This is a genomic window from Janthinobacterium aestuarii (assembly GCF_051380835.1).
In the GTDB taxonomy this organism is placed as follows: domain Bacteria; phylum Pseudomonadota; class Gammaproteobacteria; order Burkholderiales; family Burkholderiaceae_D; genus Janthinobacterium; species Janthinobacterium aestuarii.
The window spans coordinates 1-112,452 of record NZ_JBNYXU010000005.1 but is presented as its reverse complement, the minus strand read 5'-3'; the positions used below and the strand labels follow the sequence as shown (position 1 = coordinate 112,452).

Below are 112,452 nucleotides of genomic sequence, written 5' to 3'. Positions count from 1 at the left end.
AGGTAGCGCCAGTACAGCGCGGGCAAGTCCTGGTCGTCGCGCGCGCTGGCCTGCGCCATGTCGCGCATGCGCATCTGCAGCCACACGACGGGCAGCCAGCAGGCACCCGCCACCAGGTACAGCACCACGGACCAGACGATCCAGCGGCTGCTCAAGGGATAACCGGCCAGGTGGGCCAGGTAAAAGCCGCTCAGGGGCTGGAACACCACCGTCGTGGCCGTAAACAGCCAGTCGGCGCGCACCACGTGGCGGCTGACGACGGCGACGGCGCGCACGTCGCGGCTCAGGCTCGTGAACAGCAGGTAGAAGGCCGAGCCGATGCCGGTGCCGAACAGCAGGGTCGACGAGACGATGTGCAGCCATTTGACGATCAGGTATTCCATGGCTTTTCCTCCAGTTGGTACAGCAGCCACAGGGCCGCCAGCATGGGCAGGTTTTTCGTCAGGGGGCCGTACGGATGCCAGAGAAATTCCGGCAGGAACACGGCGATCCAGACGGTATAGAACACGATGAGCGCGGCCTGCAGCGGCCATAGCCAGCGCCGCCACGGCGGGCGCAGCGCCAGGGTGGCCATGCCGAGCAGCAGGTCGAACAGGCAGGCGCCGGCCAGCAGCGGCGGCGCCCAGGCTGGCGGCACGCCGCTGCGTTCGAGCAGGTCATAGCTGTCTTCGAGCGGATAGGCGCCGGCCGAGACGATGGCCGTGGCGATCCATACGATGGCAATCGACAGGCGCAGCACGGGCAGCAGCCAGTCCAGCTGGGCGCGCACGGCCGCACCGCGCGCGTCGCTGATGAACTGCGCCACGGGCCGCGGCGCGCGCCCCAGTAAACGCCGCGTGAGCCCCGCATCGGCGGTATTGCCCCGGTCGAGCATGCCCAGGGTGGCGCGGTCCGGCATGGCAAAGCCCAGCAGCCTGGCCAGCAGCACGGGCGGCATCAGCCACCGGGGCAGCGGCACGACGCGCAGCCGTCCCAGCCCCATGGCCGCGCGCAGGGCCGCCAGGTAGGCCGCAAACGGCAGCGCCTGCGGCCCCACGACGGGCACGCGGCGCGTCTTCTGTCCGCCCAGCGCGCCCGCGCCGCGCACCAGCGCGACGATCAGGTCGCTTAAGTCGTCCACGTGCACGGGTTGCACCGGCTGCGGCGCGCTGCCGAAGCGGGGATACACGGGCAGGCTGGCCAGCATGCGGAACAGGCGCGCGCTCTCGCCGTCGTCGCCATACACGAGCGAAGGCTGCACGATGACGGCGCGCAGCGGCAGGCCGGCGAGAAAATCGTCGGCCGCCTTCTTGCTCAGGTGGTAGGGCGAGACGGCGCCTTCGTCGGCGCCCAGGGCCGACAGCTGTATCACCAGCTGCACCTCGCTCTCGGCGCAGGCGGCGAACAGGGCGCGCGGCGTCTGCGTGTGCAGGGCCGCAAACGTCTGCGCACCATGCTCGGCGATGATGCCGACGCAGTTGATGACGACGTCGATGCCGTCCAGGCGCGGCAGCCACGCGGCCTTGGCCGTGTCGCGCGCAAAATCGGCCTCGATCAGGCGCACGCGCGGCTCCCTGCCGATGCGGGCGCGGGGCGGCGCGCGGCGTGTCGTGCACGCGAGCTGGAAACCTTCGGCCAGCAGCGCGGTCGAAACATGCGTTCCGATGAAACCGCTCGCCCCCGTCAGCAGTATGCGCATCGATGCCCTTTCCTGATGGGAGTTGGATTCGCCTTTTGCGTTTCAGTTCATTGCCGCATTCACCATAGGAGATCACCATAGGAGATCACCATGCCATCCTTGCCTGCCACCCTGCGTCATGGCGCCCTGTCGGGCAGCCTTGCCTCCCTCCTGTCCGCCGTCGCCCTGGCCCTGTGCGGGCGGCGCGAAACGGGCAGCGTATTCGCCGCCGTGAACGCCGTCAGCCACTGGCTGTGGGGCGACGAGGCGGCGCGCCGCAACGATGCCTCGCTCAGGCATACCCTGGTCGGCTATGTCATCCACCATTGCAGCGCCATGTTCTGGGGCGTGCTGTTCGAGCGCTATGCGGCGCGCATCCTCGACCGGCGCCGCGTGGCGTCCACCGTCGCGGCGGCGGCCGGCGCCACGGCCGTGGCCTGTTTCACGGATTACCAGCTGACGCCGCACCGTTTGCAGCCCGGCTACGAGATGCGGCTGTCGCGGCCCTCGCTGCTGCTGGTGTACGGCGCCTTCGGCATCGGCCTGGCCGCCGGCGCGCTGTGGCTGCGGCGGCGCTGAGGCGCTGCGCGCGGCGTTTCGCGAGTCACTTTCCTACACGCCGGCCCGCCGCGCGCCTATCTTGCCGGCAGCTGCGCGCCAGTAGCATGGAACTTCATCCACCAACCGAGGAGACGCGCATGCAGGACGAACACGGCAACACCCCGCAGCATCCCGCCGATCAGGGGCGCAACACGCGCATGGACAAGACCGACGCCGATAAGGCCAAGGGCGATGCGTATGCGAACCAGGGCGGCGGCAAGCTGGCCAGCGGCAATGCCAACAGCGGCCACTGGGCCAACGACGTCATCACGCCGCAGGGCGGGCCCGACCCGGTGGAGCAGGAAAACCTGCCCACCCTGACGCAGCCCGATGGCAATGCCCACGTCAAGGGCGCGGCGCAGCGGCCGCAAAGCGAAGCGGGCAAGCTGGCCGACGACCGGCCGGGCCGCAACGAGTCGAAGGACATCCACAGATCATTGAATCAGCACGAGTAGGCGGCGTGCTGCGAACGAGGAGAGCACCATGTTTGCACACAACAAGCGACTGCAATACACGGTCAGGGTGGAGCAGCCCAATCCCGGGCTGGCCAACCTGATGCTGGAACAATTTGGCGGCCCGCAGGGCGAACTGGCCGCCGCCTGCCGCTACTTCACGCAAGCCTTGTCGGAGGACGATCCGGGCCGCAAGGACATGCTGTTCGATATCGCCACGGAAGAACTGAGCCACCTGGAAGTGATCGGCAACATCGTCGTCATGCTCAACAAGGGCGCCAAGGGGCGGCTGGCCGAGGGCGTCGACCAGGCGGCGGAGCTGTACCGCAACATCACGGGCGCGGGCAACGACAGCCACGTGACCCAGGTGCTGTACGGCGGCGGCGCGCCGCTGGTCAACTCGGCCGGCGTGCCGTGGTCGGCCGCCTACATCGACACCATCGGCGAACCGACGGCCGACCTGCGCTCGAATATCGCCGCCGAGGCGCGCGCCAAGATCGTCTACGAGCGCCTGATCAACCTGACGGACGACCCGGGCGTGAAGGAAGCGCTGGGTTTCCTGATGACGCGCGAAGTGGCGCACCAGAAGTCGTTTGAAAAAGCCCTGTATTCGATCGAGCCCAATTTCCCGCCCGGCAAGCTGCCGGGCGACCCGCAATATGCGGACGTGTATTTCAGTATGTCGCAGGGGCCGGGCGAGGAACGGGGACCGTGGAACCAGGGCGGCAAGTGGCAGTACATTTCCGACCCGCGCCAGCAGATGGCCGTCGATGGCGGCACGGGCGAGGCGGAAGTGACATTGCCGCAGGATGAACTGGCCACCGTGCAGCAGATGGCCGCGCGCACGGCATCGAATCCGGACGCCGACCCGCTGACGGGCGCCGAACTGGGCATGCGGCCGAACGGGCGCGATGGCGGCACCTCGTCCATGCCCTTGTAGCGCAGCTGGCCGGGCACCACCAGCGTGAACACGCCGCGCGCGCTGCAGGCCCTGGCCATGCACTGGTCCTGGCCCCATGCACTGGGTTTTGCCCTGTGCGGCGGTGGCGCGCTGTGGTTGCTGTACGCGCTGACGACCCAGCTGACGCTGCGCCATGCCCATCTGGCGCCGGCCCTGATCGGCGGCGCCATGGCGGCCGCCGCCACGGCGCTCGGTACCGTGCCCGTGCTGCTGTCGCACAAATTTTCGCAACGCAGCTACGACTGCTTCCTCGGCTTTGGCGCCGGCGTGATGCTGGCGGCCACCGCATTTTCTCTGGTGCTGCCGGCGCTGGCGGCGGCCAGGCAGCGCGTGGCAACGCCCATGGACGCCAGCCTGCTGGTGGCCTTTGCCATGGGACTGGGCATGCTGCTGATCGTGGCGCTCAACCTGGTCGTGCGCGAACGCGTGCAGCACGGCGCGCTGGCCGACGTGGCAGAAATGGCGGCCCATGCCAGCAGCCTGAAAAGGGTGTGGATTTTTGTGTTTGCCGTCACCTTGCACAACCTGCCCGAGGGACTGGCGATTGGCGTCGGCTATGCGGGCATCGACCTGGACAAGGCTAATGCGCTGGCCGCCGGCATCGCCATCCAGGATGTGCCCGAAGGCCTGGTCGTGGCGCTGGCGCTGCGCAGCGTGGGCTACGGCCGGCGTCTGTCGGTGGCCATGGGCGCCGCCTCCGGCTTGGTTGAACCCGTGGCGGCGCTGGCGGGTCTGGCCCTGATCGGCCTCTCCTCCGCCCTGCTGCCATGGGGCCTGGCGGCGGCCGCCGGCGCCATGCTGTTCGTCATCGTGCACGACGCCATTCCCGAGGCGCAGCGCAGCGGCAATGGCGGCTTTGCCAGCGCCGCGCTGGTGTTCGGTTTTCTCGTGATGATGGTGCTCGATACGGCCTTGAGCTGATGGCACTGTGCGTGCGCTGTTGCAAGGACGATGTGCGTATCATGCGTTTCTTGCATTCGGAGAAAACAAAGATGCGCATAGGCACGACATCGGACTCGCCAAGCTGGACCAAGGTCTTTGACATTGGTCATGAACTGCGGCAGCTTGGTCCCTTGATGGAAGAAAAATATCCTGATCTCGACTGGGAATTGTTTGTGTGCCTGCGCTGCGTGCCAAAAGACTTGCAGAGAAAAACCTTTTGTCGCTACTACGCCAGCGACAACATGTTCGGCCTCGATATCGCCATGGACGAGGAAGACTTCGTGCCGGTGAAAAAAAACACGCCGGCACAACGCAAATTGATCGGCGCCGCTTTCTTCACTTTTTTGCAGCCAGCATTCAAAAAATACGAGAAAAAACTCCCGGGACTCCAGCCGGTTTCAGCACAACTGGTCGCCGACGTGCGGCAATGGTGCGTCGAGAATCAGTGGCTCGATTCCGCCGCCTGATCCACCATGCACGCACGGCCAGTCAACTGAGGTCATGCAGGTCCTTGCCCTGTGCCGGGCCCACCGTAAAATGCGAAAACGCGACTTCGAGCCCCGCGCGTTCCGGGGTGCAGCACATGGGGCCGACCAGGTAGCGCGATGCCACGGGAAACGGCGCCAGGCGCAGCAGCGGCCACAGCTTGCCATCCATCGAATACTGCACGCGGATGGCGCCCTGCTCCACCGTCACGCGCAGCCAGAAACCGTCCGGCATGGCGGGCGCCAGGCTGACGGCCCAATCGGATGTATCGACCGTCAGCACGGTGCTCAATAAGAGCTGGCCGTCGGAAAATTCGACGCCGCACTTGATCCAGTTTTCCGCATCGATGCGCACCATCAGGCCCGCCTGGTCGTACAGCGCTGCGTACTGCGCCGACACATGCAGCTGCGCCGTGAAATCTCCATCGATGCCGGTGCCGAAAAAGTGGCCGCTGTCGCGGATAAAACCATATGAGGTCTTGCGCCAGAAATCCGTGTTGGCGTCCGTTGTCACGCGCAATTGCGCGCCATCGGCGGACCAGTTTTCCGGTGCATTGAGCCAGCTGCCTTGCGTGAACATCGTCTCTCCTTTTGATCGAAAATACTACATAGTTTGCCCCCATCCCAGTGCCTTGTACAGGGCAATCGCATCGATGTAGGACGCCGTTTCCGCCAGCAGCGCTTCGCGCCGGATATCGTACAAGGCGCGCTGGTTTTCCAGCACGGCCTGGTAGCTGCCGGAACCGCCCTGATAGCGCGTGCTGGCGATGCCGAGGGCCGCGTTGCCATGGCGCGCCGACTGCAGCAGGGACGCCAGTCGCGTCTGGTTTTCCGCTAGTTGCGTGACGGCGTTTTCCACGTCTTCCTGCGCCAATAACATCGTCTGCTCATAGCGCGCCAGCGCGCCCTGCGCTTCGGCCTGCGTGCCGCGCAAGCGCGCCTTGACGCTGCCCAGGCGGAAGGTCGGATAGCTGACGGATGGCGCCACCTCGAAGGCGCGCGCGCCGCCGTCGAACACGCCGCTGCCGCGCAGTGCAAAAAAGCCCAGGAAACCGCCCAGGCTCAGGCGCGGATACAGGTCTGCCGTGGCGGCACCCACGTCTTCGCTGGAGGCGGCCAGCAGGCGTTCGGCGCGCACCACGTCGGGACGCTGCTTGATCAGGCGGTTCACGTCGCCGAGCGGCAGCTGGCCCGCCAGCGGCGCCTGTTGCCGGGGCTTGGTGGCCAGCGCGATGGCGCCCGGGGTTTGACCGCTCAAGACATCGAGCCGGTACTGCGCCTGGCGCAAGCCCGCCTGCAACGGCGGCAGCATCGCTTCGCTGCGCGCCAGGTTGGCCAGCGCGTTATGGCGCTCTTCCGGCAAGCCGCTGCCGGCGCGGAGGCGCGCGTCGGTCAATGCCACCGTATCGCGCCAGCTGTGCACCTGCGCCTGCGTCAGCGCCAGGTTTTGCTGGTAACCCAGCGCCTCGTAGTAATTGCGCGCCACTTCGGCGGCGATCGTCAGCTGCACCTGCCGCAAGTCCGCTTGCGCCGCGTCGGCGCGCGCCTGCGCCGAGCGGCTCATGTGCGCGAGGCGGCCGAACAGGTCGATCTCCCATTGCGCGTCGAACCCCACGCGCGTGCTGGCGCTGGCGGCGCGGCTGTCTGGCGTGTCTTGCCGCACCTGGCGCTGCCATCCCGCCTGGCCCGTGACGGTGGGCAGTTCATCGAGCCGGCGCTCGTCGAAGATGGCGCGCGCGGCCAGCAGATTCGCCTGCGCCTGGGCGATATCGAGGTTGTGTTCGAGCGCGCCGGCGATCAGCCGCGACAGGCGCGCATCGTCGAAAAACGTCCACCAGGCGGCATCGCTGACGGCGCCCGCGCCGGGTGCGAATTGCGCTTGCTGTGGACTGGCCAAATGGATGTCGGGCGTGCCCGGCGTGACATAGGCGGGGCTGACGGTGCAGCCGGTTAGCACGGGGAAGAGGGCGACAAGATAGCGGTAATGTTTCATGGGGATTCCTTCAGCGCCTGCGACAAATCGCGTGCGCGCGGCGTGGCATGGTCGGCCGTGTGGCGGCGCGCCAAAAAGGTGTAGACGGTAGGCAGCACGAACAGGGTAAAGAAGGTGCCGATCAACATGCCCGAGACGATCACCACACCGAGGCCGAAGCGGCTGTTGGCGCCCGCGCCCGAGGCGAACAGCAGCGGCACCAGGCCCACCACCATGGCCGCCGTCGTCATCAGGATCGGGCGCAGACGGATTTGCGCCGCCTTGCGGATGGCCGTGATGCGGTCGAGCCGTTCATGCACCTGCAATTCGTTGGCAAATTCCACCATCAGGATGCCGTGTTTGCTGATCAAGCCGATCAAGGTCACGAGACCGATCTGCGTGTAGATGTTGACGGTGGCGTAGCCCAGGGCCAGCGGAATCAGCGCGCCGCAAATCGACAGCGGCACCGTGATCAAAATGATCAACGGGTCCGTCAGGCTTTCATACTGCGCCGCGAGCACCAGGTAAATCACGACGACGGCCGCCAAAAAGGCCAGCAGCAGGGCATTGCCTTCCGTGGCGAACTGGCGCGCGTCCGACTGCCAGTCGTAGCTGAAGCCCGGCGGCAGGGTCTTGGCCACGCCATCGAGGAAGGCGACGGCGTCACCGAGGGTCACGCCGGGCGCCGGCACGCCCTGGAAGGTGGCCGCATTTTGCTGGTTAAACTGGGTCAGCATGTTCGGCTCGATCTGTTCCGTCACCGAGACAACAGCGGACAGGGGCAGCAGGCTGCCATCGTCGGCGCGCACGTATTGCTGCGTCAGGGCTTGTGCCGTCAAGCGCTGCTCGCGCGGGCTTTGCGCGATGACGTCATAGGCGCGGCCATCCATGCCGAAACGGTTCAGATAATTTTCGCCCACCAGCACGGCCAGCGATTCGCCGATATCCTGCATGCGGATGCCCAGGCTGTTCGCCTTGGAGCGGTCCACGCGCACTTTGACCACCGGGTTGTTGTAATCGAGGTCGCTGTCGACGACGGCAAACAGGCCGCTTGTGCGCGCACGCTGCTTGACGTCTTCCATGGTGCGAAACAGGGTGGCGTAATCCTGCGCGCTGCGCAAGACCATCTGCACGGGCAAGCCACCGCTCGATCCCGGCAAGGGCGCCAGTTGGAAGGCGAAGATGCTCGTGCCTTCCACGTCGCCCACGGCGTGCTGCAATTCGGCCTGGATGACGGCCGCATTGCGCGCACGTTCGGCCCACGGCGTCAGGTTGATGCCGCCGATGCTCGATGCCGGACCTTCGCCGCCGTTGATGATCCAGCGCGAGTCCGTTTCCGGGATATTTTTGTAGATGGCATCGAGCTTGTACGAGAAGCGCTCGACGTAATCGAGGTTGGCGTGCTGCGGCGCCTTGATCGCCGTCAGCACGCTGGCCTGGTCTTCCGCCGGCGCCAGTTCGCGCTGCGGCAGCAGGTATAAAAACGGCAAACTGACCATCACCAGCGCGGCGAAACCGGCACTGAGCCAGCGGTGGTGCAGCGAGCGGTCCAGCAGGCGCGCATAGCGGCTGGTCAAGCCTTCGAAGAAATGCTCGGCGGCGCGTGCCATGCGCCCTTCCGATTGTTTGGGCTGCAGCAGCAAGGAGCTCATCACGGGCGACAAGGTCAAGGCCACCACGCCTGACACCACCACGGCGCCGGCCAGCGTGAGCGCGAATTCCTTGAACAGCGCACCCGTGAGTCCCCCCATCATGCCGATCGGTGCATACACGGCGGCCAGGGTGATCGTCATGGCGATCACGGGGCCGGCCACTTCGCGCGCGCCGACGAGGGCGGCCGCCACGGGCGTCTTGCCTTCCTCGATATGCCTATGCACGTTTTCCACCACGACGATGGCGTCATCGACCACCAAACCCACGGCCAGCACCATCGCCAGCAGGGTGAGCAGATTGATGCTGAAGCCGAAGGCCAGCATCAGCGCGGCCGCGCCCAGCATCGATAACGGGATCGTCACGACGGGAATCAGCACTGAGCGCAAGGAGCCCATGCACAGGTAGATGACGATGACGACGATCAGCAGCGCTTCGAGCAGGGTATGCGCCACCTCGTCGATGGACGACTGGATGAAGCGCGCCGTCTCGAACGCCAGTTCGACTTTCACGCCCGGCGGCAGGGTTTTCTGGATTTCGGGCAGCAGCTTCTTGATGCCGTCGACGATCACCAATGGGTTGCCGCCCGGGGTGGGCGACAGGCCCAGGTACACGGCCGGCACGCCGTCCATGATGCCGCTCGTCTCCGTGGCGGCCGCGCCCAATTCCACCGTGCCCACGTCTTTCAGACGCACGAGCGACGCGCTGTCATCGCCGCCCTTGCGAATGACCATGTCGCGGAACTCCGACACGCTGGTCAGATCCGTGTTGACGCTGATGTTCGAGACGACGAACTGTCCTTTGACTTTGCCGGGCGCCGCCTGGTAGTTATTGCGCCGCACGGCATCGGCCACGTCGGCCGCCGTCAAGCCCCGTGCCGCCAGTTTCGCCGGGTCGATCCACAGGCGCATGGCCAGCTGCTGGCCGCCATACACGTCGACCTTTGCCACGCCGTCGATGGTGGCGAACATCGGCTGCACGACGCGCGCCAGGTAATCCGTCAGCGCGGGCGCGGACACGCTCTCGCTGGCAAAGCCGACATAGGCGACGGCCGAGGAATCGCCGGCCGAGCGCTCGATGACGGGGTCGAAAGCGCCTTCGGGCAGCTTGTAGCGCACCTGGTTGACCTTGGCCATCACTTCCGTCAACGCCTGTGTGGAGTCGCGGTTCAGTTCCATGCGCACGGTGACCGTGCTGCTGCCCTGCACCGACGACGACGTCAGGTAATCGATGCCCTCCACCGACGATACGGCTTGCGCGATCGGCTGCGTGACAAAACCCTGCATCAGTTCCGCCGAAGCGCCCGGATACGTGGTTTTCACGGTGATGGTCGACGATTCGAGCATCGGATACTGGCGGATCGGCAGCTGCAGGATGGCGACCACGCCGAGCATCAGTATCAATGTGCTGATCACCAGCGCCAGCACGGGGCGGCGCACGAATAAATCGGTAAATTTCATGGTGATGTCTTTCCTTTACGAGCCGGCCTTGGGCGCGGCGCGCTTGGCCTCGTCCAGGGTGTTGGCCACGGCTTGCACGGCCATGCCGTCGGCCAGTTTCAGCTGGCCCGAAGCGACCACGCGCTGGCCCTCGCGCAAGCCGTCGAGGATGGCGACCCGGCCCCCTGCCCGTTCGCCCAGTTTCACGCCCACGCGCTTGACGGTGAGCGGCTGCTTGCCCTCCTGCTGCGCGACGAAGACCGTGTCGCCATACGCGCTGTAGGTCACGGCCGTTTCCGGCACCGTCAGTTGTTGTCCTGCTTCACGCGCCACGCGCACGTTCGCATACATCCCGGCTTTTAGCGCGCCGCGCGGATTGACGAGCGCCGCCTGCACCTGCACCATGCGCGAGCGGGCGATCAGCGGGTCGATGGCGTTGATCTTCGCCGTGAAGATGTCATCGGGATAGGCATCCACCAGCACTTGTACGGCCTGTCCCGGCGCCAGTTTCGCGCTGCTCTGCTCATCGAGCGCGAAGTTCACCATCAGCGACTGCGTGTCGATCAGGCTGGCCACCGTGTCGGCCGCGTTCAGGTACTGGCCCGCGTGCACCTTGCGGATGCCCAGCTGCCCGGCGAACGGCGCGCGGATGGTCTTTTGCGCGATCAGCGCTTCCGTCTGGCGCACGTCGCCCAGGGCCGCATCGCGCGCGGCCAGCGCACTATCGAGCTGCTCCTGCGTGGCCGCCTTTTCCTTCACCATCTGCGCGGTGCGCGCATGGCTGCTTTCCGCGTTTTTCAGCTGCGCGCGCTGGCGCAGCAGGGCCGCTTGTTCTTGGGCGTCATTGAGCTGTACCAGCACGGCGCCGGCCGCCACGCTTTGTCCCGATGCGAAGCGGATCTGCGTGATGCGCCCGCCCGTCTCGGCCGCCACCTGCACCTGGCGCGCCGCTTCCAGTTCGCCTACGCCAGCGAAGTAGCGCTCCTGCGTGCCCAGCACGACGGGCACCAGCGCCACCTTGGTGGCGGGGGAGGCGGCGGCATCGGCCGCATGCGAGTCGGCACGCGGATAGAGGGCGGCACCGGCGACGGCCAGTGTGATGGCCAGCGCGCAGGCGCCGACGAGTTTCGTATTCATGATGAAGTCCTTTACAACTGGGAAGAAGAGGCGCAGCGAAGGCTGATCAGGTCCGCTGCGCGTTGAAAAGAAAGAACAGGCCGAGGGTCCACAGCAGCAGCACCAGATGCGTCGTCTGCAAGCCTTCCTGCGCGATCCAGTAGCCGAACCACAGGCCGCCCAGGTGCATCAGCAGCAAAAAGGCGGCCATGGCGCACAAGGCCAGGTTCAGCCAGGGCAGCGCCTGCGTCAGCGAGGCGCCGAAGAACAGCGCCACGCCCGTCCAGGCGGCGATGGCGGCCAGCAGTTGCAAGGTCAGCACCACGCCCAGCGACAGCCGGTGCAAGGTCAAGGACGTGAGCGCACGGCGCAGCAGCGGCGTCTGGATGGTCGGGTCCTGGCGCAGCGGGTCCATGCGCATGGTGTTGCCGATGGCCCAGACGGAGCCGTGGAAGGCGTGCAGGTTGTTGATGGCGGCCAGGGTCAGCCAGATGGCCAGGCCGGTAGCGAGGATGGCGTGAAACAGCCAGATCGAGTGCTGCAGCTGCATGGGATTCCCGTCCAAAGAGTGTCTTGCCGGCACGCGGACGTGGAAACTCCTCGACAGTGGGGAGCTACCGGCCTATTATGCAAGCAATTAGTTGGTTAACTGGCCCCATGATAGTTGAGCGAAATGAATTACACAAGTAAACGTTTGGATAATAGCGAGGCGCCGCAAACGACGGAGCGCATCCTGTATTTCATCAAGACCAAGGGACCCGTCTCCACGGCGATCCTGGCCAAGACCCTGGACATGACAGGCGAGGCGGCGCGCCAGCAAGTGCAAAAGCTGGTGGCGGCGGGTCTCATTGAAGGACGGCAGGAAGCGCAGGCGGGTGCCGGCCGGCCGCGCCAGAACTGGGTCTTGACGGAAGCGGGCAATGCGCGCTTTCCCGACACGCATGCGCAGCTGACGATCAAGCTGATCGGCTCGGTGCGCCAGCTGTTCGGCGAAGCGGGTCTGGATAAACTCATCACGCAGCGCGAAGAGGAAAGCCGCGGTGCGTATGCACAGGCGTGCTCGGCGCCGGACTTGCCCACGCGGCTGCAGCAGCTGGCGGCCGTGCGCGACGAAGAGGGTTATATGGCGCGCGTGGAAGCGGACGGCGCCGACTGGCTGCTGATCGAAGACCACTGCCCCATCTGTGCCGCCGCGCGCACCTGCCAGGGCTTTTGCCGCTCCGAATTGCGGCTGTTCCAGGAAGTGGTGGGGCCGAACGCCAGCATCGTGCGCGAGCAGCACGTGCTGGCCAATGCCATGCGCTGCGTGTATCGGATCCGGGCGCTGCCCTAAGCTTTCGGAAACAGCGGGCGGGCCAGCAGCGCCACCAGCCCTGCCAGCCATCACACGACGGACCAGTTGCTGGCCGCCAGCAAATGCGGGATGGCAATCGGCGTGAGGAACAAGCCCACGTAGACGGCCGTGTTTGCCATGCCCAGCGCCGTGCCCGCGTTGGCGCCGCCCGCTTCCGTGGCCAGCTCCGTGTAGGCCACGCCATGCCAGGCGGACACGGCGATGCCGGCCAGCACCACGGCGGCCATCAACAGCCAGCCCGGCGCCTCCAGCCAGGCGATGCATCCCAGCAAAATGAAGGAAGCCAGCGCCACCAGGGCCGCGCCGCGCAGGAAAGCGGGCCGGTTCGCGTGGCGGTCCGTGTGGCGTCCGCTCCAGATGCGCATCACCATGGCGCCCACCTGCAGGGCCACCATCACGGCCGTGATTCCCGCCAGGCCCAGGTGGCCGTCATCGTGCAGGAACACGGTGGCAAAGCTGAGCACGGCAAACTGTGGCACGCACAGCAAGCCGATGGCGGCCACCATGCGCCAGACCTTGCGGTTTTTCAGGGGCGATGTTGCCTGGTCTTTCATCAGGCCCGTGGGCGCGTTGTGCGGCCCCGTGGCGGCCTCGGCGGAGAAATCGGGCTCATGCATCCAGCGCCACGTAAAAAACGCCGACAGGCCGCATGCGAGGGCCAGGGCGCCAAACACTGGCATGAAGCCATAGCGTGAAGCCAGGCTGGGCAGGACGAGGGCGCCGAGGCCACCGCCGAACGGCACGGCCGTCTGGCGGATGCTCATGGCGAAACCCCGTTCGCCGGGGCCGAACCAGCGCATCACGGCGCGGCCGCTGGCGCCATTCACGCTGCCGCCCAGCACGCCGACCAGGGCCAGCCCGGACGCCAGCGCCCACAGAGGCGGCACGGCGCCGTCAGCCGGCGTGATCCACAGCAGCAAAGTCAACAGCGCCAGCATGGTGCCCAGCAAGCCGGTCAGCAGCACGGGGCGGTCGCCCCAGCGGTCGGTGGCCATGCCCCACGGCAGTTCGGTCAGGGCCACGCCCAGACCCATGGCGCCCAGCGCCACCCCCAGTTCCGTATTGCTCAGGTGATAGCCGCTGCGCAGCCAGATGGCCGTGGTCGGCATGCCGTTGGCGGCGGCGGAAAAGGTGGCATTGGCCGCCACGCCGACGGCCAGTACTTTCCAGCGGTGGGCGTCGCCCAGCGCGGGCGTGGTGGCGGGGACAGGAACAGGAACAGCTTGGCAATTGGTGCTCATGGCAGGGACAGGAAAGTGGTTGACCCTGACAGTGTTGCGCAGTACGATCGTTCTGAATATCAGATAATTTAATATGAACCATCCCATAAAACAGGACGATTGTGTGCGCCATGAGCTTGCTGAATTTCGACATCGCCTTTCTGCGCAGCTATGTGGCTGGCATCGAGCTGGGCAGCTTTGCCCGCGCGGCGGACAAGGTGGGGCGTTCCACCTCGGCCGTCAGCGCGCAGCTGAAAAAACTCGAGGAGCAGGCGGGGATGCCCCTGTTCCGCAAGGATGGGCGGGGGCTGGCGCTGACGCCGGCCGGCGAAGTCCTGCTCGGCTATGCGCGCCGCCTGCTGGAACTCAACGACGAGGCGGCCGTCGCCTTGCGCGGCGCGGAACTGGAGGGGTGGATCAGGCTGGGCTTGCAGGAGGATTTTGGCGAAGCCTTGCTGCCCGACGTGCTGGGACGTTTTGCCCGCGCGCATCCGAAAGTGCGCATCGAGGCGCACGTGGCGCGCAACACGGCCTTGATGGAAGGGCTGGCCATGGGCCAGCTCGACCTGGCCCTGCTGTGGGGCGGCGCCTGCATCGCCGACGTGGCCGAGTATCCGCAGCAGCAGCGCCAGCATATTGCCGAACCGGCCATGCGCTGGATCGCCTCGTCCAGCCTGGCCTGGCAGCCCGAATCGGGCGAGCCGTTGCCGCTCATTGCGTTTGACCGCGAATGCCTGTTCCAGCGCTGCGCCACGCAGGCACTGGACCGGGCCGGCATCGCCTGGCGCACGGCGTTTACCAGCCCCAGCCTGGCCGGCCTGTGGGCGGCGGCCGCAGCGGGGCTGGGCGTGACGGTGCGCACGGGCCTGGGCTTGCCCTCAACCGTGCGCGCGCTCGATCACGTGGCGGCGGGCTTGCCCGCCCTGCCCCCGCTGTCGCTGGAACTGCTGCGTGCGTCCAGCGTGTCCAGGCCGCCCGTCGAGCGGCTGGCGGACCTGATCATCGAGTCGCTGCAGCAAGATGCGGCTTAGAACGCCTGCGCCGTCGGGCGCAGCACGATTTCATTGATGCTCACGTCGTCCGGCTGCTCGATCGCATACGCGATGGCGCGCGCCACGGCATCGGCGGGAATGGCAATCTCGTAGAACTCCTTGACGGCCTTGGCGCTCTCGGCGTGACTGCTTCCCTCGCTCAATGGCGTGTCTACGGCGCCCGGCGCAATGACGGTGGTGCGGATGGTGCCGCCGCTGGCCGCCAGCTCATGGCGCAAGCCTTCCGAAATGGCGCTGACGGCAAACTTGGTGCCGCTGTAGACGGTGCCGCCCGGGCTGAAGACTTTTTGTCCTGCCACCGACGAGATATTGATGAAATGCCCGCTGTTTTGCGCCTGGAAATGCGGCAGGACGGCGGCGATGCCGTTCAACACGCCCTTGATGTTGATATCGATCATGTTGTTCCACTCGTCGACTTGCAAGGCACTCATCGGTGCGATGGCCATCAGCCCCGCATTGTTGATCAGCACGTCGACCTTGCCGAACACGGCCAGGGCCGTGTCGATCAGATTCTTGACGTCGGCAGGCACCGTGACGTCGGTCTGGGCGATGGCGGCCTGACCACCGGCCGCCGTGATTTCCTCGGCGATGGTATTGAGCAAATCCATGCGCCGTGCACCGAGCACGACGCTGGCACCCAGTGCGGCCAGATGGCGCGCCGTGGCTTCTCCCAGGCCGCTGCTGGCGCCAGTGATGACAACGACTTTCCCTGCGATATGTAGACTCATGATGGATTCCCTGTGGAGGCAGCAGAGTGCTGCGGATGACATCGATCAATGCTGGCACAGCTTAGCGCATTTGTATCCCTTTTTGCTATAAAAAAGATAATTACTAAATGGTAATTGTTAGGCACGAGCAATCAGCACTTGCACGGGCGCCATGGGAAAATCGCTGGCGCCGTATTGCTCCACTTGCTTCCAGCCCGTGTCGCGCAGCAGCTGCGCCAATTCACCGTGCCGTGTCACCGTGCGCCCCAGCATGCGCATCGGCAAGTAATACGGCAGCACGCGCGCCGCATCGCTAGGCGCCGGAGCGATTTCCGCCTGTACGCAGACGAGTACGCCACCGGGTTTTAACGCCGCCTGCATCTTGCGCAAGGCGCCCGCCATGTCGGGCACGAAATGCAGCACGGACGAGCACCAGACCAGGTCGTAGCCGCTGCCGATATCGTCGCCGCCCAGATCGCCGCCCACCGTTTCCAGCCGGTCGGATAGTTGCGCATGGGCGATGTTGGCGGCCGCCACGGCCACCGTTTCCGGCCAGTCGAAAACGCAGCCGTGCAAGCCCGCATGGGCTTGCGCCAGCGCAATGGCAACCCAGCCCGGCCCGCCGCCCACATCGAGCAGGCGCAAGGGCGTGTTGCCGTCCGCAAACGGGGCGATGCGCTGCATCACGGACAGGGCCGCGCGCATGGTGACGGCGCGTTGTTCCTGGCCAATTTGCTGCTGCGCGGCAGCGGCCCAATTGATGCCATTGGCCGTGCTGTACGGCGCCGCCTTGCCGCCGTCGCGCACCAGCGTACTGAGCTGCGTCGCAAAGTGGCGCAGCGCATGCAGCCGGTACAGCCAGGCGTCGCCGCAAAAGGCCACGGAGTTGCGGCAGAAATACTGCAAGGTGCTTGCCGTGCAGCGGTAGCGCTGGGCATCTGCGTCGGCCCCGTCGCGTTCCAGCAGCTGCATGCTCCAGAGCAGTTCCAGCAGCAGGGCCGTGTGCGGCGCATGCAGCGACAGGGTGTCGGCCAGTTGCGCCGGCGTGTGCGGCGTGGCCAGCACATCGAAAATGCCCAGTTCCAGGGCGGCGGCCAGTGCGTCCGCCTGCACGGGCGCGACGGCCAGGTCCCAGTACGGTTGCAAAGTGTGTTGCGACGTGAACGGCATGGTGCTTCCTTTCGGCGAGATGGGCATGGAAGCTATTTTATGTAACAATGAGAATAATTATCATTTGCATTTGTATGCGGCACGGCGCATTTCGTATGCGCGACGGTGCGCAAGGATCGGGAGGAGCGATGATGGAACAGAACAGGGAAGCGGCAGGTTGGACGCGGCGCCAGCTGGACCCGGGGATGGGCGAGTGTCGCGCCGACCAGCGCCAGGTCGACCAGGGCTTGCTGCTCGTGCATTCCGATTACCGCCCGCGGCTGGCGCTCGTCGAGCAATCGAAGCATGAGGACGCGGGCGGCATGGTGATCACCATCGGCCTGGAAGGCGCGTCTGGCTACGTTACGCGCGATGGCGAACAATTGCGTTTCCGGGGCGGCCATACGACGGTGACGGCGTTTCGCCACACGAGCGGCGAGCGCCGTTTTGAGGCGAATCAGCGGGCGGCGCAATTGCGCGTGCTGGTGGGTGAAGAAGCGCTGGCCCGCTACTGGCCGGAAGGTTTGGCGTCCCTGCTGCCCGACGGCGGCGCGCGCCAGCTGGCGCATGCGGCCACGACGGCTGCCTCCGCCCTGCACGCCCGCTCGCTGCTGCGCGCGACGGACCCGCTGGCCGTGCATATCGGCGTGCTCAGCCTGCTGGCGGAACAGCTGCGGGCACTGCGGCCGGTACCCTCTCCCGTGCCGCGCTGGTCCGAGACCGATATCGCCAGATTGGAACGCGTGCACGCGCTGATGCAGGAACAGATGGCGCAGGAACTGACGCTCGATTACCTGTGCGCGCAAGCGGGACTGAGCTTGTTCAAGCTCAAGCAGGGATGGCGCTACCGCTATAACGACAGCCCGCAGCGCACCCTGCTCGCGCTGCGCATGCAGCGGGCAAAATTACTGCTGGAAAATGGTTGCCAGGTGGCGCAGGCGGGCTGGCAAACCGGCTATCGCCACCCGGCCAATTTCAGCGCCGCGTTCAGCCGCTATTTCGGCTACGCGCCGAAGACCGTGGCGCGCGCGAAGGGCTGAATAGCCGGTGTAGAATCGGCGGGCAGCACATACTCATACGACCCACAAGGAGACATGATGGCCCGCAAAATCTTTGTCAATCTGCCCGTCCAGTCGCTGGAACGTTCCGTCGCTTTTTTCACGGCGCTGGGCTTCAGTTTCAATGCCCATTTCACGGATGAAACGGCGACGTGCATGATCGTTGCCGACGACATTTTCGTCATGCTGTTGACGCACGACAAATTCAAGCAATTTACGCCCAAGCAGCTGTGCGACACCAAGGTCGCGACGGAAGTGCTCGTGTGTTTGTCGGCAGAGAGCCGCGGCGAAGTCGATGAGCTGGTGGCGAAGGCCGTCCAGGCGGGCGGCAGCATCTACAAGGAGCCGATGGATTTCGGCTTCATGTATGGACATAGTTTTCAGGATCCGGATGGGCACCAGTGGGAGCTGATGTTCATGGAACCGAGCGCCGTACCTGGCTGATACGTGGCGGTGTCGGATGACGCGCTTGCGCGCTAATCCGACCTACTGGCTACCCGATCTGCCGCAGCTGTAGCGTAGGTCGGATTGGCGGCGGCACGCCGCGTAATCCGACGTGATCCGCCTGCCCAGCCTAAGAAGCCAGCGCCAGCAAATCGACCACTTCCAGCCCGGCCAGGTCTTGCGTCGTATTGCCCGCAAACGCGGCGCGGCTCGGCTGGCCGTTTTTCAGCCAGGTGCGCGTGACGGCCTTGATCCGCTCCAGGGTGCAGTTCAGCACGCCGGTGCGGAACTGCTGGCGCACGGCTTCCGTCGTGCCACGCTGCTGCATGTTCCACGCCGTCAGCGCTTCCGCGTACGGCGAATGCGGCTTGTCGAGGCCCTTGATGACGCAGATGATGGCTTCTTCCACTTGTTCCTGCGAGAAATCGCCGTCGAGGATCTGATCGAGGGTCGTATCGAAGTCGGCGAACGTGCCGGCCAGGCGCGGGTCGCGGTAGGAACTCAATGTAAAGGTGCCGGCGCCGGCCGCATAGCTGGCGCTGCCGCCATACGCGCCGCCTTTTTCGCGCAGGGCCGTATGCAGCACCTGGTTGGTCATCAGTTCGGCGGCCACGGCCAGGGCGGAAGCGTCCGGATTGTGCACGCCCGGCACGGCCCAGGAAACGAAGCAATGGTTGATCTGGCTCGTCGCATACAGGGCCGTGTTGGCCAGCGGCAAAGCGGCAGGTGCGACGGTTTCTGCGGGGGCGGCCGCATCTGTGCTGGCTGCCGGCAATTCCAGCAAACGGGCCAGGGTGATGCCATCCTGCTCCAGGCCGGCGCACAGCACGGTCGGTTGCTGGGCGATGATGTGCGCGTGCAGGGTGTCGAGTTCACGCGCGATTTCCTGCAAGCCTGCCGATGTCTTGCTCAGCTGCTGCAAACGGCGGTAGAACGGCAAGGCTGCCGGGCCGCCGACGATGTCGTCGAAGCGGCGCGTGGGCGACAGGGGCGCTGCCGAGGCCAGCATGGCGTAGCGGTTGCCGGACTCGGCCAGGCTGGAGAGTTTGTCTTGCACCAGGCTTTCGATCAGGAAAGCCAGGCGCTCTTCTTCATCGAAGCGGGGCTTGGCGATCCAGGCCGACAGCACGGCAGCGATCGCCGCGTGTTCTTCGCGCAAGCCGCTGGCCGAGAACGACAGTTCCACGCGCATCGCTTGTTGCGGACGGGGAATGGCTTCCAGGCCGATGTGGAACGAGGGCACCATGCTCTGGCGCCAGGCGCTGGCGTCGTCGAACGACATGTCGCCCACGCCCAGTTCCGGCGCCAGGTCCGTGTACAAACGCAGCCATGGCCACGACGCTTCCGGCAGGCTTGACACGTCGTACAGCACGTTGGCATAGCTGATGCCGTTCGAGGCGATACTGAACGCCACGGCGCCGTCGACGGCGGCTGGAATTGGCAAGGCCGGACGCGGCAAGGCGCTGACGTCGCCAGGGCGGATGCGCGGCAAGACTTCGGAATTCGATGGCAGTTGCTGATGCGCTTCCAGCGCGGCGGACTCGGCCACGATGTGCTCGCGTTCGGCATCCGTCAGCTTCGCTTGCAGTGCCGCCAGCTTGGCGTCTTCCTGGGCGGCGCGGGCCGTGAAGTAGGCGCTGTCGGGCACCACGTGCGTCGTCAAGCGGGTCGGGTTGGCAATCAGCTCGCGTACCAGTTGCTTGAAGAAGGCCGGGTCTTCGATCTGCTGTTCCAGCGTTTCCAGGATGGCCGCATTGTCGAAGGCGTCCATCACGTCGCCGCCATACATGGCCAGCGGCAAGGCGTGCAGCAAGCGGCCCAGGCCGTAAGGCATGCGGCCGCTGCTGATTTCGCGCTGGCTGTACTTGATGTCGCGCAAGGCCGCGTGCAGCACGGCGGCAGGAATGCCCTCTTCCGCCGTCTCTTCCAGTGCCGTCCAGATGCGCTGATGCGCATCGGCGATCTGTTCTTTGGTTAAACCTTCCATGCCGATGTGGAACACCATCTGGCGGATGCCCGCGTCGCGGCCATTCATGTCCGATGGACGGCCGTAGCCGGCCGATTCCATGGCGCGCATGACGGGCGCCGACGATTCGCCGAGCAAGCCGTGCGACAGCAGATGCGCATGGTAATAGGCGATGGGGTCGCTCGACTCGCCCATCAGCCAGGCGAATTGCAGGCCGAACTCATCGTCGCGCGCTTCCTGCGACGGAATTTTGACGATGTTTTCCTGCGGCGCCGTCCACGCGGGCGCCAGCTGCGGCAGGCGGCGTTCGGAGAAACCGCTGAGCTTGGACAACACGCGCTCGGCGACTTGCTCCTGCACGGCCGACGCTTCGATATTGCCGGCGGTCATGATCACGGCTTGCGAAGGGTGATAGTGGCTGGCGTGGAATGCTTTCAGCATGTCATGCGTCAGCTCGGGGATGTCGAGCGGATCGCCGCCCGATTCCACTTCATACGTCGTGCCCTTGAGCAAGGCGCTGGCGATGCCGCTGTCGAGCGCGCGCATGGGGCTGTTGAAAGCGCCCTTCATTTCATTGAAGACGATGCCTTGATACACGAGCTTGTCGCCTTCGAACGCATGGCGCCAGCCTTCCTGGCGGAAGTTCAGGTAATCGAGGTTCGGGAAGAAGGCTGCGTCCAGATAGACGTCGAGCAAGTTGAAGAAATCCTTACGGTCGGTGCTGGCGAACGGGTACACGGTGCGATCCGCATAGGTCATCGCATTCATGAACGTGGCCGTCGAACGGCGCAGCATCGAGAAAAACGGGTCGCGCACCGGGTAGCGCGACGAGCCGCACAAGGCCAGGTGTTCGAGAATGTGGGCGCGTCCGTCGCTCACTTCCGGCACAGTGGGAAAGGCCACCAGGAACACCATCTCAGCCTGCTCGGTATGCATGTGGATATGGCGCATGCCCGTTGCTGGCTCGACATATTGCTCGATGGTTGCCTGCAAGACTGGAATGAAGTTGCTGCTGACTTTTTCAAATGTGCTCATGCGGTATGGGATCTCTGCGGTAGGTGATTCGGATAGTTGGTGGGGCTGCATCACATGTGGGGGCAAAGTGGCGCAATGCCAGGGCTGGGGGCCACTTTGATGCCTGTATGAAGTTTTTCCCTATTGTACTAGGAGTATCTGCGCGCCGCCGCCGACGCTTGCTTGTCGGGCACAAAAGCAACAAGGTTGTCAAATAGACTATTTTTGACAGCTGGCGCCCCGCGATGGAGGCTTAGCGTACCATGCGCCTTTTACTCTTCAGACTGAACCGAAGGCGCCTACCTTGTCCCGACTTTCCTTTCGCCAACTGTTATTTGCCGCCTTCATTTTGACGACGGGCATTTTGACGGCCACCTCCGTGCAAGCCTTGCTGACCCTCGAACACCTGGCGCGGCTGGGGCGCGAAACGGCGGCGCAGGCGATTGCCCTGACGGAACAGTCGCAGCGCCTGTCCGAGCGCACGCTGGCCATGGAGCGCAGCGCGCGCCAATTCCTCGTGCTGGACGACCCCGTGTTCCGCGAGCGCTTCGCGGCGGCCCGCGACGAAGCGACGGCGGCGCTGCAAGTGCTGAACCGTGCCACGCCCGAGTTCGCTCCCCAGCTGGCCGACGAATGGACGGTGCAGGCGCAATCGGCTTGGGAAGTTTTACAGGCAGGCAAGCGCCGCAAGCGCGATGGCCACGCCGTCGTGTACCGCGCGTTTGCCCGCATGACGCAGATCAATGACAGCCTGGCGCGCGAAAGCAAGACGGAAATCGGCAGCCGCAACGACGCCCTGCTGGCCGAGCTGGAACGCCAGCGCCGCCTGCTGGGCGTGCTGGTCGGCGGCGCCGTGCTGCTGGCGGCCGTGCTGGCCACCTGCTTCGGCTTCCTGCTGTCGCGTCCGCTGCGCCGCATCGAGACGGCCATCGAGCGCCTCGGTGACAAGCGCTACGACCAGCCCATCGTCGTCGGCGGACCGGCCGACACGCGCCGCCTGGGCCAGCAGCTGGACTGGCTGCGCCAGCGCCTGGCCGACCTCGATGCCGACAAGGAACGTTTTCTGCGCCATATTTCGCATGAACTGAAGACCCCGCTGGCGGCCCTGCGCGAAGGCGTGGCCTTGCTGGAAGACGAGGTGGCAGGCAAGCTCAGCGATAGCCAGCGCGAAATCGCCGGCATCCTGCAGCAAAACACGGCGTCCCTGCAAACCCAGATCGAGGACTTGCTGCGCTACAATACCGCCGCTTTTGACGCCCAGCACTTGGCGCACAGCAAGGTCGATTTGCTGGTCTTGCTGCAAGATGTGGTGGCCGGGCAGCGCCTGCAATGGCTGGCGCGCCGGTTGACGGTCGAAGTGCAGGGTGTATCCCTGATCGTGCAGGCCGACCGCGACAAGCTGGCGACGGCCCTGGCGAATTTGCTGTCGAATGCCGTGCGTTTCAGCCCGGAAGGCGGCACCGTGCGGTTTGCCCTGTCTTGCGCAGGCGGCCGCGTGCGCATCGACTGCATCGACGAGGGCGCCGGCGTGGCGCCCGAAGATGCCGCGCGTATTTTTGAACCGTTTTACCAGGGAGTGCGCCAGGCGGCCGGCGCGCGTAACGGCAATGGCATCGGCCTGTCCATCGTGCGCGAATATATCGCCGCCCACGATGGCAGCGTCACTCTTTTACCGCGCCCCGCCGGCGCGCATTTTCGGATAGAACTGCCCTTATGATGACGAGAATTTCCCTGGCCGCCATGGCCGCCTGCGCATTGCTGTTGGGCGCTTGCGCCGCCAAGCCCCCCATCCAGACGCCCGTGCTCGTGCAAACGCCGCCGCGCGTCGTGGTAGTGGCCGATCCCCAGCTGGCGGAACTGCTCGCGTATCAAAGCGCCTTGCGCCTGATGACGCCGTCGGAACTGGTAAAAGCGCAGCTGGACCTGGCGAAAGCCGACCATGCGCCGCATAACACGATACGCCGCGCCATGCTGCAAGCGGCTTTGCGCGGGCCCGGCGACCTGGCCCGCGCGCAAGCCTCGCTGGAACCGCTGGCCACGGCCACGGGCAAGGATGCGCAACTGCTGGCGCCGCTGGCGCAATTGCTGGGCAGCCAGTATGCGGAACTGCGCCGCCAGGAAGAGAGCATCGACAAGCTCAACACGCAGTTGCGCGACGCCCAGCGCCGCATCGACCAGCTCAATGAAAAACTCGAAGCGTTAAAGAATATCGAGCGCAGCCTGTCCGTGCGCCCTGCCGCGGGAGCGCCGAAATGAGCGAGCATGCCCACATCTTATTGGTCGACGACGATCCCGACCTGCTGCGCCTGCTGACCATCCGCCTGAAGGCGGGCAACTACCGGGTCACGGCCGTGGGCAGTGCGGAAGCGGCGCTGGCGCGCCTGGCCGTGGAATTGCCGGCCCTGGTCATTACCGACGTGCAACTGCCGGGCCGCGACGGCCTGGCCCTGTTCGATGAAATCCGCCGCCAGCATTCGGCCCTGCCCGTCATCCTGCTGACGGCCCACGGCACCATTCCCGACGCCGTCGACGCGACGGCGCGCGGCGCGTTTGCGTATCTGACGAAACCGTTCGACGGCAAGCTGCTGATGGAAAAAGTGGCATACGCCATCAACTTGTCCACCGTCATGCCGGCGCAAGCGTCCGGCGACGAGAGCTGGCGTGCCGAGCTGATCAGCCGCAGTTCACAGATGGCCGAGCTGCTGGCCGAAGCCAAGCTGGTGGCCGGATCCGACGCCAGCATTTTGATACGCGGCCCCAGCGGCACGGGCAAGGAATTGCTGGCGCGCGCCTTGCACAACGCCAGCCGCCGCGCCAAGGCGCCGTTTATCGCGGTCAACTGTGGCGCCATTCCCGAGCAGCTGCTGGAATCGGAATTGTTCGGCCACGTGAAGGGATCGTTTACGGGCGCCGTCGGCAACCGCGAAGGCTTGTTCCAGGCGGCCGATGGTGGCACCCTGTTTTTGGATGAGATCGGCGACATGCCGCTGCCGCTGCAAGTCAAACTGCTGAGGGTGCTGCAGGAGCGGGCCGTGCGCCCCGTGGGTGCCGACCAGACGCGTCCGGTGGACGTGCGGCTCTTGTCGGCCACACACCGCGACCTCGACGTGGCGATGACCGAGGGGCAATTCCGCGAAGACCTGTATTACCGGCTCAACGTGGTGACCTTGACCTTGCCGCCTCTGGCCGAGCGACGCGAAGACATCGCCCTGCTGGCGAACCATTTCCTGCAGAAACTGGCGGCCAAGTACCAGAAACCGTTGAACGGCTTCGCGCCCGACGCCTTGACGGCCCTGGTGGCGGCGCCATGGCCCGGCAACGTGCGCCAGCTGGTCAATGTCGTCGAGCAAGTGTGCGCGCTGGCCACGGCGCCGCTGGTGCCCTTGTCCCTGGTGCAGCGTGCGCTGCGCGTGCCGTCGCTGGAAGCGCTCAGCTATAACGAAGCCAAGCAGCGCTTCGAGCGCGACTACCTGATTCAGCTGCTGCGCCTGACGGACGGCAACGTGGCCGACGCGGCCCGCCTGGCCGACCGTAACCGCACGGAGTTCTACCGCTTATTGCAGAAATACGAGCTGACGCCGGCCCTGTTCCGGGCCGATGGCGACCCTGTCGCTGAATAGCGACAAAAATAAAGCGTTAAAAATCAGGGACTTGGCGTAAAACATTAACGTTCTTGCCACAAGCTGTCGCTGCCAGGCGACAAAAAGCCCCGTTTTTCGGGCCAGATCGCCGCGAAACGGGCTGAAAAAATCGAGTTGGAATGTAAGTCATTGATTTTCAAAGTAATTTAAAAGCTGGCACGGCGCTTGCTGTATGGGTAGATGTGACGCTTCAAAGTGTTGCTTTATCCAAGTAAGAAGCTTTTAACTTCATTGAGAGGAACTACCATGCAAACATCGAAACTGTTCAATACCCTGGTTGCCGCTGTCGTACTGTCGGGCGCCTCGATCACCGCTTCGCATGCCGCTGACTCCGCACCAAAAGCACAAGCTCCTGCTGACACCGTCGTGGCCGCCAACGCTGCCGCAGCCGTCCCTGATGAAACCATCACTTCCTCGGCCAAGGCCGCCCTGAGCGCCGATGCGCAAGCCGCTGCCCTGCCAGTCAAGGTAGCAACCCAGCAAGGTGTGGTCGTCCTGTCGGGCGACGTGCCGAGCGCCGAAGCGGGTGACCGCGTCGTGCAGATCGTCGCTTCCGTGAGCGGCGTGAAAGAAATCAAGAACGAGCTGAAAGTCAAAGCCGCCGGTTAATCCCTCGCGCTGTACTTTACTCCGGGTTGCCCTGTCTGCGGACAGGGCATTTTTCGTTTACACCTGCAGGAATGTTGTCGGATGACGGTCCTGTGGACCTAATCCGACCTGCAAATCGCCCTCCATTGCGCACGGTACGCGGTCAAACCAGCCACTTCCATCATGGGCTCCACCGTCGCCTCCATCGCCGGCACCTCGCCCCAGCGGTGCAGCATCCAGCCGCCGCACGTCGTGCCGCTGGCGTCTGGCGACACGCTCACTTCCTGCCCTGGCCGCAAGGCCGCCAGCAGGGCGGCGAAATGCGGGTTATCCGTGAAGCTGCCTTCCACCGTGACGGGGCCCTGGGCGCCGAGGGCATCGAGGCAATAATCGCTCATCAGCGCGCAATACAGGGTGGCCAGCGCATAGCGTTCCTGGGCCGTACGTGGTGCCGGTCCGGCGATGCGTCCCGCCTGTCCGACGAAGGGACCGCCCGATTCCGCAAAGCAGGGCAGCGCCAGCGTACCCTGCTTGACCAGGCGGGCGATATCATCGATGCCGCAGACTTGCGGCGAGGCTCCCGCCAGCACGGCAAATTCGCGCCCGCCCATGAAGCGCATGCAGGCCACGGGGTGGCCCAGCGCAGGCACGTTGGCCAGCATGTCGGCCGTTTCATCGAGCCGGCCGAGGGGCGCGCCAAAGGCGGCGGCAATGGCCCAGGTGCCGGTCGACAAGACCGTGCGCGGCTGGGCTTGCTCTTGCGCATCGAGATAGCGCAGCAGAGAAGCATTGCTGTCGTGGATGCCGCACAGCACCTGGCAATCCGCCAGCAAGCCATTGCTCTCGCGCCACTGCGGCAGCACCGGTCCCAGCGCCGTCCATGCCGCTTGCAGTGGGGGAAACAACGGCGCCCAATCCATCGTCTCCACCAGCGAGGAATAGGCCCCTTGCTGCGGCTGCCACAAATCCGTATGGCAACCGAGCGAAGTCACTTCGCTGGCGGCCACGCCCGATAGCCGCCAGGCCCAGTATTGCGGATAGGTCAGGATATGGCGCGCGCGGGCAAACTCCTGTGGGTAAGTCCTGGCGAGCCAGAACAGTTGCAAGCCCAGGTTCAGGCCGCAGGGCAATTGCGGCGACAGGCTGTCGCCGAACGCGGGCCGCAAGCTGGCATACTCGGCCGCCAGCGATTGGGGCAAGGTCGATTCATAGTCGAGGATGGGCAGCACCAGGCCGGTATCGTCGACCAGCGCCGCCGTGGCACCGTGCGTGACGGGCACGATGGCGGTGACGTGCGCCAGGCGCGCGCAGGCGGCCAGGCCCGTTTGCAGCCAGTCCCACAAGCGCTCCGTATCGTGGTGCGGGTACGGTCCCGCGTGCACGATGTTGTTCGGGCAGCGCTGCTCGGCCAGGATGGCGCCGGCGGCGTCGAGCAGGGTCAGCTTGGCATTCGTCTTGCCGATATCGAGTACTACGGTGGCGTCGATGGTCACGGCCGTCCTTATGCGAGATGAAACATGGGGATTAAAGGTACGGCGACGGGCGACGCATCGGCCTGCGTTTCCATCAGGTCGGCCATATGCGCCCACCAGCGACGCATCACGGGATGCTGCGGCAGCGCTTCCATCGTGTGGCCTTCCACCCGGCGCAGCACGGCGAACAGCGCGCCCGTATCCTCATCGAGAAAGATGCTGTAGTCGCGCACGCCGGATTCCTGCAGCAGGCTGGCCAGCTCGGGCCAGATGGCGTCGTGGCGGCGCTGGTATTCGGCGGCATGGCCGGCCTTGAGCTGCATCTTGAAAGCGATCTGTTGCATGGTTTATTTTCGTGTGTGTTTGCGGTTCAACAGGCGCGGCAGTGCAATCGTGATCAGCAGCAAGATGCCGACGACAATCGTCATGATGACGCCGGGAATATTCAGCAGCGCCAGGCCATACGTCACCATGCCCAGCAGCAGCACGGCCAGCAGCACGCCGCCGATGCTGCCCTTGCCGCCGGCGATGCTCACGCCGCCGAGGATGACCATGGTGATCACTTCGAGTTCCCAGCCCATGGCGATGTTCGGACGCGTGCTGCCGATGCGTCCCGTCAGCAGCCAGGCGGCCAGGCCCGCCATGGCGCCGGTGGCCACGAACAGGGCGAAGCGGTAGCGGTCCACGGCCACGCCGGAAAAGCGCGCCGCGCCCGGATTGCAGCCGATGGCAAAGATGCGCCGGCCCCAGCTGGTCGCATGCAGCAGCACGGCAAACAGTGCGCAAAACACGAGCAGGATGACGAAGGGGCGCGGCACGATGTCGAAGAAATAGCCTTGCCCCCAGTCGATCAGCAGTGGCGGGTAGCCGGTGTAGGCCTGGTCGCCCAGGATCACGCTGGCCAGGCCGCGGAACAGGGCCACGGTGCCGATCGTCACGACGATCGACGGCAGGGCGAAGCGCGTGACGAGCACGCCGTTCAGGCAGCCGCAGAGGGTGCCCATGGCCAGCGCGACGAACAGCAAGCCTTGCGGCGGCACGCCGTGGTGATGCGCAAACCCCATCGCCACCGAGGACAGCGCCAAAATGCCGGAGACGGAAATGTCGATCTCGCGGCAAATGATCAGCAAGGCCATCGGCAGCGCGATCAGGGCCTTCTCGCTGAAGTTGAAGGTGCTGTCGGCCAGATTGTAGGCGTCGAGGAAATTCGGCAGCAGCACGCTGTTGGCCGCGAAGACGGCGATCAGCAGCAGCGCCAATAACGCTTCCCAATGGGCAAAATACTGGCCGAGACGGTGCGCCTTGCGGTCCAGGATGGTGTAGCGTGAACGCACGGGTACGCTGTCCGGCGCTTCGCTGTGCAAGGTCTGTGAGGTGGCGTTCATGCGGCGCTCCTGCTGGTCGAAGGGGCTTGCAGCGTGAGCGGCAAGATCTGGCGGCCCATGTTCCGGGTGCCGCGCGCATTGAGCAGCACGGCCGTGAGGATCACGATCCCTGTCAGCGCGCTTTGCCAGAAGGGCGAGACCTTGACGATGGGCAAGGCATTGTTGATGACGGCCAGGAACAGCGAGCCGAGCACCGCGCCGCCCACCGTGCCGGCGCCGCCGGCGATGCTGATGCCGCCGATCACGCAGGCGGCGATCACGGTAAATTCAAAGCCATACGCGATTTCGGAATACGCCACGGCGTAGCGCGCCACCCACAGATAGCCGCACAGGCCGGCCATCAGGCCCGACAGGCCATATGTCCACAGCAGCCGCCGCGCCGTGGCGATGCCGACATAGCGGGCCGCCTGCGGCTGGTTGCCGATCGCATACAAGTCGCGGCCGAAGCGCGTGTAGCGGGCCAGGAAACAGGTCGCCAGGATGGCCGCCAGCGCGATCCACACGAGGTGCGTCACGCCCAGCAGGCGTGCCAGCGGAAAGTCGATGAAGGCGGCCGGCATCTGGTGCGACGACACCCAGGCGCCGCCCGACAGCACGAATACCAGGCCGCGGTACACGCTCATGGTGCCCAGGGTCACGACGATGGGCGGCAGGTCCAGGTAGCCGATCAGGTAACCGTTGATCAGGCCCAGCAGCAGGCCGATGCCCAGCGCCGCCAGCACCACCAGCGGCAGCGGCAAGTGCGGATACTGTACCGCCAGCAAGGCCGACAGCATGCCCGACAGCGCCAAATTGGACGCCACCGACAGGTCGATGCCGCGCGTGATGATGACGAACATCTGCGTCAGCGCCAGCATGATCAGCAAGGTGCTGTCGGTGAGCAGGTTGGCCAGGCTGCCCGGGGTCAGGAAAACGGGCGAGCGCAGGCCCACCAGCAGCACCAGCAGCACAATCAGCAGTGCCAGCTGGATTTCACGTTGCTTCAGATAGCGCATGTCAATTCCTCGATCGGATGGCCGCTGCCGGACGCGGCGGCGACGACGTTTTCCGGGGTCGCCTGGGCGCGCGGAAAGACGCGGTGGATATGTCCCTGGTGCATGACCACGATGCGGTCCGCCATGCCCAGCACTTCCGGCAGCTCGGACGAGACGAGGATCACCGACAGGCCTTGCGTGACGAGCTCGCTGATGAAGCGGTGCACGGCCGCCTTGGAGCCGATATCGATGCCCTTCGTGGGTTCATCGAGAATGATCACGCGGGGCTTGGTGGCCAGCCACTTGGCCAGCACGACTTTTTGCTGATTGCCGCCCGACAATTCCGACACCATCTGCGTAAAGTGGCTGGCCTTCAATTCGAGCTGCTCGCTCAGGTGGCGCGCGATGGCCGTCTCTTGGGCGCGCCGTGGCCGCAGGAAAAAGCCGATGCTGTCCAGAATCGGCAAGGTGATGTTTTGCACGATGGACATCGACAGGTGCGCGCCCTGGTGCTGGCGGTCTTCGGGCACATACGCGATACCGTGCCGGATGGCGTCGCTGGCGCAGCCGATGCGCACTTCCTTGCCGGCGATGGCGATCGTGCCGCGCACGCCCTCGGTCAGGCCGAACAGCGCTTGCATCACTTCCGAGCGCCCCGCGCCCACCAGGCCGTAGAAGCCGACGATTTCGCCTTGCCGTACGGAGAAACTGACGTCGTGAAATTCCGTTGCATGGCACAGTTGCGACACTTCCAGCAAGGTTGGCCCCAGGGGGACATCGACCTTGGGAAACACTTGCTGAATGGTGCGCCCGACCATCAGCGACACGAGCTGCGGCTCGCTGATGTCGGCCAGCGCGCCGGCGGCGACGAAATGGCCGTCGCGCAGCACCGTATAGGTGTCGGCGACGGTAAAGATTTCATCGAATTTGTGCGAAATGAAAATCACCGCCGTGCCCGCCGCGCGCAGCTGGGCGATGATGCGGTACAGCTCATGGATTTCGCGCTGCGACAGCGAGGCGGTGGGCTCGTCCATGATCACCACGCGCGCGTCTTGCGACAGGGCGCGCGCGATTTCCACGAAGTGGCGTTGCGCCACGCTCAGTTCCTTGACCTTGGCCAATACGGGCAACTGCACTTCCAGGCGCGCGAAGATCTGTTCGGCCTCGGCCGCCATGCGTGGCCAGTCTATGCGCGGCGGAAAACCCGTTTGCGGCTGGCGCCCGATATAGATGTTTTCGGCTACCGTCAGTTCGTCGAACATCATGGTTTCCTGGTGCACGGCGGTAATGCCGGCATCCATCGCATCTTGCGGATTGGAAAACAGCACAGCCTTGCCGCCCAGTTCCATGCTGCCCGCATCCGGTTGATAAATGCCCGTCAGGGTCTTGACCAGGGTCGACTTGCCGGCGCCGTTTTCACCGATCAGCGCCATGACTTCACCGGCGCGTACCGTCAGCGCCACGTCTTTCAGCGCGGTGACGCCATGGAAGTGCTTGCAGATGCCGTGCAGGCGCAACACCGGCGCCGCGTTCTGCGCAATAGGGGGATTCTGTGACATAGCCATTCACACTTGAGAGATATTCGCAGGTCGGGTTAGCGCGCAAGCGCGTAACCCGACAACATTGTTGGCTTTACCGGTGATGTCGGATTACGGCGCTTCGCGCCTGATCCGACCTACGGCCGTCGGTACACAAACAAATCAGAATATCTTCGAGAACTTGTCGACGTTATCCTTGTTGTAGGTGAACGGCGGCGCCAGCGCCGCTTCGCCGCCCGCATCGAGTGTCAGCTTGCCCATGCGGCCGACGGCGATGCTTTCGCCCGGCTTGCCGCTGGCCTTGCCGGTGACGAATTGATGGGCGGCATAGGTGGCGGCGTAACCGAGGTCGATCGGGTTCCAGATGGCAAAGCTTTTCACGGCGCCGCTCTTCACGTGGCCGGCCATTTCCGACGGCAAGCCCAGGCCCGTCACATACACCTTGCCCACCAGTTTCTCGTCGACGACGGCCTTGCCGGCCGCATTGATGCCCACGGTGGTCGGCGCGATGATGGCTTTCAGATTCGGGTTGCTGCGCAACAAGCCGATCGCTTCGCGGTAGCTCTTGTCGGACTGGTCGTCGCCATACACGGTGGCCACCAGCTTGATCTTCGCATACGCGGGCTGGGCCAGCGTCTTTTTCATTTCGCCGATCCAGATGTTCTGATTCGTCGCCTGTGCCGTGGCCGACAGGATGGCGATGTCGCCCGTGCCGCCGATGGCGTCGGCCGCCATTTCAATCTGCTTCTGGCCGATCAGCGCGGGGCTGGACGGATTCAGCTGCATCAAACGCCCTTCCTTGGTCAGGCCGCTGTCGAAGGAAATGACCTTGATACCGCGCTGCATGGCTTTCCTGGTGATCGGCACGAGTGCATTGGCATCGTTGGCGGAAATGACGATGGCGTTGACCTTCTGGCTGATCAGCGAGCTGATGATTTCGATCTGTCCTTCCGCCGTCGCCGTGGTGGGGCCTGTGTAAATGACTTCCACGTCGCCCAGCTGCTTGGCCGCCTCGTTCGCCCCTTCGTGGGCGGCGTCGAAGAAGCCGTTGCCCAGGCTCTTGACGACCATGGCGATCTTGATTTTTTCCGCCGCCTGCGCGCTGGCGGCCAGGCAGCCGATCATGCACATGCTCAATGCCGTCACCATCATTTTGTTCAATTTCATGCCGCGTCTCCTTTTTTATTGTTGCTGCCGGGGCGGTAGACACCATGTCTCCAGCCCTCTGTTTTGCCACTGACTAGGTATTGCCTATTGCTCTTGCCACACCTGCTCCGCCGGCGACAGCGGCGCCGCCATCGCCTCGGGGGCCACGGCCAGTACCTTGACGCCCGACTGCTCCAGCATCTGCACGGCCGCGTCCGAAGCGCCCGTGTCCGTGATGACGCAGGACACGCGGTTCAGGCCGCACAGGATCAGGCCTGCCTTCCTGGCAAACTTGGAACTGTCGGCCAGGACAATCAACTCCTCGGCCTGGCTGATCAGGCGTTTCTCGGCCTGGATCAGCAGGGGATCCGCTTCCATCAAGCCCAGCATCGACAGGCCGTACACGCCCATGAACATTTTTCCCGCGTAATGATGCTGGCTGATGTCGTTGTCGAAGGGACTCAGGATGACGTTTTGCTCGCGATACACCTTGCCGCCGGGCAGGATGATTTCATTCTCGCTGGACATCAGCAGGCGCTCGGCCATCAGGAAGGAATTGGTGAGGATTTTCAGCCGCTTGTCGACCAGGAACTCGACCATGCGGTAGGTGGTGGTGCCGCCATTGATGATGATGGTGTCGCCATCGGCGCACAGGCCGCAGGCGTGGCGGGCGATGGCGCGCTTTTGCGCGGCGCAGCGGTCCAGGTTGTTTTGAAAGGTTTCGCCCGACAGCGCAAACGTGCGCTGTTTTTTTTGCGGCAGGCTGGCCGCGCCGCCGCGGGTGCGGGTCAGCAAATTGCGCTCGGCCAGCCAGGCGATATCGCGCCGCACCGTCGCCGGCGAGGAATTGAGCCAGTCGACCAATTGGTCGACGCTCGCCACGCTATGTTCGGCGAGTAGTTTCAGCAAGCCTTTGCGGCGTTTGTGATTAACCACGTTGTCTCCTTTTTGAGTCCTCTCCCGTACCAGCTGCCCGGGGACGACTTCTTTATCGGTGAGCCAGCCTAAGCAGTTGAGCAGTGCATGTCAACAATCAATCAATCAACATCGTGATTATTTGGATAGCGCGCAAATGCGTGATCGGAGTTCCAATCAACCTGGTGATTATTTGCGTTTCCCTCACGTTTTTGATTGCTTGTTGATTGACATGATTGGCGCGCTGGCTTCTACTGAGTGCTGCCGTCATGGCGTCCCGCACACAGATGCGGCCATGGCGATCCGCACGCACAACCAAGAATGGAGACACTGTATGACCGCCACGATGGACACCACACCACCTGCGCCCATGGCCTCGCTATGGGACGATGCGCACGCCGCAACCTTGAGCGAACCGGAGCTTTTGCTGTACCGTTCCAACCTGCTCGGTTCCGACATGCGCATCACCAATTTCGGCGGCGGCAATACCTCGGCCAAGATCCGCATGACGGATCACCTGACCGGCGACGAGGTCGAGGTGCTGTGGGTGAAAGGGTCTGGCGGCGACCTGGGCAGCATCAAGCTCGACGGCTTTTCCACCCTGTACATGGACAAGCTGCGCGCCCTGAAGGGCCGCTACCGTGGCCTGGCGCTGGAAGATGAAATGGTCGCCTACCTGCCCCATTGCACCTTCAATTTGAACCCGCGCGCGGCCAGCATCGACACCCCTTTGCATGCGTATATCGCCCGCAAGCACGTCGACCATATGCACCCGGACGCCGTGATCGCGATCGCCGCCTGCGCCGCTAGCCGTGCGCTGACGCAAAAGATCTTCGAGGGCGAACTGGGCTGGCTGCCGTGGCAGCGTCCCGGCTACGACCTGGGCCTGAAACTCGAAGCGCTGTCGCAGTCACTGCCGCATTTGAAAGGCATCATCCTCGAAGGCCATGGCTTGTTTACCTGGGGCGACACGGCCAAGTCCTGCTACGAAACCACCTTGGCCATCATCAAGCGCGCGGAAGACTGGCTGGCCGCCAACACGACGCAGCCGGCGTTCGGCGGCGCCAAGTCCGCACCCTTGCCGGCGCACGAGCGCGCGGCCCTGGCGCAGCGTTTGATGCCGCTGCTGCGCGGCAAGATCAGCCAGGACGAGTACAAGCTCGGCCACTTCGACGACAGCGCCAACGTGCTCGAATTCGTCTGCAGCGCCGACCTGCTGCCGCTGGCAGCGCTGGGCACTTCCTGCCCCGACCACTTCCTGCGCACCAAGATTCGCCCCTTCGTGATCGACTTCGATCCGGCCAATCCTGATTTTGATCGTTTGGTCGCCGGCCTGGACGAGGCGCTGGCCGCCTACCGCGCCGACTACCTCGCCTATTACACGCGGTGCAAGCACGACAACAGCCCCGCCGTGCGCGACGCCAACCCTATCATTTACCTGATCCCCGGCGTGGGCATGCTGTCGTTCGCCAAGGACAAGGCCACGGCACGCATCGCCGGCGAGTTCTATGTCAATGCCATCAATGTGATGCGCGGCGCCAATGGCGTCGACACGTATGTGGGCTTGCCGGAACAGGAAGCGTTCGACATCGAATACTGGCTGCTGGAAGAAGCCAAGCTGCAGCGCATGCCCAAGCCCAAAAGCCTGGCCGGACGCATTGCGCTGGTGACGGGCGGCGGCGGCGGCATCGGCCAGGCCGTGGCGCGCCAGCTGCTGCAGGAAGGCGCCTGCGTGATGCTGACCGATATCGACGGTGCCGCACTGGAAGAGGCCGAGCAGAGCCTGCTGAAGGTGGCAGGACGCGACAATATCGCCACGGTGCGCGCAAACATCACGGCCGAAGGCGACGTCGAGGCCATCCTGAACGCGGCCGCGCTGCGCTTTGGCGGCATCGACCTGCTGGTGTCGAACGCGGGCATCGCTTCCTCGGCGCCGCTGGAAGAAACGACCCTGGAGATGTGGGAACGCAACCAGTCGATCCTGGTGACCGGCTACTTTCTCGTCAGCCGCGCCGCCTTCCGCATCATGCAGCGGCAGAAGCTCGGTGGCAGCATGGTGTTTGTCGCCAGCAAGAACGGTCTGGTGGCATCGGCCGGCGCCTCGGCCTATTGCACCGCCAAGGCGGCGGAAATCCATCTGGCCCGCTGCATCGCGCTCGAAGGGGCGCCGCACGGCATCCGCGTCAACGTGGTCAACCCCGATGCCGTCATTCGCGGTTCGCGCATCTGGGACGGCAAGTGGAAGGAAGAGCGGGCTGCCTCGAACAAGATCGAGACGGGCGACATCGAGGAATTCTATCGCCAGCGCAGCATGCTCAAGCGTAGCGTGCTGCCGGAAGATATTGCCGAAGCCGTGTATTTCCTCTCCAGCGACAAGGCCGCCAAAAGCACGGGCAATATCATCAATGTCGACGCGGGCAACGCGGCCGCGTTCACACGTTAATTTAAAAAAACGACGCAGCCGGCCATGGCGCCGCTGCGCGCAAGGAGACAAGATGCATACCATGATCGATAGCGGCCTGGTGGCCGACCACAATGCCAAGCTGCAAGCGAACCTGGAAGCCGACTATGCGGCCCTGGGCGGCGTGCTGGCCCGCCGCGGCCAGGATATCGAGCAATTGACGGCGCTGGCGCAGACGTTTGCCGTGGCCGTACCGAGCTGGGGCACCGGCACGGGCGGCACGCGCTTTGCCCGTTTCCCCGGCCTGGGCGAACCGCGCAACGTGTTTGAAAAGCTCGAAGACTGCGCCGTCATCAACCAGCTGACGCAAGCGACGCCCGCCGTCTCGCTGCATTTTCCATGGGACAAGGTCAGCGACACGGCCGCCCTGCGCGAGACCGCCCAGGCTTACGGCCTGGGCTTTGACGCCGTCAATTCGAATACCTTCCAGGACCAGGCCGGACAGGCGCAGTCGTACAAATACGGCAGCCTGACGTCGCACAGCGCGGCCGTGCGCGCGCAGGCCGTCGAGCACAATATCGAATGCATCGAACTTGGCCGTGCGCTGGGCTCGACGGCGCTGACGGTGTGGGTGGGCGACGGTGCCAACTTTCCGGGCCAGCACAATCTGCGCGGCGCGCTCGAGCGCTACCTCGACAGCATGCGCGACATCTACGGCGCCCTGCCCGCCGACTGGCAATTATTTATTGAACACAAGCTGTTCGAGCCGGCCTTCTACGCCACCACGATCGCCGACTGGGGCACGAGCTTTGCCTGCGCCAGCGTGCTGGGACCGAAGGCCAAATGCCTGGTCGACCTGGGCCACCATGCGCCGAACACGAACATCGAAATGATCGTCGCGCGCCTGGCGCAGTTCAGCAAACTGGGCGGCTTCCATTTCAACGACAGCAAGTACGGCGACGACGACCTCGATTCGGGCAGCATCAACCCCTTCCAGCTGTTCCTCGTGTTCAACGAGCTGGCCGACGCGGCCGAGCGCGAAGGCACCGCCTTCAAACCCGCCTACATGCTGGACCAGTCGCACAATGTGACGGACCCCATCGAAAGCCTGATGAGCAGTGCCGTCGAAGTGCAGCGCGCCTTCATCCAGTCCGCACTGGTCGACCGCGCCGCCCTGCGCCACCACCAGGAAGCCAACGACGTGCACGCCTCGGCGCAGGCACTGAAACAGGCGTTCCGCACCGATGTCAGCGCCATCCTGGCCATGGCGCGCCAGCGCTCGGGCGCCGCCATCGATCCTGTGGCCTGCTATCGCGGCAGCGGCTACCGGGAGCAGCGCGGCGTGGCGCGCCCACCTAGGGCAGGCGCCAGCAGCAGCGGCATCGTGTAGCGCCTGACAGAACCTACTGCGCGTCGCGATTTGCGGCCTGCGATGCTCACTGTGCTTTAGCACAGTTGCGCTTCTTGGCCACAACTCGTTGCCGCTCGCTACGGTTCTGTCAGGCGCTCTGATTGGGATCCGTGCTGCTTCCAGGCAAGCCGCCTGGAAGCAGGTAGAATGGCTGGCACTGGCGCCGCTCCCGGCGCCGTTTGTCATCCCCGGCACAGCGTGCAAGGCTGCGCCGCTACCAGGCTACCGCATGTCTTCTTTTTCTCCCGCTGCCCTGCTGCGCAATCTGAAACCCGATAATTTCACCATCGCCCTGCTCGTCACCGTGGCGCTGGCCACTTTCCTTCCATGCACGGGCCAGACGGCCGTGGTCTTCGGCAACATCACGACGGTCGCCATCGGCGCCCTGTTCTTCCTGCACGGCGCCAAGCTGTCACGCGAAGCCGTGGTGGCAGGCGCCATGCACTGGCGTTTGCACTTGCTGGTGCTGGCCAGCACCTTTGTCCTGTTTCCACTGCTGGGCCTGGCGCTGCGCCCGCTGGCGCTGACCTTCCTCACGCCCGACCTGTACATGGGCATCTTGTTCCTGTGCGCGCTGCCGTCTACCGTGCAGTCCTCGATCGCCATGACGGCCATGGCGCGCGGCAACGTGCCGGCCGCCATCTGCAGCGCCTCGGCCTCGAATTTCATCGGCATTTTCCTCGCCCCCATCCTCGTGGGTCTGCTGGTGGCCAAGGGCGCGGAAAGCAAGTCGTCGGTCGATGCCGTGCTGTCCATCGTCATGCAGCTGCTGCTGCCGTTTTTGGCCGGCCAGTTCCTGCGCCGCTGGATCGGCCGCTGGGTCGACCGCCATAAAGCCACCCTGAAATACGTCGACCAGGGTTCGATCTTGCTGGTGGTCTACACGGCCTTCAGCGAAGCCGTCAGCGAAGGCCTGTGGCATACAATTTCGGTGGAAACGCTGGTCGCCCTGGGCCTGATCAGCACCTTGCTGCTGGCGCTGGTGCTGGGCATCTCCACCTTCGTCAGCCGCCGCCTGGGCTTCAACAAGGAAGACGAAATCGCCATCGTCTTTTGCGCCTCGAAGAAAAGCCTGGCCAGCGGGGTGCCAATGGCCAAGGTGCTGTTTTCCACGCGTTCGCTGGGCATGGTGATCTTGCCGTTGATGCTATTTCACCAGATTCAGCTGATGATCTGTGCCGTGATCGCGCAGCGTTATGCGCGGCGCGATGAGGAGCAGGATGTGCCGGCCACGACGCTGTGATGGCTGTCCTGCTCTAGCCGCAGCGCCTGCCGCAGCCCCGTCACTATGACCGCGTAAGCCTGCCGCCGGCTGGACTCATCGGGTGCGCGCAGCACATACGACGGGTGATACACGGTCACCACCGAGCGTCCCGCATGCTCGATAGTCGTGCCGATCAGCGGCGTCATGCTTGCCGCGCCATCCTGCAGCACGGATTTTAATGCCGTGCTGCCCAGCGCCACGATCACCTGTGGCTGGACACGCTCAATCTCTTCTTCCAGCCAGCCATGGCAGGCGAGGATCTCGCGTTGCGCGGGCGTCTTGTGCAGGCGGCGCTTGCCGCGTGGTTCCCACTTGAAATGCTTGACGGCGTTGGTCAGGTAGATACTGTCGCGCGCCATGCCCGCTTCCTGCATGGCTTGCTCGAGCAGCGCCCCGGCCGGGCCCACGAACGGCAGTCCCGCCAGGTCTTCCTGGTCGCCCGGCTGCTCGCCCACGAGCATGATGCGCGCCTGTGCTGGGCCAATGCCGGGTACGGCTTGCGTGGCGTGCTGCCACAGTTCGCAGCGGCGGCACTGGTCCAGGCTTGTCGCTACCTCGCGAGCCGGCTGGGCGCGTTCGGCGGCAATCGGGATCATGGCCGCGCCGCTGCGCTGGCCCACGCTGGTCGTCTGGCCTGTGCGGCGTTCGCCGTTGGTGGCGCCGCTGAGCATGGCGGGTACGATGGCGCCTTCCGGCAGGTTTTTCCAGAAACGCGAGGGGATATGGCTGTGCAGCAAATCCGCATTCACGCGCGCGGGATTGAAGATGCTGCGGTAGTAGGTCAGCCACAGGGCTTCGCCCGCATCGTCGATATCGGCCGCGCCCTGCATCAGTGCGGGTCCAGCGTGCAAGGTCGTGCCATCCCATAGCATGCTGGCAGCGGGCGTGGCGATCATCCAGCTGGTCGATCCCATGCGGCGGGCGAAGTGGCGCGCCACTTGCGGCAGCACCTCGTGCACGGGTTCGAACCAGGCAACAAAGCGGGGCGCGCCGTCGCTTTCCGCCCGCTCGCGGAAGCGCACATACGCATGCATGTCGTGCTCCTCGCGGTGCACGGCCTTGACCATGGCGTGCAGGCGCGCGCCGTCCGCGTCGGCCGGCGACATCACGTCGTGCTGGCCCAGCTGCCAGCGCCAGAGCACCTGGTACAAAAAGGCCCAGCGGTCAGGCACGCTGAAACAGGCGGCGGCCTGCAGCAGTTCCACCAGCTGGCGCGGCAGGCGCAGCAGCGGCGCACTGACATCGGTCGCATCCGGCGTGGCGGAAAACAGGTCGCCCTCACCGTGTTGACACTGCCAGGCAACGTCGGCAGGTGGCACGCCAAGCGCGATCAGTTCCCTTGCCGCCGCGCGCCACTCGTCGAACGACTGCGCCAGCCGCACCACCGTACTCATGCGGCCTGCAGCTCCGGCCACAGATTCATCTGCTGCGGTGCCTCCGCCATGGCGCGGCGCAGGTGTTCCGAGGCGGTGGTGTCGCGCGCGGGAAAGTAGTCGGCCGTGATGATGAACGGCGCGATTTTCTTCATGCTGCAGCGCAGGCGCGACAGGTCTGCGTAGCGCACTTGCCGCAAGCGCCGCAGGTCGACGATGCGCTGCGCGTTGCGTAAACCAATACCGGGCACGCGGGCGATCATGTGCTGCGCCGCGCGGTTCAAGTCCAGCGGAAAATGTTCGCGGTGGGCCAGCGCCCACGCCAGTTTCGGATCGATATCGAGCGCCAGGTTGCCGCCCGTGGCGGGCAGCAGTTCGCTGGCCTGGAAACCATAGCTGCGCAGCAGGAAATCGGCCTGGTACAACCTGTGTTCGCGCAGCATCGGTGGCGGCGCCAGCGGCACGCTTTTCGGACTGTCGGGGATCGGGCTGAAGGCCGAGTAGTACACGCGTTTGAGTTTGTAGCTGCCGTACAGGGTTTCGGCCGTGGAGAGGATTTGCTGGTCGTCGCTGGCGTCGGCGCCGACGATCATCTGCGTGCTTTGCCCGGCCGGCGCGAAACGCGGCGCGCGCGGTTCTTCCGCTTTCTCGTCGAGCTTGCGGCGTATCGACCCCATCGCCAGTTTGATCGTGTGCACGCTTTTTTCCGGCGCCAGCTTTTGCACGCTGTCCTGCGTCGGCAGTTCGATATTGACGCTGAGCCGGTCGGCATAGCGGCCCGCCTGCGCGATTAGCGCCGGATCGGCGTCGGGAATGGTTTTCAAATGGATGTAGCCGCGAAACTGATGCACCTCGCGCAACTCGCGTGCCACCTGCACCAGTTGTTCCATCGTGTAGTCGGCCGACTGGATGATGCCGGAACTGAGGAACAGGCCGTCGATGTAGTTGCGCAGGTAAAAGTCGCTCGTCAGTTTCACCACTTCGGCCACGGTAAAGCGCGCACGCGGCACGTTCGACGTGCGGCGGTTGACGCAGTACTGGCAGTCGTACAGGCAGTAATTCGTCAGCAATACTTTCAGCAGCGAGACGCAGCGCCCGTCCGGCGTGTAGCTGTGGCAAATGCCCATGCCCGAGGTGGCGCCAACGCCGTCCTTGCCGATGGAGTCGCGCTTGGGCGCGCCGCTGCTGGCGCAGGACGCATCGTACTTGGCCGCGTCGGCCAGGATTTCCAGCTTGTCCGTCAGTTCCATGGCTTACCTCGATATACTGTGTTTATATACAGTATATCAGGGAATGCAGCTTTCGCTGGCTTGATCTGTGTGATGGCAGAGCGCTATATATCGGTGTATATTACGGACCAGGTTCTCTTCTCATCAAGGATACGATCATGCGCCTCACCTCCCTCGCCACACTGCTCGGCGCCGCCCTCTTCGCCACCGCCGCCTCGTCCGCCCTTGCCGGCGAAGTGGTCGTGTCGGCCGCGGCCAGCCTGACGAATGCGTTCAAGGAGGCGGCGCAAAGCTACGAGGCGCAGTATCCGGGCAGCAAGGTGTCCTTGAACTTCGCCGCTTCGGGCGTATTGCTGCAGCAGATCGTCAAGGGCGCGCCCGTGGACGTGTTTGCCTCGGCCGACCAGGAAACCATGGATGCGGCGCAAAAGCAGGGCCTCGTCTTGCCGGCCGAGCGCATGGACTTCGTCGGCAACAGCCTGGTGCTGATCGTGCCGCACGATAGCAAGCTGGGCATCAAGAGCCTGGCTGACCTGACGCACAAGGGTGTGACCCGCGTGGCCATCGCCAATCCGGCCAGCGTGCCCGTCGGCCGTTATTCCGAAGGCGCGCTGAAGAAGGCGAAGCTGTGGGACGCCGTGCAGCCGAAGGCCATCGGCACGCAGAACGTGCGCCAGTCGCTCGACTACGTGGCGCGCGGCGAAGTCGATGCGGGCTTTGTCTACGCCACCGATGCGGCCATCATGAAAGACAAGGTGAACGTCGTGCTGGACGTGCCGCTGGACGCGCCCGTGCTGTACCCGATCGCCACCATCAAGGGCAGCGGCAATGGGACCGAAGCGAAACGCTTCGTCAGCTATTTGCAGACGGCGCCGGCGCAAGCCATCCTCGCCAAGTACGGTTTTAAAAAGCCATAAAGCAAACGACTGCACATGGATATCGCCTGGACCGCGCTGGTCTTGTCGCTCAAAGTGGCGGCATGGGCTACGGCGCTCAACTTGTTGCTCGGCATCGGCACGGGCTATCTGCTGGCGCGCACGCGTTTTCCCGGGCGCGAGCTGCTCGACGCCCTGTTGACCCTGCCGATGGTGATGCCTCCCACCGTGCTTGGCTATTACCTGCTGGTGCTGCTGGGGCGGCGCGGCACCCTGGGTATCTGGCTGCAGGACAACTTCGGTATCAACCTCATCTTTACGTGGCAAGGCGCCGTGATCGCTTCGACCGTGGTTGCCTTTCCTCTCGTCTTCAAGCCCGCGCGCGCCGCCTTCGAGGCCGTCGACGGCCAGCTCGAGCAGGCGGCCCGCGTGCTGGGTATTTCCGAAATGGCAATTTTCTTTCGCGTCACGTTACCGCTGGCCTGGCGCGGCATCCTCGCCGGTGTGCTGCTGGGATTCGTGCGCGCGCTGGGCGAGTTTGGCGCCACCCTGATGGTAGCCGGCAGCATTCCCGGCAAGACGCAGACCCTGTCGGTAGCCGTGTATGAAGCCGTGCAGGCGGGCCAGGACGACGTGGCCAATACGCTGGTCGTGATCATCTCGATTGTCTGCATCGTGGTGCTGCTGTCGGCTGGCCGCCTGGCGCCCGGGCGCGTCGCGCACAAAGGACGCTGAGGATGACGCCCATGCAACTCGACCTCGACATTCGCGCCACCTTGCGCTCCGGCAAACGCCGTTTCGACCTGCAGGTGCAATGCACGTCCGGCAGCCAGCGCATCGCCATGTATGGCCCGTCCGGCGCCGGCAAGAGCATGACCCTGAAAGCCATTGCCGGCCTCTTCACGCCGGACGAAGGCCATATCCGCCTGAACGGGCGCACCCTGTTCGATTCGGCCGCCGGCATCAATTTGCCGCCGCAGCAGCGCAACGTCGCCTACCTGTTTCAGGATTACGCGCTGTTCCCGCACCTGACGGTGCGCCAGAACGTGGGCTTTGGCCTGAGCCGGGGCTGGGTCAATCCGCGCGCGCGCGAAAAGTTGGCCAAGGTCGAGCATTGGCTCGACGCCTTCCACTTGCAGGAACTGGCGCACCAGTTCCCCGACGAGTTGTCCGGAGGCCAGCGCCAGCGGGTGGCGCTGGCGAGGGCGCTCGTGGCCGAGCCGAGCGCGCTGCTGCTCGACGAGCCGTTTGCCGCCCTCGATCCGGCCCTGCGTGTCAAAATGCGGCTGGAACTGAGCCAGTGGCAACAGCGTCTGGACGTGCCCATGATCCTGATCACGCACGATCCGGAAGATGCGCGCATCCTGGGCGAGCACGTGCTGTACTTGCGCGACGGACAGATCGATAACAGGGAGGACCACATGGCATTGGGTGAACGCATTGGATAAAATCGGCTTGCAAGGCTCGCTATGGATGACGGTGGGCGGAGAAAACCTGGGCGGCGCCGGCAGGGTGGAATTGCTGGGCGCCATCGCCGAATGCGGCTCCATCACGCAGGCGGCCAAGCTTGTGAAGATGAGCTACAAGGCGGCCTGGGACGCCATCGACGCGATGAACAACCTGGCCGGCGAGCCGCTGGTCGAGCGCCTGACGGGCGGCAAGGGCGGCGGCGGCACGCGGCTGACGCAACGGGGACGCCAGCTGGTCGACAATTTCCGCATCATCGAGCGCGAGCATGCCCGCTACCTGCGCCAGCTGGGCAGCCAGGCCGAAGGCATCGCCGACGATCTTTTACTCATACGGAGAATGGCCATGAAAACCACGGCACGCAATCAATTCCTGGGCAAGGTGGCCGAACTGAAACAGGGTGCCGTCAACGATGAAGTCACGCTGGAATTGCCGGGCGGCCAGCATATCGTTGCCATCGTCACGCAGGGCAGCAGCGCAAGCCTGGGCCTGGTGCCGGGCGCGGAAGCGTTTGCGCTGATCAAGGCTTCGTCCATCATCCTCGTGACCGACAGCGAAGGCGCGCGCTTTTCCGCGCGCAACCAGCTGGCCGGCACGGTCACGCGCGTGCAGACGGGCGCCGTCAACACGGAAGTGGTGCTGGACCTGCCGCGCGGCGGCACGATCGCCGCCATCATTACCAACCAGAGCTGCACCGACCTGGGCATCGCCATCGGCAGCAGCGTGACGGCGATGTTTAAGGCGTCCAGCGTGATTCTCGGTGTACCCGCATAAGTGCGTAGGTCGGATTAGCGCTTGCGCGTAATCCGACATGATCCGCCAACAATGTTGTCGGATTACGCGGCGTGCCGCCGCTAATCCGGCCTACCCTTTTAATCCTTCAGCCTGGACAACCAATCCGCCGCTGCCGCCAGCGCCAGTTCCAGCTCCTGCGCCGTGTGCGCCAGCAGGCTTGGGACTTCGTCCAGGCGACCGGCGTCGATAGCTTCCTCGGTGGCGAACGCGGCGCGGATCAGGCGTTTCGTGCCCAGGGTGCCGACGGAGCCGCGCACGCTGTGCAGGATGCGCGCCACGTCGCTGTGACGGCCCGCCTGCAAGGCCGTTTCCGCGTCCCGCACGGGCGTCATGCCCTTGTTCAGCGCGTCTTCGACCATGCGCCGCAGCACGCCGCGCCCCTTCGCATCGCGTCCCATCACGCGCATCAGCGGCGCCATGGAAAACACCTCTTCATCGGCGACGCGTACGGGCTCGGCCGTCTGCACTTGCGGGCGCTTGGGCAGGTGGCGCAGGATGACTTCCATCATCTCTTCCACCACGACAGGCTTGGCGATGAAGTCGCTGATGCCGGCCGTCATGCAGCGCTCGCGCTCGGACGCCAGCACGCCGGCCGTCATGGCGATCACGGGCAGGCTCAGGCGTAGTTCCGTGCGGATGATGTGGGTGGCGCTGAAACCGTCCATGACGGGCATCTGCATGTCCATCAGCACGATGTCGTAGCGCAGCGCTTCCGTGCGCAGCCGCTCCACGGCTTGCAAGCCGTCGCCCACCACGTCGAGGGTGGCGCCCATGTGTTCGAGGATGCCGCGCGCCACGGCCTGGTTCAAATGATTGTCTTCCACCAGCAGGAAATGCACGCCGGCCAGTTCCGTGCCCAGCGGCTGGTGCAGGATGCGCTGCTCGCCGCCGTCGTTCTTCGTGATCAGCGCCTGATGCAGGGCATCGAACAGGCTCGATCCCGTGATCGGCTTCATCAGCACGACGTCGGCCTCGGCCGCGCTGGAGATTTCCTCGAGGTGGTTGCGGGCGAAGGCGTTGACCATCACCACGATGGGCTGGCGCTGGCCGCTGGCCGCCTGGCGGATGGCCTTGGCGGTGGCCAGGCCGTCCATCACGGGCATGTGCCAGTCGGCCAGCACCACGTCGTACGGCTGCTGCTGCGCCAGGCGTTCGCGGTACAGTTCGATGGCGGCAAAGCCGGAGTCGACTTCATCGGCCAGCCAGCCCCACGCCTCGATCAGCTTGACGATCAGTTCACGCGTGGTGCGGTTATCGTCCGCCACCAGCAGGCGCAGCTGGCCCAGCGCCGGCGTGCGCCGCGTTTCGGCCGGCTGCGCCAGCATCTCGAACGGCACGCTGAACCAGAAGCGGCTGCCCTTGCCTTCGCTGCTGGCGACGGCGATGTCGCCGCCCATCATGTGGATCAGCTGCTTGCTGATGGCCAGGCCCAGGCCCGTGCCGCCGAAGCGCCGCGTGATGCTCTGGTCGCCCTGTGAAAACGCGGCAAACAGTTGTTGTTGCTGCAGTTCCGTCATGCCGATGCCCGTGTCGCGCACTTCGAAGCGCAGCCAGGCGCGGCCGTTCTCGCTCTCGGCCAGGCTGACGGCCACCACCACTTCGCCGTTCTCCGTGAACTTGATGGCGTTGCCGGCCAGATTGACGAGGATCTGCTGCAGGCGCTGGGCGTCGCCCACGAGGCGCCGCGGCACGTCGGGCTCGACGGCGATGGCCAGTTCCAGTTCCTTTTCGCCCGCATTCATCGTCATCGTCGTGGCCAGGGTATTCATGACTTCGTCGAGGTCGAATTCGACGGGCGACAGTTCCATGCGGCGCGCCTCGATCTTCGAATAATCGAGCACGTCGTTGAGGATGCCCAGCAGCGACTGGCCCGCCACGCGCACCATGGTCAGATATTTGCGCTGTTCCGTGTCGAGCTTGGTATTGCCCAGCAAATACACCATGCCCAGCACGGCGTTGAGTGGCGTGCGGATTTCATGGCTCATGTTGGCCACGAAATCGCTCTTCGCGCGGTTGGCGGCCTCGGCCCGGTCGCGTTCCTGCTCCAGTTCGGCCGCGCGCGACTCGAGTTCCTGCTGCAGGCGGTCGCGTTCGCTCATCAGGCCGTTGAACGCTTCCGTCAGTTCTCCGATCTCGTCGCGCTGCTGCACCGGCACGGGGGTGAAACGGCTGCCGCTGGTGCGCAGGGCCAGCAGGGTGTTGCGCAGGCGCACCAGCGGCGACAGCAGGCGCACGGTGACCCAGCCCAGCACGGCTGCGGCCAGCAGCGAAGCGAGGATGCTCCACAGCACCAGCCGGTACAGCACGCCATCGAACGGTTCGAAGGCATCCGCCACGGGCAGCGAGGTGGCCAGCAGCCAGTTCACCGATTTCAGGCGCTTGAAGCTGTTGACGGCCTTGATGCCGCGGCTGTTCGTGCTGACCATGCTGCCTTCGCCATCCTCCTTCAGCAGCTGGGTCGTCGTCAGGTTGGCGTTCGGCTGGCGCGGCTGCAGCAAACGGCCGGTATCGGGATGCAGCACGTAGCGCGGCACGGCGCCGCGCGTGAGGATGAAGTAATAGCCGCTCTTGCCGATCTTTTCCGAGCGCAGACGCCCCAGCAGGTTGTCCTTGTACAGGCGCAGCACGCCGATCACCACGCCGGCCACCTGGCCATCGGCGGCCAGCACGGGCGCCACCATCTGCACGATGGGCATGCCGCTCGACTTGCCGAGCATCGGCTCGGTGATCATGGGCTGGCGCGTGCGCAGCACGGTCTGGAAATACTCGCGCTCGGCGACGTTGATGCCGGTGCGCCCCGCCACTTCCGGCATGTCGGCCACGACGGCGCCATACGCGTCGAGCACCAGCACGTCGTCGAACAGCACCAGCATCGAGCGGCGCGAATAGTATTCGCGCAATTGGGCCGGCTGGGCCATCAGTTCCGGCGGCTGCTGCCTGGCCGTCAGGGTGACGATCTGCAGCAGCATGCCCAGCTTGTCGTCGAGCTCGGCAGCGGTGCGGCTGATGAGGGACGACTGCTGGCTCAGCAGTACTCGGGTGAAGTCGTCGCGCATGTGCTGCACCTGTATCATGGTGACCAGCGCGATCATGGCGATCGAGGTCAGGCTGGTGGCCAGCGCGACTTTTGCTTTGATGCCGAGAGGCTTCATGATTTCCTTTTCAGTACCGGGCGGCACAGGCGGCAGATAATGCTGTCAGGAATTTTCCTATCAATACCCCAGCTTGGCAAGCGCCGCCGCACAAATGCCCCTACCCGCATGGGCTTTTGACGATGTTGCCATATAATTAAAGTCGGAACGTCGTTTATTCAGCGAAATTGCGGTGAAATTGGCACACGGCAACCCGGTATGCAGTAAACTTGTTGTTGCATTTTCTAAAAGGTACCGACATGACTGAAGCGCTAATCACTCCAACCTTGCCCACAGTGAACGTGGAAGCGTTGCGTGCGCGATGCTCGACCTGCAGCATGCATCAACTGTGTCTGCCGATGGGCCTCGATATGGGCGACATGGACAGGCTGGACCAGATCATCGGCCGCCGCCGCAAGATCGTGCGCGGCGCCTCGCTGTTCCGCATCGGCGACTCGTTCCAGAACCTGTACGCGATCCGCCTGGGGCACTTCAAGACGTACCAGATCAATCCGGGCGGCGAGGAGCAGGTGACGGGTTTCCAGATGGCCGGCGAACTGCTGGGCATGGACGCCATCAGCGCCGACCGCCACCACTGTAATGCGGTGGCGCTGGAAGACAGCGAAGTGTGTGAAATCCCGTTTTCCAGCCTGGAACAATTGCTGGGAAATATGCCGACCCTGCTGCGGCATTTCCACCGCATGATGAGCCAGGAAATCACGCGCGAGCAAAGCGTCATGCTGTTGCTGGGCAATATGCAGGCGACGCAGCGCTTTGCCGCCTTCATCGTCAACCTGGCGTCGCGTTACGAAGCGCGCGGCTATTCGAGCAGCAAATTCCAGCTGCGCATGTCGCGCGAGGAAATCGGCAACTATCTGGGCCTGACCATCGAGAGCGTCAGCCGTTTATTGTCGAAATTCAAGAAGGAGGGCTGGCTGCGCGTCTCGAACCGCGAGATCGAAATATTGCAACCAGCCAAGTTGAAAGCCATTACGGCCGGTACCGACGTCTGCAAGTAAGGCTTATAACTCTTCGTCCGCATGCAGCGCGATGCTGCGTTGCACGGGCCAGGTCCAGATGCCGGACAGGCGCCACTCGCGCTTGTCGTTTTCCACCAGCACTTGCCAGCGGCTGCGCTCGAGCATCGGCAGCGCGACCGAGAAATTGCCGGCCGCATCGGGCTGCACCAGCAGCTTGATATCTTTTTCCGGCAAAGTCGCATGCGCCAGGTGCAGCTGCAGCGGGCCCTGGTAGGCCTTGCCGAAGCTGTGCACGGAACCGGTCAGGCGCGCTTGCGCCACGTCGTATGCCAGGCTCGTATCCATGGCCAGGTCGCTGGCGATCGTGTCGCGCTTCAAATCCTGGTTGATCGCCTTGCCCTGCTTGTAATAGTCGCCGACCACCAGCGCATCGGGTTGCGTAAACGCGATATAGCCCATGAAGCTGCCGACGACCACGGACAGGCCGGGACCGATCATCAGCAGCCATGGCCAGCGATGCTTGTACCACGGTGCAACGGGAGGCTGCAGTTTCAGACTGTCGGACATGGTATTTCTCCTGTGTAAACGGCCGGCCCCCGTGCGGGGACCGGCCTTCCTGCATTAACGCGGCACGATGAAGACCGCGCTTTCACGCACATGCAGCGACGGGTCGTCCAGCGATTGCAATTCGATCGCAATCTTGTTCGAGCCCTTCTCGCCGACGCCGTGCGGCACGCGCAGACGGATCGGCCAGCCCAGCGTTTCCGTCGGCTGCAAGGTCACTTCTTCGCGCGTCAGCAAGGTCAGGCCCGGCAAGCCGGTAGCGCTGATTTTGAAATGCTGGCGTTGCTCTGACGTGTTCATGATCTGCAGGCGGTAGACGTTTTCGATCATGCCGTCTTCCACTTCGCGTCCCATCGAACCGCGGTCGCGGATCACGTCCATTTTCAGGGGCGTGCGCAGGGCCAGCGACGTACATACGGCAATGATGATCAGGGCCAGGATGGAAGTGTAGATCAAGACGCGCGGGCGCATGGCGCGCTGGCGTATCTGCTTCGAATTGAAGTTGTTTTCCATCGCATGGTCGGTGCTGTAGCGTATCAGGCCACGCGGCCGCTCGACCTTGTCCATCACGCTGTTGCAGGCATCGACGCAGGCGGCGCAGCCGATGCATTCATACTGCAGGCCGTTGCGGATATCGATGCCGGTCGGACACACCTGCACGCACAGTGTACAGTCGATGCAATCGCCCAGCTTGTCGTTGTGGCCGGCCTTCTTGCTCATGGCGCCGCGTGGTTCGCCGCGCTTGGCATCGTAGGTGATGATCAGGGTGTCCTGGTCGAACATGGCGCTCTGGAAGCGCGCGTAAGGGCACATGTATTTGCACACCTGCTCGCGCAGCCAGCCCGCGTTGCCGTAGGTTGCCAGGCTGTAGAACAAGACCCAGAACCATTCCCAGGGACCGAAATTCAAGGTGACCACCGATTGCGCCAGTTCCTTGATCGGCGTGAAGTAGCCGACAAAAGTAAAGCCCGTCCACAGGGCGATGGCGCCCCATACCAGGTGCTTGGCCGTCTTCTTGAACGCCTTGCGCACGGACGGGCCCTGCTTGTCGAGGGCCATACGCGCGCTGCGCGTGCCCTCGATGCGGCGTTCGACCCACAGGAAAATTTCCGTGTATACCGTTTGCGGGCAAGAGAACCCGCACCACACCCGCCCGGCAATGGCCGTGACGAGGAACAACAAATACGCACAGATGATCAGCAGGGCCGCCAGATAGATGAAATCCTGGGGCCACAGCACGACGCCGAAAATGTAGAACTTGCGCGTGGTCAAGTCGAACAGCAGGGCTTGCCTGCCATTCCAGGTCAACCACGGCAAGCCGTAGAACGCGAGCTGGGTAAGCCATACGCATACCCATCGCCAGGTAGCGTAGCGTCCTTTGGCCTCGCGAGGGTAGATCTGCTCGCGGGCCGCATACATCTTGATGACTTGAGGTTCCATTACATCATTTCACGGGCGTCTGAGGATTCGACAGGCTCCAGACATACGCCGACAGCACGTGTACCTTGGATTCGCCGAGGAAATCGCTGAAGGCCGGCATGGTGTTGCTGCGTCCCTTGCGTACGGTTTCCATGATGGTATCGGCGCTGCCGCCGTACAGCCAGACCTTGTCCGTCAGATTCGGCGCACCCAGCATCTGGTTACCCTTCGCATCGGCGCCATGACAGGCCATGCAGGCGCCAAATTTGGCTTTGCCCAGCACGGACTTGACGGGATCCGAGGTCGAACCGGACAGGCTCAGCACATAATGGGCCACGTTCTCGACATCTTTTTCGGAGCCGAGGGCGGCGCCCATCGGAGGCATCTGCCCATTGCGGCCGTGCAGGATGGTGGTCTTGATGATGTCGGGTTCGCCGCCATACAGCCAGTCCTTGTCCGTCAGGTTGGGGAAGCCCTTGTTGCCGCGCGCATCCGAACCGTGGCATTGCGCGCAGTAGGTCAGGAACAGGCGCTGGCCGATGGCTTGCGCCTGCGGGTCGGCTGCCACCGTCTTCAAGTCCTGGCTCAGGTACTTGTTGAACAGGGGACCGTAGTCGGCTTCCGCCTTCTTCAGCTCTTCCTCGTACTGGCCCGTCGATTTCCAGCCCAGGCTGCCGGCATAGTTGCCCAGGCCCGGATACAGGAACAGGTAGGCCAGCGCGAAGACGATGGTGATGTAGAACAGCCACATCCACCAGCGCGGCATCGGCGTATTGAGTTCCTTCAAGTCCTCGTCCCAGACGTGGCCTGTGGTGCCGTCGGCGGGGGCGCCGGCGACCACTTTCACTTTCGACTGCGAGTACAGCAGCACGCCGCAGCCGATGATGCCCAGCAGGGACAGCACGATGATGTAGATATTCCAGAAGCCATTGGTAAAGTCAGCCATGGTTATGCTCCTTCGCCAGGTTCATCTCGGCTTCGGCCGGATAGTCGAGCGCCTCGTCGGCGAACGGCAGGCGTGCCGCCGCGTCGAAGTCGCTGTTGCTGCGGCTGAACGTCCACCACAGAATACCCACGAACGTCGTAAAGGAAACCACCGTCATGACGCTGCTGGCGCTGTCAAACAGGTTTTCGATTGCCATGCTAATTCCTTGTTTTGATTAATGTACCGAGGCCTTGCAGATAGGCGACCAGGGCGTCTTCTTCCGTCTTGTCCTGCAGCTGCGCGGGGCCGGCGGCGATTTCTTCCTCGCTGTACGGCTGGCCCAGGCGTTTCAGGGCGCGCATCTTCGGCACGATCTCGTCAGGCACCAGCTTGGTCTTCGCCAGCCAGGGGTAGGACGGCATGTTCGACTCGGGCACCACGTCGCGCGGGTTGTTCAAGTGCGTGCGGTGCCATTCGTCGCTGTAGCGGGCGCCCACGCGGGCCAGGTCGGGCCCCGTGCGCTTGGAACCCCATTGGAACGGACGGTCGTAGACGAACTCGCCGGCGACCGAATAGTGGCCATAGCGTTCCGTTTCCGCGCGCAGCGGACGGACCATCTGCGAGTGGCAGTTGTAGCAGCCTTCGCGCACGTAAATGTCGCGGCCCGCCAGGCGCAGCGGCGAATACGGCTTCAGGCCGGCGACCGGTTCCGTCGTGCTCTTCTGGAAGAACAGGGGGACGATCTCGACGGCGCCGCCGATGCTGATCACCACCGTGACCAGGGCGATCAGCAGCCAGGGGTTTTTCTCAATCCATGCATGTGAAAATTTCATTTGCTTTTGCTCCTATCAGGCGTGCGCCGCGTTCAGTTCCGGAATGCGGGCGACGGGGAGTTTGCTGCCGCGCAGAGTCATCCAGGTGTTGTAGCCCATGATGCACATACCCGACAGGTACAGCAGGCCACCGGCCACGCGCACCACGTAGTACGGATACGTTGCTTTCACGCTCTCGACAAAGGTGTAGGTCAGGGTGCCGTCCGGATTGACCGCGCGCCACATCAGGCCCTGCATCACGCCGGCGATCCACATGGCGGCGATGTACAGCACGATGCCGATGGTGGCCACCCAGAAGTGCACGTCGACCAGACGCGTGCTGTGCATCTGCGTGCGGCCAGCCAGGCGCGGCAGCAGGTAGTAGATCGAACCCATGGTGATGAAGCCCACCCAGCCCAGAGCGCCCGCATGTACGTGGGCAACGGTCCAGTCGGTGTAGTGCGACAGCGAGTTGATGGTTTTGATCGACATCATCGGACCTTCGAAGGTGGCGATGCCGTAGAACGACAGCGAGACGATCATGAATTTCAGGATCGGGTCGGTGCGCAGTTTGTGCCAGGCGCCCGACAGTGTCATGATGCCGTTGATCATGCCGCCCCAGCTTGGTGCCAGCAGGACCAGCGAGAAGACCATGCCGATCGATTGCGTCCAGTCAGGCAATGCCGTGTAGTGCAGGTGATGCGGGCCCGCCCACATGTAGGTGAAGATCAGCGCCCAGAAGTGGACGATGGACAAACGGTACGAGTACACGGGGCGCTCGGCCTGTTTCGGGATGAAGTAGTAGACCATGCCCAGGTAGCCGGCGGTCAGGATGAAACCCACCGCGTTATGGCCGTACCACCACTGGATCATGGCGTCCTGCACGCCCGCATAGGCGGAATACGACTTGGTGAACGAGGCTGGCATGACGGCGCCATTGACCACGTGCAAAATCGTCACGGCCAGGATGTAGGCGCCGAAGAACCAGTTGGCCACGTAGATGTGCTTGACCTTGCGCTTGATCAGCGTGCCGAAGAACACGATGGCGTAGGCGATCCAGACGACGGCGATGAGGATGGCGATAGGCCATTCCAGTTCCGCGTATTCCTTGCCGCGCGTCATGCCCATGGGCAGGGTGACGACGGCGCACAGGATCACGGCTTGCCAGCCCCAGAAGGTGAAGGCGGCCAGTTTGTCGGAAAACAGGCGCACCTGGCAGGTGCGTTGCACGACGTAGTACGAGGTAGCGAACAGGCCGCAGATGCCGAAGGCGAAAATCACCGCATTCGTGTGCAGCGGACGCAGGCGTCCGTATGTCAGCCATGGTATGTCGAGGTTCAGGGCAGGCCAGGCCAGCTGAGCGGCGATGATAACGCCAACCAGCATGCCGATGATGCCCCATACCACAGTAGCGACCGCGAATTGCTTCACGATCTTGTAGTTATAGTTCAGCGATTGATCCACAAAGACTCTCCCTGGAATTACTATTTATGATGGTGGCCAGAGAGTAAGTGTTTGACCGTGAAAAAACTTTGATGTGGATCAAAATTCCCCGGATGAAATAAGCGTAGCGAACTGGCATCGAAATAAAGTGATATTTCGGTCAAATTCCGCTTAAAAAAGCCATACAAGATCCCTGCAATCAGGGCGGGGCAGACGCGCCGGCCATGGCGTGCGGGACGCCGGCCGTGCCGGTGAGGTCAGGGATGCGGTTCGCCGGGCGCCGGCTGGGGCGGCGTGTCGTCGTCCTGCAGCACGCGCAGGCCCGGTCCGACGAGATCGTCGAACTGGCCGCCGTCCGAGGCCGTGAAATACACCCACAGGGCGATGAAGACGACCACGACGCTCAAGGGGATGAGGAGATACAGTGCTTCCATGTTCAGGCTTTCCGCAGGCGCAGGGCATTGGCGATGACGACGGCCGAGCTGGCAGCCATGCCGACGCCGGACAGCCAGGGGTTCAAGAAACCCAGCGCGGCGGCCGGGATGGCCGTCAGATTGTACAGGGTGGCCCAGCCCAGGTTCTCGCGGATGATGCGCATGCTGCGCGCGGCCGTCTTCGCCGTGTCGAGCACGGACACCAGTTGGCTCGACAGCAGCACCGTGTCCGCATGCGCCTGCGCCAGCGCGGCGCCGGAACCCATGGCGAAGGACACGTCGGCGCCGCTCAGCACGGCCGCGTCGTTGATGCCATCGCCCACCATCGCCACGACGGCGCCCGTCGCCTGCAACTGCTGCACGAAATCGAGCTTTTCATCGGGCAGGCATTCGCCGCAGGCCGTGTTGATGCCCAGTTCCGTCGCCACGCTTTGCGTCAGCGCTTCCTGGTCGCCGCTGAGCAGCACGACCTGCTTGCCGCGCCGGTGGAAATACGCGACGACGTCGCGCGCTTCCGGGCGCAGTGCGTCGCTGAGTAAAAAGCGCGTCAGCCAGCGCCCCTGCGTGCCCAGGTACAGCGGCGTCATGCCCTGCATGCCGACGGCTGTGTCGCCCAGCGGCGGTCCGGCGATGGCGGCGACAAAGGCCGCATTGCCCAGGCGGTAGCGCACGCCATCGACGATGCCTTCCAGACCCTGGCCTTGCACTTCCTGCAACTGTTCCGCATGCATGCGAAGTTGCTGTCCTGGTAACCCATCCGCTGCCGCCAGGATCGCCTGCGCCAGCGGATGGGCGCTGCCCGCTTCCAGCGCGGCGGCCACCTGCAGGCAGGCGTCTTCGCTCAGGCTGCCGAGCCCCTCGATTTGCCGCAGCACGGGCCGGCCCAGGGTCAAGGTGCCCGTCTTGTCGAAGACGATGTGGGTGGCGCGGTGCAAGGTTTCCAAGACATGCGGCTGGACGATCAGCACGCCGCGCCGCAGCAGGCTGTCGGTGGCGGCCGCCAGCGCCGTCGGCGTGGCCAGGGACAAGGCGCAGGGGCACGACACGACCAGCACGGCAATGGCCACGGGCCACGCCTGCGACGGGTCGTGCCAGCTCCAGAAGGCGAACACGGCGACGGCGAACAGCAGCAGGCCCAGCACGAACCAGGCGGCGACCTTGTCGGCCCACTGCGCGATCTGCGGCTTGCCGCTGCCGGCCCGCTCGATCAGTTTCAGCAGGTCGGACAGGGTGCTTTCGCGCGCCGGTTTCAGTACGCGCACAATAAGCGCCGCGCTGGCGTTGATGGCCCCGCCCGGCACCTGTTCACCTGTCTTGCGTCGCTGGGCCGCGCTTTCGCCCGTCAGCAGCGATAAATCGAGCGCGCTCGTGCCTTCGATGATGACGCTGTCGGCGGCGATCGCTTCGCCCGGTTTGACCAGAATGACGTCGCCCACGGCCAGGCTGCCGGCCGGCACCAGGGTGGTGGCGCGGTTGTCGGGAAAGCCCGCCATCAGCGAGGCAGAGGCGGGCAAGGCGTGCTGCAGGCGTTCGAGCGCGGAAGCGGCCTTGCGGCGCGCCTGCAGCTCGAAATAGCGGCTGCACAGCAGCAGGAAAATGAACATCGTGGCCGAGTCGTAATACACCTCGCCGCGGCCCGTGAAGGTCGCCACCACGCTGCCGAAGAAGGCCGCCAGGATGCCCAGTGCGACGGGCACGTCCATGCCCAGGGTGCGTGCGCGCAGGCTGGCCCAGGCGCCCTGGAAGAACGGCATGGCGGAGTAACAGATGGCGGGCAGGGTCAGCAGCAAACTGGCCCAGCGCATCAGGCTGGCCATATTGTCGTCCAGCGTGCCATCCTCGGCCAGGTAGGCCGGCGCCACGTACATCATCACCTGCATCATCGACAGGCCGGCCACGAACAGCTGGCGGCCCAGGGTCTTGCTGGCTTTTTGCAGGCGCTCGCCATGGCGCACGGCGTCGTACGGATAGGCCGTGTAGCCCACTTGCCGCACGGCTTGCAGAATGTCGCCGGGTTCGCACTGGGCGCGGCTCCAGCGCACGTACAGGCGCTCCGTGGCGACGTTCAGGCTGGCCGCCTGCACGCCGGGCAGGCGCGTCAGCTGGCGCTCGATCAGCCAGACGCAGGCGGCGCAGCGGATGCCTTCGACGGACAGGGTCGCTTCGCAGCTGCTGGCGTCGCGCGCGAATTGCGCGTCGTCATTGCTGTACAGGCGCAGTTCGGGCGGCACCATGGTCGCATCGGCTGCATTGACGGCATATTCGTCGCGGTCGCGGTAGTACGCGCTCTGGCCGATGTCGACGATGGTTTGCGCCACCGCTTCGCAGCCGGGGCAGCACATGGCGCGCGGCACGTCGTCGATGGTGACGTTCCAGCTGGAGCCTGCGGGGACAGGCAAGCCGCAATGGAAGCAGGCGGAGGGTTGTAAAACAGCATTCATAAGTTTGTTTTCATGCGTCTTTTCATGGATGGCCCGTGACGCACAGGGCGTCGAGCCAGCCCAGCGAGACGCCATTCGCGGCGCGCAGCAGGCCCAGCAGGCCAAAGCCCAGCACCAGCAAGCCGCTGGCGATGCGCACGGGACGGCGCTGCATCTGCGTGCGCAAGCGCGTGCCCAGCAAACCCATGCCCAGCAAAGTGGGCAGGGTGCCCAGGCCGAAGGCGGCCATCGTGGCCGCGCCGTTCAGGGCCGAGCCTTGCATCATGGCCGTCAGCAGCGCGCTGTAGACCATGCCGCACGGCACCCAGCCCCACAGCCCGCCCACGGCCAGCGCTTTTAACGGCGTATCCATGGGCATCAACGGTTTCAGCAGGGGGCGCACGCGGTGCCAGACGACGTTGCCGGCCGCTTCCAGATGGGCCAGGCCGCGCCAGGCATCCATCAGGTACAGGCCCAAAGCAACGAGCATCAGGTTGGCCAGCCAGTAGCCGGCCACTTGCAGGGAAGCCAGGTGCAGCATGCCCGCGCCCGCCAAGCTGCCGGCCATGGCGCCGGCCAGCATGTAGCTGCCGATGCGCCCGCCGTTGTAGGCCAGCAGGCGCAGCACGTTCGTTTGCAAGGTGGTCTGCAATGCCGGCCGTGCCACGGCGATGGCGATGACCGGGCGCGCAGGCGCCGCCGGTGCGCTTGCGCCCAGCGACAGGGCGCCCACGATGCCGCCGCACATGCCGATGCAGTGCACGCTGCCGGCCAGGCCGACGAGGAACATGGGCACGAGGCTGAGGGCGTTCATCGCGCGGTGCTACACCGTTTTCGAGTAGCGCAGCGGCTGCACCGCGTCGGGCGCCGTGTTGGCGCGCGCCATGGTCAGGTAGCGGTCGAAGACCATGCAGATATTGCGGATCAACAAGCGCCCTTTCGGCGTCACCGTCAGCCAGTCTTCTTCGATGACGAGCAAGCCGTCGCGGGCCAGTTCGCGCAGCTTGTCCAGCTCGGCGGCGAAATAGCTGCGGAATTTCACGGGGTGCGCTTGCTCGATGCTGGCGATCGACAATTCGAAATTGCACATCAGCATTTGGATGATGATACGGCGCAACAAATCGTCCGTGTCGAGCTTGATGCCGCGCGCGATCGGCAGCACGCCTTCGTCGAGCTTTTCGTAGTACGCATCGAGCGTCTTTTCATTCTGGCTGTAGACGGCGCCGACGGAACTGATGGCCGACACGCCGCAGGCGATCAGGTCCGCTTCCGCACGCGTGGAATAGCCCTGGAAGTTGCGGTGCAAGCGGCCCTGGCGCTGCGCCACGGCCAGGTCGTCCGTCGGCTTGGCAAAATGGTCCATGCCGATGTAGACATAGCCGGCGGCCGTCAGGCGCGCGATGCACAGGCCCAGCATGGCCAGCTTGGTGGCGCTGTCGGGCATGTCGGCGTCGAGGATGCGGCGCTGCGGCTTGAACAGATGCGGCATGTGTGCGTAGTGGTACAGGGCGATGCGGTCGGGGCTGGCATTGATCACCTTGCGCAGGGTTTCCGTCATCGTTTCCAGGTTTTGTTTCGGCAAGCCATAGATCAGGTCGATGCTGATCGAGCGGAAACCGGCGTCGCGCGCCGCCTGCATGATGGCCACCGTTTCCGCTTCCGGCTGGATGCGGTTGACGGCCTTCTGCACGTCGGCGTCGAAATCCTGCACGCCCAGGCTGATGCGGTTGAAACCTTGCGCGCGCAGCGAGAACACGCGCTCGCGCGACACGGTGCGCGGGTCGATCTCGATCGAATACTCGCCGTCTTCATCGGAAGCGAATTCGAAATGCTGGCGCAGGTGCGCCATCAGTTCGTCCATCTGCTTTTCGCTCAGGTAAGTGGGCGTGCCGCCGCCGAAGTGCAATTGTTCGATCTGGTTCATGCCGGCAAACAGCTTGCCCTGCATGGCGATTTCCTGTTTCAGATAGCTGAGATAGGTGGCGGCCTTGCTGCGGTCTTTCGTGATGATCTTGTTGCAGGCGCAGTAGTAGCACAGGGTGTCGCAGAATGGCACGTGCACGTACAGCGATAGCGGACGGCGGCCGCCGCGCATGCGCAGGGCGGCCAGCGCTTCGAGGAAGTTGCCATAGCCAAAGTCGGCGTTGAAACGGTCGGCGGTCGGGTAGGACGTGTAGCGGGGGCCGGACTGGCTCATCTTGCCGATGATGACCGGGTCGAATTCGACGACCGCGTCCAGGTCGGCGGAAGCACTGCTGAGTAGTGTAGGCATGATGTGTATGAAGTCTTGAAAGGTTTAGGCGGCCAGGCGTTTCATGGCGGGCTTGCCGGCGTTCGCGGCGCCTGACTTGCCGCCGGGCGTGGCGACGCGGCGCGGTGGCGGCATCTTGCCGAAATTGAACAGGCTCACGGCTTGCGACAGGCTGGCCGCTTCTTCCGCCAGGCGCGTGGCGGCCGCGGCGGCTTCTTCCACCAGGGCCGCGTTCTGCTGCGTCACCTGGTCCATGTGGGCGATGGCCTGGTTGACCTGGTCGACGCCGATGCTCTGTTCGCGCGAAGCGATCGAGATTTCCTGCATGATCGCCGTCACCTGCTTGACGGAGCTGACCACCTGTTCCATGGTGGCACCGGCGCGGTTCACCTGCAGCATGCCGGCGCCCACCTTGCCGACGGAAATTTCAATCAGTTGCTTGATGTCCTTGGCCGCCACGGACGAGCGCTGCGCCAGGTTGCGCACTTCGCCCGCCACAACGGCAAAGCCCCTGCCCTGCTCGCCGGCACGCGCCGCTTCCACGGCCGCGTTCAGGGCCAGGATGTTGGTCTGGAAGGCGATCCCTTCGATCAGGCCGATGATGTCGACGATTTTCTTCGACGAGGTGTTGATGTCGTCCATGGTGGTGATCACTTCGGAGACGATCTCGCCACCCTGCACCGCCACTTTCGAGGCGGCCACGGCCAGTTCATTCGCCTGCACCGAGTTGTCCGCGTTCTGTTTCACGGTCGACGAGAATTCCTCGATGCTCGAAGCCGTCTCTTCCAGGCTGGCCGCCTGCGATTCCGTGCGGCCCGACAAGTCCATATTGCCGACGGCAATTTGCTTGGTGGCCACGGCCATGGTTTCCACGTTGATGCGCACGTCGCGGATGGTGGCGATCAGGTTGCTGTTCATCTGCTGCAGCGCGCGCAGCAATTGCCCCATTTCATCCGTGCTGTCCGTTTCGAAACTGCCCGACAGGTCGCCGGCGGCAATCGCCCGCGCGCCGTTCAGGGCCTTGCCCAGCGGCTTGAGCACGGACATGCGCAAGGTGTACCAGAGGAAGACGTTGATCAGGAAACCGAACAGGGTGGCGCCGAAGATGGCGTAATTGGTGATCTTGCCGCCGCTGGCGAACAGGCTGATGACGCACACCAGCAGTTGCAGACAGTTGACGATGGAGGTGGCGGCCCAGATGCGCAGGTTGAGCGACATGTGCGTCAGGTTGTGCAGCAGGTGCGCCAGGCCCGGGCGCACGATCTGGCCGTGCTTGATGACGATGTTGCCGCCTTCCTTGTTGCGGATGGCCGCGTAGGCTTCCTCGGCCGCTTTCACCTGGTCCTTGTCCGCTTTCACGCGCACGGACATGTAGCCGATGGTCTTGCCCGCTTCGCGGATGGGAGTGACGTTGGCGCGCACCCAGTAAAAATCGCCGTTCTTGCAGCGGTTCTTGACCAGGCCCGTCCACGGCGTGCCGGCCTGGACCGAGGCCCACAGGTCGGCAAACGCTTCGGCTGGCATGTCCGGGTGGCGCACGATGTTCTGGGGCGAGCCGAGCAGCTCGGCCTCGCTGAAGCCGCTGACCTGGCTGAAGTACGGATTCACATACACGATATTGCCGTTCATATCCGTTTTCGACACGATGGCCTGATCGTCCAGGACGAGGACTTCACGGTTAGTCACTGGCAAATTTTGTCGCATGGTCGCGGCTTCCTGATCAGTTGAATAGCTAATTGGTGAGTAAGACTTGCACGATTGCAAGAATGGAGATCAGTGTAAGGAGTCGCCTGCGCAAATTTATTGATGTAGATCAAAATCCTCCAGATTGGTCGTGCTTGTATGCATTTATAGATAGCAATGCTATATGCTTTTTGGAGGGGGCTGGCCGTGCCTGGCACCTTTCCCGCCAGCGAGCGTCTTTTGCCAGCCGCGTATCGGCCGCGTATCGCGGCTGCGCAGCCGGCGCGGAGAGTCAGAGCGGGGAGTCGGCGTGGCGTTAATCGACACCGGCCGTCAGCGGCCGCAGCATGCCCACGGCGTAGCCTTGCGCGTAATCGATGCCCAGCTCGCGGATGACGGCCAGGGTTTCCGCGTCTTCCACGTATTCGGCCACCGTTTTCAAGCCCATCACGTGGCCCACTTCATTGATGGCCTTGACGATGGCGCGGTTGATGGCGTTGGTGGCGATGTCGCGCACGAAAACGCCGTCGATTTTCAGGTAGTCGACGGGCAGCGCCTTCAGGTAGCCGAACGAGGAAAAGCCGCTGCCGAAGTCGTCGAGCGAAAAGCGGCAGCCCATGCTCTTGAGCTGGCGCATGAACACTTGCGCCTTGGGCAGGTTGGCGATGACGGCCGTTTCCGTGATTTCAAAGCAGAGCTGCTCGGGGGCGATGGCGAACTTCACGAATTGCTCGGTGATGTAGTCGAGCAAGCCACCATCGGCGAGCGACATGCCCGACAGATTGACGGAATACTGGGCCGGCGCGCGGCGCTGGCTTTCCGCCAGCGCGGCCAAGGGCGGCAAGCTGTCGCGCACGCTTTCGATATGCGCGCAGACGGCACGGATGACCCAGCGGTCGATGGACAGCATCATGTCGTAGCGTTCGGCGGCGGGGATGAAGGCGCCGGGCAAGATCAGGTCGCCCTGGCTGTTGCGGATGCGGATCAGCACTTCGTCGTGGTATTCCGGGCTGTCGTGCAGGTGCACGATGGGCATGGCGTACAGGCGGAAATAATCGTGGGCGAACGCTTCGTTCAGACGCGAAATCCACAGCATTTCGCCATGCCGCTGCGCCAGCATGACGTCGGACTCCTGATAGACATGGATGCGGTTGCGGCCCTGCTCCTTGGCCAGGTAGCAGGCCTGGTCGGCCGCGCTCAGCAGCTCGCTCATGGACTTGCTGTCCTGGCTGATTTCGACCATGCCGATGCTCACGCCCAGCTCAAAACTGCGGCTATCCCAGGCGAAACGGAAATCGCGGATGGACTGGCGCAGCTGTTCGCCGATCACGCGCGCGTGGTCGAGCGGACAGTGCGGCAGCAGCACGCCCAGTTCGTCGCCGCCCAGGCGCGCGAGGATGTCGCTGTCGCGCATTTGTGCCTGCAGCATTTTCGCCAGCAGCTGCAGCAGCACGTCGCCGGCGCCGTGGCCGCAGGTATCGTTGATGACCTTGAACTGGTCCAGGTCCAGGTACAGCAGCGCATGCACGTGGCCATCCTGCTTGGCCGTGTGCAGGGCGCCGGCGACCAGGCGTTCGAATTCGCGCCGGTTGATCAGGCCCGTCAGGGTGTCGTGCGTGGCGTGCCACGACAGTTGCTGGCTCAGCTTGCGCTCATGGCTGACGTCGCGGAACACGACGACGGCACCGAGGATGGCGCCGTCGCGCGACCAGATGGGGGCCGCCGACTCTTCGATGGCGATGCGCCGTCCATCGCGCGTGAGCAGCTGGGCATGCGTGGAAATGCCGATGGCCTGGCGCTGGCGCAGGCACTTGATGGCCACGTGTTCCAGCGGCTCGCCCGTGTTTTCATCGACGAGGTTCAAGGTTTCAACGATGTCCAGGCCCTGCGCCAGCTCGTTGCTCCAGCCTGTCAATTGCTCGGCCACCCGGTTCAGGTAGCGCGTCTTGCCGTGCGGGTCGGTGGTCATGACGCCGTCGCCGATGGAGCTGAGCGTCACTTCCGCCAGCTCCTTGTTTTCGGCGATCATGAGTTCGCGCAGCATGTGTTCGGTGATATCCCAGATGATGCCCAGGGTGCGCTCGGGATGGCCGGCGGCATCCGTGTGCACCTGCGCCTTGGCCGCCAGCCAGTGTTCGCTGTCGTCCGGCCAGATGACACGGTACTCCAGTTCATAGCCGGCGCGCTGGTGCACGGCTTCCTGCATCACCTCGACAATCTGGCCTTGGTCATCCACATGGACGAAGTCGAGAAAGCTGCGAAACGGCTGCGTCAGGGGCCGTTCTTCCAGGCCCAGCAAGGCGGCGCCCCTGGCTGACCAGTTGACTATGCCGTTGATGATCTGGCCATCGACGATGTGCGAATCCCAGATGGCCATGCCGGCCGCCTCCAGTGCCATCTGCAAACGTTTTTGCTGGTCGCTCATCGTCGCCTCCACGTGGATATAAAGGTAGACGCGCTGGCGCTGTTTAGGTTCCCGTCATCTCGTCAGGCACCAGGGCCGAGGCGCGCGCTACGTCGCGCACATTCTTTTGCACGGCCACGGCTGCGAACAGGCTGAGCAGGAATGCCATGGCGTAGAAACCTTTCTCGCTGTTCTGCAGGGTGGCGTTCCACAGGCCGACCGTCAGCAGCAGCAAGGTCAGCAGCACGGAAATCCAGCACAGGCCGAAATAGATGCCCGTCACGGCGATGCCCTCGGCGCGGTCGCGCACGGATTTCTGCAGCGAGACGGCGGCGAACAGGCCGTACATCAGGATCGTAAAATAATAGCCCTTCTCGTTGAGCGCCATCGTGGCGTTCCACAGGCCGGACAGGTAGGTGATGGCGCCGATCAGCAAGGCCGCCCAGGAAGCGCCGATAAAGGCGCTGCTGGGACGTTGGATGGGGGAAGTCTGCATAGGGTCTCCATGGACGGGCTGGCGCCGCGGCATGGCCGAGGCGGCGGGCACGGATGCGCCTGCCGCCCCATCAGACCAGAAAGTTTATTTGCTTGGCTTGACCATGCGCAACAAAGCCGACACGGCCGTGACGCCGGCCAGCACCAGGCCGCCGGCGATGAGGCCGGCCACCGCGTTGATCAGGCTGGGCGTGACGGCTGCCAGCACGGGGCCGATGCCGGCCACGCCGCCGACGGCCGCTTCCGCATGGTGCAGCATGCCGCTGGCCCACGGCCAGCCGTGCGTCAGAATGCCGCCGCCCACCATGAACATGGCCAGGGTGCCCACGACGGAGAGAAATTTCATCAGTTTCGGCGCCGCCGACACGAGCAGGCGGCCAAAGCCGCGCACGCCGTCCATCAGCGCGCCCGCGCCCTTGCGCGCGGCCAGGTAAAAGCCGGCGTCATCGAGCTTGACGATGCCGGCCACCAGGCCGTACACGCCGACCGTCATGAGGAGGGCGATGCCGACGACGACGGCCACCTGCTCGGCGAAGGTGGCCGCGGCCACCGTGCCCAGCGCGATGACGATGATTTCCGCCGATAAAATGAAGTCGGTGCGGATGGCGCCCTTGATCTTGTCTTTTTCCAGCGCGACAAGGTCGACCTGCGGGTCGCGCAGCGCCTGGGCAAGCTCGGCCTTGTGGCTGTCGTCCGGATGCAGGTATTTGTGGGCGATCTTTTCGAAGCCTTCGAAGCACAGGTAGGCCCCGCCCACCATCAAGAGCGGCGTGATGGCCCACGGCGCAAACGCACTGATGGCCAGCGCGGCGGGCACGAGGATGGCCTTGTTCTTCAGCGAACCGACGGCGACGGCCCAGACGACGGGCAATTCGCGCTCGGCGCGCACGCCGGCCACTTGTTGTGCGTTCAGGGCCAGGTCGTCACCGAGCACGCCGGCCGTCTTCTTGGCGGCCACCTTGGTCATCAGGGAAACGTCATCGAGGATGCTGGCGATGTCGTCGAGCAGGGCCAACAGGCTGGAGCCGGCCATCTCAGCGCGCTCCCGCTTTGGTGGTAGGGAATCGTGGAGCGAGGAAAGTGTTGTTTTTCATGATGTTATTCTTGGTTGTACGGCAAGGGATGGCCCAGGTAAGGCATGACTGCGATCTTACCTCAGGGCGGGCCGGCAAGGCCGCACTGACCGGGTTAAAATTGCCTCTCATTCGCATTTTTTTTGGAAACCGCATGCCATTTGCCACCTGGATCACCTTTGTCGTCGCCGCCTCCATCATCGCCGTCTCGCCCGGCTCGGGCGCCGTGCTGTCGATGTCGCACGGCCTGTCGTACGGGGTGAAAAAGGCCAGCGCGACGATTCTCGGCCTGCAACTGGGGCTGCTGGTGGTGCTCGGTATCGCCGGCGCCGGCGTCGGCTCTTTGCTGCTGGCCTCCGAAGTGGCCTTTAATATCGTCAAGACGGTGGGTGCGCTGTATTTGATCTACCTGGGCCTGTCGCAGTGGCGCGCCAAGGTGGCGGTGACGGGCGACCTGCACGCCGACGCCGTCGTGCCGTCCATGGGCCGGCGCGTGCTGACGGGTTTTCTGACCAACGTGACGAATCCAAAAGGCATCATTTTCATGGTGGCGGTGCTGCCGCAATTCATCAGTCCCGCTTCGCCGCTGCTACCGCAACTGCTGATCCTGGCCGTCACCATGTGCACGATCGATCAGATCGTCATGCACAGCTACGCTTTCCTCGCTTCGTCGATGCAGCGCTTTTTCCATGACGCCAAGGCCGTGAAGAGGCAGAACCGTTTCTTTGGCGGCTTGCTGATGGCCGTGGGCGCCGCCCTGTTCTTTGTCAAGCGCGGTGGCCAGGCGGCGTCCTGAACGAAGTCAATATGCAAACATTTGTAAGCCCGCTTGCGGTACTTGCCGGATAGGACTGTAATCGGCCTGTTGTCTTCCTTTTATCTGCGTCCTGCCTGGAGCGCGCCATGCGTCCGACCCTGCCCCTGCTGAAAACCATCTGCGCCGTGCTGCTGTCGTCGGCGTGCTCGCTGGCGCTGGCGCAGGATCCGCCCGCCCGCGTGGGGCGCATTTCCACCGTCGAAGGGCAGGTGCTGGTGCGCGCCGGCGATGGCGATGCGCAAAACGCCCTGCTGAACTGGCCCGTCACGACAGATAACCGCTTGAGCACCATGCGCGGCGCGCTGGCGGAATTTCGCGTGGGCGCGGCCGCCGTGCGCCTCGATGGCGATTCCGAGCTGGAAGTGAGCGAGCTCGATGACGACAGTTTCAAATTGCACCTCAGCTATGGCACGGTCAGCGTGCGCGTGCGCAATCCCGACGCGCTGCGCGGCTTCGAGCTGACCACGGCCCAGGCCCGCGTGATCCTGACCCAGCCGGGCTGGGTGCGCATCGACGCGGGGCGCCAACCCGGCGCCAGCGTTGTCAGCGTGCTCGATGGTGCGGCCGACGTGGATGGCGCGACGGGCAGTGCGACCTTACGAGCCGGCAAGCGCGCCGAGCTGACGGACGAGGAATTGCGCACGGGCGCCTTGCAGCGGATCGCGTTCGACAACTGGCCCGAAGCCTTGCCCGCCGCCGCGCCGGCCTTGCGCTATGTCACCGACGATACGACCGGCTATGAAGAGCTGGACCGCTATGGCGCCTGGCAGGACAACGCGCAATACGGCCCCTTGTGGCTGCCCAGCGCGGTGCCGGCCGGCTGGGCGCCGTACAGCGACGGGCGCTGGACGTGGATCGCGCCGTGGGGCTGGACCTGGGTCGACAATGCGCCATGGGGATATGCGCCCTCGCACTACGGCCGCTGGGTGCTGCTGGGCCACCGCTGGGGCTGGGCCCCGGGCCGCGAACGTGGCCGCGTGCCCTGGGCGCCGGCCCTGGTGGGCTGGGTCGGCGGTAATCATGGACCACATAACGGGCCACAGCATGGCCAGCGCCCCGGCGTCGGCTGGTTTCCCCTGTCGCCGCACGAGCGCTACGTGCCCGGTTACCGCGCCAGCGCCGAGTATGAACGCCGCATCAACCGGATGGCCGAAGGGCGCCGCCCCGTGGCGGGCGAGCGCGAACGGCGCGAAGGCATGACGATGCTGCCGGGCGAGCGTTTTGGCGGCTCGCGCACGGTCGACGTGCCGCGCCGCAACCGCACCACCATGCCGCCGCCCGTCATGCAAAGCTTGCCGTTGAGCACGGCGCCTGCGCCGGCCGGCAACTGGCAGCGTCCCGTCGAGCCGAGGCAGCCCCGGCGCGACTGGGTCAACCGCCCCGGTCGCTTGCAGACGGACGATGGCCAGACGCACATGGCGCCGCGTCCCATGCAGCCGAACCGGCCGCCCATGCCGGCCCAGCCGCCGGTGCCGCCGCAGCCCCTGATGCCGGCGATGCCCGCCTTGCCGCCCGTGCAAGATCGGGTGGCCCGGCCCGGGTGGCGTGGCGAGGAGCGGCCCCGCGCCGACTGGCACCGCGCCGAGCGTGGCCCCCGCCGCGAAGCGTTGCAGACGGCGCCGCCTGTCTTGCCTGCCCCGCCTCCCGTGGCCCAGCCGCGGCCCGCGCCGCCGCCGATGCCGGCCCCAGCCGCCCGTCCTCCCCAGGAGGCGCGCGGTGCCGAGCGCGCCAATCCGCCGCGTGAGCGCAACCATGAGCGTAACAACGAGCGCGGCGGTCCCGGCCGCAGTGGCCGGATGCAGGAAGTGGAGCGCTGACGGCGGTGCCGTCTGTCGCGCCGTATCGACGTTCAAGCCGCGAAATGCGCAGTTCGTCACATACCGGAGGTAAAGCCGCCGTCGTTTGTCTACAGTACGACCACTGCTTATCCTCCAAGTGACAGCATCGATTTTTCCGGCTATTTTGTCCAAACGAAATAGTTTTCGCCAGCTTACAAAGCTGGCTTTTTTTTTGCCTTGCCGTCTGCGCCATGGCGGCCGGCGCAGCCGCCCTCAAAGTTGGCTACAATACGCTTTTATACAGCCGCCGCGCGATAAGCGCTGCCTGTTCTGACCGGCACTGATTGGATTTCCCATGCAAACGACCCCACCGACCGAAGTGACGATTCCTCCCAGCGAATCGCTGATCGAATACCCGAGCGATTTTCCCATCAAGATCATGGGCCCGACGCATGTCGATTTCGCGCCGACCATGCTCGAGCTGGTCATCAGCCACGATCCGACTTTCCACGCAGGCCGCATGGAAGAGCGCCCATCGGGCAAGGGCAATTACACGGGCCTGACCGTCACCGTGCGCGCCATCAGCCGCGAGCAGCTCGACGCCCTGTACACGGCGCTGTCGGGCCACCCGATGGTCAAGATCGTCATGTAAGCAAGGTGGGCGCTTCGCGTGCCTGGAAGGCGGCGATTTCTTCGCCCAGCCAGGCACGGAAGGCGCGCACCGGCTCGCGCTGCGCCGCAGCGGGCGGGCTGACCAGGTAATACGCGTCGGCGCAGGGCACGGCCATGTCGAACAGGCGCACCAGCCGCCCCGCCGCCACCTCCTGCAGCGCCACCACATGGCGCACCAGCGCCACGCCGTCGCCGTCGATGGCCGAGCGTATCAGCATCGACAAATCCTCGTACAGCACGCCGCCCACGGGCTCGGCCAATGGCAAGCCGGCCGCCGCCAGCCATGGCCGCCACGGTTCGAGCGAGCGCAGCAAGGTCGCGTGCGCCAGTTCGCCCGGCGTGGCCGGCAAGTTGCCGCCCCGGTAAAGGGGGCTGCAGACGGGGTAATACACGTCGCCCATCAGCGGCTGCACCAGCAGGCCCGGATAATGGCCGCGGCCGAAGCGGATCCCCACGTCGATGCCTTCGCTTTCCAGATCCTGCAAGGCGCCGCTCGTTTGCAGCACCACTTCGATGCCGGGATGGCGTTCGATGAAATGCCCGAGGCGCGGCGCCAGCCAGCGCGCCGCGAATGAGGGAATCGCCGTGATCGTCAATCGCGTATTGGCGGGCGCGGGCCGCAGCGCTTGCGCCGCCGTGGCGATCTCCGTAAAAGCCTTGCCCAGCACCAGCGCAAATTGCCGCCCCTGCGGCGTGACCGTCACGTGGCGGCCATTGCGCAGGAACAGCGGCAAGCCCAGTTCCTCTTCCAGCTTGCGCACCTGGTGGCTGATGGCGCCGTGCGTCAGGTGCAGTTCCTCGGCCGCGCGCGAAAAATTGCCATGGCGGGCGGCCGCCTCGAAGGCGCGCAATGCTGAAAAATTAGGCAGTCTGGACATGACGTTTGATGTGAATAGAAGTAACAATAGCAACGAATATAACTCGTTTTGTCACCTTTACACGGCGCTTTATGATGAATGCTGTTCACTAATCCACAGGAAGGCCCACCATGTCCCTCATTTTGTATGTCGACCGCAACCGCATCAGCCCGTACGCCCTGTCCGCCTTTGTCGCCCTGAGGGAAAAGCGGGTTTCCTTCACCGTGCAGGACGTCGACCTGGACGCGGGCGCGGCGCGCCAGCCGCCGTTCAGCACGCTCAGCCTGACGCAACGCGTGCCCGCCATCGACCATGATGGCTTTATCCTGACGGAATCGAATGCCATCGCAGACTATCTCGACGACGTCTTTGCCGCGCCCGACTATCCATCCGTGCTGCCGCGCGACGTGCGCCAGCGGGCGCGGGCGAGGCAAGTGCAGGCGTGGCTGCGCAGCGATCTGCTGGCGCTGCGCAACGAGTGCGATTCCACCGTCGTGTTCCACCCGCCCCGCGCGGACCATGCGCCGCTGTCGCCGGCGGCGCAGGCAGCTGCCGCCAAGCTGCTGCAGATCGCGGGCGAACTCGTGCACGGTGACTACCTGGCCGGCGCCTGGAGCATCGCCGACACGGACCTGGCCCTGATGCTGTTGCGTTTGATCAAGAGCGGCGAGCCTGTGCCGCCTGCCCTGCGCGACTATGCGCTGGCCCAGTGGCAGCGCGCTAGCGTGCAGCAGTGGCTGGCGCAGGTGCCGTCGCCGCAACTGGCTTAGTCAGCCGCCACACGAGGGCAAAGGCCGCGCTGGCCGCCGCCGTCACCCACAGCAGCGGCTTTTCGCTGCCGTCCGTGATGGCGGCGATGACGGCGCCGCAAACGGCCGTGATGAGCATCTGCACGAAGAAGAACAGGCCCGAGGCGCTGCCCGCCTGGTCGCCATACGGCTGCAGCACGGCCAGCTGGCAGGCGGGAATCGCCATGCCCACCGACACCATCACCAGCAGCATGGGCGCCACCAGCGACGCCACGTGCTGCGGCGCTAACGTACCCGCCAGCAACAGGCTGGCCGCGCCCGCCACATTGATCAGCACCGCCACGCCCAGCATATGGTCGGCGCCCAGGCGCGGTCCCAGCGCGCGAAACAGGCTCGAGCCCGCGATATAGCCGCTGACCGTCAGCGCGAACACCAGCGCATACGCATGCGGCGACAGATGCATACCCCTTTGCAACAGCACGGACGATTCCGCGATGAACGGAAAATACGTGCAATACACGCAGCCGATGGCCAGCGCATAGCGCAAGAAATACGCATCGCCCAGCAGGCGGCGGTACAGGGCCAGGGTATTTCCCTGTGGCGCGACGCTGGCCGGCCTGGTTTCCGGCACATACGCGGCGATCAGCCCCAGCGACAGCGCTCCCAGCAGGCACAGCACGCCAAACACGGCGCGCCAGCCGAATGCCGCGTCGAGCACGCTGCCGGCCAGCGGCGCGAGGATAGGCGACAAGCCCATCACCATCGAGATTTTCCCCAGCATGCGCGCCTGCGTGGCGGGGTCGAAACGGTCGCGCACCATGACCCGGCCGATGATGGTACCGCTGCAGCCGCCGAACGCTTGCAGCACGCGCGCGGCGATCAGCACGTGGACGTCGCTGGTCACCGTGCAGACGATGCTGGCGAGCACAAAAATGCCCGTGCCGGCCAGCAGCACGGGGCGGCGTCCGTAGCGGTCGGCCAGCGGCCCGCAAGCGAGCATGGAGGCGGCCGAGCCGGCCATGAACAGGCTCAGCGTCAGTTGCAACTGCGCATCGCTGGCATGCAGGGCATCGGCCATGGCCGGCAGCGAAGGCAAATAGATGTCGATGCTGATGCGCGACAGGCAGACCAGCAGCAGCACGATGCCGCCCCAGGCCCATACAGCGATTTGTTTCTGCATTGTTTATACGATCCCTTCAAGCGTGCACCCCGCTGGCGCACCGGAACGGTGAGAGTAGGCTGGTTGTGGTGTAATGCGAAGTGCCACTCATCAGAAAACTCATTGGACCACTTGGACGATTATCATGCCGCGAGGAAAATCACCGCACGCCCTGGACTTGCCTCGCCCAACCAGCTGGCTCGACAAGGAAGGCGTCAACAAGCAGGATGGCGCGTATGAAGCGCTGCGCTCGGCCATCCTGACGAAGATGCTGCCGGCGGGCAGCCGTTTGCCGTCCAGCCGTACCCTGGCCGAACGGTGGGAGTTGTCACGCGGCACCATCGAAACCGTGTTCGACCGCCTGCACGCGGAAGCGTATGTGACGCGCGTGCCCGGTTCTGGCACGCGCGTGTGCGCCGTCGTGCCGGAACGGTTTTTGATGGCTGGCTTTGGCGATGCCGCTCCGGCCACGCTGGCTGTGGCGCCGGCTCCCGCTTCGGAGACGGGCGTGCGCGACGGCTTGCCGTTTGTTGCGCGGCGCGCCGACGCCAGCCTGTTTCCCATGGCCGCCTGGTCCAAGTGCGCCACGCGGGCGCTGGCCGCCGTCACGCCGGAGCAGCTGTGCAGCGCCGAGCCGGCCGGCCTGCCCCAGCTGCGCCAGCAGATCGCCGACTTCCTCGCCAAGTACCGCGGCATCCGCTGCGACCCGCAAGACATCGTCGTCACGACCGGCATCCGCCACGCGATCGACTTGCTGGCGCGCGGCATCGTGCGCGACGGCGATAAAGTCTGCCTGGAAGATCCGGGCTATCCGGCCGCGCGCGCCCTGTTCGCCCTCGCGGGCGCCGTGCCCGTGGACATTGCCGTCGACGCCGAGGGCATCGATTGCGCCGTCCTGGCCGCGCACGCGGACGCCTGCCTCGCCTATGTGACGCCGGCGCACCAGTCGCCGCTGGGCGTGACCATGTCCGTCACGCGCCGCCTGGCCTTGCTGGAATGGGCGAACGACCATGGCGCCTGGGTGGTGGAAGACGATTACGACAGCGAATTCAATTACCACAGCGCGCCGCTGGCGGCCCTGAAGGCGCTGGACCAGTACCAGCGCGTGATTTATTGTGGCAGTTTCAACAAGACTCTGTTTGCCGGCCTGCGCGTGGGCTTCATGGTGCTGCCGCCCGCTCTGCGCCCGCAGTTGCTGCGCATCGTGCGGTTGACGGGCCGCTCCGTGGGCGTGACGGAACAGCTGGCGCTGGCCGCCTGGATGGAGGAAGGCGCCTTCGTGCGCCATTTGCGCCAGGCGCGGCTGGCCTACAAGGAGCGGCGCGACCTGTTGCTGGCCTGCCTCGAGCAGATCGCCCCCGGCCGCTACACGATTTCCGGCCAGCAGGCGGGTTTCCATTGCGTGCTGTGGCTGCCGCCAGACAGCGATGAACGGGCGTTTTGCGCGCGCGCCGCGCAGGAAGGGCTGGCGCTGCAGCCGCTTGGTGATTTTTGCCACAGCGCCAGGCTGGCGCCGGCCGTGCTGCTCGGCTACACGGCCTTGAGCCTGGCCCAGGTGCGCCATGCTGCACAAAAATTGGGCAGATTGCTGTTGGTGCCAGAGTCCGCCCCGGAATGAAATGGCCGCCTGGCTTATAATCACGGCTTCGCCGCAGCGTCCGCAGGGCGCCGGCAGCTGATTACAGAATCTGTCATGACCACCACCCGCACCGAAACGGCGCTGATCCGCGAGCTGGGCCGCGTCGATTACGCGCCCACCTTTGCCGCCATGCGCACCTTTACCGACGCGCGCACGACGGACACGCGCGACGAACTGTGGATCGTCGAGCATCCGCCCGTGTTTACTCTGGGCCTGGCGGCCGACCGCGGCCATCTGCTGGCCGGCGCCGAGAACGTGCCCGTGGTGCAGACGGACCGTGGCGGCGAAGTGACGTTTCACGGCCCCGGCCAGGTGGTGATTTACCTGCTGATGGACTTGCGCCGCAACAAGCCGGGCGGCAAGCTGTATGCGCGCCAGTTCGTGCATAAAATCGAGCAAGCCATCATCAACGTGCTGGCGGCGTATAATCTCGCTGGCGAGCGCATCGATGGCGCGCCTGGCATCTATATTGCCGGCGGACCAGACAAGGGTGCGAAGATCGCCGCGCTGGGCTTGAAAGTGCGCGGCAACGGCTGCACCTATCATGGCGTATCGCTCAACGTGGCGATGGACCTGGCGCCGTTTTCCTGGATTAACCCTTGCGGCTATTCCGGCCTGAAGACGGTGGACATGCGCAGCATGGGCGTGGTGGCGCCGCTGGTCGAAGTGCAGCGGGCCCTGGCCCATGAATTGACCGTATTACTCGATGTAAGCGAAGCAAACAGCGCCGCAGGCGCGCCTCAGGCAGCGGATGCCTGAGCAAACAAACCAAACTTTGCCCCTCAAGGGCTTGCAGCCATGACTTCTGAGACCATTTCCAGCACCGCCCCCGCCGCTCCCGCCTACAACCCGAGCGAAAAGCAAAAAGGCGCCAGCAAGACGTCGCGCATCCCGATCAAGATCATTCCGATCGAGCAAGTCGAGCGCCTGAAAAAGCCGGACTGGATCCGCGTCAAGGCCGCCTCGGCATCGACCCGTTTCTATGAAATCAAGGACATCCTGCGCGAAAACAAGCTGGTGACCGTGTGCGAAGAAGCCAGCTGCCCGAACATCGGCGAGTGCTTCGGCAAGGGCACGGCCACCTTCATGATCATGGGCGACAAGTGCACGCGCCGCTGCCCGTTCTGCGACGTCGGCCACGGCCGTCCTGATCCGCTGGACAAGGAAGAGCCGGCCAACCTGTCGAAAACCATCGCCAAGCTGCGCCTGAACTACGTTGTCATCACCTCCGTCGACCGCGATGACTTGCGCGACGGCGGCGCCGGCCATTTCGTCGAGTGCATCCAGCAAACGCGCGCCCTGTCGCCGAATACCCGCATCGAAGTGCTGGTACCGGACTTCCGCGGCCGCCTGGAAAAAGCGTTGCTGTTGTTCAAGGATGGCTTGCCTGACGTCATGAACCACAACCTGGAAACGGCGCCGCGCCTGTACAAGGAAGCGCGTCCCGGTTCCGATTACATGCATTCGCTGAAGCTGCTGAAAGACTTCAAGGCCATGTACCCGGACGTGAAAACCAAGTCCGGCATCATGGTCGGCCTGGGCGAGACGGACGAGGAAATCCTGCAAGTCATGCGCGACATGCGCGAGCACGACATCGACATGCTGACCATCGGCCAGTACCTGGCGCCATCGAACAGCCACTTGCCCGTGCGCCGCTATGTGCACCCGGACGTGTTTAAAATGTTCGAGGAAGAAGCGTACAAGATGGGCTTCACCCACGCCGCCGTCGGCGCCATGGTGCGCAGCTCGTACCACGCGGATGAACAGGCGCACAGCGCCGGCGTGGAATCGGCGCTGAATTTCTAAGCACCTTGCGCCGTATCAAAGCCGTCCGCTGCAGAGCCGGGCGGCTTTTTTTTGCTTGTTCGTATCGTGCCCACCTCATGCGGCTGAGCGTCCTATACTGGCATGCTGAAAAAGCATGGTTGACGGATAAGTTATGAGGTGACGCATGGACGTACGCATCGACGCATCGTGGAAGGCGCGGCTGGAGGGCGAGTTTGCCCAGCCGTATTGGGAACACCTGGCCGCTTCCGTGAAGGAAGAGTATGCGGCGGGGCCGTGTTTTCCGCCGGGTAAAACGATCTTCCGCGCGTTCGACCTGACGCCGTTCGAGCAAGTCAAGGTCGTGATCCTGGGGCAAGATCCGTATCACACGCCCGGTGCAGCCATGGGGCTGTGCTTTTCGATTCCCGATGGCACACCGCCGCAACCGAGCCTGCAAAATATCTTCAAGGAATTGCAGAGCGACGTCGGCGTGGCGCGCACGCGCACGGATTTGTCCGACTGGGCCGAGCAAGGCGTGTTTCTGCTCAACAGCGTCCTGACGGTACGCGCCGGGGTGGCCGGTTCGCACGCCGGCAAGGGGTGGGAGAAATTGACGGACAGCGCCATCCGCCACCTGTCCGCCGAGCGCGAGCATCTGGTATTCATCCTGTGGGGCGGCTATGCGCAAGCCAAGCGCACCCTGATCGATCCCGGCAAGCACCTGGTGCTGGCGGCACCGCATCCTTCGCCATTGTCGGCCAGCAGAGGTTTCTTTGGCAGCAAGCCATTCAGCCAGGCGAATGCGTATTTGCAGGCGCATGGCCAGGAAGGCATCACCTGGGGATAAGTCATGAAATAGTACGGCAACCGACAGCGGCAGGCGTTGCTCCCTGCCGCTGTCTTCGCGCGTAACGGTTAAAAACTGGTCGACAGGCCGGCATAGATGCTGCGGCGGGCACCGTACTGCGGCGCTCCCACGCCCACGCCGGAACCGTCGCGCAGCAGATACGATTTGTCGAACAGGTTGATCAGTGCCAAACGTCCTTCCACCTTGCCGACCGGTGTGTTTTTCCACGTGTGCGTGAGCGCCGTGTTGACGGTGAAGTAACTTGGCAAATGGCCGGAATTCGGGGCGCCGCCGTCCGGAGTCATGCGCAGGCCGCTGCCGTAGAGGAAGTCAGCGCTTACTTGCGAATCGCCAAAGTGATAGTGTCCACCGCCAGACAAGGTGTATTTCTGGTCATGATCGAGGTAGACATAGTGTTGGCTGATGTAGTTCAACTCATCGGCGCCAAACAGGGCCTGGCCCGAATTGATGTTGCGTCCCTGCGCCTTTTGCGTGCTGGCGTTGAGGAACAGGCCCCAGTTTTTCTCGCTGTAGATGGCCGATAACTCCAGGCCCTTGGCGTAGCCGTCCGCATAGTTGAAAGGCGTCAAAATCAATGCCTGGCCGAACTGGCCTTCGTCCAGCAGGTTGCTGATTTTTTTATAGTACACATCGGCCGTCACGGTCAGTTTTGAATTCACCTGGTGGCTGATGCCCACGTCGTAGTAATGCGTGCGCTCGGCCTTGACGTTGTCCGACTGGCCGATTTCCGGCGCATTCGTCGTGTTCGCATACAGGTCGATGCTGCCTTGCGCCGCCAGTTCCTGCGGCGGCGGCGTGAAGTAGCGCGAATAGCCGGCGTGCAGGGCCGTGCCTGGCGCGATCTGGTAGGCCAAGTTGACGCGCGGGCTCCATTGCTGCTCGCTCGTGTAGGCCGAGACCTTGTCGAAGCGGGCGCCATAGTTCAGGGTCAAAGGCTTGCTGATATGCCACTCGTCCTGCAGGTAGAAACTGGCCAGGGTGCCCGTCTTGCCGCTGTTGTCCAGCACCGTGATGGGCGTGGTGGACGTTTGCGCGCCGTCGATTGCCGGGAAGACGGCCACCGTGTTGTCGCTCGTCGTCTTCTGGCGCGTGTAGGCCAGGCCCGCGCGCACGGTGTGGTCCTGGTGCAACTTGTAGCTGATGTCGAACTGCGCACCGGAAGCGCTGTTCGCGCGGCGCGAGTCCGAGGCCACGCCGTTGTAGATCAGGTCGCCAATGGCATCGGGCGTGAAGTGCAGTTCCGAATACTGGTGGAAGGCCGACACCTGGTAATTGACGTCGCCCAGGCTTTTTTGCAGCGACAGCACGAGGAAGCGGTTCACCTCGCGCTGGTTTTCATTGAGCTGCGACGACGGCAACGTGGTCGTGCCCGCCTGCGCATCGCTGTGGCCATCAAGCGAGAAGGCGGGCGTCTGATTCGGGTTGTTCGGGATCTGGAAGCGGCCGTTATACGTGCCGAACATGGCGCCCAGGCGCGTATTGTCATCGAGGAAATACGACAGGCTGCCGAACGATTTGTTCTGGCGCGTCTTGTCGTGCAGGGCGCTGCGCGTGTCTTGCGGGTTTTCCACGCCCAGGGAGTTACCGAGGTAGCTGCCGGACAGGTAGTAATTGAACTTGCCCACGCTGCCGAAAAATTCAGCACTCGGCTCCACGTGATCGTGGCTGCCGACCATGATGCCGATGCGCCCGCCCGGTGTCATGCCACCCTCTTTCGTTTCAATATCGACAATGCCCGCCGTGCGCAGGCCGAACTGGGCCGGCAAGGCGCCCGTCATGAAATCCGTCTTGTCGATCAATCGCGTGTCGATCGACTGGCCAAAGCCGGTGATGCTTTCCGGCAGTTGCACGCCATTGATGCGGTATTGCACGTTGGCATGGTCGTCGCGCACATGCAGGGCGCCGGAACCTTTCGAATCCTGCGACACGCCCGGCAGGCGCAGCAGCACTTCATTGAATGGCGTGTTGTCGCCCTGGCCCAGCATGTCGACCATGTGGCTGTCGATGCTGTAGATGGTGGTGCCAACTTTCGGCGACAGCTCGATGCGCGCGCTTTTCAGATGGGCAGAGGTGACTTCGACCTTTTGCATGTCTTGGGGAGCAGCATCGGTATTGGCCTCGGCAGGCTCGGCGGCGTGGGCGGAAACGGTAAACAGGCTGGCAAGGGCGAGCGACAGCGCGCTCAGGCGTGGTGTGTGTTGCATGATGAACCTCAAAATAGTCAACGCCAGGCGGCCCGGCGCGCATGATCGCGCGACAAGGGGCAGCCTGAAAAAGGAAAAACAGCGTGGGAACTACAGTGAGGCGGCAGGCGGGCCGCGCACGGGCGGCAGAACGAGGGCGGTGATGGGCGCCAGGGTGGCGGGCGCGATGGCCAGCAAGCGGTATGGCAGTAACTGGGCGGGTGGTGGCTCGGTGATGGCCGGCGGCACGGCGATGTCGGCCACCTTGTCGATGGCCGTGGCGCACAGCGCGCACTCTTCCGCGTCGAGCGACGTCTTGTGCAGGTGCGAGGCGGCCGTCGACAGCAGGAACACGAGGACCAGCGCACTGAACAGCGCCACGCACAGCCGCCACGGCGTGCGCGCGAGGGCGGCGGCACCGTGATGAGCAAGCTTGCGGGTGGGCTGGCGGGAAGACATGGGCGCATAGTAGCAAGAAAATCGCCCCGTTGTCAGCGCTTGTTGCAATTGATTTGCGCTGGGCGGGCACGACAGCATGCCAGCTGATAATGATTTTCACTCCGGGCCTTTCATGCTATCGTTTCGCAGCCCAAAATTCCCCGAGTCGCTTTCCCATGTCCAAACGCCCGATCAAGTGGTTGTTCGCCAAGCTGCACCTGTATGCGGGCCTGTGGTTCGGCGCCCTGTTCGTTTTGCTGGGCTTGACGGGTTCCGCCATCGCCTGGATGCCGGAGCTCGATGCGTATCTGAATCCGAACTTGTTGCAGGCGAGCACGCCCGCGCCCGGCCAGGTGTTCCAGGTGACGCCGCGCACGGTGCAAGCGGTGGTGGACGGACTCACGGCCGACCCTGCCTACGGCAAGCCCTCGCAGCTCAATCCACCCGCCGATGCGCTCGACGTGTACGTGGCCTCGTACCGGCAAGCCGGCAAACCGTCGCCTTTCAGCCAGGCCATCGTGCGCCAGGTGATGGTCGACCCCTACACCCTGCAAGTCAAAGGCGAGCGCGACTGGGGGCGTTTCGGCCTCACGCGCCCGTTGCTGATGTCGGGCATGTTTCATTTGCACCGCTATTTATTGTCCGGCGAGGTGGGCAAGACCATTACCGGTATCTCGGGCGTGCTGTTGCTGCTGATGGCCTTGAGCGGCATCTATCTGTGGTGGCCGCGCGTGCAGTGGGCGGCGATCAAGCGCGCTTTGACGGTGTCGCATGGCGGTTCCTGGCCCCGCTTCCATTACACCTTGCACAAGGCGGCGGGCTTTTTTGCCGCGCCCGTGCTGGCCGTGCTCGCCTTTTCCGGCATTTATTTCAATTTGCCGCAATTGATCGTGCCGCTGGTGGAGCTCGTGTCGACGGCGCCGGACAAGGCCAAACTGAAAAATCTGCGGCAGGACGGCGACCTGCTCGATGCGGGCCAGGCCATGGCCGCCGCGCAACAGCTGTATCCGCAGGCGCGCGTGTCGCGCATCGTGCTGCCGGCCAGCAAGGACCAGCCGTATGACGTGCGCGTGCGCCAGCCCGGCGAGATCGCCGAGGGTGACGGCGCCACGCGCATCACTGTGGATGCGCGCAGCGGCTTGCCTCTGCGCATACGCGATCCCTTGCGGGCGCCGGCCGGAGACGTGTTCCTGGGCTGGCAATTCCCCCTGCATTCGGGCCAGGCGTTTGGCGTGGCCGGCCGCAGTTTTATTACCGCCTTCGGCCTGATGCCGCTGCTGTTCATGCTGACGGGGACGCTGGTGTGGTGGAAACGGCGGCGCGGCCGGAAATAAGCGGTCGCCAGACCGATGCGGGAAAAGTTGCTATCATCATAGTATTTTCCGGCGTATCCCGGTCTCACCCGCACAAGGACCAGCATGAGCAATCCCGACATCACCGTAGCAATGTTGAATGAACGCGGCACGGGCCGCCTGCCTGGCCACCTGGGCATCGTCATCACGGAAGTGGGCGACGGCCAGCTGACGGCGGAATTGCCCGTGCTGCCGCATCTGCTGGCGCCAAATGGTTATTTGCACGCGGGCAGCGTGGTGACCCTGGCCGACACGGCTTCCGGCTATGGCTGCATCGTCAACCTGCCCGAAGGGGCGACGAACTTCACGACCATCGAGCTGAAATCGAACCACCTGGGCACGGCCCGCGAAGGCACGCTCACCTGCACGGCCAAGGTCGAGCACAAGGGCCGCAACACGCAAGTGTGGGATGCCGTAGTGAAAAGCAAGGAAACGGGCAAGACGATTGCCCTGTTCCGCTGCACGCAGATGATTCTGTATCCAAAATAAGCTTAAATTTTCACCCAGTTACCCTTGTAGAGAATCGGTCCCGTCGGTCCGTTCGGATCCGGCGAACCGCCTTTCGGCTCCAGGGTGACGGCCAGCAGGGCCACGTCGTTGCCGATAGCGCGCTGGGACAAGGCCAGTTTCACGTTGCCCTTGTCGGCCAATAAGCCCAGGGAGCGCGGGTTGCCGCTCTTCGGCACGGCCCACAGTTCCAGATCCTTGTCGCTCGGCACGGGTGCGTTGCCCACCATGCGCACCTCGAGCGCGCCGTGGCGGCTGTCGGCCGTCAGCAGCAGGGCCGTTTGCGCTTTCTCGTCCGTCAGGCTGGCCACATAGCTGATTTGCGGCGCGTCCATCATGCGCGTGGCCACGACGATGACCAGCAGCGCGGCGATGGCGCTCGAGGCCATGCCCAGCGAACGCCAGAACGACAGGGAATCGCGGAACCAGGACCAGCCGTCCTGCGGCTTCAGGTGCAGGCGCTGCTCGATCTGCTGCCACACGCGCTTGGGCGCCACCACGGGCGTGGCAAATTCGGCCATCGGTTCCAGGCGCTGGCGCCATTCGGCGGTGATATTGCGCAAGTCGGCGTCGTTGTGCAGCCAGCCTTCGAAACGCCGGCGCGCGCCCCCTTTCAGGGTGCCCAGCACATATTCGGACGCCAGTTTCTGGCGCAGGGTGTCATTGCCGCGGATATTCATGATGCCTCCCGTTTCGCCAGGCACGTGCGCAGCCGTTCCAGGCTGCGGCGTATCCAGGTCTTCACGGTGCCGATCGGCAGCGACATCTGCTGCGCCACTTCGCTGTGCGACAGGTCGTGATAGAACGCCAGGGCGACCACCTGCCGGTGCAGCCCTTCCAGGGCGGACATGCAAAACGCCAGCGCCTTGGCGTCACCGCTCAGTTGCAGTGATTCGATCGGCGTGGCCTGGGGGTCTCGGAGTGCATTCATGACTTCGCTATCAAACTGTTCGGCATCGATTTCCACGGTATCGTCGCTGCGCCGCAGCACATCGAACGCCTTGTTGCGCACGATGGTGGCCATCCAGGTCATCGGCGCCGCCAGATGGCTTTGATACGTGGCGGCGTTGTTCCAGATGGTGACGAAACCCTCTTGCAAGGCTTCTTCTGCGAGCTCTTGCTTATGCAATATACGCAGCGCGAAGCCAAACAGTTTCGATGAGGTGGAGTGATATAGCTGGCGGAACGCGGTGGCGTCCTTGTTGCCGGTGGCGAGCAGCCAGGTTTTCAGTTGCTGCGGGTCGAGCGATTGAGCGGCTAGGGGCACGGCTGGCCTTCACAAGGTGAGTGGGATCACGCCTGGGAAGGTTATAACAGATTGATAACACTTGGCAACAAGGTTTTGTGCCGTGTTATCCCGCGATGGCCGTCTCGAGCAGCTTGTGCAGTTCCGCGAATTCCGGCTTGCCCACGTAGCGCTTGAGGATCTTGCCCTGCTTGTCGAGCACGAAGGTGGTGGGCGTGAGGGCCACGTCGCCGTAGGCCTTGGCCGCCTCGCCCGTCACGTCGAGCGCCACCTTGAACGGCAGCTGGCGCGTTTCGGCGAAGTTCAGCACGTAGTTGGCCGGATCGTATTTCATGGCCACGGCCACGAATTCCAGTCCCTGCCCCTTGTACTTGTTGTAGGTGTCGACCATGTCCGGCATTTCCGCCACGCAGGTGGTGCACGAGGTGGCCCAGAAATTGACCATCACGACCTTGCCGCGCAGGCTCGCCGACGTGATTTTCTCGCCATGGATGCCGTGGAACGTCACGTCCGGCGCGCTTTGCTTGTCATTGAGCGACAGATAAGCGGCGGCGGCCACGCCCGCCACGAAGACGGCGATCAGGGCTGGCTTGACCCAGGACTTGCTTGCGGATGGCGAAGTTGACATGGTTTTTACTTGAAAAGCGCGGCGATGCGGCCATTATAGCCATATCGCCGCATCAAAGCCGTAGGTCAAACGGAGGAGGCGCTTATTGCTGCACCGTGTCGCTGGCGTTGCTGGTGGTGGTGCGCGCCGGCGCCGGATCGGGCTGCAACTGCTTCAGTTCCGCTTCCGAAATGTAGTCGAACAGCTTGACCACTTTCTGCACGCCGCCCACGCCGCGCGCCACATCGGCCGCGACCGTGCCTTCGCGCTGGGTGACCCGGCCCATCAGGAAGACGGTGGCGTTTTCCGTGACCACCTTGAATGAGGCGGCCGAGATGGTTTTCATGTCGACCAGGCTGGCCTTGACCTTGGTGGTGATCAGCGCGTCGTTCGAGCGCGAGGTGTAGCTGGCCGGACCGGCGATGATCAATTCATTGGCCACCGACTCCACGCCCTCGATATTGCGCACTTCGCGCTCGACGGCATTTTTCATCGCCTCGTCGCGCACTTCGCCCGTCAGCAGGACGCGGCGGTTGAAGCTGGTGACGTTCACATGGCCCACGTCGCCGGTGATCGAGGGGATGCGCGACTCGCCTTTGAGGGCGATCGACTTGTCTTCGGTCTGGGCGCCCAGGGTGCGGCGGTCCGCTGCGGCAACGCCGCCCATCACCGCGCCGCCGACCATCAATTCGATGCAGCCGGTGAGCGAGGCGAGCATGGCGCCGCACAGCAGTGCGGTGGCCAATGGGCGTTGTACGCGTTTCCAGCCTGGGCCAGTACCGAATTTAGTCATTCACGTCTCCTCCGAATAGCGCGACGTCGATGCCGTCGCAGATGCAATGTATGGTGGTCAGGTGGACTTCCTGGATGCGCGCCGTGCGCTCGGCCGGCACGCAGATATGCACGTCGGCGTCCGTCAGCATCTTGCCGATGGCGCCGCCGTCCTTGCCCGTCAGCGCCACGACGCGCATTTCGCGCTCGAGCGCCGCTTCCACGGCGGCCATCACGTTGGCCGAATTGCCCGATGTGGAGATGGCCAGCAAGATGTCGCCGGCCTGGCCGAAGGCCTGCACCTGCTTCGAGAAAATTTCGCGGTAGCTGTAGTCGTTGGCCACGGCCGTCAGGATCGACGTATCCGTCGTCAGCGCCAGGGCCGGTAGGGGAAAGCGCTCGCGTTCGAAGCGCCCCACCAGCTCGGCCGCGAAATGCTGGCAGTCGGCGGCGGAACCGCCGTTGCCGCAGGCGAGAATCTTGTTGCCGTTGGACAATGCATAAAACATCAGGTCGATCGCCTGCGCAATGGGTTGCGCCAGTACGGTGGCGGCCTGGATCTTGAGTTCGGCACTTTCGTGGAAGTGCGAGAGGATGCGTTGATTATTCATAGTCTGCCGATTATAGTGCAGGCGCGCGGCATGGCGGACAAGCACTGTTAAAAATGCTTACATATCGAGGATGTTCTTCAGCCAGCTGATGCGCCCGCCATCGATGGCCAGCGCGTCGAAACGGCACGGCGGCACGGTTTTTTGCCGCAGCAGCCAGGTTTGCGCGGCCACCACCATGCGCCGCTGCTTGGCTGGCGTGATGCTGGCCAGGGCGCCGCCGAAGGCTGCACTGCTGCGTAGCCGCACTTCGACGAAGACGACCGATGCGCCATCGCGCATGATCAGGTCCAGCTCGCCGCCCTTGCACAGATAGTTACGCTCCAGCAGCACCAGGCCTTGCAGCAGCAGATACGCGAGCGCATCGTCTTCCCCTTGCCGCCCCCGTGCCTGTTTATTCTGGAAAGGCAGGGGTGGCATGGCATGTCCTTATTGGGCCGGCGGCACGGCGACAGGCGCCGGCGCGGCCGGTGGCCAGGTGCCCAGCACGCCCTGCTGATAGGTGGCGGCCTGTTCCGTGCGTTCGAATACGCTTTGCTCATTCTCGAAGCGCACGGCCAGGCGGCCCGTTACGCCATCAAGGGTAAATGGCGCGTTCGGGCGCAGCGCCACTTCGCGCGCCACGCGGAAGGCGTCGATGCCCAGCGCGTACAGGCGTTCCATGTCAGCCGTCAGCCGGGTGTCGGCCGGTTGCGGCGGCTGCGGATACACCATCACTTGCGGATGCTCGCGCTGGACTTGCCATGGCAGGTCCAGCAGGCGCGCGCCGTCGAGCTCGGGGCCGCTGGCGCCGCGTCCGGCGCCGGGGTTCAAGGACGAGGTGCCATACAGGGGCAGATCGCTGCCGATGGCCACGCGCAGCTGGCGCGCCTGGTCGGCATCGAGCGCGGCAAACAGCAGGCCAGGCGGCGTGGCGGCCAGGCGCGCGCGCAGCTGTACCAGCTCGGCATCGCTCAGGTAGCCATTCGTGGCCGTCAAGTCCATCGCCTCGATCTTGCCGCCCTGGCGTAGCCATTCCTGCTTGAAGGCGGCGCTGATGCGGCGCTGCGAGGGCGAACCGGCCGACAGGATCAGTGCGCTGGCGCCCGGCTGTTCGCTGGCGGCCCAGGCGGCGACCTGGCGCGCTTCCGCCTCGATCGACAAGCCCATCACCAGCAGCTTGGCCGGCAGGCGTGCTTCGCCGCGGTTGTCGGGGTGGTTCAGGGCGATCGTTGGCTTGCGTACCAGGTCGCTGTTGGCCACGGCCGTGACGGCCGAGCGCGACAAAGGCCCGACGACGATGTCCTGTTCTTCCTGTGCTTGCGCAAACTTGTTCAGCACGTCGCTGCTGCCGTCGCCGGTGTCGATCACCGTCACTTCAAAGCCGCTGCGGTCGCGCTCATACGCGGCCATGAAACCGGCGCGCAGCAGTTCGGCGGCCGGGCCCAGGGAAGCGGAGCGCAGCGGCAGCAGCAGGCCGATGTGGTGGACCTTGCCGTCGGATGGCGCCGGCGCCGTGGCGGCCGGCATGTCTTGCGGCATGCCGGTGGCCGGCTTGGTGGTGATGGGCGCCAGCGGCGCGCCGTTGCCGTCGTAGGCGGTAATATCGGGTACGGCCACGGCAAACGTCACCGGTTCGGGCGCGGGCGGCTTGGGCGGCACGGGCAGCGGCTTCGGTGGCGGCAGCGCCCTTGTGTTAGATTCAATAGGCGCGCACAATTGCCCGGGCGCGTCGCAAGGCGTGCTGCAAGCGCTCAGCATGCCGGTCGCGGCACAAACAAGCAGTAACTTCACACTATTAGCAAGCATTTAACCTCCAAAATGACCGTACAAGAAATCAGTTCCATCGCCAGCCTGCCCATCATGACAGAGGCGGCGCACCAGGTCTATCCTATCGCAACATTGTATATAGTGGCCACGCCGATCGGCAATGTGACCGATATCAGCCTGCGCGCGCTGCATTTGCTGAGCCTTGCCGATGCCGTCGCCTGTGAAGATACGCGCAACACGGCGCACCTGCTGACGCGCTTTGGCTTGAACAAGCCCCTGATTGCGGCGCATCAACATAACGAGCGCGAAGTGGCGCAAACCCTGATCGCCCGCCTGCAGGCCGGCGAGCGCATCGCCCTCGTTTCCGACGCCGGCACGCCCGCCGTGTCCGACCCCGGTGCGCGCATCGTCGACGCCGTGCGCGCGGCCGGCCTGCGCGTGCTGCCCCTGCCCGGCCCGTCGGCGGCGATCACGGCCATTTCCGCCAGCGGCCTGTTGAACGACCAGTTCTACTTTGTCGGTTTCCTGCCCGCGAAAGCCAAGCAGCGCGAAAACATGCTGCACAGCCTGCGCGGCGTGACGGCCACCATGGTGTTCTATGAGGCGCCGCACCGCATCCTCGATTGCGCCACGGCCCTGGTGGAAGCGTTCGAACCGACGCGCCAGGTGGTGTTCGCGCGCGAACTGACGAAAATGTTCGAGGAAATCCACCGCTGCCCCCTGTCCAAAGCGGAAAGCTGGATCCGTGCCGACGCGCACCGCGAAAAGGGAGAATTCGTCGTCCTGCTCGAAGGCGCCACGCAAGCGCAGGACGCGGAAGACGTGGAAGCGGAGCGCATCCTCAATATCCTGCTGGCCGAATGCAGCGTCAAGCAGGCAGCGAATTTGACAGCGCAAATCACGGGCCGCAAGAAAAACGCCCTGTATGAGCGGGCGTTGCAGTTGAAGGGGCAGGAATAATTTGATTGCGATCTACCCAAAATGGGTGGATTGTTAAACTATTACCACTTGCAGCCGCTATCCTTCTTGTCCAACAACATCAACACGGGCGCCAGCAAGCCTGCGCCTGAGTAGGCGGTGCGGCAATCGCCGCGCTTGCCTTGTGCGATGTCGCGCGCCAGCTGGGTTTCCGTTTGCAGCGGCTTGTCGGGGATTTGCCCCACAGCCGTGCCCACCTTGGATGGATCGCGCTCGCCGGCCATCTTGCGCGCCGTTTTCCTGGCCGCTTCCATGTCGAACTTTGGCGTTTCTTGCGTGAGGGTATCGGGACTGGCCGCCGGCGTGGCCGGTGATGCCGGCACCACCGTGATGGCTTGCGGGCTCGATGTTGGCGCCGTGGGCGCCGCCGGCGTTTCCCGGGCCGTGGCGAGTTTCGGCTTGCTGATGGGTTTGGGTTCGCGCTTCGGCTTGACGACTTCGACAGGCGGCGGGGGCGGTTTGGCGGCCAGCGGACGTATCCACACGGCGATCGACTCCACGCGCGGGGCCGTGTCCGGTGGCGTGGCCGGCTGCACATGGCGCCACAGAGTGATCAATGCGCCATGCAGCAGCAAGGACACGGCGATGCCCAGCAAGATGCCGCGGCGGTTCGGCATGGGCTGGCCGCCGCCGCTTGTTTCTATCCTGAACTCCATTGCCGTCGTCGCCTTCATGTCTGATCGGGAAAACTTGCCAAGCCAGTGTCGCATATTTCCGGCATGTTGAAAAATACATGCATCCCAGTGCCGCGCGTAAATAATTTACAGAGAGTTTCACCTGACCCTTGACCGAAGTCGATACAGCCTGTATTATCTTGGTCTTCGGAGTGTGGCGCAGCCCGGTAGCGCACCTGGTTTGGGACCAGGGGGTCCAAGGTTCGAATCCTTGTACTCCGACCAAATTTGTAGAAAAAAACCCAAGAGTTTCGGCTCTTGGGTTTTTTTTCGTCCGTACGGTTCACGTATGTCGGGGTAGGTCGGGTAGGTCGGGTTAGCGCGCAGCGCGTAACCCGACAACAGTGTTGGCCATGACCCTGGTGGCGTCGGATTACGCGCTTGCGCGCTAATCCGACCTACACAGCGGCGCGCTTCGCCGCAATGGCGTTACCCGCACGGCTCGATCCCTTGCGCCCCAGCTGCTGCGCGATGAACTGCCCCGCGTCCACCACCAGGTCCAGGTCGATGCCTGTGGCGATGCCCAGTCCCTGCATCATGTACAGCACGTCCTCGGTGGCCACGTTGCCCGTGGCGCCCTTGGCGTACGGGCAGCCACCCAGGCCGGACACGGACGAGTGATAGATCGCGATGCCCGTTTCCAGGCTGGCATAGATATTTGCCAGCGCCTGGCCATAGGTGTCGTGGAAGTGGCCGGACAGCCCGCCCACGTGAAAGGCGGCAATCGCGCGTTCCATCACCGCCTGCGTTTTGCGCGGCGTGGCCACGCCGATGGTGTCGGCGATGTCGATCTCGTCGCAACCGAGGTCGCGCATGCGGCCCACCACGTCGGCCACGGCGTCCAGCGGCACGTCTCCCTGGTAGGGGCAGCCGAAGGCGCAGCTGATGCTGCCGCGCAGGCGCAGGCCGTGTTCCTTGGCCGCCTTCGCCACGCCTTCGAAGCGGGCGATCGATTCGGCGATCGAGCAGTTGATGTTCTTTTGCGAGAACGCCTCCGACGCGGAACCGAAGATCACCACTTCATCGGCCTTCGCCGCGAGAGCCGCCTCGAAACCCTGCATGTTCGGCGTCAGCGCGGAGTAAATCGTGCCGGCGCGGCGCGCGATCTTGTCCATCACTTCCGCGCTGGTGGCCATCTGCGGCACCCATTTCGGCGAGACGAAGGACGCTGCCTCGATGTTGACGAAGCCCGCCTGCGTCAGGCGGTCGACCAGTTCGATCTTGACGGCGGCGCTGATGGTTTCCTTCTCGTTTTGCAGGCCGTCGCGCGGGCCCACTTCGACGATCTTGACCTGCTTGGGCAGACTGGTAGTAGGGTTCATCTCAATATCCTTGCAAACGGTTGACGATGCCGGCGACAGAGTCTCCGGCTTGCAGGCGGCGCATCTTGGCGGCGATCTGCGCCACGCTTTCGCGGCGCAGGGTGGCGGCCGAAATATGCGGCGTGATGGTAATGCGGGGTTCTTGCCAGAACGGGTGCTGCAGCGGCAGCGGCTCGTTGCGGAACACGTCCAGGGTCGCGCCCGCGATATGCCCTGAGCGGATCAGCGTCAGCAAATCCGGTTCGGCGATATGCGCGCCGCGCGCCACGTTGATGACATAGGCTCCCGGCAGCAGCATCGACAGGCGTGTGCGGTCGAGCAGGTTGTGCGTCTCCGGCGTGAGCGGCAGCATGCACACGAGCACGCGCGTGCCGCGCAAAAATGCTTCGAGTCCCTCATCGCCCGCGAAACACGCCACGCCATCGGCGTGCTTGCGGCTGCGGCTCCAGCCCCGCAGCGGGAATTCAAACTGCGCCAGCGCTTCGAGCACGCGCGTGCCCAGCACGCCCATGCCCAGCACGCCGACGGGGAAATCCGTCTTGTCGAACGCGGGCAGCGGCTGCCAGATGCCGGCGCGGCCCTGCGCCTCGTAATCGTCGAAACGGCGGAAGTGGCGCAGCACGGCATGGCTTACATATTCGGCCATCTGCACGCCCATGCCCGCGTCATCGAGGCGGACCAGTGGCACGTGGGCCGGCAGCGCGTCGCCAAACTTCAACAGCGCGTCGACGCCGGCGCCCGTGTTGAAGATGGCTTTGACATTCGCCAGTTCGGGCAGCATGGCGGCGGGCGGCTGCCACACGACGGCGTAGTCGCACGGTTCAACCGCTTCGCCTTCGCGCCAGAAGACAATGTCGGCTTCGGGCAGCAAGTCGCGGAAGTCGCTGATCCACGCCGCTTCCTTGCCGTCCGAACGTTGTAACAGGATGCGCATGTGCTTACCTTTATGCGGCAGCCTTGAAGGCCAGCAGCGGCGCGCCATCGGCCACCTGGTCGCCGACCGCATACAGCACGTCTTCCACCAGGCCGTCGTGCGGCGCGGCGATCGTGTGCTCCATCTTCATCGCTTCCATGATGACCAGAGGCTCGCCCTTCTTGACGTCCTGGCCCTTGTTCACCAGCACGGCGACGACCTTGCCCGGCATCGGCGCCGTCAGGCGGCCGCCTTCCGCTTCCACTTCGCCCGCATGCGCCATCGGATCGTTGTAATGCAAGGTATGGTGCAAGCCGCCGGTAAACACGTGGAACTGTTCGCCGTCGCGGCGCACGGTGCCGTGCACGGCCCGCTCACCGAGCTTGATATGCAGCTCGTTGCCTGTGTGCGCCGTCAGGCTCAAGGGCTGGCCGTTGAACAGCCAGCCATTCGCCTTGTAGGCAACGCGCGCCGCGTAGGCCTTGCCCTCACCCGCCTGCGTGAATTCATCGGCGAACGACAGGCTGCGACCCAGGGTGCTGTTCAGACGCCAGCCCAGGGCATTGCCCCACGGGTCGGCGCGGTTGGCCGATTGCGTTTCGGCCGCCGCTTTTTCTTCCAGCAGCAGGGCGACGGACGCCAGCGCCAGGGCCGTGTCGGGCGCCGCCTGCAGGGCGGGGAACAGCGACGCTTGATTGCGTTCGATCAAACCCGTATCGAGGTCGGCGCTGGCAAATGCCTGGCCTTCGACCAGGCGTTTCAAGAAGGCGATATTGCTGGCCAGGCCGACGATCTGGTAGTCGGACAGCGCCTGCGCCATGCGCGCCAGCGCTTCGCGGCGGTCCGCGCCCCAGACGATCAGCTTGGCGATCATCGGGTCGTAGAATGGCGAGATCGCGTCGCCTTCGCGCACGCCCGAATCGATGCGCACGGCGGCCGGCACCACCGTGCCACCGAGTTCGAACGTGACGGCCGATGGCGACTGCATGTGGCGCAGCGTGCCGATCGACGGCAAAAAGCCCTTCTCCGGATTTTCCGCATAGATGCGCGCCTCGATGGCATGGCCGTGGATCGTCAATTCATTCTGTTTTTTCGGCAGCGGTTCGCCAAAGGCGACGCGCAGCTGCCATTCCACCAGGTCGGTGCCGGTGATCATTTCCGTCACCGGGTGCTCGACCTGCAGGCGCGTGTTCATCTCCATGAAGTAGAACGAGCCATCCTGGTTGGCGATGAATTCCACCGTGCCCGCGCCGACATAGCCGACGGCCTTGGCGGCGGCGACGGCCGCTTCGCCCATGGCCGCGCGGCGTTCGGCCGGCATGCCCGGCGCCGGGGCTTCTTCCAGCACCTTTTGATGACGGCGCTGCACCGAACAATCGCGCTCGAACAAATAAATGCAGTTACCGAGTGTATCGGCGAACACCTGGATTTCGATATGCCGCGGACGCGACAGGTATTTCTCGGCCAGCACCTTGTCGTCGCCGAAAGAGCTGATCGCTTCGCGCTTGCACGAGGCCAGCGCGGTCTTGAAATCATCGGAATGCTCGATGACTCGCATGCCCTTGCCGCCACCGCCAGCGGAAGCCTTCAGCAGCACGGGGTAGCCGATCTTGTCGGCCTGCCCGTGCAAAAAGTCCGCATCCTGTTCGTCGCCATGGTAGCCGGGCACCAGCGGTACATTCGCCTTTTCCATCAGCGACTTGGCGGCCGACTTCGAACCCATGGCGCGCATGGCCGATGCCGGCGGGCCGATGAAGACCAGGCCCGCAGCGTGGCAGGCGTCGGCAAAGTCGGCGTTCTCGGACAGGAAACCATAGCCGGGGTGGATCGCCTGCGCACCTGTCGCCAGCGCCACGGCGATGATCTTGTTGCCGCACAGATAGCTTTCCTTGGCCGGCGCGGGGCCGATCAACACGGCTTCGTCGCACACGGCGACGTGCTTGGCATTGGCGTCCGCTTCCGAATACACGGCGACGGTCTGGATGCCCATGCGGCGCGCGGTAGCGGCGACACGGCAAGCGATTTCGCCGCGGTTGGCGATCAGGATTTTAGTGAACATGGTCTCTCTCTATTCTCTCAAAAAGGGGCAGCTGTCTCTTGGCGGACCTTGTCTGCTGGTTTGTCGGTTTACGCGCTACGCGCTAAACCGACCTACGCATGGTGAGGCTGGATATCGTAGGTCGGGTTAGCCGGAACGGCGTAACCCGACAAGGCTGTCATCAGCAGCCGCACTTCTCTTTCTGTACCGATTCGAGCATGGCGCCGCGCGTCTGCAAGCCCAGTTTGCCCAGCAAGACGCGGTCGTCTTCCGCTTCCGGGTTGTCGGTGGTGAGCAGCTTGTCGCCGTAGAAAATCGAGTTGGCGCCAGCCAGGAAGCACATCGCCTGCACGGCTTCGCCCATCTGGCGGCGGCCGGCCGACAAACGCACGCGCGCTTTCGGCATGGTGATGCGGGCCACGGCGATCGTGCGCACGAATTCGAACGGGTCCAGCGCTTCCAGGCCAAACAACGGCGTGCCTTCCACCTGCACCAGGTGGTTCACGGGCACCGATTCCGGATACGGATTCAGATTGGCCAGCTGGGCGATCAGGCCCGCGCGTTGCAGACGCGTTTCGCCCATGCCGACGATCCCGCCGCAGCATACTTTCAAGCCCGCTTCGCGTACGCGGCCCAGGGTATCCAGGCGGTCCTGGTATTCGCGCGTCGAGATGACGTTGTCGTAGAACTCGGGCGCCGTGTCGAGGTTGTGGTTGTAGAAGTCCAGGCCCGCGTTTTTCAGGCGGTCCGCTTGTCCCTCTTCCAGCATGCCCAGTGTGGCGCACGTTTCCAAGCCCAGCGCTTTGACTTTGCTGACCATCTCTTCGACTTTGTCCATGTCGCGGTCCTTCGGGCCACGCCAGGCGGCGCCCATGCAGAAGCGCGTGGCGCCATTGGCTTTCGCCTGGCGGGCCGCGTCGAGCACCGTGTCGATATCGAGAATTTTTTTCGCTTCCACGCCCGTGTCGTAACGGGCCGCCTGCGGGCAGTAGCCGCAATCTTCCTCGCAGCCGCCTGTCTTGATCGACAACAGGGTCGCCAGTTCCACGTCGCCATCGGGGAAGTTGGCGCGGTGGGTTTGCTGGGCCTTGAACATCAGGTCATTGAATGGCAGGTCGAACAGGGCCAGTACATCATCGATGGGCCAGGTGGCCGCTTCGGGCAGGGTGATGCGCGCCGCAGGGCGGTGCAGTTCGACGGTTTTTGCTGCTTCTTGGACTAAAGACATGGTGATTCCTTCGCTTCTATTTTTTAGCTACGTTAAGTGTTCGGTGTAATTCTATGACTGCTGCGCCGGCCAGTTAGGCAAGCCGGTGAAATCGAGATACGCGGCCGCCGCTTCCGCGCTCGGGTGCGCCAGGCGCGGTACCCTGCCCAGCAGCGGCGCCGGGATGCGCTCGATCAGCGCATCGATATTTTCGTCGAGGAAGCGCATTTCCACTTCCAGGGTGTTGGCGACCCAGCCGATCACCGTCAAGCCGCGCGCCTCGACGGCTTCCACCGTCAGCAAAGCCTGGCTGATGCAGCCCAAACGCATGCCGACGACGAGGATCACGGGCAGATCGAGCTGCTGCGCCAGGTCGGCCGAGTCGAAATCGCGGGAGAGCGGCACGCGGAAGCCCCCCACGCCTTCGACCACGACGGCGTCCGAGGCGGCGGCGATTTCCAGGTAGGCGGCCAGGATCGGCACGGACTCGATGCTGACGCCTTCGAGCGCGGCGGCGATATGCGGCGCGGCCGGTTCCTTCAGCATGTAGGGCGTCGTCAGGCTGCGCAGCATGGTGACGTTGCCGGCGGCGATCAGGCTGTCGGCGTCTTCATTATGCAGTTCGCCGTCGCGCATTTCGGCGCCGGCAGCCACGGGCTTCATGCCGCAGGCGCGCACGCCGCGCGCGACCAGCGCGTGCAGCAGGGCCGACGAGGTCAGGGTCTTGCCGATCTCCGTGTCGGTGCCGGTGACGAAACAGGCAAAGCGCGATGGCAGGCCGGTGGTGGCCGGCGCCGGCTGCACGGCCGGTGCCAGATCCGCCAGCACGTCCGCCACGATAGGATCATCAAGGCTCATAGCGAGTCCTTTCCAGGGTGTTGACTGCATTGATCAATTGCGCCACTTCCTGCGCCGTGTGGCCGGCCGACAGGGTCACGCGCAGGCGTGCCGACCCCGCCGGCACGGTGGGCGGGCGGATCGCGCCGACCCACAGTCCCTGCTGGTACAGTTGGGCGGCAACGGCCATCATGTCCGCATTTTCGCCGATGATGACGGGCTGGATGGCGGTTATCGATGGCAAGGCTTGCCAGTGCCGCAGCTGCAAGCCGTCGTTCCATTGCGCCACCAGCGCCGCCAGGTGAGCCCGGCGTTGTTTTCCTTCTTCCCCGGCGATGATGTCCAGGCTGGCCAGCAGCGCATGCGCGAGCGCCGGCGCGGCCGCCGTGGTGAAGATGTAAGGGCGCGCCTTCTGGATCAGGGTGTCGATCACGGCTTCGTGCGCGCACACAAAGGCGCCGCCCACGCCGGCCGATTTGCCCAGGGTGCCCACGTACACGAGGTAGGGCGAATGCAGATTGAAATGTTCGAGCGCGCCACGGCCATCGGCTCCCAGCGCGCCGAAGCCGTGCGCGTCGTCGACCACCAGCCAGGCACCGTATCGCTCGCACAGGGCCAGCAGCGCGGGCAGCGGCGCCAGGTCGCCGTCCATGCTGAAGACGCTGTCGGTGACGACAATCTTGGTTTTCGCCGTGCTGGCCGCCAGCAGGGCCGCCAGGGCATCGAGGTCGGCGTGCGGATACACGCGCGTCTTGACGCGGGCCAGGCGCGTGCCGTCGATCAGCGAAGCGTGGTTCAGCGCTTCCGAGAAAATCTCGGCGTCCGGATCGCCGGCCGACAGGGCCGTGAGCACAGCCAGATTAGCCATGTAGCCGGTGCAGAAATACAGGGCGCGCGCCTGTTCCAGGTTGGCGCCCACGAAAGCGGCCAGCCGCTCTTCCAGCTGCGCGTGGGCGCGGCTGTGGCCGCTGATCAAATGCGAAGCGCCGCTGCCGGCGCCATACAGGTCGGCGCCCTCTTTCAGCGCTTCCACGATGCGTGGATGCGCGGCCAGGCCCAGGTAGTCATTGCTGCAAAAGGCCAGCATGGCGCGCCCATCGACCGTCAGGCGCGGCGCGCATGGCGTGTCGACGGTGCGGCGGCGGCGGATCAGGCTACGCTCTTCCAGCCCTTGCAGCTGCTGTTGCAATCGCGCGATCAGTTCCATCTCAGGCCCCGATCACATGATTGAAGACGGTCAGGGTCTGCTGGCCCAGGCCCGCGATTTCCTCGTCGTCGAGGATGTACGGCGGCATCAGGTAGACGGTGGAGCCGATGGGACGCATCAACAGTTCATGTTCCAGCGCCGTGCTGAAGAAACGGCGCGAAAAATCGGGTGCCGCATCCACCGCATCGAAGGCCCAGATCATGCCCTGCTGGCGGAAGTGTTTTACGCGCTCATGCCGCGCCAGCGGCGCCAGGGCGCGCGTGATTTTTTCAGCGCGTGTGCGGTTGGCCGCCAGCACATCGTCTTCCTCGAAGATCGACAGGGTCGCCAGCGCGGCGCGGCAGGCCAGCGGGTTGCCTGTGTACGAATGCGAATGCAAAAAGCCGCGGCGCACGTCGGTGCTGTAGAACGCCTGGTAGATGTCTTCGCGCGTCATCACGAGGGACAGGGGCAGATAGCCGCCGCTGATGCCCTTCGACAGGCACACGAAATCGGGCCAGATGCCGGCCTGCTCGCACGCAAAGAAGGTGCCCGTGCGGCCGCAGCCGACGGCGATTTCATCGAGGATCAAATGGACGTGATAGCGGTCGCACAGGGCGCGCATCAGGGACAAATACAGCGGGTCGTGCATGGCCATGCCGGTCGCGCATTGCACCAGCGGTTCGATGATGATGGCGGCGATCTTGTCCGCTTTTTGCTGGAACAGCTGCTCGACTTCGGCGGCCGCGCGGCGCGCCACGTCCTCGGCGGACTCGCCCTCGGCTGCCTGGCGGAAGTCGGGCGACATCACCGTCTGCGTGGCGCGCAGCAGGGGGCCGTAGGCATCCTTGAACAGGGCGACGTCGGTGACGGCGAGGGCGCCGATGGTTTCGCCGTGGTAGCTGCCTTTCAGGCAGACGAATTCCTGTTTCTCGCTCTTGCCGCTGTTGCGCCACGCGTGAAAACTCATTTTCAGGGCGATTTCCACGGCCGACGCCCCATCGGACGCGTAAAAGCTGTGACCGAGCACGCCGCCGGTTAATGCGGAGAGTTTTTCCGACAGCTCGATCACCGGTTCATGCGTGAAACCGGCCAGCATGGCGTGTTCCAGGCGGTCCAGCTGGTCCTTGAGTTCCGCATTGATGCGCGGATTCGCATGGCCGAACAGGTTCACCCACCAGGAGCTGATGGCGTCCAGGTAGCGTCGGCCTTCGTGGTCGTACAGCCAGGCGCCGCGGCCATGGCTGACGGGGATGAGCGGTACAGTCTCGTGATGCTGCATTTGCGTGCACGGATGCCACACGCTGCGCAGACTGCGTTCGACCCAGCCCGATTGTTTTTCTGCTTTCAAAACTGCTCCAATGATTTCTTAGTCCATGCGCTAGCCCATGAGCCAACTCGGCTTGCGCTTGTCGAGGAACGATTGCACGCCTTCGCGTCCCTGCTCCGAGGCGCGGATCTGCGCGATGCGCTCGGCCGTGTCGGCCAGCAGCGCGTCATCGACCGGCTGGCCGACGATCTCGCGCACCAGCGTTTTCGCTTGCGCCACGGCGTGCGGGCTGTTGCCCGTCAGCGCCTTGAGCACCTCGGCCGTTTTCGCGTCCAGCGCGCTTGCCTCGACTACCTCGTGGGCAAAGCCGATGCGCAGCGCTTCCTGGGCGGAGAATCGCTCCGCGGTCAGGAAATAGCGGCGTGCCGCGTTTTCGCCCATGGCCTTGATGACATACGGTGAAATAGTGGCTGGGATCAGTCCCAGCCGCACCTCGCTCAGGCAGAAATGCACGTCTTCCGCAGCCAGAATGATATCGCATGCGGCGACGAGGCCCATGCCGCCCGCATAACAGTCGCCCTGGATCTTCGCCACGACGGGTTTCGGACACAGGTAAATCGTGCGCAGCATCTGCGCCAGCTGCAGCGCGTCGGCCTGGTTTTCGGCATGCGTGTAGCCGGCCATCTTCTTCATCCAGTTCAGGTCCGCACCGGCGCAAAAGGCCGCGCCATTTGCCGCCAGCACGATGGCGCGCACCATGTCGCTGCGTCCCAGGCCCTCGAAGGCGCGCGCCAGTTCGGCGATCGTCGTCTCGTTGAAGGCATTGCGCACGTCGGGACGGTTCAGGGTCACGGTGGCGACATTACCCTCGATGACCAGCTTTAAGGTTTCAAATTCCATGGTCTTCTCCCCTTACATGCGGAATACGCCGAACTTCGTATCCGGGATCTCGGCGTTGAGCGCGGCCGACAGGCCCAGGCCCAGCACCATGCGGGTGTCGGCCGGGTCGATCACGCCATCGTCCCACAGGCGCGCGGTGGCATAGTAGGGGTGGCCCTGGTGTTCGTATTGATCCTTGATCGGCTGCTTGAAGGCCGCTTCCTCGTCCGCGCTCCACTGCCCGCCCTTGCCCTCGATGCCGTCGCGCTTGACGGTCGCCAGTACGGAAGCGGCCTGGTCGCCGCCCATGACGGAAATGCGCGCATTGGGCCACATCCACATGAAACGCGGAGAAAACGCGCGGCCGCACATGCCGTAATTGCCGGCGCCGAAGCTGCCGCCGATGATGACCGTGAACTTCGGCACGGCGGCCGTCGCGACGGCGGTGACCATTTTGGCGCCATTGCGGGCGATGCCCTCGTTTTCGTATTTGCGGCCCACCATGAAGCCCGTGATATTTTGCAAAAACACGAGCGGGATCTTGCGCTGGCAGCACAATTCGATGAAATGCGTGCCTTTCAGCGCCGATTCCGAGAACAAGATGCCGTTGTTGGCGATGATGCCGACTTTGACCCCATAGATATGCGCAAAGCCGCAGATCAGGGTGGTGCCGTAGCGGGCCTTGAATTCGTCGAAATCGCTGCCGTCGACGATGCGCGCAATGACTTCGCGCACGTCGAACGGCTTGCGCGTATCGACGGGGATCACGCCATACAGTTCTTGCGTCGGATATTTCGGTTCGACGGACTCGCGCAGCGCCATCTGCTGCGGCTTGGTGCGGTTCAGGTTCGAGACGATGGTGCGCGCCAGCGACAGCGCATGCAGATCGTTCTGCGCCAGGTGGTCGACCACGCCGGACAAGCGCGTGTGCACGTCGCCGCCACCCAGATCTTCGGCCGTCACCACTTCACCGGTGGCCGCTTTCACCAGCGGCGGGCCGCCGAGGAAAATCGTGCCCTGCTCCTTGACGATGATCGATTCATCGCTCATGGCCGGCACGTAGGCGCCGCCGGCCGTGCAAGAGCCCATCACGACGGCGATTTGCGGAATGCCCTTCGCCGACAGATTCGCCTGGTTGTAGAAGATGCGGCCGAAATGGTCGCGGTCGGGGAAGACGTCGTCCTGGTTCGGCAGGTTGGCGCCGCCCGAATCGACCAGGTAAATGCAGGGCAGGTTGTTCTGGTCGGCGATTTCCTGGGCGCGCAAATGCTTTTTCACCGTCATCGGGTAATACGTGCCGCCCTTGACGGTAGCGTCGTTACACACGATGACGCATTCCTGGCCCGAGACCCGGCCGATGCCGGTGATGATGCCGGCGGCGGGCGCCGCATCGACGCCCTTGGCGTCCTGGTACATGGCGTAGGCCGCCATCTGGGAAAACTCGAGGAAGGGCGTGCCGGGATCGAGCAGCATCTGCACTCTGTCGCGCGGCAGCAATTTGCCGCGCGCCAGGTGCTTGGCGGCAGCCGCTTCGCCGCCGCCGGCCGCGATCTTTTCCACTTTGTCGCGCAAATCGTCGACGATGGCTTGCATGGCCGCGGCATTGGCCTTGAAATCTTCACTGCGCGGATTGAGTTTGCTTTCGATGTGCGGCATTGCGGTTCCTTTTTATTATCGCCCGGTCTCTCGGGTCGCGCTATTCGGGAAAACTGCCGTCGAGATAAAACCAGCGCATGCCACCGTCACCAGCTTCACGCACGAAGCGGCTCACTTCATGCAGGCGGTGCACACGGCCGTTGACCTTGTAGCGGGCCACGAATTCGACGCTGTCGCGGTTTGTCTCTTCGGTTTGAACGTCTGATTCTGCTTTACGTTGACGTAAACGTAAAGCAGATTTTACCTCAAGTCCCAGCCAGTGGACTTTTTCTTCTTCGGCAAATAAAGCATCGGTGGGACGGGTGCTGGCATGCCAGGTGGCAAGCAGATACGGTTCGTCGCGCAAGGTAAACGCCGTGTAGCGCGAACGCATCAGCGTTTCGGCCGTGGGCGGCAAGGCGTCGCCCGCGATATACGGGCCACAGCAGCTGGCGTAGGAGGCGCCGCCACAGGGGCAGGCGGCAGATGTCGAGGGTGTGAGCATGCGCTGGTAAATAGGGGAACTGAAAAGTTCCGCAATTATCCGCCATAACGGCGGCGCCGGTCGCCGCTGCCGCCGCTCCGCCTATTTTTGAGGCGCGAGGAAGTCCAGCGCGAACGGCGGCGCCTTGCCGGCCATCAGGTCGGCCAGGATGCGCGCCGTGCCGGCCGCAAAGGTAAAGCCCAGCGGGCCATGGCCCACGTTCAGCCACAAGTTCGCAACTTTGCTGGCGCCCACCAGCGGCGCGCTGTTCGGCGTGGCGGGGCGCAGGCCGGCCCAGACCGTGGCCTGGTCGTAATCGGCGCCGTGCGGCATGGCTTCGCGCGCCAGCCGCGTCAGGCCGGCGATGCGGCCCCAGTCGATACTGTTGTCGGCGCCCACCATGTCGACCATGGCGGCCACGCGCAAGTCGCCACCGATGCGCGCATACAGTACCTTGCGCTCGAAATCCGTGATGCTGATCTCGGGCGCGCGGTGCTGCGCGCGGATGGGCGCCGTCAGGCTGTAGCCCTTCAACGGATACAGGGGCAGGTAAATGCCTGCCGTGGCGGCCAGGTCGCGGCTCTGGATGCCGGCCGCCAGCACGTAGTGATCCGCTTGCAACAGGCCCAGGCTGGTGTCGATGCCCGTGATCCTGCCCTTCTGCGTGACGAGGCGGCGCGCCTCGCCTTTTAACAAGAGCGAACAATTCGGGTGCTGTAGCAGGCGCGCTTCCAGCGCCAGGCAAAAGGCGTGGCAATCGGCCACCGCTTCGCCCTGCGTAAAGATGCCGCCCGCCAGGGAACCCTGCAAGGCGGCCAGCGCCGGTTCGCGCTGGACGGCTTCCAGCGGCGACAGGACGACACGCGCCTCTTCCGACTCGGGCCGCGCCACGGCACGCTGGAAGATGGCGGGCGAGCGGTAGACGATGAGCTTGCCCGCATCGCGCCGGGCATACGCTTCCGGCGGCACGGTCAACTCCAGTTGCGCCATGCCGGCGCGGCTCCATTCTCCCAGTTGCAGCAGCTTGGCCGTCGTGCGGGCATTGCTGGCGCTGTTGCAATTGCGCAGGAAACTGGCTATCCAGCGCCATTGGCGCCAGTCGGCCTCGGGGCGGAAGCGCAGCGGACCGTCTTTCTGCAGCAGCCATTGCAGGGCTTTGAAGGGCACGCCCGCGTCCGCCAGCGGCGCCACATAGCGATAGCTGAGCTGGCCGCCGTTGCGGTAGCTGGCGGCGATCGCCACTTGTTCATTGCGTTCCAGTAAAGTGACCTTGTAGCCGGCCTCGGCCAGCCACCAGGCCGATGTCAGACCGACGACGCCGCCGCCGATGATGATGACTTGTTGCTGCATGTTGCCTCGCTGCGTTGCGCTCCCATGGTGCGGGAGCATTCGGGAAGAGCTTAGAGGCTGGCCGCCAACGCAGCCAATGAAACATCATGGTGCAGCCATAACTTTCAGGAATGCACCATTTCAATGCAAGGACTGATTGTTCTCCATCGCACCATGGTATAGCGCGGTGAGTATCCGTTCCTCGCTGCGCCCCATGGCGGAATACGTGCCTGGATACTGCTCGGGATCGCTGCCCGTGCCGCCCACCAGCATCACCATGCCGTTTTTGTTCTGGAAATCGAGCACGAAGGCGGAGACGAGGCCATATGCCTCGCCCAGATGGCCTACGGCCGTGAAGCTGGCGCCTTCGACCAAGCCGTTGCCCTGCCCCGCCACCGCATCGAATTGCTGGTTGCCAAGGCCCCAGGCGCGGTACAGGCCCCGCTCGCTGTCGCCATTGCTGGCATCGGGCGCCAGCTGCCATTGGCGGCCAAACATCAAGGCGATGCTGGCCGGCTGCAACAGCTGCTGATGTTGGTAGCGGCCACCGTCGAGCAGCATCTGCATGACCTTGCCCAATCCCGCGGCGGAAATGCGCAAGCCGCCCGTGGGACTGAAGACGGTGGCGTTGCTGCCGATCACATAGTTGGCCAGGCCAGACGGTGGGCGTGCATGAAAATCGTCGGCCTGCGCGATCCAGGGGCCTTGCGGCTGCCAGGTTTCCGTGTCCAAGGTGCGTTTGCGGTACAGGGTGGCCGTGTTTGCCACGTCTTCCTCCGGGAATGCGGCCGGGTTGTAGCCGCCGCGCACGTCGAGGGGATCGAGCAGCAAGCGCCGCATCAGCAGGTCGAAGCGCTCGCCCGTGACTTTTTCCATCACCGTGCCGATCACGCCCCAATTCAGGTTGGCGTACGTAAAATAGCGGCCCGGCGCGGCAGCCGCATCCCACATCGTATCGCCGCCGGCCGTAAATACGTCGCGCAGGCTGTGCTCAGGGCCCCAGGAATAGCCGCCCGCGTCGCGTAGCGAGGAAGTGTGGCTGAGCAGGCTGCGCAAGGTCAACGGTTGCTGGGGGAAATGCGGGTTGCGCAGGGAAAAGCCCAGATAGATGCCCACGTCCTGATCCAGGCTCAGCTTGCCCTGCTCGACCAGCCGCATCAACCCCAGTGTGGTCATCATCTTCGAAACCGAGGCGATGCGGAACAGGGTGGCCGGCGTCACGGGCAAGCTGTCCGCCGGCGTGGCACCGATGTGCCGGTAGCCAAATTGTTGCTGATATGACACTGTGCCGTGGCGTATGGCCAGCACGGACAGGCTGGCCAGCGGGTGGGCCGCATCATCGACGATGGCCGATAGCGTGGCATCGAGCGCGCGCTGCTGGTCCTTGCCGCCACCGGGCGGGGCGGCCAGTGCGCTCCAGGTCGTGCCCAGCAGCAGCAAGCCCAGCAAACCCGTCATTTTATTGTGCATGTTTCCCTGTTCACGGCGTAGTGGAGGCATCGCCAGCATAGGGCGGGATGCTTCACGACGCCAATGAAAATTGCTTATTTATCTATAATGCAAAGCTATACGTACGGTAAAACATTGTTTTTTTAAATGTATAACCGTTATTTATGGCCATTTTCCATTTATTCATGGGTGGACGGGCTACGCACAAGCGCCATCGCTATTACACTAGGAGGACAAGGAGAACTGTATGAGCCAGACCAGCGTAGAACTCAAGGTCGATTTAAATGACAATTCGCCTTTATATATGCAGATCGCCCGCAAGCTGAGCGATGACGTACGCAACGGCCGCTACCAGGTAGACCAGGCCCTGCCATCCGAACGTACCCTGTCCGAACTGCTTGACGTATCGCGCGTGACTGCCCGCAAGGCCATCGACCAGCTCGTCGAGCAAGGCCTCGTCGTGCGCCGCCGCGGTTCGGGCAACTATATTGCCCCGCGCATCGAGCAGCCGCTGTCGAACCTGTCGAGCTTTTCCGAGCAGCTGCAGCAGCGCGGCTACCGCCCCGGCTCGCGCTGGCTCAAGCGCGAAGTCGTCATCGCCAGCAGCGATGAACAGCTGAGCCTGGGCCTGGCGCAGAACACGAAAGTGGCGCGCCTTGAGCGCTTGCGCCTGGCCGACGACGTGGTGATGGCATATGAAGTGAGCGTGCTGCCGTTCAGCGTGGTGCCGGACCCGGACGCCATGGGCGACTCGCTGTATGAGTACTTGAGCAGCATCAAGAAGGCCCCCGTGCGCGCCTTGCAGCACATCCGCGCCATGAATGCGACGGACGTGCTGGCCAAGCAACTGGGCATCCCCGATGGCCAGGCCGTGCTGTTCATCACGCGCATCGCCTACCTGGAGACGGGCGAAGCGGTGGAACTCACGCATTCGTATTGCCGCAGCGACCATTACGATTTCGTGGCGGAAATGCGCCGCGCGCCATAAACTTACTGCTGGATCAGGCGGATCATGGATTCCGCCACGCCGACGGACGACTCCCAGCTCATGCCGGTTACCAGCCGGCCATCGACCTCGACGTGGCTCTTGCCGCTGGCGCCGTGCCTGAAAATGCCGCCCTGGCGCTTGATGCTGCCTTCCGCCGAAAAGGGATAGGCTTTGTATACCGGCGATTCCTTGTTGAGAAACGCATCGGGGAACGAGGTGAGCACCTTGCCCTGGATGAGGAAAGTACCGTCGCTGAGCTTCAGATTCTTGATGCCCTCGGTGCCATGGCAGATGGCCGCGATCACCCCGCCCTGCTGTTCATAGATACGCAAGGCGATGTCCTGCAGCGGCTTGTTGTCCGGGATGCCGACGATGGCCGCGCCGCCGCCGACGAAAGCCATGCCCGCATACTCGTCTGCCTTGACCTCGGCGACGGGTTTGGTATGGGCCAGTGCCCACATGAAATCACTGTCGTACAGATGCTTCTTGAGCAACTCGTCCGACGTGACGATCATTTCCAACGGAACGGCGCCACCCTCGGGACTGACGAAGTCGACCGCGTACCCTGCTTTGCGAAATGCATCATAGGTATAGGCAAGCTCGGGAAAATTATTGCCTGCGTTAACTTTTGTGCCGGGATATTGATGCACATTCGACACGACCAGCAGCACCTTGCGTGCGTGGCGTGCCGCTGGCTCGCGATGGGCCGACTTGCTGACGATCTTCCAGTTGCCGGCGATCTTTTTCAAAAGGAAGACATCCACATAGCGGACTCCTTGTGCGGGAATGTGGATCTCGGCCTTGGCGGTGGCTACCTTGCCGTTCACCTCCACCTTGATCAGCCGCCCGTGGCGCCCATTGAATTGCCCTTTTTTCTCGTCGCTAAAGAGTTTGGCGTATTCGGGACCGCTCAACTCCCATTCCGCATCGTCTTTGCCGTCCAGATAAAGGCGGGAATTTGCATGGAAGGCCTGCTTGATCTCGTCCTGCACGTTGAAGCTGGTGCCATGCAGATACCAGCGTACGGTTTCCTGGATGGCATGTTCGTCCTGGTCCGCGGTGGCGGCGGCGCTGACGGCGGCGATGCCAAGCAAGCAACAGGCGAGTACTGTTCGCACTAAAAACTGGATCATGGTTTTACCCTGCATGAAGAATTTCGTTTATCGGAGCAACGACTATTTCAGATCGCTGATGGTCGATAATTTAGCGAAGCGCAGGGGAATGGATGTCGCCAAACAGGATGTCAGACTCCGGAATGGCGATTCCGGAGCGGTTTTACGCGGAAACGGCCCTGACGGCCTGGCCGGATTGGGCCCGGAAGCTGGCGGGAGTCTGCCCAGTAACTTTCTTGAAGGTCGAGTAGAAGGTGGAACTGGAATTGAACCCGCAGCGCTCGGCAACGGTATCCATGTTCAGTTGCGGCCCGCCCGTCAATACCTGTTTCGCTTCGGCGATACGGTATTCGTTGACGTAGGTGTTGAAACTCTTGCTCAGCTTGTCATTGAGTACCTGCGATACCTGCGCCTGCGTGCATCCCGCCCGCTTGGCCAGTTGGGCCAGGGTCAGATTCGGATTCAGATAGGATTGTTGCTCGCTCATCTGTTGTTCCAGCGCAGCGAGCACGGCAAGCGCATCGTCGTGCGTCAGGCGGCTATGTTGGTACTTCTGTTTTGGCTCGGCAGGCGTCGAGGTTTCTTTTCTCAGCAGAAAAACCATGACCGCGACGTGCAGCGAGAAGGTGAACGACAAGGCACCGACGATATAGGACGTGAACGGCGTGCTCGCGTACGCCGCCAGCATGACGCAGCTGCCTGCAAAGACGCTCAGCAGGAGCACGTTGCTGGTCGCCATCCGCTGTCCGTCGTTCAACCATGCCCGGCGCCTGTGCCAGAGCAGTCTGGCGGCCGCCAGCAGGTAGCCTAGCCAGAACACATGAATGGCATGACTCGACAGGTTCCACACAGAACGATACGCGGCATACGGAAAGGCAACGCCAATGCCTATCAGCAGGAAGGACAAGCCGAGATGCCAACGCCATTGTTGCCCGGCAGGCAATTGTCCGAGCCCGGCCAGAAAAGCGCGCACATAGAGATAGGTCAAGGGGCCGATCAGCAGGCAGGCCGACAGGCCCAGTTGGCGGAATTCGAGTGCGATCACCGGGTTGAAGAAGAGGAAGGCAGATTTGGCGGTGCGTACCCCGACGGCCAGCAGCAATGCGCCGAGCATGCAGTCGGCGAGGCAGCGAGGCCGGCGGCTGAAAAAATAGACGGCCAGGAAAATGCCGTTGATGGCGCCAAGGGCGCTAAACAGGAACAGCAATTGGCGAGCGATCATGGAGATGTCGTTGATGTTGGCGTCGAACCCAAGTATAGACACAAACGGGAGCGTATCGAAGTACATGTAGTACACCGCGTTCCTGCACCAGCCATAAACTCCTGTTATGCCCGCCCGCCAACCTTTCATGGCTGATATTGCTCGTTGGTATTAAACTGGTTTCACCTTCAACCATGTTCTGAAATCATGTTGAAAACTGAAACCCCGAGCCGGCGGCATCCGGATCTGGACCTGTATCCGGTGGAGCAGCTGGTGGCGGCGCTGGTCGATGACCAGTTCTGGGCTGTCGAGGCCGTGCGGCTGGCGTCGCCCGACATCGCTGCCGCCATCACGGCCGCCCTGCCCCGCATCGCGGCCGGTGGACGGCTGCTGTATGTGGGGGCGGGCACGTCCGGCCGGCTTGGCGTGCTCGACAGCGTTGAACTCAATCCCACGTTTTCCTGGCCGCCCGAGCGGGCCGTCGCCATCCTGGCCGGCGGCGCGGGCGCCATGTTTACGGCCGTCGAAGGCGCGGAAGACGATTTGCAGCAAGGCGAGGCGGATTTACTGGCCTTGCAGCCGCAAGCAAATGATGTCGTGATCCTGCTGGCCGCCTCCGGCGCCACGCCGTATGTGCTGGGCGCCTTGCTGGCCGCGCGCCAGGCGGGCGCCTTGACGATAGGCATCGCGAACAATGTGGATGCCCCCGTGGCGCACGAGGCGCAATGCGGCATCGTGCTCGACACGGGTACGGAAGTCATATCCGGCAGCACGCGCCTGAAAGCGGGTACGGCGCAAAAAATCACCCTGAACACGATTTCCAGCGCCCTGATGGTCGGTTTGCACAAAACTTACGGAAACTTGATGGTAGACTTGAAGCCGACCAACGCCAAGCTGATCTGGCGGGCGGTGCGTCTGACCATGCACGCCACCGGCGCCAGCGAAGTGCAGGCCAGGACCGTGCTGGAGCAATGCCACTATCACGTCAAGGTGGCGATTGTTGCCTTGACCAAAAAAATCAACACAAACCAGGCACAGGCATTGTTGGCCGGCGCGAACGGCAGTGTGCGGGCGGCACTGGCGGCGTGATCCAATGGCGCGGCATTCTTCTGTCTGGGAGACAAAGAAGGATGTATGGAGCTAGTGAAACAAACCGCCGCGGCGCGCGCAAATAAGCCGTCAAATAAGCCGTGGCTGTGGATCCCTTCCCTGTATTTCGGCCAGGGTATCCCCTATGTAGTGGTCATGACCTTGTCCGTGATCATGTACAAGAACTACGGTTTCAGCAATACCGATATTGCCCTGTACACGAGCTGGTTGTACTTGCCATGGGTCATCAAACCCCTGTGGTCGCCCTTCATCGATATGTACCGCACCAAGCGTTTCTGGATCGTCGGCTTGCAGCTGGTCATCGGCGCCGCGCTGGCGCTGGTGGCCCTGACGACGTCCTTGCCGCACTTTTTCCAGATCAGCCTGGCCATCTTCTGGCTGATGGCTTTCAGTTCCGCCACGCATGACATTGCCGCCGACGGCTTTTATATGCTGGGCCTGGAAGAGCACCAGCAGGCAGCCTTCGTCGGCGTGCGCAGCACTTTCTATCGCCTGGCGATGATCGCCGGCCAGGGCGGTCTCGTGTATCTGGCCGGCTATTTGACGCATGCGACGGGCAATGTGCAGCTGGCCTGGTCCGTCGTGTTCGCCATTCTGGCGGGCCTGTTCATCGCCCTCTTCCTGTACCACTATTTTGTCTTGCCGAAACCGAAGGACGACCGCCCCAGCATCCAGGGCGCCGGTGTTTCTCCCTTGCAGGAATTCATCGCCACCTTTGCTTCCTTCTTCAAGAAGAAGGATATTTTCGTCATCTTGGGCTTTTTGCTGCTGTTCCGCCTCGGCGAGGCGCAATTGCTCAAGCTGGCTGCGCCATTCCTGCTCGACCCCGTCGCCAAGGGCGGCCTGGGCCTCAGCACGGAACAGGTGGGCCTCGTCTATGGCACCATCGGCGTGATCGCCCTGACCCTGGGCGGCTTGCTGGGAGGATTCATCATTTCCCGCTTCGGTTTGAAACGCTGTTTGTGGATCATGGTGCTGTCCGTCCACCTGCCCGACCTGGTCTTTGTTTACCTGGCCACCGCCTTGCCCAGCAGCATTTATGTGATCGCCGGTGGCATTGCGTTGGAGCAATTTGGCTATGGCTTCGGTTTCGCGTCCTATATGTTGTACATGATCATGGTCTCCGATGGCGCGCATAAAACGGCCCATTACGCGATCTGCACGGGTTTCATGGCCCTGGGCATGATGTTGCCGGGCATGGCCAGCGGCTGGATCCAGCAAATGCTAGGCTACCAGCACTTCTTTATCTGGGTCTGCATCGCCACCATTCCTGCTTTCATCATGGCCGCGCTGGTCAAGATCGATCCCGAATTTGGCAAGAAGGCCGAGGCCTGATTCTTTTGAACCGTGCGCCCGCATGGATGGCGGGCGCACAGTAAAATGCCCGCACCGATAGACCTGCGCTTCACCACTGCAAGGAATTGTTTTGTTGTCTACTTTCAAAAAACGCCTGGGCGCCAGCGCCGGCGTATTGGCCGCGTTGGCCACCGCCACATTGCTCAGCAGCTGTACCAGCACCAGGATGCCCTCCGCAGTGACGCCGGGCGCAGCGGGTTTGCCAGCCGTGCCGCCCGTGCAGCACATCACGGGCGAAGTACCGCCGCCGGCGCCGCGCGAATTCCGCGCCGCCTGGGTCTCGACGGTGGCCAATATCGACTGGCCCAGCCGCAGCAATTTGCCTGTCGCCAAGCAGCAAGCGGAAGCGCTGGCCATTCTCGACCGTGCCAAGTCCCTGAATCTGAACGCGATTGTGCTGCAAGTGCGCCCTAGCGCCGACACGATTTACCCGTCGCAGCTGGAGCCGTGGTCGGAATACCTGACCGGCAAGCAAGGCCAGCCGCCTCTGCCCCTGTATGACCCGCTGGCTTTCTGGGTAGCGCAGGCGCATGCGCGGGGCCTGGAATTGCACGCCTGGTTCAACCCGTATCGGGCCCGTCACGCAACGGCCAAGTCGCCGCTGGCGCGCGACAGTTTCGCTTCCACCAATCCGGCGTCCGTCAAGCAATACGGCCGCTACCTGTGGATGGACCCGGGCGACGCCGCCGCGTCCAAGCACACGACGGACGTGGTGCTCGACGTGGTGCGCCGCTACGATATCGATGGCGTGCACATCGACGATTACTTTTACCCGTACCCGATCGATGCGCCTGGCGCCGGCGCCGGTGCGGAAACAGCCGCGCTGGACGCGGGCAATGGCGGCGCCAAGCGCGAACTGCCGTTTCCCGATGAGCCTTCCTGGCAGCAATATCTGCTGGCCGGCGGCCAGCTGGACCGCGCTTCCTGGCGCCGCCAGAACGTCAACCAGCTGATCGAGGCTTTGTATACAGGCATCCACCGCGAAAAGAGCTGGGTGCGCTTTGGCATCAGCCCGTTCGGCATCGGCCGTCCGGACCGCCGCCCTGCCGGCATCGTCGGCTTCAGCCAGTACGATAAATTGTATGCGGATGCGGAATTGTGGCTGGCCAAGGGCTGGCTCGATTACCTGTCGCCGCAGCTGTACTGGCCCGTGGCGCAGGCGCCGCAAGCGTTTGGCGTGCTGCTCGACTATTGGCTGGCGCAAAATCCGTATGGCCGCCACGTGTGGCCAGGCCTGTACACCAGCCGCATCGACAATTCCGCCAAGTCCTTCACGCCGCAAGAGATCATCAAGCAGATCGAAGTGACGCGCACGCGCCCCGGCGCGAATGGACAAGTGCATTTCAGCATGGTGCCCCTGATGCAGAACCGCAAGGGTGTCAGCGAGCAACTCAAGGCGAGCGTGTATCAAAGCCCTGCCCTGATTCCCGCCACGCCATGGCTGGGCAAGGAAGCACCGGGTACGCCCGTGCTGGCTCTGCGCCGCGATTCCACCAGCCTGAACATCAAATTGACGGCGGGCGGCGGCAAACCCGTAGCGCAGTACGCGGTCTGGGCTCGCTACGGCGAAGACTGGCGTTTTACCGTGGTCACGGGTGTGCAAGGCGAGCTGACCCTGGTTGACGATGCCATTGGTAAAGTCAATGCGGTGGTGGTCAGCGCTGTGGACCGCCTCGGCAATGAAAGCCCCCGCGTCACCGTGCGCGCACCGTTTACGGTCGCCGCCAAGTAATTGTTGAACTTTCTTCGCTAGTCCATAACCTGCAGGCATGAAACATGCGCAAGCTTTCATGCCTGCAAGCTCCGCTTGGCTTTACACTCATGCCATGATTTCCTTCCCTGCAATCAATACTGACATGGCCGTGCTCGGGCTGGGCATCGACGCGGGCGGCACGCAAACGCGCTGGGCTTTGGCTGGCGCGGATGGCGCCATCGTGGCGGACGGCGCCGTGGAAGGCTTGTCTGCCTTGCAAATGAGCAGCGATGCGGGCCGCGCAGCCGTGCACGCCACGTTTGCGAAATTGTCTCAGGCTGTGCTGGCCGTTGGCCAGCCGCGCGCCGTGGCGGCGGGCTTGACGGGCTTTGGCGGCGACGATGTGACGCTGGCGCACATGCTGGCGGAGTTGCTGGCGCTGGACGCCGACGATGTCCGCTTGGGCAACGATATCGATATCGCCTATCGCGACAGTTTTGAACCAGGCGAAGGTTATCTGGTCTACGCTGGCACGGGCTCGATTGCCGCCTGGATCGATGCGGATGGCGTGTTTCACCGTGCAGGCGGGCGCGGCGTGCTGCTCGACGATGGCGGCGGCGGTTACTGGATCGCGCGCGAAGCCTTGCGCCACATCTGGCGCCGCGAAGACGAGGCGCCTGGCAGTTGGCAAGCGTCGCCCATGGCCGAGGCCGTGTTTGCGCAACTGGGCGGCAGCGACTGGTCATTGTCGCGCGCCTTCATGTATGGCCAGGACCGGGGCGCCATCGGCCGGCTGGCGCTGGCCGTGGCCGCCAGTGCCGATGCCGACCCGCTGGCGCTGGACATCTTGCAGCGCGCGGGACAGGAACTGGCGCGCCTGGCCCTGGCACTGGTATCTCGCCATGGTCCGCGTCCCGTGGTGCTGGCCGGCCGCGCGGCGCAATTGCACCCGGCCATCGCGTCAGCCATGCGCGCCGCGTTGCCTGTATCGTTGACGATGGAACAGAAAGTTGCCCGTCCACATGACGCGGCGGCCAGGATAGCCGTCAAGGCGGCGCTCAATACACAGGCCAATACTGAACATTTTATTAACCCGAACATGGATATTTCATGAAAAAAATCGCCCTCGCCCTGCTCGTGGCCCTGCTCTCCGCCTGTACCACGCCCGCGCCGCACCTCGACCACAGCTTGAATGCGCGCAGCCAAAGCCCGCGCGTCAAATTCATCGTCATCCATTACACGGTCAGCGACCTGCCCCGCTCGATCAAGATCCTGACGGAACAAGTGGTCAGCAGCCATTATTTGCTGACGGACACGGACAAGCCGAAGTTTTACGTGCTGGTCGACGAATCGCGCCAGGCCAATCACGCGGGTGTGAGTAACTGGAAGACGTATACACAGTTGAATGTCAGCTCGATCGGCATCGAGATCGTCAACCCCGGCTACAAGGACACGCCGGAAGGCCGCCTCTGGTATCCGTTTCCCCAGGCACAGATCGATGAGCTGATTCCGCTGTTGAAAGATATCCAGGCCCGCTACAACATCGCACCGGAAAATATCCTCGGCCATAACGAGATCGCCCCGCAGCGCAAACAGGACCCGGGTCCGCTGTTTCCTTGGCGCCAGCTGGCCGATGCGGGCCTGATCGTCTGGCCCGATGCGAACAGAGTGGCCGCGCAGCGCCTCATTTTTGAGCAGCAAGTACCGGACGCCGTCTGGTTCCAGAAAAAGCTGGCCCAGCACGGCTATGCGACGCCGAATACGGGTGTTTTCGATGAAGCGACGCGCAATGTACTGATCGCCTTCCAGATGAAATATCGCAACACTTTGTTCGACGGCACGCCCGACGGCGAAACGGCGGCCCTGCTGGAAGTGCTGACGACGCCGGCGCCAGCTGTTGTTGCAAAGTAGCATAGCCGTTCCAGCCCATGACTTTTTCTTATATGCTGAACGTTGACGGCCCAGGCGGCCACGGCAAGGTAAAGGAATAGCTCATGCGGCTGCGTCATATCGAAGTGTTTCACGCCATCATGCAAGTTGGCACCATCAGCGGCGCCGCCCAGGTGCTGCATATCTCGCAACCGGCCGTGACCAAGGTCTTGCAACATTGCGAGTTGCAGCTGGGCATGCCGCTGTTTGAGCGCGTGCGGGGCAAGCTGTACCCGAAACCCGAGGCGCACCGTTTGTTTGTCGAGACGGAAAAGCTCAACCGCGATTTATTGGGCATCCGCCGCCTGGCGGCCAGCCTGAAGGGCCATGCCGTGGAAACCATCCGCCTGGTGTCCACGCCGACGATCGCCATCAGCGTCTTGCCGTTTGCCATGACGGAGTGGCGGCGCGATTTTCCCCACACGCGTTGCCAACTGGCCACCCACCACACGGGCGAGATCGTCAATACCTTGCGCCTCGGTGAGGCGGACCTGGCCGTATCGCTGCAAGACCCGCGTCATCCGGGCATCGTGGCCGAACCGATCGCGCAGGGCGTCATGACGGTGATCGCGCCGGCTGGCACCTGGCATGCGGCCGATTGCGGCACACCGTTGACGGCGCATGGCCTGAATGGCGAGCTGATCGGCCATGCCGACAACGATCCGCTGGGTGAACTGGTCGTGGCCGCCTGTGAGGCGCAGGATATCCACCCCGTCTTTAGTACCGTGGTGCAGACCTATCAAATCGCCCGCTCGCTCGTGGAAGCGGGCGCCGGCATGGCCGTGGTCGATCCGTTTACGGCTGCGTCCGGTTCGCCCGAGCGGCTGCAGCGCCGTCCTTGGGCGCCGACGATACCGATCCAACTGTATTTATTGACGGCGAGCCACTCGCCGCTGTCGCATGGCGCGCGGCGCCTGGCCGACAGCATCGGCGTGGCGGCGCGCAATTGCCTGGAAAGAGGAGTCTGATGTCTGTTGCAAGTTTGCAATTGGAAGCGGTCGGCAGCGATCCGCAATTTCGCCACCTGAGCAGCATCGCCGGCATTGCCGTCGACTTGCGCTACGCCACGCCCGACAATTTCGTCGGCCGCGACTTATACAGCCCCATCGATTGCGCCTGGCTGCACTGCGATGCGGCCTCCGCCCTGGAACAGGCCGTGGCGTGGCTGGCCGAGTGGCGGCCCGACCATCATTTACTGGTGCTCGACGCCCTGCGCCCGCAGCGGGTGCAGCAGCAACTATGGGATGCGCTGCAGGGAACGGAGTTGCTCGGCTATATCGCGGAACCGTCGCGCGGCTCGATTCACTCGTTCGGCATGGCGCTCGACATCACCATCGTCGGGCCGGACGGGCAGGAACTGGATATGGGCACCGGTTTTGACGACTTGAGTGAGCGCTCGCATCCGGCACTGGAACTGGTGATGCTGGAAAGGGGAGAAATTACGGAGCAGCAAGTGGACAATCGCCGCCTTTTGCGCGAGGCGATGTTCCAGGCGGGCTTCTTTGGCATCAACAGCGAATGGTGGCATTTCGATTGCGGCGACCGGGCGCTGGTGCGCCAGACCTACACCCGGGTTCTCTGACTAGAAGACTTTCAGGCCCTTCAGCATCACGATCAGGATCAAGACGGGCGAGACAAAGCGCAGCAGGAACAGCAGCACATGTGCCAGTTTTCTGTTCTGCAACTGGCCGTGATTGCTGATCGCATCGATGAAATGGTCCTTGCCCCAGGCCCAGCCTGTAAACAAGGCGATCGCGATACCGCCCACGGGCAGGAAGATATTCGACGAGACAAAGTCGAACAGATCAAACATATTCAAGTTAAACAGCTTGAAGTCCACCAGGGTGCTGTTACTGAGCGCGCATACGGAACCGAGCACGGCCAGCAGCAGCATGGTCACGATGGTGGCCTTGGTGCGTGTCCAGCCAAAGCGTTCATGGAAAATCACCACGGGCACTTCCATCAGCGACAGCATCGCGCCCGTGGCGGCGACGGCGGCCAGGATGAAGAACACCACCATCAGCACTTGTCCCATGGGAATCTGCGAAAACACGGCCGGGATGGTGATGAATACCAGCGACGGTCCCGCGCTGGGCGCGAAACCGAACGTGAACACGGCGGGGAAGATGGCGATGCCGGCCAGCATCGATACGCCGAGGTCGGCCGCCATCACGCGCAAGGTCGTGACGGGGATATTCTGGTCATCGCGGAAATAGCTGCCGTAGGTCATCATCGTGCCCATGCCGACGGACAATTTAAAGAAGGCCAGGCCCATGGCTGTCAGCACGACGGAAGCCGTCAGCTTGGAAAAATCGGGACGGAAAAGGAAGGCCAGGCCCTCACCCGCCTTATCGAGCGACAGGCTGACCGCGCAGAGCAGGAGCAGCAGCAGGAACAGCAGCGGCATCAGTTTCTTGGCGATCGCTTCGATGCCCTTGGTCACGCCCAGCATTAATATGCCACCGATAAACAGCAGCACGCCCCATTGCCACAACAGCGATTGCAGGGGATCGCTGATCAGGGAGGCGAAGGCCGCTTCCGTCACCAGTTTGTCGTTGCTGAGAATGGAGCCGTCGATGGCCTTGGCAATATAGGCAAACACCCAGCCCACCACTTCCGAGTAAAACGCGATGATCAGGAAGGCGGCGATCATGCCGATGAAGCCGACCAGCCACCAGGGCTTGCCCTTCGGTGCCAGCTGCTCCATGGTCGAGATGGGATTGACCTTGGCCCGGCGTCCCAGGGTGATTTCCGCGATCATCACGGGCAGTCCCACTAATAAGGTAGCGAGTAAATAAATGAGCAGAAAGCCGGCGCCGCCATTGGCGCCTGTCAGATAGGGGAACTTCCAGATGTTGCCGAGACCGACTGCGGAACCGAGGGTGGCGGCGAGCACGCCGAAGCCAGTGGTAAAGCCAGCCCGTTTCAGGGTCAGGCCTGATCCTTGAGCTTGTTGTTTCATGGTGAATCTTCTATGGTGGGACGCGAATTTGCGCTGAGGGGGCGAAATTGTAGCAGTTGGCCGCAAATACCCGGGAAAAGCCTTGCTACTCCCGGGGCGCTTTGCTATAGTTCGCCTCCCCAATGAGACGCAGTCACTGCGGCAGTTGAGGATCACCGGAAACGGCGATGAGCAAGAAAAGAAGGAGTTGACGAAATGCTGCAAACGCTTCATACTCTTCCTTCTTCGCAGCTGACAAACACAACGCTTTGTCGATAGCGCGAAAGTGGCACCGAATACAGTTCTTTAACAATTAACAGTCGATAAGTGTGGGCATTTGATGTAGTGCAGCGATGATCTTCGGATTGTCGTAAAACTTAAAATATCAAATGTTCACAAGAAATAATG

General features: G+C 63.9%; 102 protein-coding genes and 1 tRNA gene (1 of these 103 only partly in view). 41 read left to right on the top strand and 62 right to left on the bottom strand.

All coding sequences use genetic code 11. From position 1 onward, the window contains the following. A protein-coding gene (locus ACQ4WO_RS14945) for a DUF2269 family protein (protein WP_436482135.1) crosses the window boundary here: on the bottom strand, positions 1 to 383 show its 5' portion. It extends 82 nt beyond the left edge of the window; 383 of the gene's 465 nt are visible here — the first part of the coding sequence; it begins with the start codon at positions 381 to 383; its stop codon lies beyond the left edge, outside the window. Next, positions 371 to 1,678, bottom strand: coding sequence for an SDR family oxidoreductase (locus ACQ4WO_RS14940; RefSeq protein ID WP_436482134.1), 1,308 nt, complete (start codon positions 1,676 to 1,678; stop codon positions 371 to 373). The genes ACQ4WO_RS14945 and ACQ4WO_RS14940 overlap by 13 nt, the downstream gene beginning before the upstream one ends. A 90-nt stretch (positions 1,679 to 1,768) precedes the next feature. Between ACQ4WO_RS14940 and ACQ4WO_RS14935 the strand changes: the two genes are divergently transcribed. The 5 genes from ACQ4WO_RS14935 to ACQ4WO_RS14915 all read left to right on the top strand — a co-directional run bounded on the left by ACQ4WO_RS14935 (position 1,769) and on the right by ACQ4WO_RS14915 (position 5,079). Further along, positions 1,769 to 2,236: a hypothetical protein gene (locus tag ACQ4WO_RS14935; protein ID WP_436482133.1), complete on the top strand. Its 468-nt coding sequence runs from the start codon at positions 1,769 to 1,771 to the stop codon at positions 2,234 to 2,236. A 119-nt stretch (positions 2,237 to 2,355) separates the two neighbouring features. Then, positions 2,356 to 2,712 carry a hypothetical protein gene (locus ACQ4WO_RS14930; RefSeq protein WP_436482132.1) on the top strand — a complete coding sequence of 119 codons (357 nt, stop codon included), beginning with the start codon at positions 2,356 to 2,358 and terminating at the stop codon, positions 2,710 to 2,712. 28 nt (positions 2,713 to 2,740) lie between these two features. After that, complete coding sequence (locus tag ACQ4WO_RS14925; protein WP_436482131.1) at positions 2,741 to 3,649, top strand: manganese catalase family protein; 909 nt, start codon at positions 2,741 to 2,743, stop codon at positions 3,647 to 3,649. Between the two features lie 57 nt (positions 3,650 to 3,706). Further along, complete coding sequence (locus ACQ4WO_RS14920; protein WP_436482363.1) at positions 3,707 to 4,591, top strand: ZIP family metal transporter; 885 nt, start codon at positions 3,707 to 3,709, stop codon at positions 4,589 to 4,591. A 41-nt stretch (positions 4,592 to 4,632) separates the two neighbouring features. Further along, on the top strand, positions 4,633 to 5,079 hold the full coding sequence (locus tag ACQ4WO_RS14915; RefSeq protein WP_436482130.1) for an Imm44 family immunity protein: 447 nt from the start codon (positions 4,633 to 4,635) through the stop codon (positions 5,077 to 5,079). 22 nt (positions 5,080 to 5,101) lie between these two features. On the opposite strand, the gene ACQ4WO_RS14910 is transcribed toward ACQ4WO_RS14915, so the two are convergent. The 5 genes from ACQ4WO_RS14910 to ACQ4WO_RS14890 are packed head-to-tail and all read right to left on the bottom strand — an operon-like array spanning position 5,102 to position 11,824. Next, a complete protein-coding gene (locus tag ACQ4WO_RS14910; RefSeq protein WP_436482129.1) occupies positions 5,102 to 5,677 on the bottom strand; it encodes a DUF1349 domain-containing protein in 576 nt (191 codons plus the stop codon). A 24-nt stretch (positions 5,678 to 5,701) separates the two neighbouring features. Continuing rightward, positions 5,702 to 7,090 (bottom strand): efflux transporter outer membrane subunit, encoded by a 1,389-nt coding sequence (locus ACQ4WO_RS14905; protein WP_436482128.1) that lies wholly within the window; start codon positions 7,088 to 7,090, stop codon positions 5,702 to 5,704. Beyond that, positions 7,087 to 10,179, bottom strand: coding sequence for a MexW/MexI family multidrug efflux RND transporter permease subunit (locus tag ACQ4WO_RS14900; RefSeq protein WP_436482127.1), 3,093 nt, complete (start codon positions 10,177 to 10,179; stop codon positions 7,087 to 7,089). The genes ACQ4WO_RS14905 and ACQ4WO_RS14900 overlap by 4 nt, the downstream gene beginning before the upstream one ends. A gap of 15 nt (positions 10,180 to 10,194) precedes the next feature. Next, complete coding sequence (locus tag ACQ4WO_RS14895; protein WP_436482126.1) at positions 10,195 to 11,295, bottom strand: efflux RND transporter periplasmic adaptor subunit; 1,101 nt, start codon at positions 11,293 to 11,295, stop codon at positions 10,195 to 10,197. 46 nt (positions 11,296 to 11,341) lie between these two features. Then, positions 11,342 to 11,824, bottom strand: a complete 483-nt coding sequence (locus tag ACQ4WO_RS14890; protein WP_436482125.1) for a DUF2165 family protein — start codon at positions 11,822 to 11,824, stop codon at positions 11,342 to 11,344. Between the two features lie 123 nt (positions 11,825 to 11,947). Here ACQ4WO_RS14890 and ACQ4WO_RS14885 point away from each other — a divergent pair, with 123 nt between their 5' ends. Then, positions 11,948 to 12,607, top strand: a complete 660-nt coding sequence (locus tag ACQ4WO_RS14885) for a helix-turn-helix transcriptional regulator (protein WP_436482124.1) — start codon at positions 11,948 to 11,950, stop codon at positions 12,605 to 12,607. Between the two features lie 50 nt (positions 12,608 to 12,657). On the opposite strand, the gene ACQ4WO_RS14880 is transcribed toward ACQ4WO_RS14885, so the two are convergent. Then, a complete protein-coding gene (locus ACQ4WO_RS14880) occupies positions 12,658 to 13,869 on the bottom strand; it encodes an MFS transporter (RefSeq protein WP_436482123.1) in 1,212 nt (403 codons plus the stop codon). A 110-nt stretch (positions 13,870 to 13,979) separates the two neighbouring features. Between ACQ4WO_RS14880 and ACQ4WO_RS14875 the strand changes: the two genes are divergently transcribed. Further along, on the top strand, positions 13,980 to 14,879 hold the full coding sequence (locus tag ACQ4WO_RS14875) for a LysR substrate-binding domain-containing protein (RefSeq protein ID WP_436482122.1): 900 nt from the start codon (positions 13,980 to 13,982) through the stop codon (positions 14,877 to 14,879). On the opposite strand, the gene ACQ4WO_RS14870 is transcribed toward ACQ4WO_RS14875, so the two are convergent. Together ACQ4WO_RS14870 and ACQ4WO_RS14865 are read right to left on the bottom strand one after the other, a co-directional pair. Then, on the bottom strand, positions 14,876 to 15,628 hold the full coding sequence (locus tag ACQ4WO_RS14870; RefSeq protein WP_436482121.1) for an SDR family oxidoreductase: 753 nt from the start codon (positions 15,626 to 15,628) through the stop codon (positions 14,876 to 14,878). The genes ACQ4WO_RS14875 and ACQ4WO_RS14870 overlap by 4 nt on opposite strands. A 117-nt stretch (positions 15,629 to 15,745) precedes the next feature. After that, entirely contained in the window at positions 15,746 to 16,777 is a 1,032-nt protein-coding gene (locus ACQ4WO_RS14865; RefSeq protein ID WP_436482120.1) for a methyltransferase domain-containing protein, read from the bottom strand. A gap of 131 nt (positions 16,778 to 16,908) precedes the next feature. Between ACQ4WO_RS14865 and ACQ4WO_RS14860 the strand changes: the two genes are divergently transcribed. Together ACQ4WO_RS14860 and ACQ4WO_RS14855 are read left to right on the top strand one after the other, a co-directional pair. Then, a complete protein-coding gene (locus ACQ4WO_RS14860) occupies positions 16,909 to 17,796 on the top strand; it encodes a helix-turn-helix transcriptional regulator (RefSeq protein WP_436482119.1) in 888 nt (295 codons plus the stop codon). 57 nt (positions 17,797 to 17,853) lie between these two features. Then, positions 17,854 to 18,258, top strand: coding sequence for a VOC family protein (locus ACQ4WO_RS14855; protein ID WP_436482362.1), 405 nt, complete (start codon positions 17,854 to 17,856; stop codon positions 18,256 to 18,258). Positions 18,259 to 18,388: 130 nt separating this feature from the next. Here the strand turns inward: ACQ4WO_RS14855 and ACQ4WO_RS14850 are convergent, their stop codons facing one another. After that, positions 18,389 to 21,259, bottom strand: coding sequence for an insulinase family protein (locus ACQ4WO_RS14850; protein ID WP_436482118.1), 2,871 nt, complete (start codon positions 21,257 to 21,259; stop codon positions 18,389 to 18,391). A 283-nt stretch (positions 21,260 to 21,542) separates the two neighbouring features. Between ACQ4WO_RS14850 and ACQ4WO_RS14845 the strand changes: the two genes are divergently transcribed. The 4 genes from ACQ4WO_RS14845 to ACQ4WO_RS14830 all read left to right on the top strand — a co-directional run bounded on the left by ACQ4WO_RS14845 (position 21,543) and on the right by ACQ4WO_RS14830 (position 25,488). After that, entirely contained in the window at positions 21,543 to 22,955 is a 1,413-nt protein-coding gene (locus ACQ4WO_RS14845; RefSeq protein WP_070303184.1) for a HAMP domain-containing sensor histidine kinase, read from the top strand. Then, the gene (locus tag ACQ4WO_RS14840) at positions 22,952 to 23,494 is read left to right on the top strand and encodes a hypothetical protein (RefSeq protein ID WP_436482117.1); all 543 of its coding nucleotides are present in this window, start codon (positions 22,952 to 22,954) and stop codon (positions 23,492 to 23,494) included. Before ACQ4WO_RS14845 ends, ACQ4WO_RS14840 begins: the two co-directional genes overlap by 4 nt. Then, complete coding sequence (locus ACQ4WO_RS14835) at positions 23,491 to 24,858, top strand: sigma 54-interacting transcriptional regulator (RefSeq protein WP_070303182.1); 1,368 nt, start codon at positions 23,491 to 23,493, stop codon at positions 24,856 to 24,858. The genes ACQ4WO_RS14840 and ACQ4WO_RS14835 overlap by 4 nt, the downstream gene beginning before the upstream one ends. Before the next feature lie 267 nt (positions 24,859 to 25,125). Then, entirely contained in the window at positions 25,126 to 25,488 is a 363-nt protein-coding gene (locus tag ACQ4WO_RS14830; RefSeq protein WP_338680239.1) for a BON domain-containing protein, read from the top strand. Positions 25,489 to 25,586: 98 nt separating this feature from the next. Here ACQ4WO_RS14830 and ACQ4WO_RS14825 read toward each other — a convergent pair whose 3' ends face one another. The 7 genes from ACQ4WO_RS14825 to ACQ4WO_RS14795 form a co-directional block, all read right to left on the bottom strand. Continuing rightward, a complete protein-coding gene (locus ACQ4WO_RS14825) occupies positions 25,587 to 26,960 on the bottom strand; it encodes an FGGY-family carbohydrate kinase (protein WP_436482116.1) in 1,374 nt (457 codons plus the stop codon). Positions 26,961 to 26,968: 8 nt separating this feature from the next. Further along, on the bottom strand, positions 26,969 to 27,283 hold the full coding sequence (locus ACQ4WO_RS14820) for an L-rhamnose mutarotase (protein WP_436482115.1): 315 nt from the start codon (positions 27,281 to 27,283) through the stop codon (positions 26,969 to 26,971). A 3-nt stretch (positions 27,284 to 27,286) separates the two neighbouring features. Continuing rightward, a complete protein-coding gene (locus ACQ4WO_RS14815; protein ID WP_436482114.1) occupies positions 27,287 to 28,324 on the bottom strand; it encodes an ABC transporter permease in 1,038 nt (345 codons plus the stop codon). After that, positions 28,321 to 29,319 (bottom strand): ABC transporter permease, encoded by a 999-nt coding sequence (locus ACQ4WO_RS14810; protein ID WP_436482113.1) that lies wholly within the window; start codon positions 29,317 to 29,319, stop codon positions 28,321 to 28,323. The genes ACQ4WO_RS14815 and ACQ4WO_RS14810 overlap by 4 nt, the downstream gene beginning before the upstream one ends. Further along, positions 29,307 to 30,857, bottom strand: a complete 1,551-nt coding sequence (locus ACQ4WO_RS14805) for a sugar ABC transporter ATP-binding protein (protein ID WP_436482111.1) — start codon at positions 30,855 to 30,857, stop codon at positions 29,307 to 29,309. The genes ACQ4WO_RS14810 and ACQ4WO_RS14805 overlap by 13 nt, the downstream gene beginning before the upstream one ends. A 141-nt stretch (positions 30,858 to 30,998) precedes the next feature. Then, entirely contained in the window at positions 30,999 to 31,985 is a 987-nt protein-coding gene (rhaS, locus tag ACQ4WO_RS14800; RefSeq protein ID WP_436482361.1) for a rhamnose ABC transporter substrate-binding protein, read from the bottom strand. A 102-nt stretch (positions 31,986 to 32,087) separates the two neighbouring features. Next, positions 32,088 to 32,918, bottom strand: coding sequence for a DeoR/GlpR family DNA-binding transcription regulator (locus ACQ4WO_RS14795; protein ID WP_436482110.1), 831 nt, complete (start codon positions 32,916 to 32,918; stop codon positions 32,088 to 32,090). A gap of 313 nt (positions 32,919 to 33,231) precedes the next feature. Here ACQ4WO_RS14795 and ACQ4WO_RS14790 point away from each other — a divergent pair, with 313 nt between their 5' ends. The 3 genes from ACQ4WO_RS14790 (at position 33,232) to ACQ4WO_RS14780 (ending at position 37,952) form a co-directional block, all read left to right on the top strand. Next, positions 33,232 to 35,340 (top strand): bifunctional rhamnulose-1-phosphate aldolase/short-chain dehydrogenase, encoded by a 2,109-nt coding sequence (locus ACQ4WO_RS14790; RefSeq protein ID WP_436482109.1) that lies wholly within the window; start codon positions 33,232 to 33,234, stop codon positions 35,338 to 35,340. A 52-nt stretch (positions 35,341 to 35,392) separates the two neighbouring features. Further along, entirely contained in the window at positions 35,393 to 36,688 is a 1,296-nt protein-coding gene (gene rhaI, locus ACQ4WO_RS14785) for an L-rhamnose catabolism isomerase (protein WP_436482108.1), read from the top strand. Positions 36,689 to 36,938: 250 nt separating this feature from the next. After that, the gene (locus tag ACQ4WO_RS14780; RefSeq protein ID WP_436482107.1) at positions 36,939 to 37,952 is read left to right on the top strand and encodes a bile acid:sodium symporter family protein; all 1,014 of its coding nucleotides are present in this window, start codon (positions 36,939 to 36,941) and stop codon (positions 37,950 to 37,952) included. Here ACQ4WO_RS14780 and ACQ4WO_RS14775 read toward each other — a convergent pair. Together ACQ4WO_RS14775 and ACQ4WO_RS14770 are read right to left on the bottom strand one after the other, a co-directional pair. Next, positions 37,904 to 39,367 (bottom strand): UdgX family uracil-DNA binding protein, encoded by a 1,464-nt coding sequence (locus tag ACQ4WO_RS14775; RefSeq protein ID WP_436482106.1) that lies wholly within the window; start codon positions 39,365 to 39,367, stop codon positions 37,904 to 37,906. The genes ACQ4WO_RS14780 and ACQ4WO_RS14775 overlap by 49 nt on opposite strands. Continuing rightward, positions 39,364 to 40,596: a putative DNA modification/repair radical SAM protein gene (locus ACQ4WO_RS14770; protein WP_436482105.1), complete on the bottom strand. Its 1,233-nt coding sequence runs from the start codon at positions 40,594 to 40,596 to the stop codon at positions 39,364 to 39,366. The genes ACQ4WO_RS14775 and ACQ4WO_RS14770 overlap by 4 nt, the downstream gene beginning before the upstream one ends. A 137-nt stretch (positions 40,597 to 40,733) precedes the next feature. Here ACQ4WO_RS14770 and modA point away from each other — a divergent pair, with 137 nt between their 5' ends. The 4 genes from modA to ACQ4WO_RS14750 are packed head-to-tail and all read left to right on the top strand — an operon-like array spanning position 40,734 to position 43,691. Continuing rightward, positions 40,734 to 41,492, top strand: coding sequence for a molybdate ABC transporter substrate-binding protein (gene modA / locus ACQ4WO_RS14765; protein WP_436482104.1), 759 nt, complete (start codon positions 40,734 to 40,736; stop codon positions 41,490 to 41,492). 15 nt (positions 41,493 to 41,507) lie between these two features. Next, positions 41,508 to 42,185: a molybdate ABC transporter permease subunit gene (gene modB / locus ACQ4WO_RS14760; RefSeq protein ID WP_436482103.1), complete on the top strand. Its 678-nt coding sequence runs from the start codon at positions 41,508 to 41,510 to the stop codon at positions 42,183 to 42,185. Between the two features lie 11 nt (positions 42,186 to 42,196). Continuing rightward, positions 42,197 to 42,898, top strand: coding sequence for a sulfate/molybdate ABC transporter ATP-binding protein (locus tag ACQ4WO_RS14755; protein WP_436482102.1), 702 nt, complete (start codon positions 42,197 to 42,199; stop codon positions 42,896 to 42,898). A 25-nt stretch (positions 42,899 to 42,923) separates the two neighbouring features. Next, on the top strand, positions 42,924 to 43,691 hold the full coding sequence (locus ACQ4WO_RS14750) for a molybdenum-dependent transcriptional regulator ModE (RefSeq protein ID WP_436482360.1): 768 nt from the start codon (positions 42,924 to 42,926) through the stop codon (positions 43,689 to 43,691). A 98-nt stretch (positions 43,692 to 43,789) separates the two neighbouring features. Here the strand turns inward: ACQ4WO_RS14750 and ACQ4WO_RS14745 are convergent, their stop codons facing one another. Further along, complete coding sequence (locus ACQ4WO_RS14745; RefSeq protein WP_436482100.1) at positions 43,790 to 46,864, bottom strand: response regulator; 3,075 nt, start codon at positions 46,862 to 46,864, stop codon at positions 43,790 to 43,792. Between the two features lie 239 nt (positions 46,865 to 47,103). On the opposite strand from ACQ4WO_RS14745, the gene fnr reads away from it, so the two are divergent. Beyond that, positions 47,104 to 47,862 carry a fumarate/nitrate reduction transcriptional regulator Fnr gene (gene fnr, locus ACQ4WO_RS14740; RefSeq protein ID WP_128140675.1) on the top strand — a complete coding sequence of 253 codons (759 nt, stop codon included), beginning with the start codon at positions 47,104 to 47,106 and terminating at the stop codon, positions 47,860 to 47,862. A gap of 3 nt (positions 47,863 to 47,865) precedes the next feature. Here fnr and ACQ4WO_RS14735 read toward each other — a convergent pair whose 3' ends face one another. The 14 genes from ACQ4WO_RS14735 to ACQ4WO_RS14670 all read right to left on the bottom strand — a co-directional run bounded on the left by ACQ4WO_RS14735 (position 47,866) and on the right by ACQ4WO_RS14670 (position 63,706). Beyond that, positions 47,866 to 48,390 (bottom strand): FixH family protein, encoded by a 525-nt coding sequence (locus ACQ4WO_RS14735; RefSeq protein ID WP_436482099.1) that lies wholly within the window; start codon positions 48,388 to 48,390, stop codon positions 47,866 to 47,868. Positions 48,391 to 48,444: 54 nt separating this feature from the next. Continuing rightward, a complete protein-coding gene (gene ccoG, locus ACQ4WO_RS14730) occupies positions 48,445 to 49,827 on the bottom strand; it encodes a cytochrome c oxidase accessory protein CcoG (protein ID WP_436482097.1) in 1,383 nt (460 codons plus the stop codon). 4 nt (positions 49,828 to 49,831) lie between these two features. Beyond that, positions 49,832 to 50,752 (bottom strand): cytochrome-c oxidase, cbb3-type subunit III, encoded by a 921-nt coding sequence (gene ccoP / locus ACQ4WO_RS14725; RefSeq protein WP_034752517.1) that lies wholly within the window; start codon positions 50,750 to 50,752, stop codon positions 49,832 to 49,834. Continuing rightward, a complete protein-coding gene (locus ACQ4WO_RS14720) occupies positions 50,745 to 50,948 on the bottom strand; it encodes a cbb3-type cytochrome oxidase subunit 3 (RefSeq protein WP_128140672.1) in 204 nt (67 codons plus the stop codon). Before ACQ4WO_RS14720 ends, ccoP begins: the two co-directional genes overlap by 8 nt. A gap of 1 nt (position 50,949) precedes the next feature. Further along, entirely contained in the window at positions 50,950 to 51,564 is a 615-nt protein-coding gene (ccoO, locus tag ACQ4WO_RS14715; protein WP_034752513.1) for a cytochrome-c oxidase, cbb3-type subunit II, read from the bottom strand. Positions 51,565 to 51,579: 15 nt separating this feature from the next. Next, positions 51,580 to 53,007, bottom strand: coding sequence for a cytochrome-c oxidase, cbb3-type subunit I (gene ccoN / locus ACQ4WO_RS14710; protein ID WP_034752511.1), 1,428 nt, complete (start codon positions 53,005 to 53,007; stop codon positions 51,580 to 51,582). A 236-nt stretch (positions 53,008 to 53,243) separates the two neighbouring features. After that, positions 53,244 to 53,420: a cbb3-type cytochrome oxidase assembly protein CcoS gene (ccoS, locus tag ACQ4WO_RS14705; protein WP_034752510.1), complete on the bottom strand. Its 177-nt coding sequence runs from the start codon at positions 53,418 to 53,420 to the stop codon at positions 53,244 to 53,246. 2 nt (positions 53,421 to 53,422) lie between these two features. Beyond that, entirely contained in the window at positions 53,423 to 55,861 is a 2,439-nt protein-coding gene (locus ACQ4WO_RS14700; RefSeq protein ID WP_436482095.1) for a heavy metal translocating P-type ATPase, read from the bottom strand. Positions 55,862 to 55,883: 22 nt separating this feature from the next. Then, the gene (locus ACQ4WO_RS14695) at positions 55,884 to 56,654 is read right to left on the bottom strand and encodes a sulfite exporter TauE/SafE family protein (protein ID WP_436482094.1); all 771 of its coding nucleotides are present in this window, start codon (positions 56,652 to 56,654) and stop codon (positions 55,884 to 55,886) included. Positions 56,655 to 56,663: 9 nt separating this feature from the next. Further along, a complete protein-coding gene (gene hemN, locus ACQ4WO_RS14690; RefSeq protein WP_139092119.1) occupies positions 56,664 to 58,112 on the bottom strand; it encodes an oxygen-independent coproporphyrinogen III oxidase in 1,449 nt (482 codons plus the stop codon). A gap of 24 nt (positions 58,113 to 58,136) precedes the next feature. Beyond that, complete coding sequence (locus tag ACQ4WO_RS14685; protein ID WP_436482093.1) at positions 58,137 to 59,795, bottom strand: methyl-accepting chemotaxis protein; 1,659 nt, start codon at positions 59,793 to 59,795, stop codon at positions 58,137 to 58,139. Positions 59,796 to 60,090: 295 nt separating this feature from the next. Further along, a complete protein-coding gene (locus ACQ4WO_RS14680; protein ID WP_436482092.1) occupies positions 60,091 to 62,199 on the bottom strand; it encodes an EAL domain-containing protein in 2,109 nt (702 codons plus the stop codon). Between the two features lie 43 nt (positions 62,200 to 62,242). Then, positions 62,243 to 62,674 (bottom strand): inner membrane protein YiaA, encoded by a 432-nt coding sequence (yiaA, locus tag ACQ4WO_RS14675; RefSeq protein ID WP_436482091.1) that lies wholly within the window; start codon positions 62,672 to 62,674, stop codon positions 62,243 to 62,245. 84 nt (positions 62,675 to 62,758) lie between these two features. Continuing rightward, positions 62,759 to 63,706, bottom strand: coding sequence for a DUF808 domain-containing protein (locus tag ACQ4WO_RS14670; RefSeq protein WP_436482090.1), 948 nt, complete (start codon positions 63,704 to 63,706; stop codon positions 62,759 to 62,761). A 194-nt stretch (positions 63,707 to 63,900) separates the two neighbouring features. Here ACQ4WO_RS14670 and ACQ4WO_RS14665 point away from each other — a divergent pair, with 194 nt between their 5' ends. The 3 genes from ACQ4WO_RS14665 to ACQ4WO_RS14655 all read left to right on the top strand — a co-directional run bounded on the left by ACQ4WO_RS14665 (position 63,901) and on the right by ACQ4WO_RS14655 (position 66,993). Continuing rightward, positions 63,901 to 64,542, top strand: a complete 642-nt coding sequence (locus tag ACQ4WO_RS14665) for a LysE family transporter (RefSeq protein WP_436482089.1) — start codon at positions 63,901 to 63,903, stop codon at positions 64,540 to 64,542. Positions 64,543 to 64,649: 107 nt separating this feature from the next. Further along, on the top strand, positions 64,650 to 66,380 hold the full coding sequence (locus ACQ4WO_RS14660) for a DUF6600 domain-containing protein (protein WP_436482088.1): 1,731 nt from the start codon (positions 64,650 to 64,652) through the stop codon (positions 66,378 to 66,380). 316 nt (positions 66,381 to 66,696) lie between these two features. Continuing rightward, the gene (locus tag ACQ4WO_RS14655) at positions 66,697 to 66,993 is read left to right on the top strand and encodes a DUF493 family protein (protein ID WP_034752493.1); all 297 of its coding nucleotides are present in this window, start codon (positions 66,697 to 66,699) and stop codon (positions 66,991 to 66,993) included. Here ACQ4WO_RS14655 and gcvA read toward each other — a convergent pair. Beyond that, on the bottom strand, positions 66,986 to 67,891 hold the full coding sequence (gene gcvA, locus ACQ4WO_RS14650; protein ID WP_436482087.1) for a transcriptional regulator GcvA: 906 nt from the start codon (positions 67,889 to 67,891) through the stop codon (positions 66,986 to 66,988). The two genes, ACQ4WO_RS14655 and gcvA, sit on opposite strands and share 8 nt — an antisense overlap. A gap of 110 nt (positions 67,892 to 68,001) precedes the next feature. Between gcvA and yfcF the strand changes: the two genes are divergently transcribed. Continuing rightward, entirely contained in the window at positions 68,002 to 68,640 is a 639-nt protein-coding gene (yfcF, locus tag ACQ4WO_RS14645) for a glutathione transferase (RefSeq protein ID WP_436482086.1), read from the top strand. Here the strand turns inward: yfcF and ACQ4WO_RS14640 are convergent. After that, positions 68,591 to 69,799, bottom strand: a complete 1,209-nt coding sequence (locus ACQ4WO_RS14640) for a multidrug effflux MFS transporter (protein WP_436482085.1) — start codon at positions 69,797 to 69,799, stop codon at positions 68,591 to 68,593. The genes yfcF and ACQ4WO_RS14640 overlap by 50 nt on opposite strands. A 124-nt stretch (positions 69,800 to 69,923) precedes the next feature. On the opposite strand from ACQ4WO_RS14640, the gene pdxR reads away from it, so the two are divergent. The 4 genes from pdxR (at position 69,924) to ung (ending at position 74,031) form a co-directional block, all read left to right on the top strand. Continuing rightward, complete coding sequence (pdxR, locus tag ACQ4WO_RS14635) at positions 69,924 to 71,396, top strand: MocR-like pyridoxine biosynthesis transcription factor PdxR (RefSeq protein ID WP_436482083.1); 1,473 nt, start codon at positions 69,924 to 69,926, stop codon at positions 71,394 to 71,396. Between the two features lie 75 nt (positions 71,397 to 71,471). Continuing rightward, positions 71,472 to 72,176: a lipoyl(octanoyl) transferase LipB gene (gene lipB / locus ACQ4WO_RS14630; protein WP_436482082.1), complete on the top strand. Its 705-nt coding sequence runs from the start codon at positions 71,472 to 71,474 to the stop codon at positions 72,174 to 72,176. Positions 72,177 to 72,215: 39 nt separating this feature from the next. Continuing rightward, positions 72,216 to 73,223: a lipoyl synthase gene (gene lipA, locus ACQ4WO_RS14625; protein ID WP_034752483.1), complete on the top strand. Its 1,008-nt coding sequence runs from the start codon at positions 72,216 to 72,218 to the stop codon at positions 73,221 to 73,223. 145 nt (positions 73,224 to 73,368) lie between these two features. After that, positions 73,369 to 74,031 (top strand): uracil-DNA glycosylase, encoded by a 663-nt coding sequence (ung, locus tag ACQ4WO_RS14620; protein WP_436482080.1) that lies wholly within the window; start codon positions 73,369 to 73,371, stop codon positions 74,029 to 74,031. Between the two features lie 68 nt (positions 74,032 to 74,099). Here the strand turns inward: ung and ACQ4WO_RS14615 are convergent, their stop codons facing one another. Both ACQ4WO_RS14615 and ACQ4WO_RS14610 read right to left on the bottom strand, forming a co-directional pair. After that, on the bottom strand, positions 74,100 to 76,256 hold the full coding sequence (locus ACQ4WO_RS14615) for a TonB-dependent receptor (RefSeq protein ID WP_436482079.1): 2,157 nt from the start codon (positions 76,254 to 76,256) through the stop codon (positions 74,100 to 74,102). A gap of 90 nt (positions 76,257 to 76,346) precedes the next feature. After that, positions 76,347 to 76,694: a hypothetical protein gene (locus tag ACQ4WO_RS14610; RefSeq protein WP_436482078.1), complete on the bottom strand. Its 348-nt coding sequence runs from the start codon at positions 76,692 to 76,694 to the stop codon at positions 76,347 to 76,349. A gap of 155 nt (positions 76,695 to 76,849) precedes the next feature. Between ACQ4WO_RS14610 and ACQ4WO_RS14605 the strand changes: the two genes are divergently transcribed. Together ACQ4WO_RS14605 and ACQ4WO_RS14600 are read left to right on the top strand one after the other, a co-directional pair. Further along, the gene (locus tag ACQ4WO_RS14605; RefSeq protein WP_436482077.1) at positions 76,850 to 78,007 is read left to right on the top strand and encodes a PepSY-associated TM helix domain-containing protein; all 1,158 of its coding nucleotides are present in this window, start codon (positions 76,850 to 76,852) and stop codon (positions 78,005 to 78,007) included. Positions 78,008 to 78,091: 84 nt separating this feature from the next. Continuing rightward, positions 78,092 to 78,514, top strand: a complete 423-nt coding sequence (locus tag ACQ4WO_RS14600) for a PaaI family thioesterase (RefSeq protein ID WP_070312664.1) — start codon at positions 78,092 to 78,094, stop codon at positions 78,512 to 78,514. 2 nt (positions 78,515 to 78,516) lie between these two features. On the opposite strand, the gene ACQ4WO_RS14595 is transcribed toward ACQ4WO_RS14600, so the two are convergent. The 7 genes from ACQ4WO_RS14595 to ACQ4WO_RS14565 form a co-directional block, all read right to left on the bottom strand. Continuing rightward, positions 78,517 to 79,212 (bottom strand): anti-sigma factor, encoded by a 696-nt coding sequence (locus tag ACQ4WO_RS14595; protein WP_436482076.1) that lies wholly within the window; start codon positions 79,210 to 79,212, stop codon positions 78,517 to 78,519. Next, positions 79,209 to 79,799, bottom strand: a complete 591-nt coding sequence (locus ACQ4WO_RS14590) for a sigma-70 family RNA polymerase sigma factor (RefSeq protein ID WP_436482075.1) — start codon at positions 79,797 to 79,799, stop codon at positions 79,209 to 79,211. The genes ACQ4WO_RS14595 and ACQ4WO_RS14590 overlap by 4 nt, the downstream gene beginning before the upstream one ends. Before the next feature lie 85 nt (positions 79,800 to 79,884). After that, positions 79,885 to 80,406, bottom strand: coding sequence for a peroxiredoxin family protein (locus tag ACQ4WO_RS14585; RefSeq protein WP_034752467.1), 522 nt, complete (start codon positions 80,404 to 80,406; stop codon positions 79,885 to 79,887). An 82-nt stretch (positions 80,407 to 80,488) separates the two neighbouring features. Further along, positions 80,489 to 81,178, bottom strand: coding sequence for a BON domain-containing protein (locus ACQ4WO_RS14580; protein ID WP_436482074.1), 690 nt, complete (start codon positions 81,176 to 81,178; stop codon positions 80,489 to 80,491). After that, positions 81,171 to 81,767, bottom strand: coding sequence for a phosphoheptose isomerase (locus ACQ4WO_RS14575; RefSeq protein ID WP_034752465.1), 597 nt, complete (start codon positions 81,765 to 81,767; stop codon positions 81,171 to 81,173). The genes ACQ4WO_RS14580 and ACQ4WO_RS14575 overlap by 8 nt, the downstream gene beginning before the upstream one ends. A gap of 57 nt (positions 81,768 to 81,824) precedes the next feature. Then, positions 81,825 to 82,184 carry a YraN family protein gene (locus ACQ4WO_RS14570; RefSeq protein WP_099403908.1) on the bottom strand — a complete coding sequence of 120 codons (360 nt, stop codon included), beginning with the start codon at positions 82,182 to 82,184 and terminating at the stop codon, positions 81,825 to 81,827. Between the two features lie 9 nt (positions 82,185 to 82,193). Beyond that, entirely contained in the window at positions 82,194 to 83,405 is a 1,212-nt protein-coding gene (locus tag ACQ4WO_RS14565) for a penicillin-binding protein activator (protein WP_436482073.1), read from the bottom strand. A gap of 159 nt (positions 83,406 to 83,564) precedes the next feature. Between ACQ4WO_RS14565 and rsmI the strand changes: the two genes are divergently transcribed. After that, on the top strand, positions 83,565 to 84,473 hold the full coding sequence (gene rsmI, locus ACQ4WO_RS14560) for a 16S rRNA (cytidine(1402)-2'-O)-methyltransferase (RefSeq protein WP_436482072.1): 909 nt from the start codon (positions 83,565 to 83,567) through the stop codon (positions 84,471 to 84,473). A gap of 41 nt (positions 84,474 to 84,514) precedes the next feature. Here rsmI and ACQ4WO_RS14555 read toward each other — a convergent pair whose 3' ends face one another. Then, a complete protein-coding gene (locus ACQ4WO_RS14555) occupies positions 84,515 to 85,201 on the bottom strand; it encodes a hypothetical protein (protein WP_436482071.1) in 687 nt (228 codons plus the stop codon). Positions 85,202 to 85,313: 112 nt separating this feature from the next. Between ACQ4WO_RS14555 and ACQ4WO_RS14550 the strand changes: the two genes are divergently transcribed. Beyond that, positions 85,314 to 85,390, top strand: a tRNA-Pro gene (locus ACQ4WO_RS14550). A 173-nt stretch (positions 85,391 to 85,563) separates the two neighbouring features. On the opposite strand, the gene ACQ4WO_RS14545 is transcribed toward ACQ4WO_RS14550, so the two are convergent. From ACQ4WO_RS14545 to ACQ4WO_RS14490, 12 genes are all read right to left on the bottom strand, one after another. Next, complete coding sequence (locus ACQ4WO_RS14545) at positions 85,564 to 86,487, bottom strand: hydroxymethylglutaryl-CoA lyase (RefSeq protein WP_436482070.1); 924 nt, start codon at positions 86,485 to 86,487, stop codon at positions 85,564 to 85,566. Between the two features lies 1 nt (position 86,488). Further along, complete coding sequence (locus ACQ4WO_RS14540; protein WP_436482069.1) at positions 86,489 to 87,421, bottom strand: 2-hydroxyacid dehydrogenase; 933 nt, start codon at positions 87,419 to 87,421, stop codon at positions 86,489 to 86,491. 10 nt (positions 87,422 to 87,431) lie between these two features. Beyond that, positions 87,432 to 89,459 (bottom strand): acetyl/propionyl/methylcrotonyl-CoA carboxylase subunit alpha, encoded by a 2,028-nt coding sequence (locus ACQ4WO_RS14535; protein ID WP_436482068.1) that lies wholly within the window; start codon positions 89,457 to 89,459, stop codon positions 87,432 to 87,434. Between the two features lie 160 nt (positions 89,460 to 89,619). Then, positions 89,620 to 90,666, bottom strand: coding sequence for a biotin synthase BioB (bioB, locus tag ACQ4WO_RS14530; protein ID WP_128140641.1), 1,047 nt, complete (start codon positions 90,664 to 90,666; stop codon positions 89,620 to 89,622). A gap of 51 nt (positions 90,667 to 90,717) precedes the next feature. Beyond that, entirely contained in the window at positions 90,718 to 91,503 is a 786-nt protein-coding gene (gene bioD / locus ACQ4WO_RS14525; protein WP_436482067.1) for a dethiobiotin synthase, read from the bottom strand. Further along, complete coding sequence (bioF, locus tag ACQ4WO_RS14520; protein WP_436482065.1) at positions 91,493 to 92,689, bottom strand: 8-amino-7-oxononanoate synthase; 1,197 nt, start codon at positions 92,687 to 92,689, stop codon at positions 91,493 to 91,495. The genes bioD and bioF overlap by 11 nt, the downstream gene beginning before the upstream one ends. A gap of 1 nt (position 92,690) precedes the next feature. Further along, positions 92,691 to 94,019 carry an adenosylmethionine--8-amino-7-oxononanoate transaminase gene (gene bioA / locus ACQ4WO_RS14515; RefSeq protein ID WP_436482064.1) on the bottom strand — a complete coding sequence of 443 codons (1,329 nt, stop codon included), beginning with the start codon at positions 94,017 to 94,019 and terminating at the stop codon, positions 92,691 to 92,693. 30 nt (positions 94,020 to 94,049) lie between these two features. Further along, entirely contained in the window at positions 94,050 to 94,838 is a 789-nt protein-coding gene (locus ACQ4WO_RS14510) for an enoyl-CoA hydratase/isomerase family protein (RefSeq protein WP_035823218.1), read from the bottom strand. A 12-nt stretch (positions 94,839 to 94,850) separates the two neighbouring features. Next, positions 94,851 to 96,473 (bottom strand): carboxyl transferase domain-containing protein, encoded by a 1,623-nt coding sequence (locus tag ACQ4WO_RS14505; protein WP_034752436.1) that lies wholly within the window; start codon positions 96,471 to 96,473, stop codon positions 94,851 to 94,853. 40 nt (positions 96,474 to 96,513) lie between these two features. Continuing rightward, positions 96,514 to 96,957, bottom strand: coding sequence for a YchJ family protein (locus tag ACQ4WO_RS14500; protein ID WP_436482063.1), 444 nt, complete (start codon positions 96,955 to 96,957; stop codon positions 96,514 to 96,516). Positions 96,958 to 97,038: 81 nt separating this feature from the next. After that, on the bottom strand, positions 97,039 to 98,325 hold the full coding sequence (locus ACQ4WO_RS14495) for a D-amino acid dehydrogenase (protein WP_436482062.1): 1,287 nt from the start codon (positions 98,323 to 98,325) through the stop codon (positions 97,039 to 97,041). A gap of 81 nt (positions 98,326 to 98,406) precedes the next feature. Continuing rightward, positions 98,407 to 99,735 (bottom strand): serine hydrolase domain-containing protein, encoded by a 1,329-nt coding sequence (locus ACQ4WO_RS14490; RefSeq protein ID WP_436482061.1) that lies wholly within the window; start codon positions 99,733 to 99,735, stop codon positions 98,407 to 98,409. A gap of 226 nt (positions 99,736 to 99,961) precedes the next feature. On the opposite strand from ACQ4WO_RS14490, the gene ACQ4WO_RS14485 reads away from it, so the two are divergent. Then, positions 99,962 to 100,702 carry a GntR family transcriptional regulator gene (locus ACQ4WO_RS14485; protein WP_034752424.1) on the top strand — a complete coding sequence of 247 codons (741 nt, stop codon included), beginning with the start codon at positions 99,962 to 99,964 and terminating at the stop codon, positions 100,700 to 100,702. Between the two features lie 2 nt (positions 100,703 to 100,704). Here ACQ4WO_RS14485 and ACQ4WO_RS14480 read toward each other — a convergent pair whose 3' ends face one another. Together ACQ4WO_RS14480 and ACQ4WO_RS14475 are read right to left on the bottom strand one after the other, a co-directional pair. Further along, entirely contained in the window at positions 100,705 to 101,850 is a 1,146-nt protein-coding gene (locus tag ACQ4WO_RS14480) for a nuclear transport factor 2 family protein (protein ID WP_436482060.1), read from the bottom strand. Positions 101,851 to 101,977: 127 nt separating this feature from the next. Beyond that, the gene (locus tag ACQ4WO_RS14475; RefSeq protein WP_436482059.1) at positions 101,978 to 103,102 is read right to left on the bottom strand and encodes a helix-turn-helix transcriptional regulator; all 1,125 of its coding nucleotides are present in this window, start codon (positions 103,100 to 103,102) and stop codon (positions 101,978 to 101,980) included. A 120-nt stretch (positions 103,103 to 103,222) separates the two neighbouring features. Between ACQ4WO_RS14475 and ACQ4WO_RS14470 the strand changes: the two genes are divergently transcribed. The 7 genes from ACQ4WO_RS14470 (at position 103,223) to ACQ4WO_RS14440 (ending at position 110,685) form a co-directional block, all read left to right on the top strand. Then, positions 103,223 to 104,104, top strand: coding sequence for an N-acetylmuramic acid 6-phosphate etherase (locus tag ACQ4WO_RS14470; protein ID WP_436482058.1), 882 nt, complete (start codon positions 103,223 to 103,225; stop codon positions 104,102 to 104,104). Positions 104,105 to 104,149: 45 nt separating this feature from the next. Further along, a complete protein-coding gene (locus ACQ4WO_RS14465) occupies positions 104,150 to 105,460 on the top strand; it encodes an MFS transporter (RefSeq protein WP_436482057.1) in 1,311 nt (436 codons plus the stop codon). A 91-nt stretch (positions 105,461 to 105,551) separates the two neighbouring features. Next, complete coding sequence (locus ACQ4WO_RS14460) at positions 105,552 to 107,213, top strand: glycoside hydrolase family 10-like protein (RefSeq protein WP_436482055.1); 1,662 nt, start codon at positions 105,552 to 105,554, stop codon at positions 107,211 to 107,213. A 124-nt stretch (positions 107,214 to 107,337) separates the two neighbouring features. Continuing rightward, the gene (locus ACQ4WO_RS14455; protein ID WP_436482054.1) at positions 107,338 to 108,288 is read left to right on the top strand and encodes an N-acetylglucosamine kinase; all 951 of its coding nucleotides are present in this window, start codon (positions 107,338 to 107,340) and stop codon (positions 108,286 to 108,288) included. Next, positions 108,285 to 109,085 carry an N-acetylmuramoyl-L-alanine amidase gene (locus ACQ4WO_RS14450; protein ID WP_034752412.1) on the top strand — a complete coding sequence of 267 codons (801 nt, stop codon included), beginning with the start codon at positions 108,285 to 108,287 and terminating at the stop codon, positions 109,083 to 109,085. The genes ACQ4WO_RS14455 and ACQ4WO_RS14450 overlap by 4 nt, the downstream gene beginning before the upstream one ends. Before the next feature lie 83 nt (positions 109,086 to 109,168). Beyond that, positions 109,169 to 110,071, top strand: a complete 903-nt coding sequence (locus tag ACQ4WO_RS14445; RefSeq protein ID WP_034782805.1) for a LysR family transcriptional regulator — start codon at positions 109,169 to 109,171, stop codon at positions 110,069 to 110,071. After that, on the top strand, positions 110,071 to 110,685 hold the full coding sequence (locus tag ACQ4WO_RS14440; RefSeq protein WP_436482053.1) for a M15 family metallopeptidase: 615 nt from the start codon (positions 110,071 to 110,073) through the stop codon (positions 110,683 to 110,685). Before ACQ4WO_RS14445 ends, ACQ4WO_RS14440 begins: the two co-directional genes overlap by 1 nt. Here ACQ4WO_RS14440 and ACQ4WO_RS14435 read toward each other — a convergent pair whose 3' ends face one another. Then, positions 110,686 to 112,065 (bottom strand): sodium-dependent transporter, encoded by a 1,380-nt coding sequence (locus tag ACQ4WO_RS14435; protein WP_436482052.1) that lies wholly within the window; start codon positions 112,063 to 112,065, stop codon positions 110,686 to 110,688. Between the last annotated feature and the right edge of the window lie 387 nt (positions 112,066 to 112,452).

Excerpts from the sequence above, each read along its gene's own strand:
- ACQ4WO_RS14940 (WP_436482134.1), bottom strand. The coding sequence starts at position 1,678 with ATGCGCATACTGCTGACGGGGGCGAGCGGTTTCATCGGAACGCATGTT.
- ACQ4WO_RS14935 (WP_436482133.1), top strand. The coding sequence starts at position 1,769 with ATGCCATCCTTGCCTGCCACCCTGCGTCATGGCGCCCTGTCGGGCAGC.
- ACQ4WO_RS14930 (WP_436482132.1), top strand. The coding sequence starts at position 2,356 with ATGCAGGACGAACACGGCAACACCCCGCAGCATCCCGCCGATCAGGGG.
- ACQ4WO_RS14925 (WP_436482131.1), top strand. The coding sequence starts at position 2,741 with ATGTTTGCACACAACAAGCGACTGCAATACACGGTCAGGGTGGAGCAG.
- ACQ4WO_RS14920 (WP_436482363.1), top strand. The coding sequence starts at position 3,707 with ATGCACTGGTCCTGGCCCCATGCACTGGGTTTTGCCCTGTGCGGCGGT.
- ACQ4WO_RS14915 (WP_436482130.1), top strand. The coding sequence starts at position 4,633 with ATGCGTTTCTTGCATTCGGAGAAAACAAAGATGCGCATAGGCACGACA.
- ACQ4WO_RS14910 (WP_436482129.1), bottom strand. The coding sequence starts at position 5,677 with ATGTTCACGCAAGGCAGCTGGCTCAATGCACCGGAAAACTGGTCCGCC.
- ACQ4WO_RS14905 (WP_436482128.1), bottom strand. The coding sequence starts at position 7,090 with ATGAAACATTACCGCTATCTTGTCGCCCTCTTCCCCGTGCTAACCGGC.
- ACQ4WO_RS14900 (WP_436482127.1), bottom strand. The coding sequence starts at position 10,179 with ATGAAATTTACCGATTTATTCGTGCGCCGCCCCGTGCTGGCGCTGGTG.
- ACQ4WO_RS14895 (WP_436482126.1), bottom strand. The coding sequence starts at position 11,295 with ATGAATACGAAACTCGTCGGCGCCTGCGCGCTGGCCATCACACTGGCC.
- ACQ4WO_RS14890 (WP_436482125.1), bottom strand. The coding sequence starts at position 11,824 with ATGCAGCTGCAGCACTCGATCTGGCTGTTTCACGCCATCCTCGCTACC.
- ACQ4WO_RS14885 (WP_436482124.1), top strand. The coding sequence starts at position 11,948 with ATGAATTACACAAGTAAACGTTTGGATAATAGCGAGGCGCCGCAAACG.
- ACQ4WO_RS14880 (WP_436482123.1), bottom strand. The coding sequence starts at position 13,869 with ATGAGCACCAATTGCCAAGCTGTTCCTGTTCCTGTCCCCGCCACCACG.
- ACQ4WO_RS14875 (WP_436482122.1), top strand. The coding sequence starts at position 13,980 with ATGAGCTTGCTGAATTTCGACATCGCCTTTCTGCGCAGCTATGTGGCT.
- ACQ4WO_RS14870 (WP_436482121.1), bottom strand. The coding sequence starts at position 15,628 with ATGAGTCTACATATCGCAGGGAAAGTCGTTGTCATCACTGGCGCCAGC.
- ACQ4WO_RS14865 (WP_436482120.1), bottom strand. The coding sequence starts at position 16,777 with ATGCCGTTCACGTCGCAACACACTTTGCAACCGTACTGGGACCTGGCC.
- ACQ4WO_RS14860 (WP_436482119.1), top strand. The coding sequence starts at position 16,909 with ATGGAACAGAACAGGGAAGCGGCAGGTTGGACGCGGCGCCAGCTGGAC.
- ACQ4WO_RS14855 (WP_436482362.1), top strand. The coding sequence starts at position 17,854 with ATGGCCCGCAAAATCTTTGTCAATCTGCCCGTCCAGTCGCTGGAACGT.
- ACQ4WO_RS14850 (WP_436482118.1), bottom strand. The coding sequence starts at position 21,259 with ATGAGCACATTTGAAAAAGTCAGCAGCAACTTCATTCCAGTCTTGCAG.
- ACQ4WO_RS14840 (WP_436482117.1), top strand. The coding sequence starts at position 22,952 with ATGATGACGAGAATTTCCCTGGCCGCCATGGCCGCCTGCGCATTGCTG.
- ACQ4WO_RS14835 (WP_070303182.1), top strand. The coding sequence starts at position 23,491 with ATGAGCGAGCATGCCCACATCTTATTGGTCGACGACGATCCCGACCTG.
- ACQ4WO_RS14830 (WP_338680239.1), top strand. The coding sequence starts at position 25,126 with ATGCAAACATCGAAACTGTTCAATACCCTGGTTGCCGCTGTCGTACTG.
- ACQ4WO_RS14820 (WP_436482115.1), bottom strand. The coding sequence starts at position 27,283 with ATGCAACAGATCGCTTTCAAGATGCAGCTCAAGGCCGGCCATGCCGCC.
- ACQ4WO_RS14815 (WP_436482114.1), bottom strand. The coding sequence starts at position 28,324 with ATGAACGCCACCTCACAGACCTTGCACAGCGAAGCGCCGGACAGCGTA.
- ACQ4WO_RS14810 (WP_436482113.1), bottom strand. The coding sequence starts at position 29,319 with ATGCGCTATCTGAAGCAACGTGAAATCCAGCTGGCACTGCTGATTGTG.
- ACQ4WO_RS14805 (WP_436482111.1), bottom strand. The coding sequence starts at position 30,857 with ATGTCACAGAATCCCCCTATTGCGCAGAACGCGGCGCCGGTGTTGCGC.
- rhaS (WP_436482361.1), bottom strand. The coding sequence starts at position 31,985 with ATGGTGACGGCATTGAGCATGTGCATGATCGGCTGCCTGGCCGCCAGC.
- ACQ4WO_RS14790 (WP_436482109.1), top strand. The coding sequence starts at position 33,232 with ATGACCGCCACGATGGACACCACACCACCTGCGCCCATGGCCTCGCTA.
- rhaI (WP_436482108.1), top strand. The coding sequence starts at position 35,393 with ATGCATACCATGATCGATAGCGGCCTGGTGGCCGACCACAATGCCAAG.
- ACQ4WO_RS14780 (WP_436482107.1), top strand. The coding sequence starts at position 36,939 with ATGTCTTCTTTTTCTCCCGCTGCCCTGCTGCGCAATCTGAAACCCGAT.
- ACQ4WO_RS14775 (WP_436482106.1), bottom strand. The coding sequence starts at position 39,367 with ATGAGTACGGTGGTGCGGCTGGCGCAGTCGTTCGACGAGTGGCGCGCG.
- ACQ4WO_RS14770 (WP_436482105.1), bottom strand. The coding sequence starts at position 40,596 with ATGGAACTGACGGACAAGCTGGAAATCCTGGCCGACGCGGCCAAGTAC.
- modA (WP_436482104.1), top strand. The coding sequence starts at position 40,734 with ATGCGCCTCACCTCCCTCGCCACACTGCTCGGCGCCGCCCTCTTCGCC.
- modB (WP_436482103.1), top strand. The coding sequence starts at position 41,508 with ATGGATATCGCCTGGACCGCGCTGGTCTTGTCGCTCAAAGTGGCGGCA.
- ACQ4WO_RS14755 (WP_436482102.1), top strand. The coding sequence starts at position 42,197 with ATGCAACTCGACCTCGACATTCGCGCCACCTTGCGCTCCGGCAAACGC.
- ACQ4WO_RS14750 (WP_436482360.1), top strand. The coding sequence starts at position 42,924 with ATGACGGTGGGCGGAGAAAACCTGGGCGGCGCCGGCAGGGTGGAATTG.
- ACQ4WO_RS14745 (WP_436482100.1), bottom strand. The coding sequence starts at position 46,864 with ATGAAGCCTCTCGGCATCAAAGCAAAAGTCGCGCTGGCCACCAGCCTG.
- fnr (WP_128140675.1), top strand. The coding sequence starts at position 47,104 with ATGACTGAAGCGCTAATCACTCCAACCTTGCCCACAGTGAACGTGGAA.
- ACQ4WO_RS14735 (WP_436482099.1), bottom strand. The coding sequence starts at position 48,390 with ATGTCCGACAGTCTGAAACTGCAGCCTCCCGTTGCACCGTGGTACAAG.
- ccoG (WP_436482097.1), bottom strand. The coding sequence starts at position 49,827 with ATGGAACCTCAAGTCATCAAGATGTATGCGGCCCGCGAGCAGATCTAC.
- ccoP (WP_034752517.1), bottom strand. The coding sequence starts at position 50,752 with ATGGCTGACTTTACCAATGGCTTCTGGAATATCTACATCATCGTGCTG.
- ACQ4WO_RS14720 (WP_128140672.1), bottom strand. The coding sequence starts at position 50,948 with ATGGCAATCGAAAACCTGTTTGACAGCGCCAGCAGCGTCATGACGGTG.
- ccoO (WP_034752513.1), bottom strand. The coding sequence starts at position 51,564 with ATGAAATTTTCACATGCATGGATTGAGAAAAACCCCTGGCTGCTGATC.
- ccoS (WP_034752510.1), bottom strand. The coding sequence starts at position 53,420 with ATGGAAGCACTGTATCTCCTCATCCCCTTGAGCGTCGTGGTCGTCTTC.
- ACQ4WO_RS14700 (WP_436482095.1), bottom strand. The coding sequence starts at position 55,861 with ATGAATGCTGTTTTACAACCCTCCGCCTGCTTCCATTGCGGCTTGCCT.
- ACQ4WO_RS14695 (WP_436482094.1), bottom strand. The coding sequence starts at position 56,654 with ATGAACGCCCTCAGCCTCGTGCCCATGTTCCTCGTCGGCCTGGCCGGC.
- hemN (WP_139092119.1), bottom strand. The coding sequence starts at position 58,112 with ATGCCTACACTACTCAGCAGTGCTTCCGCCGACCTGGACGCGGTCGTC.
- ACQ4WO_RS14685 (WP_436482093.1), bottom strand. The coding sequence starts at position 59,795 with ATGCGACAAAATTTGCCAGTGACTAACCGTGAAGTCCTCGTCCTGGAC.
- ACQ4WO_RS14680 (WP_436482092.1), bottom strand. The coding sequence starts at position 62,199 with ATGAGCGACCAGCAAAAACGTTTGCAGATGGCACTGGAGGCGGCCGGC.
- yiaA (WP_436482091.1), bottom strand. The coding sequence starts at position 62,674 with ATGCAGACTTCCCCCATCCAACGTCCCAGCAGCGCCTTTATCGGCGCT.
- ACQ4WO_RS14670 (WP_436482090.1), bottom strand. The coding sequence starts at position 63,706 with ATGGCCGGCTCCAGCCTGTTGGCCCTGCTCGACGACATCGCCAGCATC.
- ACQ4WO_RS14665 (WP_436482089.1), top strand. The coding sequence starts at position 63,901 with ATGCCATTTGCCACCTGGATCACCTTTGTCGTCGCCGCCTCCATCATC.
- ACQ4WO_RS14660 (WP_436482088.1), top strand. The coding sequence starts at position 64,650 with ATGCGTCCGACCCTGCCCCTGCTGAAAACCATCTGCGCCGTGCTGCTG.
- ACQ4WO_RS14655 (WP_034752493.1), top strand. The coding sequence starts at position 66,697 with ATGCAAACGACCCCACCGACCGAAGTGACGATTCCTCCCAGCGAATCG.
- gcvA (WP_436482087.1), bottom strand. The coding sequence starts at position 67,891 with ATGTCCAGACTGCCTAATTTTTCAGCATTGCGCGCCTTCGAGGCGGCC.
- yfcF (WP_436482086.1), top strand. The coding sequence starts at position 68,002 with ATGTCCCTCATTTTGTATGTCGACCGCAACCGCATCAGCCCGTACGCC.
- ACQ4WO_RS14640 (WP_436482085.1), bottom strand. The coding sequence starts at position 69,799 with ATGCAGAAACAAATCGCTGTATGGGCCTGGGGCGGCATCGTGCTGCTG.
- pdxR (WP_436482083.1), top strand. The coding sequence starts at position 69,924 with ATGCCGCGAGGAAAATCACCGCACGCCCTGGACTTGCCTCGCCCAACC.
- lipB (WP_436482082.1), top strand. The coding sequence starts at position 71,472 with ATGACCACCACCCGCACCGAAACGGCGCTGATCCGCGAGCTGGGCCGC.
- lipA (WP_034752483.1), top strand. The coding sequence starts at position 72,216 with ATGACTTCTGAGACCATTTCCAGCACCGCCCCCGCCGCTCCCGCCTAC.
- ung (WP_436482080.1), top strand. The coding sequence starts at position 73,369 with ATGGACGTACGCATCGACGCATCGTGGAAGGCGCGGCTGGAGGGCGAG.
- ACQ4WO_RS14615 (WP_436482079.1), bottom strand. The coding sequence starts at position 76,256 with ATGCAACACACACCACGCCTGAGCGCGCTGTCGCTCGCCCTTGCCAGC.
- ACQ4WO_RS14610 (WP_436482078.1), bottom strand. The coding sequence starts at position 76,694 with ATGTCTTCCCGCCAGCCCACCCGCAAGCTTGCTCATCACGGTGCCGCC.
- ACQ4WO_RS14605 (WP_436482077.1), top strand. The coding sequence starts at position 76,850 with ATGTCCAAACGCCCGATCAAGTGGTTGTTCGCCAAGCTGCACCTGTAT.
- ACQ4WO_RS14600 (WP_070312664.1), top strand. The coding sequence starts at position 78,092 with ATGAGCAATCCCGACATCACCGTAGCAATGTTGAATGAACGCGGCACG.
- ACQ4WO_RS14595 (WP_436482076.1), bottom strand. The coding sequence starts at position 79,212 with ATGAATATCCGCGGCAATGACACCCTGCGCCAGAAACTGGCGTCCGAA.
- ACQ4WO_RS14585 (WP_034752467.1), bottom strand. The coding sequence starts at position 80,406 with ATGTCAACTTCGCCATCCGCAAGCAAGTCCTGGGTCAAGCCAGCCCTG.
- ACQ4WO_RS14580 (WP_436482074.1), bottom strand. The coding sequence starts at position 81,178 with ATGACTAAATTCGGTACTGGCCCAGGCTGGAAACGCGTACAACGCCCA.
- ACQ4WO_RS14575 (WP_034752465.1), bottom strand. The coding sequence starts at position 81,767 with ATGAATAATCAACGCATCCTCTCGCACTTCCACGAAAGTGCCGAACTC.
- ACQ4WO_RS14570 (WP_099403908.1), bottom strand. The coding sequence starts at position 82,184 with ATGCCACCCCTGCCTTTCCAGAATAAACAGGCACGGGGGCGGCAAGGG.
- rsmI (WP_436482072.1), top strand. The coding sequence starts at position 83,565 with ATGACCGTACAAGAAATCAGTTCCATCGCCAGCCTGCCCATCATGACA.
- ACQ4WO_RS14555 (WP_436482071.1), bottom strand. The coding sequence starts at position 85,201 with ATGCGACACTGGCTTGGCAAGTTTTCCCGATCAGACATGAAGGCGACG.
- ACQ4WO_RS14545 (WP_436482070.1), bottom strand. The coding sequence starts at position 86,487 with ATGAACCCTACTACCAGTCTGCCCAAGCAGGTCAAGATCGTCGAAGTG.
- ACQ4WO_RS14540 (WP_436482069.1), bottom strand. The coding sequence starts at position 87,421 with ATGCGCATCCTGTTACAACGTTCGGACGGCAAGGAAGCGGCGTGGATC.
- ACQ4WO_RS14535 (WP_436482068.1), bottom strand. The coding sequence starts at position 89,459 with ATGTTCACTAAAATCCTGATCGCCAACCGCGGCGAAATCGCTTGCCGT.
- bioB (WP_128140641.1), bottom strand. The coding sequence starts at position 90,666 with ATGTCTTTAGTCCAAGAAGCAGCAAAAACCGTCGAACTGCACCGCCCT.
- bioD (WP_436482067.1), bottom strand. The coding sequence starts at position 91,503 with ATGAGCCTTGATGATCCTATCGTGGCGGACGTGCTGGCGGATCTGGCA.
- bioF (WP_436482065.1), bottom strand. The coding sequence starts at position 92,689 with ATGGAACTGATCGCGCGATTGCAACAGCAGCTGCAAGGGCTGGAAGAG.
- ACQ4WO_RS14510 (WP_035823218.1), bottom strand. The coding sequence starts at position 94,838 with ATGGAATTTGAAACCTTAAAGCTGGTCATCGAGGGTAATGTCGCCACC.
- ACQ4WO_RS14505 (WP_034752436.1), bottom strand. The coding sequence starts at position 96,473 with ATGCCGCACATCGAAAGCAAACTCAATCCGCGCAGTGAAGATTTCAAG.
- ACQ4WO_RS14500 (WP_436482063.1), bottom strand. The coding sequence starts at position 96,957 with ATGCTCACACCCTCGACATCTGCCGCCTGCCCCTGTGGCGGCGCCTCC.
- ACQ4WO_RS14495 (WP_436482062.1), bottom strand. The coding sequence starts at position 98,325 with ATGCTCCCGCACCATGGGAGCGCAACGCAGCGAGGCAACATGCAGCAA.
- ACQ4WO_RS14490 (WP_436482061.1), bottom strand. The coding sequence starts at position 99,735 with ATGCACAATAAAATGACGGGTTTGCTGGGCTTGCTGCTGCTGGGCACG.
- ACQ4WO_RS14485 (WP_034752424.1), top strand. The coding sequence starts at position 99,962 with ATGAGCCAGACCAGCGTAGAACTCAAGGTCGATTTAAATGACAATTCG.
- ACQ4WO_RS14480 (WP_436482060.1), bottom strand. The coding sequence starts at position 101,850 with ATGCAGGGTAAAACCATGATCCAGTTTTTAGTGCGAACAGTACTCGCC.
- ACQ4WO_RS14475 (WP_436482059.1), bottom strand. The coding sequence starts at position 103,102 with ATGTACTTCGATACGCTCCCGTTTGTGTCTATACTTGGGTTCGACGCC.
- ACQ4WO_RS14470 (WP_436482058.1), top strand. The coding sequence starts at position 103,223 with ATGTTGAAAACTGAAACCCCGAGCCGGCGGCATCCGGATCTGGACCTG.
- ACQ4WO_RS14465 (WP_436482057.1), top strand. The coding sequence starts at position 104,150 with ATGGAGCTAGTGAAACAAACCGCCGCGGCGCGCGCAAATAAGCCGTCA.
- ACQ4WO_RS14455 (WP_436482054.1), top strand. The coding sequence starts at position 107,338 with ATGGCCGTGCTCGGGCTGGGCATCGACGCGGGCGGCACGCAAACGCGC.
- ACQ4WO_RS14450 (WP_034752412.1), top strand. The coding sequence starts at position 108,285 with ATGAAAAAAATCGCCCTCGCCCTGCTCGTGGCCCTGCTCTCCGCCTGT.
- ACQ4WO_RS14445 (WP_034782805.1), top strand. The coding sequence starts at position 109,169 with ATGCGGCTGCGTCATATCGAAGTGTTTCACGCCATCATGCAAGTTGGC.
- ACQ4WO_RS14440 (WP_436482053.1), top strand. The coding sequence starts at position 110,071 with ATGTCTGTTGCAAGTTTGCAATTGGAAGCGGTCGGCAGCGATCCGCAA.
- ACQ4WO_RS14435 (WP_436482052.1), bottom strand. The coding sequence starts at position 112,065 with ATGAAACAACAAGCTCAAGGATCAGGCCTGACCCTGAAACGGGCTGGC.